Origin of the sequence: Flavobacterium sp. 103 (genome assembly GCF_003096795.1) — a bacterium.
Taxonomy (GTDB): Bacteria; Bacteroidota; Bacteroidia; order Flavobacteriales; family Flavobacteriaceae; genus Flavobacterium.
Map to the genome: position 1 here is coordinate 2479876 of NZ_QENX01000001.1, position 115343 is coordinate 2595218.

The following is a 115343-nucleotide window of genomic DNA, read 5'->3' on the forward strand; positions in this document are numbered from 1 at the left end:
TTCAAACAAAATTTTCCGCCACTCTTTTACAGCAGATTATTTTTTATATGATATAGCTGCGAAAACCCTAACAAAACTTTTTGATTTCCAGGTTCAAGAACCAACTTTTTCTCCAGATGGAACTAAGATAGCTTATGCTAAAGAAAACAATTTATATGTTTATGACGTAGCTTCAAAAAAATCAACTGCAGTTACTACTGATGGAAAGAAGAATGCTATAATTAATGGAATTACGGATTGGGTTTATGAAGAAGAATTCGCTTTTGTACGTGCTTTCGATTGGAGTGCAGACAGCAAAAAACTAGCTTATATCCGTTTTGATGAAAGTGCTGTGCCAGAATTTTCAATGTCGATTTTCCAAAAAAGTTTATATCCAACAGTTGAGACTTTTAAATATCCTAAAGCAGGAGAGAAAAATTCGTTAGTTTCATTGCATTTATATAATGTAGATTCTAAAGCTGTAATAAATGTGGATTTGGGAAAATATAATGATTTTTATATCCCTAGAATAGAATGGACAAATGATGCTAATGTTTTATCTGCAAAAGTGGTAAATCGTCATCAGGATAATCTAGATCTATTATTCGTTGATGGAACTACTGGAGCTGCTAAAGTTGTTTTTAATGAAACAGAAAAAGGGTACATCGATTTTATTGATACGGATAATTTAACTTTTCTGAAAGACAATAGCTTTATTTGGACAAGTGAAAAAGACGGTTTCAACCACATTTATCTTTACGATAAAACTGGAAAACTAAAAAATCAAGTTACTAAAGGGAACTGGGAAGTTACTTCATACTACGGTTTCGACGAAAAAACAAAAACTATTTTCTATCAATCTACAGAAAATGGTTCTATCAACAGAGATGTTTATCGCATAGGATTAGATGGAAAAAACAAAGTTCGTTTGTCTAAAAACACTGGAACAAATGCAGCGACTTTTAGTCCTAATTTCCAATTCTTCATTAATACTTTCTCAAGCGCTTCTCAAGCTACAACTTATACTCTAAACGAGTCAAAAACAGGGAAAGAAATTCAGGTTATCGAAAACAATCAGGCTCTTACAGCAAAATTAGGAGGTTATAATTTGCCGTCTAAAGAGTTTTTTGTTTTAAAAACAGCAAAAGGGAATGAATTAAATGCTTGGATTATCAAACCGAAAGATTTTGATGCTTCTAGAAAATATCCAGTTTTTATGTATCAATATTCAGGACCAGGATCTCAACAAGTGAATAACGATTGGAATAGTGCCGATGATTACTGGTTTATGTCGCTTACACAACAAGGGTATATTGTAGCTTGTGTTGACGGAAGAGGAACTGGTTTTAAAGGAGCCGATTTCAAGAAAGTGACACAGAAACAATTAGGAAAATATGAAGTTGAAGATCAAATCGATGCTGCAAAAGTAATAGGTTCTTATCCATATGTAGATGCTTCAAGAATTGGTATTTTTGGCTGGTCTTATGGAGGGTTTATGTCGTCTAACTGTATTTTTCAAGGAGCTGATGTCTTCAAAATGGCAATTGCTGTAGCTCCAGTAACCAACTGGCGTTTTTATGATAGTATTTACACAGAAAGATACATGCAAACTCCACAAGAAAATGCAAGCGGATATGATACTAATTCGCCAATTAATCATGTAGAGAAATTAAAGGGAAAATTCCTTTTGATTCATGGTTCTGGAGATGATAACGTGCATGTGCAAAATTCTATGCAAATGATGGAAGCTTTAATTCAAGCCAATAAACAATTCGATTCTCAAATATATCCGGATAAAAATCACGGAATATATGGAGGAAAAACTAGAATTCAGTTGTATACCAAAATGACTAATTTTATCAAAGAAAATTTATAAACCAAATCACAATACAAATACCAAAAACAAAAATGACAGAAACTCAATCGAAAACAGCACATCCAAAAGGACTTTGGGTATTATTTGGAACCGAAATGTGGGAACGGTTCAATTTTTATGGAATGCGAACTCTGTTGGTTCTTTTTCTTGTAAATTCCTTAATGATGAAAGAAGAAGATGCTTCTTTAATTTATGGAGGTTTTCTGGGACTTTGTTATTTGACTCCGATGCTTGGAGGTTTTATTTCAGATCGTTTTTTTGGAAATAGAAATTGTATTATGCTAGGTGGGTTGATGATGGCAATTGGGCAATTATTATTATTTACTAGTGCTAGTGTTTTTGGTGAAAATCTAGGTTTGGCGACTACTATAATGTACTCTGGATTAGGAGTAATTATTTTTGGTAACGGATTTTTCAAACCAAATATTTCCAGTATGGTGGGAAGTTTGTATCCAAAACAAGAAAAAAGCAAATTAGATACTGCATTTACCATTTTCTATATGGGAATCAATTTAGGGGCTTTCTTGGGTCAATTTATTTGTCCATTGATTGGAGATGTTAAAAGCTTAGGTGGAGTTCGCGATATTCACGCTTTTAAATGGGGATTCCTTGCTGCTGCAATTGCGATGCTTCTTGGAACTTTGGTGTTTTATTTCTTGAAAAATAAATATGTGGTTACTCCAGAAGGGAAACCATTAGGAGGATTGCCTTCTAAAAATGAATCTTCAGATTATGAAGTTGGTGAGGCTCAAAGTGCTGTTTTTAGTTCAAAAGCCTTAATAGTATCAGTAATTGCTTTCGTAGGATTATTCTTATTATTTCATTTTTCGGTAGATGGTACAAACGTTGTAAAAACGATTATTTATCCAATCATTTATGCAAGTGGTATTACATTGGCAGGTTTGATTTTATCAGACAGTTCATTGACTAAAATAGAAAGAGATCGAATTATTGTAATTTATATTATTTCTTTCTTTATTATATTCTTTTGGGCAGCTTTTGAACAAGCAGGATCATCTTTAACTTTTATTGCGGATAACCAAACTGACAGAAACTTTTTCGGTTGGCCAATGCCTGCTTCTATGGTTCAAATTTTCAACGGATTATTTGTTGTTGCTTTAGCTGTCCCTTTCAGTATGTTGTGGGATAAATTAAGAGCAAATGACAAAGAACCTATTTCTCCAGTAAAATTGGCTTTAGGATTGTTGTTAATTACGGTAAGTTTTTTCATGATTGCCACTCAGGTAAAAGATCTTGGTACTTCAGGTTTGTTAGCAATTAAATGGTTAATTCTATTGTATTTATTGAATACTTGCGCTGAGTTATGTTTGTCTCCGATAGGTTTATCATTAGTTGGTAAATTATCTCCAAAACGCTTCTCTTCTTTACTGTATGGAGTGTTTTTCTTGTCGAATGCTTCAGGTTATGCATTAGCGGGAACTTTGGGTTCTATATTGCCGGCAACAGGAGATAAATTCAATAAAGCAAAAGAACTTGGAATTGATTTGCAGGCTGTTTTAGATAAAAAAGTAACGCCTACAGCAGAGCAATTGCAATTATTGGACAAAAATCAAATTATGGATCATAACCCAATTTTTGCCGGTTTTGAAATTCATAACTTATTTGAATTCTTTATGGTATTTGTTGCGCTAACGGGTATCGCAGCACTTATTTTATTTGCACTAACTCCATTTTTGAAAAAAATGATGCACGGTGTACGATAATTCAATAAAATAAAAATAAACTAAAAACATCATCTTTTTGATTCAATCAAAGAGGTGGTGTTTTTTTATTTAAACTCTTTTTAATATAATTTTATAATGGAACAAAATTTAAGTTTAGAACAAATACAAAATTTCAAAGGGAAGTACCCTAAGCAGCTGTGGTATTTGTTTTTTAGTGAGATGTGGGAGCGTTTTTGTTTCTATGGAATGCGTGGAATGTTGGTTGTATTTATGGTTGGTCAGTTAGGGATGAACGATAGGGTTGCCAATTTGCAATACGGTGCTACACAAGCTTGGGTGTATGCATTTACATTTATTGGAGGTTTGTTTGCCGACAAGATTCTAGGTCTTAGGAAATCTTTATTTTGGGGTGGAATATTAATGATCATTGGGAGTGTCATTCTTTCGATTGATCCGAAAAACTTCTTTTTTATTGGAATTGGATTTACCATTGTTGGAACTGGATTCTTCAAACCCAATATTTCATCAATGGTTGGACAACTATACCAAGATGGTGATCCGAGAAGAGATGCCGGTTTTTCATTCTTTTATATGGGTGTAAATCTTGGGGCATTAATTGGAGGATATATTTGTATAGCTGTTGCCGAGGGTTCTATGTGGCAATCACTCGTTCCCGAATATTTACGCTGGAATGTAGGTTTTGGATTTGCTGCAATTGTTATGATTATAAGTCTTTTGACATTTACGCAAACTCAAAAAAAATTAGGAACTATTGGGATTTCACCTTTATTGGAAATTGAAAGTTCCAAAAGGAAAAGAATGGAAACACTGACTTATATTGGTTCATTATTGATTATTCCAGTAATTATTATTATGGTGGCCAATACTGTTTACACGGACTATTTCATGATGTTCATCGGGCCAGCTTCTATTTTGTATTTGCTTTACGAAATGAAAAACTTTTCGGCTACAGAAAATAAAAAATTATTTGCCGCATTGATTTTCATCATATTCTCCATTTTCTTTTGGGCATTTTTTGAGCAAAGTGGAGGTTCTTTAAGTCTTTTTGCAGTGAATAATTTAAATAACACTATTCTTGGGGTTAAATTAAGTCCAAATGGAGTGAACAATTCTGCTAATTCATTTTTCGTTATCGGGTTTGCTGCCTTAGTGGGATTGGTTTGGTTGTGGATGGCCAAAAGAAAAATAGAGCCAAATACTGTTATTAAATTCGGTTTGGCATTTTTATTTTTGGCAGCAGGTTTCTGGATTTTTTATTATACTAAATTCTTCGCAGGAGCTGATGGTAGAACATCCTTAGGATTGTTTACTTTTGGATGGTTCATTATTACATTTGGGGAACTTTGTTTGTCTCCAATTGGTATGTCTGCCATGACCAAACTATCACCTCTAAAAACGCAGGCGGTAATCATGGGAATGTGGTTTTTGGCTAGTGCTTATGGTCAGTATTTTGCTGGATTATTAGGAGCTAATATTGCAGAAGCTTCTGAGCATGCAACCAATCTTGAAAAGTTAAATGTCTATGCCAATGGATATAAACAATTAGGTATTTATGCTTTGATTGCAGGGGTAGTTTTAATCCTTATTTCTCCATTGGTGAAAAAATTAATGCAAGAAGTAAAGTAGCGGACAAATTTTGGTATTATTTTTGTTTAAATTTGTAAATAAGAAATTAGAGGGTAAACAAAAAAATAAATAGAGCAAATGAAAAAAGTATTTTTGATAACATTGTTTTTAATCGGAGCTGTTGCGACTCAGGCTCAAGAGTTAAAATGGTACACAGATGTTAAAGAGGCTATAACAGTTTCAAATAAAGAGAAGAAACCGTTAATGTTATTTTTTACGGGGAGTGATTGGTGTGGATGGTGTATCCGTTTGCAAAATGAAGTGCTCAAAACACCTGAATTTGGTAAATGGGCCAATGAAAGTGTTGTTTTGGTGGAATTGGATTATCCTAGAAGAACACCGCAATCTGATGAGATTAAAAAACAAAATAACGAATTGCAACAAGCATTTGGAATACAAGGATATCCAACCGTTTACTTTGCTAAGGCAACCGTGAGTAAAGAAGGGAAAGTAAATTTTGAAGGTTTGGGCAATACTGGTTATGTAGCTGGAGGTCCAACTGCATGGTTAGCAGTTGCAGATCCTTTTGTGAAAAATGCCGCTATGGGTCCTGCACCAAAATCTAAATCAAAATCTAAAAAAGTATAAAAAATACAATTAATTAATTTTATAAAATCCCTTTTCGCTCGTTGCGTGAAAAGGGATTTTTTGTTGGAAACAAGTTGCTTTCCATCTTTTTTGAAACGATTTGTAATTGGATGCATCGGCAACAACCATTTTGGGTTTGGTAGTTTGCAATAGCCTGTCAAGATTAATTTTTGGCGATTGTGTGATTATTAAAATGTCTGGTTGTATCATCTTCGGGTACACTTTTGAACTATCGATCAACAGTATTTTGTTTCCTTTAAAATATATCAGATTCTTCAGTTTATGTTTTTCTTTTAATTCGCTAAAGTTGGCCGTGAGATAGGAAGCGAGTACTTTATTGGTTTCGGAATTTTTTAAAAAGCTGTTATTAGCATATAGCTTTGCGTTAGCTCCATTTCTTTCTATGATCTGCGTGTTTTTTGAAGTATTCAACACAACAAACTCGGATTGATTCTGAACTTCCCATTTTGTTGCAATAGCAGATAATTGAAAGGTTACCAAGGCTATTAATGCCCAAACTAAGTTTTTAAAGCGTTTTTGCTGGAAAGCAATAATTGTCGTGATAATAACCAAATAACTACTTATTAGGAGTGCTGTGTTTAAAGGAATGTCTTTGATAATGAATTGTTCCAATGAGGCAATGTAGCCAATTATTTTGTCCAAATAATAAATACTTATTTCCAGAATTTTTGCCGGATAAAAAGGAACCCAGCTGAAAGAAGCAAAAACCATTACCAGACAGCCAACTCCCATAATAATACTCAGGAACGGAATCACAATGATATTTGTGACAAAGAACAATCCTGGAAACTGATGAAAGTAATAAATACTGAGAGGCAAAGTGCCAATCTGCGCCGCAAATGAAACGGTCAAGATGTCCCAAAAGTAGTTAAGGATTTTGTTTTTTGGTTGCCAAAGTTTTGCCATCAAAGGCTGCAGCCAAACGATAAAAAACAGGGCAACATAACTCAACTGAAAACCGACATCGAATAAGAATGAAGGCTGAAACAGCAAGATAAGTAAAATCGAAACAAGAAGTGTGTGATAAATATTGACGCTTCTTCTCAAATATTGCCCGATCGCAACAAAAGAAAACATCGTTACCGAGCGTACCACCGAAGGGGCTAATCCTGCCAAAATCCCAAAAAGGAACAAGGCAGCGAGTGTAAGTAACAACTTGATGAAAGCACCTTTTTTTGTATTAGGAAAAGGTTTTAGCAGAAAAGTGACGAACAGTAATATAAATCCAATATGCAATCCCGAAACCGATAAGATATGTATAGCTCCTGCATATTGATAGTCCTGAATAATTTCGGAATCAATGTCTTGCTGTTGACCCATTATTAGTGCTACGGCAACGTTTAATTCTTTATTGTGGAATTTGCTTTTCTCTAAATTTTGGATAATCCGGGTTCTTAGTCGTGCGGCGTAATACCAAATGTCTTTTGTTATTTCGGCATTGAGCTGTATTTTATTTGGCTCCGAGTAGAGTTGGGCATAGATTTGTTTGTTTTCGAGGTATTTCTGGTAATCAAATTGATTGGGATTCTTCTGGCTCCTATTTTTATATAAAAGTGCATTGATTTTTAATTGATTTCCGATGTCAAAAGAATGTTTTGTGCTGTCTTTGCTAATGTTGAGTAGAATTCGGCCAGAGGATTTTTCTTTATCAATTGAATTTACCAAGGCAATATAGCGATCGTTGAAAACGGTACTTTTTAATTTTTCCCTTAATGTAAGGATGTAAGTGTGGTTTTTGTCAAAGATGTTCTTGTAGTGAGTGTAGTTGTTTCGTTGGTTGGAATCGGTGTGGACTGTTTGTGTGGTGACACCGATGGAAAAGACTAGGAGGTACGTTGTGATTCCAAAAGGCAATTGAGATTTTGCATTTGTTTTACTTGAATAATACGTTCCGATAAAAATAATGGCGTTTATAGTCAGAAAAGCAAATACAATTGGAAGGATTGGCTTTAGGGAATAGGCGAGCAGTATGCCTGCAATAAAGGCTATCGTGATTCTGGCTACTGGGAATTGCATTACTTTCATAATGCCAAAATACAAATATTTTGTAAGAAATAAGTACTTTTGTAAAGAATCTCCTTATGATTGTCCGCTTGTCTTGGGTGAAGGATAGAAGCAAGCTACCGAAGTAGCGCATATAGCCTGGCAGCATAAACGGAAAGGAGCCAAATCACCACAAGATGATTTGGCTCCTTTTCTTTATGGTGGCACCTCCAAAATATTTTAAAATTATTTTATGGAGTCAACAATTAAATGTGCCGTTTTTTTGCTGGCGCCTATTCCTCCTAGTTTTTCTTCGAGTAAATCGTAGTTTGCGAGCAGTGTTTTACGATAATTGGGTTCGAGAATTTTGGTTAATTCTTCTCGGATGCGTTTGGTGGAGCAATCGTCCTGAATTAATTCGGTTACAACTTCCCTGTCCATAATTAGGTTGACAAGCGAAATGTATTTTAGGGTGATGATGCGTTTGGCGATTTGATAGGAGGCCCAACTGCCTTTGTAGCAAACGACTTCTGGAACTTTGAAAAGAGCGGTTTCGAGCGTGGCCGTTCCGGATGTTACCAGTGCCGCGGTGGCGTTTCGCAATAAAGCATAGGTTTTGTTCGAGACGAATTTTATGTTTTCGCCGGAAATGAATTGCTGGTAAAATGATAATTCCTGGCTTGGCGCTCCCGCAATTACAAATTGATAATCGGGGAAATCCTTGACAACACTTAGCATCACCGATAACATTTTACTGATTTCCTGTTTCCGGCTACCGGGTAAAATGGCGATAATTGGTTTTTCGGACAATTGATTTTCTGCCTTGAAAGTATTAGCGTCAATACCTGATTGATTGTGGATGGCATCAATCAATGGATGCCCAACAAATTCAACAGAGAATTTATGTTTGACTTCGTAAAAGTCTTTTTCGAATGGCAAAATTACGTACATTTTGTCAATATCGTGTTTGATAGCCGTGATTCGGTTTTCTTTCCAAGCCCAAATTTGTGGGGAAATGTAATAATGGTTTTTATATCCGACTTGTTTCGCCCATTTGGCAATTCGCATGTTGAAACCGGGATAATCGATGTAAATAATCACGTCCGGTTTGAATTGCGTAATGTCGTTTTTGCAAATAGTGATGTTATTCAAAATGGTTTTCAAGTTGAACGCCACTTCGATAAACCCCATGAATGCCAATTCGCGATAGTGTTTTACCAAAGTTCCGCCTACGTTTTGCATCAAATCGCCACCCCAAAAACGGATGTCGGCATTTGGGTCTTCTTCATAAAGTGCTTTCATTAAATTGGAACCATGTAAGTCTCCAGAAGCTTCTCCTGCAATAATATAGTATTTCATTTTTGTGTTTTTTTGGATGAACAAAGATAATATTTTAGATACTAAGATTCTGAGATACTAAGTCGCTGAGATAAAACGGAGATTTTAAAAAAAAAACGTAGAATCTTAGCGACTTAGTGACTCAACAGCTCTAAAGAAATAAAGTAACAATAGTGAGCATGATAACTGCCAAAACGACACCTCTTGCCATAATTTCTTTATTCATTTTTAGTAAAATTCCGAAGGCGATTAAATCCATTATAGAGCCTAGGGTAACAATTTTCCCAAGATGTCCTTCGTTTTTCATGGATTGGATTCCGGCCATAAAATCCGAGTGAACAACAAGTGTAATGTACAAAAACATTCCCAAGAGGGAAGCTAAAATTCCTATTATGAATCCGATGAGTAAGTCTGTTTTATTCATTCCAATCTCTTTTGGTTAAGTTTTGTATTGCGTGATGTGCGGTCAGGTCAAATTGTACAGGGACTATCGAAATAAATCCATTTTGCAATGCCCACTCATCTGTGTCTTCGCCTTTGTCCTGATTAACAAATTCTCCTGTAAGCCAGTAGTAATCTTTGCCTTGAGGGGTTTGTCGTTTGTCAAATTTTTCCGTCCAAAGGGCATTAGCTTGACGGCAAATTTTAATTCCTTTGATTTCTTTTTTCTTTAATTTGGGAAAATTTACATTCAAAATAACGCCTTCCGGAAGTTTGTTCTTTAAAACTTCGAGTGTGATTGTTTTGATAAACGATTTGATTTGTTCAAAATCGGCATTCCAATCATAATCCAATAAAGAAAAACCAATTGCTTGAATACCTTCGATTCCAGCTTCTACGGCGGCACTCATTGTTCCGGAATAGATGACATTTATGGATGAGTTGGAACCATGATTAATACCCGATACACAAAGGTCCGGTTTGCGTTTTAAAATTTCGTGAACGGCTATTTTAACACAATCTACAGGAGTTCCGGAACAGCTGTATTCTATGATCGCATCTGTGTCTTTTGAAATTTTATTGAGATATAAAGTGTCGTTTATGGTGATGGCATGCCCCATGGCGCTTTGGGGTTTATCTGGAGCGACGATAACGACATCTCCTATTGTTGCCATTACTTCGATCAAAGCTCTTATGCCCGGAGCAGAAACACCATCGTCATTTGTAATTAGTATTAAAGGCCTTTCATTTTTCATTTAATTGCTGTTAAAAAGATATAATTTTTCATAAATTTTGACTTCGAAAACAAATGTACTAACACAAAATCTTATATTGCGAACAAATAAAATATATTTTTTGGGTTTAATTTTTGAAACTTAAAAAATCAATTTTATACCTTTAACAAAAAATTATGTAGGTATCTAGGGGGCTGGCATAGTTTTTAATGTAACTTAGATAAAAAAATTGATGAATTCTATTATTAGCTTTATGAAAAGAAATTATAAAATACTCATAGCTGTGGTATGCCTTTCGGCTACCTTATTCGCCTTTAATATTAATTCAAAAAAATCAGTAGATCCAGAGAGAGATAAATTGCTTTTGGAGTTATTGACATTTGTAATTGAAAAAGGACATTATAATCCTGCTGTAATAGATGATAATTTTTCAAAAGGGGTTTACAAAGATTATATAGCTGCATTAGATCCGTCTAAACGTTTCTTTCTGCAATCGGATATTAATGAATTTTCCAAATTCGAATTGGAATTGGATGATCAGTTGATTAATAAAGATTTGACTTTTTTTAATCTTACATACGATCGTTTAATGCTTCGTATGGAAGAAAGTAAAAAAGTATTTAAAGACATTTTAGGGAAACCGTTTGACTATAGCGTTGATGAGGATTTTAATGTAGATTACGATAAAGCTCCTTATTCTAAAAACAGTACAGAATTGAAAGAGAAATGGAGAAAACAAATTAAATTATCGACTCTTTCGTCTTTTACAGACAAGAAAAAAATGGAAGAGGATAAGAAATTGAAAGATCCTAATTACGTAATGAAAACAGATGCGGCTCTTGATATTGAAACTAGAGAAAGCTCTTTGAATTCATTAAATGAATCCTTTGGATTTATGAATGATTTAAAAAGAGATGATTGGTTTACATTGTACATCAATTCTATCATGTCCCGTTTTGACCCACATACCACTTATTTTGCTCCTGAAGAAAAAGAAAGATTTGATGTGAGTATGAGCGGTAAGCTTGAAGGTATTGGTGCCAGATTGCAAAAGAAAAATGATTATACTGAAATTTCAGAATTAATTTCAGGTGGACCGGCTTGGAGAGGAAAGCAATTGGAAGCAGGAGATTTAGTGATGAAAGTGGCTCAAGGCAATGGTGTTCCTGTTGATGTTGTAGGAATGCGTTTGGATGATGTAGTTAAAAAAATCAAGGGCCCAAAAGGTTCTGAAGTTCGTCTTACCGTGAAAAAAGTAGATGGAACTATTCAAGTGATTTCAATTATAAGAGATATTGTTGAGATAGAAGAAACCTATGCCAAGTCGAGTGTGGTTGATAAAAACGGTTTGAAATATGGGGTTATATATTTGCCTAAATTTTATATCGACTTTGAAAATAAAGACGGAAGAGATGCCGGTAAGGATATTGCACTAGAAGTGGATCGTTTGAAAAAAGCAGGAGTAAAGGGTATTGTTCTTGATGTACGTGATGATGGTGGTGGATCTTTATCAACTGTTGTAGATATCGCAGGTTTGTTTATTGAGCAAGGACCTATCGTTCAAATAAAATCGGCGGGTAAGAAAAAAGAAATCTTGTACGATACCGACAAAAAAATTGAATGGGATGGACCATTGGTAATTATGGTGAATGAATTTTCGGCATCGGCATCAGAGATTTTGGCAGCTGCTATCCAAGATTATAAAAGAGGAATTATCATAGGTAGTAAACAAACTTACGGTAAAGGAACTGTTCAAAATGTAATTGACTTGAACCAATTTGTTCGTAATAGTTCTGCTGGTGATTTAGGCGCATTGAAAACAACCACTCAGAAATTTTACAGAATTAATGGTGGTTCAACCCAATTAGAAGGAGTAAGCAGTGACGTGGTTATGCCGGATCGTTATGCTTATTTAAAAATGGGAGAGCGTGATGAAGAAAATGCAATGCCATGGGATAAAATTGATCCAGCTCCTTATACTGTTTGGACTAACACTTCAAAATTTGATCAAGCTATAATCAACAGTAAAAAAAGGATTGAAAGTAATGTTCAATTTAAATTAATCGAAGAAAATGCTAAATGGATTGATAGCAGAAGCGCTGAAAACAATTATAGCTTGAATATAGATAAATTTAAAATTGCTCAGAATCAAATTGAAGAAACAGCTAAAAAGTTTAAGCCAATTGTTGATTATAAAAATAATTTAAAGTTCACTTCATTACCTTACGAATTAGAAGGGATCACCAAAGATCCTGTTTTGAAAGAAAAAAGAGAAAGATGGCATGAAAGCTTGTCAAAAGATATTTATGTTGAAGAAGCTTTAAATGTTTTGGATGATTTACAACCAAAAGCAATTGTAAAAACCAGTATTCCGGGAGATAAAAAAGGGAAGCTGGTTAAATCATAAATTTTAAATAGATTCATAGTAATAAAAAACGCTTCAATTTTTGAAGCGTTTTTTTTATAGATAAAAATAGTAAATGTTAAATAATAGAATAAACTGCTTTTCAGACCATTGATTTGTTTAAGTTAAAAAAACTAATTTATATCTTTAACAAAATATTATTTGGCAGTCAATATATTTGGCATAGTTTTTAATGTACTTTAGAAAATATTTTAGCGTCATGCAAAGAGCAAGACCAAAAGAATGGTCGCAAATGCAAGCGTATATAAGTGAATTTATCCCGTCCCGAGTACTATTGGGAAATCAAAAATAACATGTTACATATGAAAAGAAATTATATAAAACTCATAGCTGTAGTATGCCTTTCGGCTACCTTATTTGCCTTTACAATTAATTCAAAAAAATCGGTTGATCCAGATAAAGACAAGTTGTTATTGGAGTTATTGATGTTTGTAATAAAGAAGGGGCATTATAGTCCTCTAACAATTGATGATAATTTTTCAAAAGGAGTTTACAAAGAGTATATAGAAGCTTTGGATCCTTCCAAACGTTTTTTCCTGCAGTCTGATATAAATGAGTTTTCCAAATACGAATTGGAGTTGGATGATCAGTTAACGACTAAAGATTTGACTTTCTTTAATCTTACTTACGATCGTTTGATGCTTCGTGTGGAAGAGGGGAATAAAATGTTTAAAGACGTTTTAAAGAGTCCTTTTGATTATAAAATTGAAGAGGAATTTAATGTAGATTATGATAAAGTTCCGTATGCCAAAAATAACACTGAGTTAAAAGAAAAATGGAGGAAACAAATAAAGTTATCTACGCTTTCTTCTTTAACTGAAAAGCAGAAATTAGAAGAAGGAAAAAAAATCAAAGATCCTGCTTATGTTGTAAAATCAGAAGCTGTGTTGGAAAAAGAAACAAGAGAAAGCTCAATGAAGTCATTGAATGAGTCTTTTGGGGCTATGAGTGAATTAAAAAGAGAAGATTGGTTTACATTGTATATCAATTCTATTATGGCTCAATTTGACCCGCATACTTCTTATTTTGCTCCAGATGAAAAAGAAAAATTTGATGTAAGCATAAGTGGTAAATTTGAAGGTATTGGCGCTCAGCTACAAAAGAAAAACGATTACATTGAAATCTTAGAACTTATTTCAGGAGGTCCAGCATGGAGAGGAAAACAATTGGAAAAAGGAGATTTAATTATTAAAGTAGCTCAATCTAATGGAACTGCTGTAGATATAGTAGGAATGCGTTTGGCGGATGTTATAAAAAAAATAAAAGGGCCAAAAGGTTCTGAAGTTCGTCTTACCGTAAAAAAAGCAGATGGTTCTTTGCAAATTATTCCAATCATCAGGGATATTGTTGAGATTGAAGAAACGTATGTTAAATCAAGTATTGTTGAAAAAAATGGTTTGAAATATGGGGTTATTTATTTGCCTAAATTTTATATTGATTTTGAGAACAAAGACGGAAAAGGACGAGATGCGGCTAACGATATGGCTAAAGAAGTAGATCGTTTGAAAGAAGCCGGCGTAAAAGGTATTGTTCTTGATGTACGTGATGATGGAGGTGGCTCTTTGGAGGCAGTTGTAAATATCGCTGGTTTGTTTATAGAAGAAGGGCCTATTGTTCAGGTTAAGTCGGCTGTAAAAAAAGAAATTCTGTATGATACCGATAAAAAAATAGCTTGGGATGGTCCATTGGTAATTATGGTAAATGAATTTTCAGCATCTGCTTCGGAGATATTGGCAGCAGCTATGCAGGATTATAAAAGAGGAATTATAATTGGAAGCAAACAAACTTATGGTAAAGGAACGGTTCAAAGGGTAATTGACTTGAATCAATATATCAAGAATAGTGCTTATGGAGATTTCGGAGCCTTAAAAACAACTATTCAAAAATTTTACAGAATTAATGGTGGTTCAACCCAATTAGAAGGAGTAAGCAGTGATGTGGTTATGCCGGATCGTTATGCTTATTTAAAAATGGGTGAACGTGACGAAGTGCACGCATTGGCATGGGATAAAATTGATTCGGCTACTTATACGGTTTGGAATAATACTTCAAAATTTGATCAAGCAATTATTAACAGTAAAAAGAGAATTGAAAACAATGTTCAATTTAAATTGATTGAAGAAAATGCTAAATGGATTGATAGTAGAAGTGCTGAAAACAATTATAGCTTAAACATAGATAAATTTAAATCGGAACAGAATCAAATTGAAGAAGCCTCCAAAAAGTTTAAGCCAATTGTTGATTATAAAAATAATTTGAAGTTCACTTCATTGCCTTATGAATTAGAAGGAACAGGCAAAGATCCTGTTCTGAAAGAAAAAAGAGAAAGGTGGCATGAAAGTTTGTCGAAAGACATTTATGTTGAAGAAGCTTTAAATGTTTTGGATGATTTACAACCAAAATCAATAGTAAAAACTAACATTCCTATTGATAAAAAAGGAAAGCTAGTTAAAAGATAAAAGGCAAATTTGAAGATAAAAAGCAGAGTATCTAGGTTGTGATATTCTGCTTTTTTAATTTATTGGATATCTGATTGAAATTTTTTGCTGTCATTTATTCAAAAAGGAATACTTGGTTTTTTGGAGAAAAGCACTGCATGAAGGAATAAAACCTATATGTTTGCGTTTGTTAAATGTAGATTTAATTTTTGAAAAATCATTGTTGAAATACTATTGCTAAGACTAAATTTTATCTATTTTTACAACCTCAAATATACCAAAACTAAAATCTCAATACTATAATGCACATAGCTATAGCAGGAAACATAGGATCTGGAAAAACAACATTAACCCGTTTGTTAGCCAAACATTTTAAATGGGAACCTCATTTTGAAGAAGTAGTTGACAATCCTTATCTCGATGATTTTTACCATCAAATGGAACGTTGGTCGTTTAATCTGCAAATTTATTTCTTGAATAGCCGTTTTCGTCAAGTAATGCAAATCCGTGAAAGTGGGAAAAAAATAATTCAGGATAGAACTATTTATGAAGATGCCCATATTTTTGCTCCCAATCTTTATGCTATGGGATTGATGACACATCGTGATTTTGAAAACTATTCTTCTCTTTTTGAATTGATGGAATCTCTTGTCAAAGCACCGGATTTGCTAATCTATTTAAGAAGCTCTATTCCAAATTTAGTGGGGCAAATTCATAAGCGTGGCCGCGAATACGAAAACACTATTTCGATTGACTATTTAAGCCGTCTTAACGAGCGATATGAAGCTTGGGTTCATACTTACAACAAAGGGAAAATCATGATTATTGATGTTGATAATATTAATTTTGTTGATAATCCGGAAGATTTAGGAAATATCATCAATCGAATTGATGCCGAATTAAATGGTTTGTTTTAAAAAAAACTTTTTGACTTATTAAGATAAAAAAAATGCCTCGAAACTTCGAGGCATTTTTTGTTTAATATATTCGGATGCTCTTATTTCACAGCATCAATATGAGCTTGAACTTCAGCATCTGTTCCTTCAAATTTCTGAACAACTTCAGTACCATTTACCGTTGTGGTAACAGTAGCACTTACTTTTCCGTTAAGATTTGTTTTTTCAATTCTAATTTCATTCTTCATTGACATTGGCTTTTTAGCGCAACAAGCTTTTCCTTTAGGTGCAACAAATTTCCCGTTTTTATCATAATGAGACAAACACATTTCTTTTTGCTCAGGAGTACATTTTAGACTGTCGCACATTTTTGCACATTCTTCTTTGGTCATTTTTGCACATTTAGACATGTCGCATTTTCCCATCATCATTGAACTTTCTTTCATGACGCATTTTTTCATCATGATTTCTTTCTTTTCACAACAAGCTCCTTTTGCATCAATAGTACTGCTTCCGCTTCCTAAAATTGGAGCCATTACCAATCCAATCAAGCACGTTAATTTGATCAAGATGTTCATTGATGGTCCAGAAGTATCTTTGAATGGATCTCCAACAGTATCTCCGGTAACAGCTGCTTTGTGAGCATCAGATCCTTTGTAAGTCATTTCACCATTAATCATAACGCCAGCTTCAAATGATTTTTTGGCATTGTCCCAAGCACCTCCGGCATTGTTCTGGAAAACTGCCCAAAGTACTCCAGAAACAGTAACTCCAGCCATATAACCGCCTAACATTTCGGCAATTAATTGATTGTTATCTCCGTACACTAACTTTCCTAAAAGTACAATTGCAATTGGGAAACCAATCGTTAAAATACCCGGCAACATCATTTCGCGTAAAGCTGCTTTAGTCGAAATGTCAACACATTTGGCATATTCCGGTTTTCCGGTTCCTTCCATAATTCCTGGAATTTCTTTGAACTGACGACGTACTTCGTACACCATGTCCATCGCTGCTTTTCCAACTGAATTCATCGCCAAAGCTGAGAAAACTACAGGTATCATTCCTCCAACAAAAAGCATCGCTAAAACAGGCGCTTTGAAAATATTAATTCCGTCAATTCCAGTAAAAGTTACATAGGCTGCAAATAAAGCCAAAGAAGTCAAAGCTGCTGAAGCAATGGCAAAACCTTTACCTGTTGCTGCTGTTGTATTTCCAACTGAATCCAAAATATCAGTTCTGGTACGAACTTCTTTTGGTAATTCGCTCATTTCGGCAATTCCACCAGCATTGTCAGATATAGGCCCAAAAGCATCAATTGCCAATTGCATTGCTGTAGTTGCCATCATTGCTGAAGCTGCTAATGCAACGCCATAAAATCCTGCTAAAGCATAAGAAGACCAAATCGCTGCCGCGAACAATAATACAGTTGGGAAAGTAGAAATCATCCCTGTTGCCAATCCAGCAATTACATTTGTTCCAGCACCCGTACTTGATTTTTGAACAATAGCCATAACTGGTTTTGTTCCTAAACCTGTATAATATTCAGTTACAGATGAAATAGCTCCACCCACAATAAGTCCAATAAGCGTAGCATAAAAAACACGCATCGATGAAATATCCATTGACCCTTCACCAAAGAAAGTCATACTCATAGTTTCAGGTAGCATATATTGTACTAAAAAATAACAAGCAATAGCTGTTAAAACAATAGAAACCCAGTTTCCAATGTTTAATGCTTTTTGAACTTGTGCTTCTTTGGCATTCTCATCTGTAATTTTAACTAGCATCGTTCCAATAATTGAGAACAAAATTCCAAAACCGGCAATTGCCATTGGTAATAAAATAGGACCAATTCCGCCAAAAGCATCCTGAATATTTCCGCCCATATCTTTGATAACATAATTACCCAAAACCATAGCCGCTAAAACAGTTGCTACATACGATCCAAATAAATCGGCACCCATTCCGGCAACGTCACCAACATTATCTCCTACGTTATCTGCAATTGTAGCAGGATTACGAGGGTCATCTTCAGGAATCCCTGCTTCAACTTTACCTACTAAATCGGCACCTACATCGGCCGCTTTGGTGTAAATTCCTCCACCCACACGAGCAAATAAAGCGATAGATTCAGCTCCAAGAGAGAACCCAGCCAATGTTTCTAAAACAACTGTCATATCTTCTGTTGAAGTCCATTGTCCTTTCATGAAGATTTGGAAGAAAACAATAAAAAAACCGGTCAATCCTAAAACAGCTAAACCGGCTACGCCTAATCCCATTACAGTTCCACCGCCAAAAGAAACTTTCAAAGCTTGTGGTAAGCTCGTACGAGCGGCTTGAGTAGTTCTTACATTGGTTTTTGTTGCGATCTTCATTCCCATATTCCCTGCCAATGCTGAGAAAAATGCTCCGAACACAAATGCAACGACTATTAATATATTTGTTTTAACTCCAGGAATAAAAGTGATTCCTGCCAATACAATACTTGCGATTAATACAAAGACAGCCAATAATCGGTATTCTGCCTTTAAGAAAGCCAAAGCGCCTTCATATATGTGATCTGATATCTCTTTCATTTTACCATCTCCAGAATCCTGCTTTAACACCCACGATCTTTTGATAGCCATAAAAATAAGTCCTATTATTGCCATAAAAATTGGCACATAAATCATAATTGAATTCATAAAATATTCTTTTTGGTTTGTTAGTATAAAATTTTAATCGATAGCAATTTAAACAAAAAAAGCAACACTCATTGAAGAGTATTGCTTTTTTTATAAAATTTGGAGGCTAAAATTATTTAATACTAAATAATCCAGCTGGTTTATTTTCTATTTGATCGAAACGTTCTGTACATTCTTTAATAATGGCATACGCCTCATTTACATCACCCCAACCTTCAACATCTACTTGCTTGTTTTCAAGGTCTTTGTAAACTTGGAAGAAATGCTCGATTTCTTTCAATAAGTGTGGATTGATATCAGAAAGGTTTTCTAATGAATTCCAGATTGGATCTGAAACCGGTACACAGATTACTTTTTCGTCTGGTCCTTTATCATCTGCCATGTGGAATACTCCAATAGGTTTTACTTCCATTACACAACCAGGGAAAGTAGGTTCGTTTACCAATACCAAAACGTCTAATGGGTCACCATCCAAAGCTAAAGTTTCAGGAATGAAACCATAATCAGCTGGGTACATCATAGAAGAGAATAACATTCTATCAAAACGCATTCTTTTTATGGCAAAATCGTACTCGTATTTATTTCTACTTCCTCTTGGTATTTCAATTAATACATCAAAAGTTTTTAATTTGTCTGCAGTCATTATTCTTTTATCTTTTCTTAATTTATTAACGACTGCAAAAGTAAGCAAACAATAGTTTTTTACAATAAAAAAAAGCAATATATAACTATAACGTTTTCGTTAAAATATGCTTTTAATAAACAATTGTTCGTTTGCGCTTTTTGAGATAATAATGCCAAAGCAAAAATGTGGCATAGGAGCGGTATGGACTCCATTGTTCTGTGTGAATTTCCATTTCTTGTTTGTCATGAATGTCGAGTAATTCTTTGATTGTATTCACGACTGCAATATCGCCTAATGGAATCAAATCGGGTTCTTGAAGACAAAACATCAGGTAAATATCGATGGTCCAATTTCCGATTCCTTTTAATTTGATTAATTCTTCCCGAACTTGTTGTGCTGTTTTTGTAGCTAAACTGTCAATGTCAAGTTCTTTATTTAGAACTGCTTGAGCTAATATTTTTATATAATTGGTTTTTTGGCGACTAACTCCCAAAGCTCTAAACTGTTCATCTGGCAGAACGGACATCGTTTCGGGATCACAGGTTGTGTGTGTCTTGATTTTAATAAATGTGGCTTTCGCCGAATCTATGGAGACTTGTTGTTCTAGAATTAATAATACCAAAGTCTCAAATCCTTGAGGTCTCTTTGGGATTGTAGGTAACCCGTAAGTATCTATAATGTGTTTGAATATGGAATCTTTTTGAAAAAGATGGTCGATTGCTTGTTGCATGATTGGATTTTTTAGCCCAGATAGAAATGAAAAGCCTTATGAAAAAAACTGCTAATTTTTGTGAAAGTAAAAAAGCGACCAATCCCGATAGCTATCGGGACTCTTTTTACTTTTTTACAAAAATAGCAGTTTTTGATTAAGCTTGTAATGGATTGCTTCGCCAGTTCGGCTTTCAGCCTCGTGTGCTGGATTAAGCTTCTAGAAATAGAATCCAAACGAGCCTTTTACGGCAAATTTATTCGCATTTGGTGTGTCAAGATAATTACCTCTCCAAGAAAAATCCAATCGGAACACCTTAAAGATATTCCCAATTCCCACGTTGTATTCCCAATATGGGTTCTCGGGGGCCGTATAGACAACTCCCGAAGCATTTATAGCTCTATTAGCATCCGAAACGGTTCCGTAAGCGGCTTTTACACCTACAAATTCTCTCCAATTTAGTTTTCGCATAAAAGGTACTCTGGCAAATAACCGTCCGTTGAAATCGTGATTCCATTGAAATGTAGCATACTTATCAGTGATAAATTCGTAATAATTAAGATTACTGAAGGTATTCTCAATAGTAAAAAAGGTCTGGTTTCCTGGTACAATACTCAATAAGCCCAGAGGAACTGTGCCGAAAGTTTTTCCAAGTTCCAATATCAGATTGGTACGACCAAGCGGACCAATAATGATAGGCTGTTTGTAATATATTTCGATTTTTTTATAATTAAAATCGCTATTGATAATTCCTTTGTATCCCTGACTGTAATTGACAAATAAAGTGGTGTACGGACTGCTGGCTATGCTTCTTTCGACTCCATAGGCAATAGTTCTTCGGTTGGGAGTATATTCTGCCTGAATGTTGAACTCCGATTGTGTGGTGGTGCTTTTTACAACTCCAGCAGGATTTGCTGCCGAAGGCAAAGTTGTATAATAATCTAGGCTAAAAACAGGCGAAGCCGATTCCAGCGTTTTGTATGTTAGTCCCGTTTGAAAGGTCAAGTTTTTTATAGGTTCCATTGCAATGTAGACATTGGTCAATCCTATATTGGTTAATTTACCGTTGGATCCCGTTGTGAAAAAGGCGGAAGAACCAAAATTTCTGGCCAATATATCATTGGTTGTGGTCAGGCTGGCTCCCAACTGTTCGATATCACGCCTGTTTCCTCCGGAAATAATAATTCGGTTTTTCTTTTCAATCATCCATTTTCCAGCAAAACCATACTTGAATTTTTGATCTTGAAAGCCATAGGCAGTAAATCCTTGTACGCGCCATGTGTCATTCGGGCCAAAATAGGTTCGCCCTCCCAATTGGACTCTGAAACCCTCGACCTCATTGTATCCAAAGGAGGAGAAAATCGGGCCAAAATCAAATCCATCATAATTGATATAGCCACTGGCGAGTATTGTTACCAAGTCAGTAAGTCTCTTAAACGCGGGGACCGTGTTCAAGGTGTCGAGCATTTTATAAACGCCTTCTTCGTCTTTGGTTAATTTTTCAAAACGATTTTGTTCCCAATATTCGTCACTTTTTTTGTAAACTTCATTGTCGATAAAATTCACTTCTTCCTTGTAGAATTTAGCGGGTTTTTCGATGTTGAATTTGTGATTTTGATAATAGGTCGTTCTCTTTCCGTAGACTCCTTTTGATTTTTCTTTTTTGTTAGCGGCAAAATCTGACATCAGGTAGTCTTTGGTCAACAAAAAAATGGAATCGTTCAAGACATCAAATTCTTGTTCGACATAAATATCCTTTACCCAGTTGATGTTGGCACTTTTGGTAACGGCCATGTTGATTTTTTTGATCGCAAATGTGGTATCATTCACCCAAAAATCGCCTTTGAAAGTCAGTTCGTTTTTTCGTCTTGGGTAAAAAACAATATTGTAGCACCATTTTTTATCAATATAGGCGCTGTCTCTCAATACATAATTATAAACATCGATCCCTGTTGTTGAAAGAGGACTGGTAAAAGATTTGTCAAATAAGGCAATATAATTATTGTAGATATTATAATCCGAATACAAATCTTTTATGAAAGATAAAATTTGCTGATTTCCTTCAAAACCCGAAGTTTTATTGGCTTTGGTAATCTCTTTTACTTTGGGAATTTTATTGTCGCCATATACATCTATCAAGGCTTCATTAACAAAAATAGGCAAATAGGTTTTTCCCGTTACTTTTGAAGTATCCACATGGTCGAAAATGAATTCCATGCCTTTGAAAATCTTTTGTTTTCTATAGGCACTATCAATAGAATTAATGTCAAATTCTACTTTTTCATACTTCTCCATTTGGTATTGGTCAAATTGATAAAGACCATTTTTGCGCTTTTTTGCCCAAATTTTTCTCAGAATATCAAGTGCCGGATTGTTCTTTTTGGAAGTTTTACCCGTATAGACAACCACTTCTTTCAAGCTTTCCTGTTCGCTTAATTCAATTGTGAAATTATAATTGACAGATTTGGTAAGGGTGATTTCTTTTTCAGAAAAACCAACTGAGCTTATTACTAACGTAGTATAGGTATTTGGGGACTCCATATAAAAACGTCCATCTTCGTTGGTGACAGTTCCAGTACTGGAGTTTTTAAAGACTACATTGGCAAATGGAACAGGCTGTTTGGATTTGTCAACAACAATACCACTCACTTTTGTTTGAGCAAAAATTTGGCTTGCAGCTGCAAATAAAAACAAGACAATAACCGTTAGGATTTTCTTCATGATATATAAAAAAAAGCTTCATCAAATTGGAGACTTGATGAAGCTTTTTAAATAGTTATATGCAATTAATTATTTGTATAATACTTTCTTAACCGCTTTCACAACATCTGCAGAATTTGGCAACCATTCTTTCAATAGTACTGGAGAATATGGGGCTGGAGTATCAGCAGTTGTGATACGTTGTATTGGCGCATCAAGGAAATCAAAAGCTTGTTCTTGAACCAAGAAAGCAATCTCGGAAGATACACTTGCAAAAGGCCAAGCCTCCTCAAGAATTACCAAACGGTTTGTTTTTTTAACCGAAGTCAAAATCGCATCTTTATCCATTGGACGAACAGTTCTCAAGTCAATTATTTCACATGAAATACCTTCTTTTGCCAATTCATCAGCAGCGATATAAGCTTCTTTGATAATTTTTCCGAAAGAAACAATCGTTACATCCGTTCCTTCACGTTTGATATCGGCAACTCCAATTGGAATAGTGTACTCACCATCTGGAACTTCGCCTTTATCACCATACATTTGTTCTGATTCCATGAAAATAACTGGGTCATTATCACGAATAGCCGATTTCAATAAACCTTTGGCATCATAAACATTGGATGGAACCACAACTTTCAGCCCTGGAGTATTGGCAAACCAGTTCTCGATTGCTTGTGAGTGTGTTGCTCCCAATTGTCCTGCCGAAGCTGTAGGTCCACGAAAAACGATAGGCACATTAAACTGCCCACCAGTCATCTGACGCATTTTGGCAGCATTATTTATAATTTGATCAATTCCAACCAAACAAAAGTTGAAAGTCATATACTCAACGATCGGGCGACATCCATTCATTGCAGATCCAACTGCAATTCCAGTAAAACCAAGCTCGGCGATTGGCGTGTCAATTACTCTTTTTTCACCAAATTCGGCAAGCATTCCTTTAGATGCTTTGTAGGCACCATTATACTCTGCTACCTCTTCACCCATTAAGTATATGGACTCATCGCGACGCATTTCTTCGCTCATTGCTTCACAAATGGCCTCTCTAAATTGTATCGTTCTCATATTTTATTGTCTGTGTGTAATTTTTAGAAATGCAAAAATAATTATTTTAAATTACTTAAAAGCATAAATCACTTTAAAATAACAAGGTTTTATACTATTGTATTTTTTAGGAGCTATTTCCAGCTATTCGCTATATCTTCTTGTTGTCCCGTTAGAAAAAAACGAGACCACAAGAAGGATGCCGCTGCTATCTGGGCTAGGGAATTGCTGCTAAATTGAAATTTGTGGTATCAAAATTTCATTTGGATGAATGCCAGATCTTAATAAGTTGCTTAAATCACAAAATTAGCTCGGTTATTTATAATAATTCTGATTAAAACATTAATTACTCTAATGTGATTTGCGAAATCGTAATAGTTGTAAAAAATATTATGCATGCATAGTATATTATTCGATTTATTATTTTAAATTTGTCAAAGAAAAAAAAGAATTTAATATATATTATTATGAAAATATTAGTTTGCATCAGCCACGTTCCTGATACTACTTCAAAAATCAATTTCACTAACGGAGACGCTGAGTTTGATACCAATGGGGTTCAATATGTAATTAATCCAAATGACGAATTTGGTCTAACCCGTGCTATTTGGTTCCAAGAACAACAAGGCGCTACAGTTACCGTAGTGAATGTTGGAGGACCAGATACAGAACCAACTTTGAGAAAAGCATTGGCTATAGGTGCCAATGAAGCCATTCGTGTCAATGCAAATCCTACAGATGGTTTTTTTGTAGCTAAACAATTGGCCGAAGTAATTAAAAACGGAGGTTATGATGTTGTGATTGCAGGTAAAGAATCATTAGACTATAATGGCGGAATGGTTCCTGGAATGATTGCTGGAATTTTAGGATATAACTTCTTAAACTCTTGTACAGGTATCACAGTTGATGGGACCAGCGTAACTGCCGTTCGTGAAATAGATGGTGGAAAAGAAACTGTAAGCTCTTCATTGCCTATTGTTTTAGGTGCACAAAAAGGAATTGTAGAGGAGAAAGATTTGCGTATTCCAAACATGAGAGGAATTATGACTGCCAGAACAAAAGTATTAACAATCCTTGAGCCAGTTGATGCTGCTGTAAATACTAAAGCGGTGAAATTTGAAAAACCAGCTCCAAAATCGGCGGTGAAATTAATTTCAGCTGATAATTTGGATGAATTAATTAATTTATTGCACAACGAAGCGAAAGTAATCTAGAAATCAGTTTTTAGTCGCAGTTTTCAGTTGCAAAACTTTAAACCTTAAACTTTAAACTTTTAAACAAAAAAAATATGTCAATATTAATATATGCAGAATCTGCAGAAGGAAAATTTAAAAAAGTAGCATTAGAATTAGCTTCTTATGCCAAAAAAGTAGCCGAATCATTAGGAACAACAGTTACGGCAGTTACTGTAAATGCAGGAGACGTTTCTGAGTTGTCAAAATACGGCGTTGACAAAGTTTTAAAAGTGAATAATGATAAATTAGCTGGTTTTACTGCCAAAGCGTATGCTGATGTTATCAAGCAAGCTGCTCAGAAAGAGGCTGCTAAAGTGGTTTTATTGTCTTCTACAACAGATAGTATTTACCTATCTTCATTAGTAGCTGTAGCATTAGAGGCTGGTTTTGCTTCAAATGTGGTAGGTTTGCCGGTAAGTACTTCTCCTTTTCAAGTAAAAAGAACCGCTTTTTCAAACAAAGCTTTTAATATTACCGAAATCAATACCGACGTAAAAGTTTTGGCACTTGCCAAAAATTCTTATGGTATTTTTGAAAGCGCTTCATCATTAACAGAAGAGGATTTTAATCCAACCATCGGAGATGCTGATTTTGGAGTAAAAGTAGTTTCTGTTGAAAAAGTTTCAGGAAAAGTTTCTATCGCCGATGCTGATATCGTTGTTTCTGCAGGACGTGGTCTTAAAGGGCCTGAGAACTGGGGAATGATTGAAGAATTAGCTTCTGTTCTTGGAGCTGCAACTGCTTGTTCAAAACCAGTGTCCGATTTAGGATGGAGACCTCACGGTGAACACGTTGGTCAAACCGGAAAGCCAGTTGCTACCAATTTATATATTGCCATTGGAATCTCTGGAGCTATTCAACATATCGCGGGTATCAACTCTTCTAAAGTAAAAGTGGTTATCAACAGTGATCCGGAAGCTCCTTTCTTTAAAGTTGCCGATTATGGAATTGTAGGAGATGCATTCGAAATTGTGCCACAATTAATCACCAAATTAAAAGCTTTTAAAGAACAACATTCGTAAAATTTAATTTCTTACATAAATAAGCTACCTAAAAATAAGATAATCGTATCTTTGCTTTAGGCAGCTTTTTTGTTCCATATATTTTGATTAAAATTGCACATTATTTAAAACAAGAAAAAAGACATAATTAATTAAAGTACTTAGTGCTTTTCCATTATACCAACATGAGCTTAGTTAAATTATCTATTAAAGGGATTTCATACAGTCAAACTCAAAATGGCGCTTACGCGTTAATCTTAAATGAGGTTGATGGGGAAAGAAAATTGCCTATCGTTATTGGCGCGTTCGAGGCTCAGTCTATCGCAATTGCTTTGGAGAAAGAAATTAAGCCGCCCCGTCCTTTGACACATGATTTGTTTAAAAATTTTGCAGAGCGATTTGATATTGTGGTAAAACAAGTGATTATTCACAAATTGGTAGATGGTGTTTTTTATTCCAGCATTATTTGCGAAAGAGATAAAATAGAAGAAATAATTGATGCCAGAACTTCGGATGCCATTGCTTTAGCCATTCGATTCAATGCTCCTATTTTTACCTATAAAAACATTTTGGATAAAGCGGGAATTTTCTTGAAGGCGAACCCTCTTGAAACGGATACACCTAATGAAATGGACGATATTCTTTCTAATCCTGAAACTTTTGGAAGCACCGAAAGCAATGAATCGGGCAGTACTTATTCTAATCATACTTTGCAGGAATTAAATGAATTGCTGGAACAAGCGGTGGAGCATGAAGATTATGAAAAAGCGGCTAAAATCCGTGATGAAATTTCCAAAAGAGAATCATAATGTTTAACCGTAGATTTGTTAAATCGGTTAGTAGAATAAGCAAATCCACGATTAACCAAATAAACAAAAAATGAAGCAATACTTAGACTTGGTACAACATATTATGCATAATGGTTGTCAAAAAGGAGATCGCACCGGAACTGGTACAAAAAGCGTATTTGGTTATCAAATGCGGTTTGATTTGAGTGAAGGGTTTCCAATGGTAACTACAAAAAAATTACACCTAAAATCAATTATATATGAATTGCTTTGGTTTCTTAAAGGAGATACCAATGTCAAATATCTTCAAGAAAACGGAGTCAAAATATGGGATGCCTGGGCAGATAGTAACGGTGATTTGGGCCCTGTTTATGGTCACCAATGGCGTAATTGGAACAGTGAGGAAATTGATCAAATTAGCCAACTTATAGTTGAATTAAAAACAAACCCAAACAGCCGAAGAATGTTGATTTCGGCCTGGAATCCGTCGGTTTTGCCGGATACAACAAAGTCATTTGAGGAAAATGTTGCCAATAATAAAGCCGCATTGCCTCCTTGTCATGCTTTTTTTCAGTTTTATGTAGCTTCTCCAGATGAATCCAAAGGAGAGACTAAAGGAAAACTTTCCTGTCAATTGTATCAACGAAGTGCTGATGTCTTTTTGGGAGTTCCTTTTAATATAGCTTCTTATGCATTGTTAACGATGATGATCGCACAAGTTTGTGACCTTGAAGTAGGTGAATTTATACACACATTTGGCGATGCACATATATACAATAACCATTTTGAGCAACTCGAGTTACAACTTACTCGTGAACCAAAACCATTGCCGAAAATGATTTTAAATCCGAATATAAAAAACATTTTCGATTTTGATTTTGAGGATTTTACACTAGAAGGATATGAGCCACATGCTCTAATCAAGGGAAGTGTTGCTGTATAAAATAAAAAATCCGCTTTAAGCGGATTTTTTATTTAGTGTTATACAACCAATACACTGTTTTCGGCTCCCGCGAAATCATTCCACTTGAATGAATCGGCTTCCGGCTCATTTACATAAGCACCGTCAATTACATATTTGAACTCGTATGCTGAATCTTTATTTAAGTCAAAAGATCCTTTAAAAGTTCCATTTTTTAATTTACTTAAGGCTCCTTCTTCTAATTTCCAATCATTGAAATCACCAATTACAGATACTTGATTAGCTTCTTTTGCTTCTACGGAAAACGTGACCTTACAAACGGGCTTAGTTTTTATAAATTGTTTTTTTATAGACATAACTATTTCATTTTTAAAGTTATAACAAAGTAAATGAAATATTTTTAAGTTTGCACAAACCGCCTCATTTTTAGCATAATAGCAAAAAAACATTCTCTTTTTTACTTTTAAAAAGAAATTAAATCGTTTAAATTTTAATTTAAAAAAAGAAAACGTTTTCTCTTTAAATATTCAATAATCATAACGAAGACTTTTAAAAATAAATTTTATCTTTATGAGCAAAATTTTAAGCCATGGAAAAAGAATTACACGAACAATATGAGTATGCCAGAAACCGAATAAAGCAAAAGAAAAGATTATACTATCATTTCGTTTTCTTGACATTGTCCAGTATTTTTTTGATTGCGGCAATTTATTTTTTTGATACAGGATTTAATATACATTGGTGTATTTGGGGGATTACCTTATGGTTGTTCTTTTTTATTTTGCATTTCATTAAAGTTTTTATAACAGATCGTTTTATGAATAAAAATTGGGAGAGAGATCAGATTGATCGATTAGTAGCTTTACAGCAAAAAAAAATAGAGCAATTGAAATTTAAAATTGAAGAAACTAATTCTAAATAAAACCATTAGCTATGATTATTATGATTGCTGCCGTGGCAGAAAATAATGCCCTCGGAAAAAATAATGAGCTAGTCTGGCATTTACCCAATGATTTTAAAAGATTCAAATCCTTAACTACAGGGCATCATATAATAATGGGAAGAAAAACTTTTGAAAGTTTTCCAAAGCCACTTCCTAATAGAACTCATGTTGTTATAACGAGAAATAAAAATTATAACCCGGAAGGCTGTATTGTAGTGGATAGTATCGAAAAAGCAATTTCAATTTGTCCGGAAAATGAAACTTCGTTTATAATTGGAGGCGGGGAGATTTATAATTTGGGACTTCCATTTGCAGATCAACTTGAAATTACAAGAGTACATCATAGCTTTGATGCGGATGCTTTTTTTCCCGAAATCAATTCCGATGATTGGAAAGAAATTCAAACAGAATTTAATCCCATAGACGAGAAACACCAATTTGCTTATACCTACCAAACATTGGTTAAAGTATAAATGTATGTTGTTTTGTTCTTTGGTAATATTTAAATAAAACTCAAAAAAAAAGCATCCTAAATATTAGGATGCTTTTTTTAATGATTAGCGGGATGACTCATTCTTGTACTAAGATTTGATAACATAATATACAAATCACAAATATCAATATTATCCCCGAAATGAAGACAATATAATTTGATAATCTTTGAGAGTACAACTCAAAAAAGCCTTTAGTACCAAATACCACAAAGGTACTAAAGGCAAAGAAAATTAAAATTTCCAAAAACAAATTTAATCCTAAGAACGTATTTTGCGCTTTTAAAATAATACTGCCATTACTGACGGTACCTTCAAAAAATAATACAAGAACAAATGAGATAAATAGCGCAAGAAGCATCCATTTGATTTGGGTCATTAATTCCCGTCTAACCATTTAAAAAAAATATTTAAATTTTAAAGTACAAACATCAGTAATAAAAACAGTTTCCACAATACCCACTTTTGGTGATATTTCAATTATTTTTCATTTTTATATATTTTTGTTTTAGATACGATATTTAATACAAAAAAGAGGTGTCAAATAAAATTTTAACCAAAACCAAAAACACATTTATAGTTAATGCAGTTTGTTTATATTTGTACAAACTAAAAAAATGCCAAAAGAAATCACACCTTATAAAGACTCTTCACTTAGTAAAAAAGAACAAGTTGCCAAAATGTTTGATACTATTTCAGGTAACTATGACAACCTTAATCGAGTTATATCGTTTGGTATCGATGTTAAATGGAGAAAAAAAGTATTGAAATTGGTTGCTGAGACCAATCCAGAAAATGTTTTAGATATTGCAACAGGAACTGGTGATCTTGCTATTTTGATGGCGCAAACCAAAGCTAAAAAAATTGTAGGACTTGATATTTCGGCTGGAATGCTTGAAATAGGGCAGAGTAAAATTGAGGAAAGAAAACTGTCCCAAACAATTGAAATGGTATTGGGAGATTCCGAAAACATGCCTTTTGAAGATCATTTTTTTGATGCTATAACTGTAGCATTCGGGGTTCGAAATTTTGAACACCTTGAAAAAGGGTTAGCTGAAATTCTGAGAGTACTAAAACCAGGCGGGATTTTTGTTATTTTGGAAACTTCCGTGCCTGACAAAACACCATACAAACAAGGATATAGTTTTTATACCAAAAATATTTTACCGTTGATTGGAAAGCTGTTTTCAAAGGATGATGTTGCCTATGGTTATTTATCCGAATCGGCTGCTTCTTTTCCTTATGGGGAAGCATTAAACAATATTTTAAGAAAAACTGGGTTTATAAATGTGAACGCAATGCCACAAACCTTTGGAGTTGCAACCATTTACTCAGCTTCTAAAAAATAATACTGAAAACATTCGGCACAAATATGAAAAAAATAATTATACTAATTCTATTGACCATAACCATAAAAGGAAGTGCACAGAATTCGAAAAGTATTTTCAGTAAGGATCCTATTATAAATTTAGAAAATTGGCAAAAGAAAAAAATCTATTTCGGTTTTTTTTTAGGATTTAACACTTATGATTTTAAAATAGATTATAAAAAAATGGAAACTGATCCAAGATATTCGTCAGATATCCAGACTGATAATACGGTAGGATTCAACGTTGGATTAGTGACCAATTTAAGATTGATGGAATATTTGGATTTGCGTTTCGAGCCAGGACTTTATTATTCCAATAGAACATTACATTATCCTCCAACTGTTGGTTTTGACAGTCCAAATGATGCAATTAGAGATATAAACAGCACTTATATCAATTTTCCTTTATTGTTAAAATTCTCTTCTCTTCGAACTGGAAATGTTCGCCCCTATTTATTGGGTGGAGTGTCAGCAAATTTAAATTTGTCCAGTAATGCAAAATCTTTGGACGACAATCAAGAAGAACGATTTAGGGTGAAAAGCTGGACTACCAATTATGAGTTGGGTTTTGGGATTGATATTTTTTCAGAATACTTTATATTCTCTCCATCGATTCGAGGCCAATTCGGTATTTCTGACGAATTAATACGTGACAAGGACCCGAACAGTCCTTGGACAAGTAATATTGAGTCTATGAAATCCCGAGGCTTTTTGATTAATTTCACCTTTCATTAGAAATAAGCTATTTTTTAATTTTGCCTTCTGAATTCACTTAGGATAATGGCGGTAGCAGTAGCCACATTCAAACTTTCGGTGATTTGAAGATCTCCAAAACGTGGAATAGTAAGTCTTTTGGTAATCAATTTTTCTATGTTTTCAGAAATTCCGTTGGCTTCATTTCCCATAACAATAATGCCTTCTTGAGGTAAAGTTGTTTTGTAAATGTTTTCACTGTCCATAAAGGTTCCAAAAACAGGTAATTTAGTTTTTGTTATAAAGGTATCTAGGTCAACATAATTGACATTTACTCTAGCAATCGAACCCATTGTGGCTTGAACGACTTTCGGATTGTAAATATCAACCGTTTCTCTTGAGCATACCAGTTGCTGGATTCCAAACCAATCGCACAGTCTGAGAATAGTCCCCAAATTACCGGGATCACGAATAGAGTCAAGTGCAACAACAAGTCCAGACTCGATTATTTTTTTTTCTAAAGGAATTTTGAATACTGCTAAACAGGTATTCGGTGTGGACAAAGCACTAATTTTATTTAATTCATTTTCTGAAATAATACTCCTTTTGAGAGAGGCGACATCCTTAAAATCTTCATTGGTTGTATAAAGATGTTCTAATTCAAAATTTGATTTTACTAATTCTTGAATTACTTTTACACCCTCGGCAAAAAACAATTGATTTGCAAAACGATGTTTTTTTTGTTGCAAACTGGATATAAGCTTTATTTGGTTTTTACTAAGCATAAAAAAATGTACTTTTGAATTAAATATTCTATAATACGAGTCCCCTCATGAATAAATTTTTTTCTTCCTCTAAAACAAAAAAGCGGTTTGCTGGGTATCTTGGGCAATCCATATTTTTTGAGAAGAAAAAGAGTCTTGCAAAAATATCACTATTTATCCTAATTAGTGTTCTTTTCTATGCTTGTAATTCGGAAAAGCGGGTTCCTGCCAGAAAACAGCTCCTTGTCAAAAATGAAATCTTTGAAAATGGCAAATTGCTCAAGAATCAAACCATATATGATCAGTTGTACCAGCAACCAAACAGTAAAGTGCCTTTAATAGGCTATCGATTTTTATTGAATTTGTATAATTTGGCCAATCCAAATCCTGATTCTACATTCAATTTAAAATATTTAAACAATAAAAAGAAATACGATAGGGAAGTCAAATGGCTTTCGGCAAAACAAATTGAAGGACTTCGTAAATCTTTTTGGTATCTGGGGTTTCATAATTTTTTAAAAGAAACGGGGGAAGCTCCTGTAATTTTGGATACCTTAAAAGCTAAAAAATCACTAGTAAGACTTAAAAGTTATTATTTTAACAATGGTTACTTTGATGTCGATGCAACCTATAAGCGAGATTCTTTAGCTCCTAAAAACGCAAAATTAAAATACTATCTGACAACTGGAAATCCTTATTTTATTGATTCCTTAAGGACGGCGATTGAAACACCTGTTTTAGACTCTATTTATAAAACTTCAAAATCGCTTATCGTTCCTGGTAAACAATATAAAACCGAAGATTTTGAAGGTGAAAAAAATCGAATAACCACTCTTTTTAGAAACCATGGAGCTTATCGTTTTCAGGCTAATTATGTCACTTTTGATATTGATACCATAAATAAAAAAGACAAGGCTAATGTAACCTTGAATGTTGGAGATTATTCTTATCAGGAAAATGATTCTACCAAGACAGAGCCATTTAAATTATATAAAATCAGCGAGATTAAAATTTACACCGATTATAAGCCGGAAAGACATGATTTAGCAATTAAAGATAGTGTGACGTATAACAACATGAATTTGTATGGATATGAAAAAATCAAATACCGCCCGCATGCTATAACAGACGCCGTTTTCCTAACTAAGGGAAGTTTCTTTAATGACAACAAAACCGTTTTGACTACTCGGTATTTGAATAATTTAAAGATATTTAATTATCCCACCATACAATATCAGGTTGACCCGAAAGACACATTAGGTGAGTCCTTGGTTGCCAAGATTTATTTAACTCCCCGCAAAAAATACAGTTTTGGCTATACTTTGGATGTTACACATTCGAATATAGAAGATTTTGGGATTACGGGTAGTATTACGGAAACAATCCGAAATGTTTTTAATGGTGCTGAGACTTTAGAGCTTTCGGCCAGAGGAAATATAGGTGCTTCAAATGATATTGCTGATTCAAATGATAGTTTTTTTAATGTATCAGAATATGGTTTAGATGCCAAGCTGAACTTCCCACGAATTCTATTTCCCGTTAAAACGGAAAAAATAATTCCAAAAAGCATGATACCGTCCACGGTGTTTAGTCTAGGTCTTTCTAAGCAAACCAATATTGGATTGGATAAAGAGAATTTTACCGGGTCGCTTTCTTATAACTGGACACCTAAAAAGAACACTACTACGAGATTTGACATATTAAATTTTCAGTATGTGCGCAATCTGAATCCTGAAAATTATTTTCATGTCTATAATAGCTCTTATGATGCTTTGAATAATATTGGGAAAACATATAATACCAATACAAGTTATGTTGATGGAGACAATAATTTGATTATTGAAAGCGGAACCTCTGGTTTTACAAAAGATGTTTTAGCACTGCAGACAGTTTTGAGACCAGATAATCAAGAATACCAAGATGTAAGTAACATTGAGCAGCAAAGAATAAGACTTACCGATAATGACTTTATTTTGGCAACCAATTTTAATTTCACGAAAACAAGTAAGAAAGATTTACAAGACAATACCTTTTATACTTTTAGAACCAAAATAGAATCTGCGGGAACATTACTGTCTTTAATTTCAAACGTAAGCAACATTCCTAAAAACGAAAATGGGAACTATGAAATTTTCAATTTAGAATATTCGGAATATATAAAAACGGAATTTGATTTTATTAAACATTGGAATGTAAATAAGGCAAATGTATTTGCGATGAGAGCTTTTTTTGGTATTGCAATTCCTTATGGAAATTCTAATTCAATTCCTTTTTCGAAGAGTTATTATGCAGGAGGGGCTAATGATAATAGAGCATGGCAGCCTTATAATTTGGGGCCAGGGAGCAGTTCTTTTTCTAATGACTTTAATGAAGCCAATATGAAAATTGCAATTAGTGGTGAATACCGATTTCTAATTGCCGGAAAATGGAATGGAGCTCTTTTTGCTGACGCAGGAAACATTTGGAATGTTTTGGATGTAGTGAACTATGAGCCTGCAAAATTTAATTCGATAGAAGATTTAAAAGAAATGGCTTTGGGTACTGGATTTGGGATACGATATGATTTAGGCTTTTTTGCGGTTAGAGTAGATATGGGATTCAAAACATACAATCCTGCCTTAGAAATGGGCGATAGATGGTTCACTCAATATAATTTTGCAAATTCAGTATTTAATTTTGGTATCAATTACCCTTTCTAAGTGCTAATTAATTCTTATTTTTGCAAACTATAATCTAAAAACTAAAAAAAAACAATTAAAAGAAAAATTACAATGGCACACAATATCAAACCCGGAGTAGCTACAGGCGATCAAGTACAAGAAATTTTCAATTATGCAAAAGAAAAAGGTTTTGCACTTCCAGCTGTAAATGTTATTGGATCGGACACAATTAATGGAGTATTAGAAACAGCTGCAAAACTAAACGCGCCGGTTATTATCCAATTTTCAAATGGTGGAGCACAATTTAATGCAGGAAAAGGACTTTCAAATGCTGGAGAAAAAGCCGCTATCGCTGGTGGTATTGCTGGAGCAAAACACATTCACACATTAGCTGAGGCATACGGAGCTACTGTTATTTTGCATACTGACCACTGTGCTAAAAAATTATTGCCTTGGATTGACGGGTTGTTGGACGCTTCAGAAGAGCACTTTGCTGCAACTGGAAAACCATTATTCTCTTCTCACATGATCGATTTATCTGAAGAGCCAATCGAAGAAAACATCGAAATCTGTAAAGGTTATTTAGAAAGAATGAGCAAAATGGGGATGACCCTAGAAATCGAACTTGGAATCACTGGTGGTGAAGAGGACGGTGTGGACAACTCTGATGTAGATAGCTCAAAATTATACACTCAACCTTCTGAAGTATCTTATGCTTACGAAGAATTATCAAAAGTGAGTCCAAGATTTACAATCGCTGCTTCTTTTGGAAACGTACACGGTGTTTACAAGCCAGGTAACGTAAAATTGACTCCAAAAATCTTAAAAAATTCTCAAGATTACGTTCAGGAAAAATTCAAAACTGGACCAAATCCTGTTGATTTTGTTTTCCACGGTGGATCTGGTTCTACATTGGAAGAAATCAGAGAAGGAATTAGCTACGGTGTTGTAAAAATGAATATTGATACTGATTTACAATTTGCATTTACTGAAGGAATCCGTGATTTTATGGTTAACAATATTGAATACCTTAAAACTCAAATTGGAAATCCAACTGGTGCTGATGCTCCAAACAAAAAATACTACGACCCAAGAAAATGGTTGCGTGAAGGTGAACTAACTTTTATTGCAAGACTTGAGCAAGCATTTGCTGACTTAAACAATGTGAATACACTATAATTTTACATTTCAGATTTTAGACTTCAATGAGAAATCTAAAATCTGAAATTTTGATCTAAAATAAAAAAAGATGGCTTGGTTTAAAAGAAAAGAAAAAGGAATCACTACGGCTACCGAAGACAAAATGGACATTCCAAAAGGACTTTGGTACAAATCACCTACAGGGAAAATTATCGATGCTGAAGAATTAGCGCGTAATCTATTTGTAAGTCCCGAAGATGGTTTCCATGTTAGAATTGGGAGTGAAGCCTATTTTGATATTTTATTTGACAATAATGAGTTTGTTGAATTAGATAAAAATATGACTTCTAAAGATCCATTGCATTTTGTTGATACCAAAAAATATGCAGATCGATTGAAAGAGGTGATGGAAAAAACACAACTTAAAGATGCGGTGCGCACTGGAGTTGGAAAATCCAAAGGAAGAGAATTAGTAATATGCTGTATGGATTTTGCCTTTATTGGTGGATCTATGGGAGCAGTTGTTGGAGAAAAAATTGCAAGAGGAATTGATCATGCTATCAAAAACAGATTGCCTTTTGTAATGATATCCAAATCAGGAGGTGCCAGAATGATGGAAGCTGCTTATTCTTTAATGCAATTGGCAAAAACATCTGTAAAATTGGCGCAACTAGCCGAAGCTAAATTACCTTATATCTCACTTTGTACTGATCCAACTACTGGAGGAACAACTGCTTCTTATGCAATGTTGGGAGATATCAATATTTCTGAGCCAGGTGCCTTAATTGGTTTTGCTGGTCCACGTGTGGTGAGAGATACGACAGGTAAGGATTTGCCTGAAGGATTTCAAACTGCCGAGTTTCTTCTCGAACATGGTTTCTTGGATTTTATTACGCCTAGAAAAGAATTGAAAGATAAGATCAACTTATATATCGATTTGATTCAAAACAATGATATTAGATAAATGAAAATCCCGAGCAATCGGGATTTTTTATTTTATAACTACTTTTTTGGTCTTCCTTTTTTGAGCTCTTTTTCGGCTATTTTAAATACCAGTTTTTCTCTCCATTTGGCATAACGGCTTTTGAAGGTTACTTTTATAGCACTGTCTACAGCGCCATGCATGAATAAACTCCAAACACTGGCTATTTTACGTGTAATAGATCGATCCCATGCACGAAGCGTCAGGGAGAAAGAGCCGTCAATATACCGCATCCAGTGCCACATTCCGGTTGGCATAAACAAGGTGTCTCCGTGTTCCAGAAAAACTTCATAACCTTCAACTCCTTTTAGTGCGGGAAATTTTTCGAAATCTGGATTGGTAACATCATAATCTTCTAAAGCATAGGTCGTATTGGGAATGCAGTAGAGCCTTTTTTTCCATTTGTAGTCAAATAATATAATGTGTTTTCTTCCTCCAAAATGAGTGTGGAAAAGATGTGGTAAGTCGATGTCATAATGTAAAAAGGTGATAGCCCGGGAACCTCCAAAAAACATGGCTGGCATGCTTTCTATAAATCCGCCCATCAATTCTTTGGGAACTTTTACATCATTAAGTAAGTCGGGTCTGTGTTTGAAAAGATTAAAGAAAAAAATACGCAAGTCTGTTGGTTCTTTTTTTATTAAATCCAAATATTCGCCAAATTTCATACTGGCAATAGAAGCATTGATAACTTTGGTAGGATCAGCTTTGGAATTATCTACTAGTTTTACTTCAATATCTCCCGCGATTTCCTTGAAATAATCGGTAGACCATTTTTCTCTTGCAGGCCAATCCTTAGTTAGCCCTTTTATGATTAATGGCTTTCTTTTATCTAAATAATTTTTTTTAAAATCTTCTCTAGAAATAGATTCAACAGTATCAACAGATTTTAGGATAAAACTCATTTATTTATTTTTTTAATTTAAATAGGTCTGCCTACCAAAAATACCTAATTATTTCATGTATTCAAAATTTACAATTAAATAACAAAAACGTAATATGTTACATTCCAGTTCGAATGGCTTCCACAGGATCTAGTTTAGATGCGCTAATAGCTGGAAGGATTCCTGAAATAAGTCCTATAACAGCAGCTAGGCCTGTTCCTAAAAGAATGTTTCCAAGTCCCAAAACAAATTCAAAGTCTAACACCTTTGTCAAAATCATAGCAATTATCCAAACCATAAATAAACCAATAATTCCTCCCAATACAGAAAGTATTATGGCTTCGAATAAAAATTGAAACAATATAAAACGATTTTTGGCTCCCAATGATTTTTGAATCCCAATGAGGTTGGTGCGTTCTTTTACGGAAACAAACATAATGTTCGCAATTCCGAAACCACCCACCAGTAATGAAAAGCCACTGATAATCCAGCCAACCACGTTCATCTGACTAATAATGTTATCGATAAGTTCTAGAAATCCACCAAAAACATTAATGAAGAAATTATCAATTTCCCCGGCTTTCAATCCTCTAAAATTTCTTAATTTTTGTGTTATCTCACTTTTATATTCTTCCATATCTACCCCTTTTTCGGGTTTGAATATAATTACATTCGTTAAATTTGGATTATTATCGCCATACAGCCTGCGCACAAAATTAACGGGAATAAAAGCTGCGCCGTCATTGCTGTCGCCAATCGAAGAGCCTTCCTTCTTTAAAACACCTATAACGGTAAATCGTTGGCCATACAATCTTACATTTTTACCTAGGGGTTCTGAGTCATCAAAAAGTGATTTAGCAATATCGTTACCAATTACAATAACAGGAGTTCCTGAGTTCGCTTCGGATTCATTATAAAATCTTCCCTTTTCAAATTCCAATCCCTGGATGTCTATAAACTCATAAGAAACAGGAACAATATTTACATCACTCACTGTTTTGGATTCGTATTTTATCGATTCCCTTTTGGTGAATATTTGATATCCTAATTGGTCTGTATGGGTCATTGCGTTTTTTAGGTAGACATATTCAGTGTATTTTACATTGGGGAATTGCTCTCTTTTCCACTGTGGGATATCCGACGGGCCGAAGGAAAATTTCAATAAATAAATAGTATTTTTATCCAGACTGCTTAACTCTTTTGAAATTTTTCTGTCCAAAGAATCTACTGCCGCAAGTACAGCTATTATAGAGAATATACCAATAGTAACCCCCAATAAAGAAAGTAATGTTCTTAATTTATTACTGCGTAAAGCATTCATGGCAAAACCAAAACTCTCTTTTAATAATCGTAGGTAAACTAGCATGTTTTTTGAATTTGTATTAGTGTAAAATTCTATCTTTTTATTTCTTCCGAAAAGTATTTAAAATTTGGTTGTCAGGAACCGCTTTTTTTATTTTAATTAAGAAGAAATTTCATCGCAGCGGTTTCAAAAACCAAAAAAAAATACATTTAACAATAGGTATGTTATTTTAAGACATTGTTACATATTTTTTATTGAATTATATTATCAAAAAAAACTATTTTTGCACTTTATAATCATAACTACTCAATGAACACAACAAAAACAATCCAATCAGCATTAATTTCGGTCTTTTCAAAAGAAGGTCTTGAGCCAATTGTGAGAAAATTGCATGAGCAAAATGTAATTTTTTATTCTACAGGAGGAACCGAGGAATTCATTAAAAATTTAGGAATCCCTGTTATCCCTGTTGAAGATGTTACTTCTTATCCTTCAATTTTAGGAGGAAGAGTTAAAACATTGCATCCAAAGGTTTTTGGGGGAATCTTAAACCGTCAAGATAATGAAAGCGATGTACAGCAAATGCAGGAATACAACATTCCGCAAATTGATTTGGTAATTGTTGATTTATATCCTTTTGAAAAAACAGTTGCTTCAGGAGCTAGTGAGTCAGCTATTATTGAAAAAATAGATATTGGTGGTATTTCATTGATTCGTGCTGCCGCAAAAAACTTTAAAGATACCGTAATCGTTCCTTCAATGGATCAATATAGTCTGTTTTTGGACATGATTACCTCTCAAAATGGAGCAACAACATTGGCAGACAGAAAATTATTGGCGACCAAAGCTTTTCATGTTTCTTCGCATTATGACGGTGCTATCTTTAATTATTTCAATACTGACGAAACAATCTATAAAGCAAGTATAGAAAATGGACAAGTATTGAGATATGGAGAAAACCCACATCAAAAAGGATTTTTCTTTGGAGATTTCGACGCAATGTTCACCAAAGTTCATGGTAAAGAATTATCATATAACAATTTGTTGGATGTTGATGCTGCAGTAAACTTAATTCATGAGTTTAAAACTGACGGACCGACATTTGCAATTTTAAAACATAACAATGCTTGTGGATTAGCTACAAGAGATACTATTTCTGAAGCTTACAATGTGGCGTTGGCTTGTGATCCTACTTCTGCTTTTGGAGGTGTGTTGATTGCTAATACGACAATTGATGTGGCTACTGCCAATGAAATAAATAAATTATTCTGTGAAGTTGTAATCGCGCCATCTTATGATGCAGAAGCAATTGCTATTTTACAAGAAAAGAAAAATAGAATTATTTTAATTCAAAATGATGTTGAATTGCCTCAAAAACAGGTGAGAACATGTTTGAATGGATTATTGATTCAAGAAAGAAACAACATCACTGATACTAAAGCAGACTTAAAAACCGTTACAACAACAGCACCTACAGAGCAAGAAATTGAAGATTTGATTTTCGCTTCTAAAGTGTGTAAGAATACTAAATCAAATACGATTGTCTTCGCTAAAAACGGTACTTTAATCTCTTCGGGAACAGGACAAACATCAAGAGTAGATGCATTATTGCAAGCTATTGAAAAAGCAAAAGTTTTTGGATTTAGTTTGGAAGGTGCTTCTATGGCAAGTGATGCTTTTTTCCCATTCCCAGATTGCGTTGAGATAGCAAAGAAAGCTGGAATAACAGCGGTGATTCAACCAGGAGGATCGATAAAAGACGAATTGAGCATTAATTATTGCAATGAAAATAATCTTGCGATGGTATTTACAGGAACACGTCATTTTAAACATTAATTTGTTTAACTTTGTGCGTAATTTATTTATAACTTTTTAACCCCTAAAAGGCATATGGGATTTTTTGATTTCATGACCGAGGATATTGCGATAGACCTTGGTACAGCAAACACTTTAATCATTCACAATGACAAAGTCGTAATTGACAGTCCGTCTATTGTTGCGCGTGATAGAATATCAGGCAAAATTATTGCAGTTGGTAAGGAAGCCAATATGATGCAAGGTAAGACGCATGAAAACATTAAAACAATCAGGCCTTTAAAAGATGGTGTAATTGCAGATTTTGATGCTTCTGAAAAAATGATCAGTATGTTTATCAAAAGCATACCGGCATTGAAAAAAAGAATGTTTACACCTGCCCTAAGAATGGTGGTTTGTATTCCTTCTGGTATTACCGAAGTGGAGATGAGAGCGGTAAAAGAATCTTGTGAGAGAGTAAACGGAAAAGAAGTATACTTAATACATGAGCCTATGGCTGCCGCAATTGGTATCGGAATCGATATTATGCAACCAAAAGGGAATATGATTGTTGATATAGGTGGTGGAACAACTGAAATTGCTGTAATTGCATTAGGCGGAATTGTATGTGATAAATCGGTAAAAATTGCCGGTGATGTTTTTACAAATGACATTGTTTATTACATGCGTACACAACACAACCTTTTTGTTGGAGAAAGTACCGCTGAAAAAATAAAAATTCAAATTGGTGCAGCCATTGAAGACTTAGAAACTCCTCCAGAAGATATGTCTGTTCAAGGAAGAGATTTATTAACCGGAAAACCAAAACAGGTTGAGGTTTCTTATAGAGAAATTGCAAAAGCATTGGATAAATCAATTCAACGAATTGAAGATGCGGTAATGGAAACATTATCACAAACTCCTCCGGAATTAGCTGCCGATATTTATAATACAGGTATTTATCTTGCAGGTGGTGGATCTATGTTGAGAGGACTTGATAAAAGAATCTCCCAAAAAACAGATTTACCGGTTTATATTGCCGAAGATCCATTGAGAGCGGTAGTAAGAGGAACTGGAATGGCTCTTAAGAATATTACGAAGTTTAAAAACATTTTGATTAAGTAATAACCTTTTTACTGAAGTTACTTTATATCTAACATTCAATATACCGTTAAGAAATGCAGCAAATATTTTCATTTATTATAAAAAACAGTAATAGAATACTGTTTTTGCTGCTTTTGGGTATTGCGTTATCCCTTACCATACAATCTCATTCTTTTCATAGAAGTAAAGTCATCAGTTCCGCTAATTTTCTGAGTGGTGGTGTTTATGAGAGAATAAATTCTGTGGAAGAATACCTTCACTTAAAAGAACAAAATGATGAACTTGCGCGCGAAAATGCCAACTTGAAAAGTTTGTTGTTTAAAACTCAAGATTCCGCCAAGATTCCTAATTTAGACAGCCTGAAAGGTGTTCTGCCAAAAGACATTATTGTATCCAAAGTGATTCATAATTCATATAATGTGTACGAGAATTTTTTAACTTTGAATTCAGGTTCAAAATTGGGCGTTAAGCCTGATATGGGAGTTATTAATAGCTTGGGAATTGTTGGTATCATCGATAATGTATCTGCAAATTATTCTACTGTAATTAGTATATTGAATACTAAATCTCAGATTAATGCCAAAATCAAGAATTCAGATCATTTTGGGACTTTGAATTGGGATGGGAAAAATGCAGGTTTTGTACAATTGATTGACGTACCAAGATTAGCTAGTATTCGAAAAGGGGACACAATCGTTACTGGTGGACAATCGGTTATATTCCCAGAAAACATTGGAATTGGTACAATAGATAAAATATTTATCCCTGGTGACAAAACTCATTATTACACTATCAGAGTAAAACTATTTAATGATATGACTAATCTAGGTCATGTTTATATCATAAAATCTGAAAACAGCGAAGAAATTAAAAATTTAGAAAACCAAAGAAAAAAAGATGAATAGCACGTTGTTAGTGAATATTTTTCGTTTTGTGCTCTTATTAGCTTTACAAATTCTAGTTTTTAATAATATGAATTTCGGAGGTTATGTAAGTGCATTTCCCTATATCCTTTTCATCATTCTTTACCCTGTAAACGGAAACAAAGCCAATCTGCTTATCGCTAGTTTTTTTCTGGGTTTAATTATGGATTTATTCTCTAATTCGGGAGGAGTTCATGCTACAGCATGTGTCCTTTTAGCTTATTTAAGACCTTACTTTTTTAAATTTTCATTTGGATTGAGTTATGAATATCAAACTATAAAACTAAATGATGTTTTGACTCCAGAGCGATTTACGTTTATTTTATTGTCAGTTATGACACATCATATCGCCTTATTCTTATTAGAATCTTTTCAAATTACTTTCATCTTAGATGTTCTACTTAGAACTTTTCTAAGCACACTGTTTACTATTCTAACCTGTATTATTCTTATTTACCTAATAAAGCCAAATAAAAGATGAGAAAAGTCTTGTTGCCAGCTTTAATTATTATTGGTGCATCTTTGTTACTCATACGTGTTTTTTACTTGCAAATTATAGACGATTCTTTTAAGCTAAAATCAGAAAATAATGCAATTAAAATCAAATATGATTATCCAGAGAGAGGTTATATTTATGATAGAAATGGAGTGTTATTAGTTGCCAATCAGCCATCGTATGATATAATGGTAATTCCTAGAGAGCTTAATAATACAGACACTCTTGAGTTTTGTAAATTATTGAATATTACGAAAGAAGATTTCATAAAAAGGATTGAAAAAGCAAAAGTCTACAGTCCAAGATTACCTTCGGTATTTTTGGCCCAATTGAACAAAAATGAGTTTGCCGCTTTTCAGGAAAAAATCAGAAAGTTCGAAGGGTTCTATTTCCAAAAACGTGCCTTGCGTGATTACGAAGTTGATTTTGGGGCCAATATTTTTGGATTTATAACACAGGTCAATGATAAACTAATTGAAAAAAACCATTATTATAAAAGCGGAGATTTAATTGGTAAACAAGGAGTTGAAGAAAGTTATGAAAAAATCCTTCGCGGTGTCAAAGGGGTTAAATATTTTCAAAAAGATAAATTCAATCGAGAAATAGGTTCTTATAAAGAAGGTAAATTTGACACTATTGCTGTTCAAGGGGAAGATATAAATCTAACTATTGATGCAGAAATCCAAAAGTACGGTGAACAATTAATGATCAATAAACGAGGAGGAATAGTAGCAATTGAACCCAAAACTGGAGAGATTTTAGCACTTGTAACGGCTCCTTCCTATGATCCTGGAATTTTGGTGGGAAGACAACGCTCGAAAAATTACACAAAATTATACCATGATTCTATAGCAAAACCGCTTTATGACAGAGGATTATTGGCCGAATACCCACCAGGTTCTCCTTTTAAAATTATGACAGGTCTAGTTGGACTGCAAGAAGGAGTAATAGATGAGCAAACTACTTTTGTCTGTAATCATGGTTTTTATTATGCTCCAGGCCGATTTCAAGGATGTCACTGTGGTATTTTTGGACCTAGAAGTCTCAATGTAGGTATTTACAAGTCTTGTAATGCTTATTTTTCGAATGTGTATTTGAGAACTATTGGAAAATATAAGGCCCCTTATGCTGTGGATGTATGGAGCAATCACGTTAAGAGTTTTGGATTAGGTCAATTTATGGGTTACGATTTGCCAACTGGTAGAAAAGGAAAGATTCCGACTTCCAAAACCTATGAAAAAATGTATCCTGGTTGGGGCTATAGTGGAAAAACAATTATATCCAATGCCATTGGTCAAGGAGAAGTATTAATGACTCCTATACAATTGGCCAATATGATGTCTGCTGTTGCTAATGAAGGGTACTATTACACTCCTCATATTATTAAGAAAATAAAAGGAGAGAAAATCGATACTAAATTTACGACAAAGCATGTTACAACTATTGACAAAAAATATTTTCCTCCTATGATTCAAGGTTTATTTGATGTTTATAACCATGGGACCGCCTATGCCTTAAGAGTTGAAGGAATCGACATTTGTGGAAAAACAGGAACAGCCGAAAATTTTGCCAAAATTGATGGAGTAAGAACCAAAATGCAAGATCACTCAATTTTTGTTGCTTTTGCTCCAAAAGATAACCCGAAAATTGCCATCGCTGTTTTGGTAGAAAACGGAGGTTTTGGTGCTACTATTGCTGGACCAATTGCCAGTTTAATGATAGAAAAATACCTTAGAAAAAAAATCACAAGAACCGATTTAGAAACTCGAGTTTTGAATATCAGTTTACAAGGGCGTTACGCCAAACTTGGAGGTCTTTCAGAAGAAGTGAAAAAACAATTGCGTATTCAAGATTCTATTACAAACAGTAAAATAAAAGCAGCTCAAAAATTAGATTCTTTAAAAACCAAAAAACAATAATTCATATCAAATGAAAAATCAAAGTTTATCAAGCAATATTGATTGGATATGTATCATTATCTACATTTTACTTGTGTTTTTGGGGTGGTTAAATATATATTCTTCTTCATTGTCTTCAACTGAGGGGACTTATGAGAAGCAAGCTATATTTATTGCTTTATCTGTTCCTTTGATTTTTATTTTATTATATATTGATGGTAAATTTTATGAAAAATATGCCAGCATCATATTTGTGATTTCCTTACTATCCTTGTTAGGTTTGTTTGCTTTTGGTAAAACAATTGCAGGTCAACGCTGTTGGTATGGATTCGGAAGTTTTACTTTGCAGCCTTCTGAGTTTGCAAAGGCAGCTACATCTTTGGCATTGGCTAAGTATCTAAGTGATACACAAATAAACTTGAAAGATGTTAATAGACAAATACAGGCATTGGCAATTGTATTTTTGCCGGTTATGCTCATCTTGCCACAGCCCGATCCAGGAAGCGCCTTAATATATAGTATTTTTATTATTGTTTTGTTTAGAGAAGGATTGCCGTCTTGGTATGTATGGACAGGTTTTATAACTATATTGCTTTTTATGTTAACTCTGGTTTTAGAGCCTCAGTATGTTATTTTGATGGCTTTATTGGTTATTGTTCTTATACATTACAAATCGAGAATTGGAGACCGAAACGTTGTGTTGAGTAGTATGATTTTTGTAGCCATATCTGGTTTTGTATTATCTGTAAACTATGTTTTTACGAACGTTTTCAAACAACACCACCGTGATCGTTTTAATATATTGTTAGGAAAAGAGGTAGATATGAAAGGTATTGGATATAATACCAATCAATCTGAGATCGCTGTTGGTTCTGGTGGCTGGTTTGGGAAAGGATTTCTTGAAGGCACTCAAACCAAAGGAGGTTTTGTACCTGAACAACATACCGATTATATTTTTACTACAGTTGGTGAAGAATGGGGATTTGTTGGATCCTTAGTAGTGATAGGTCTTTTCGCTGGTTTATTTCTTAGAATAATCTATCTTGCCGAAAGACAGAAGACCAAATTCAGTAGAGTATATGGTTATTGTGTTGCGGGAATATTATTTACACACTTTTTTGTAAATATTGCTATGGTTGTAGGAGTCTTTCCAACCATAGGAGTGCCATTGCCTTTCTTTTCTTATGGAGGATCAGGTTTGTGGGGATTCACCATTTTACTGTTCATTTTTATTAAAATGGATGCCAATAAAGTAAATGAGTGGTAAATAGGTTTAATTAAAACTCTAATTTTTTTCTTCAAATTTTTACTTGTTTGGCTTCTCATTTCTAAATTTTATCTTTCTAAAAGTGAAAATTTAGTCATTAAAGGAGGTAGATACTTTCTTAATTTGTGTTTTTTTTGAACCAAAATCTTATTTTTTTACCTTTCTGAGTATTTGCATTTTAAACCTTCAGCGAAAAACAGTGTCTAATATCTTTTATCTGGATATAATCGCTATCTATCTTTAGTTTTTACCCATTTGTATATTCAATTTTTGAAGCAGAGATGTTAAGAGTATCTTTGAAAGTAGTTTCTATATGGAAACGGTTGGTATAGTTGTTTTTCAATAGTCAGTATCTAGAAAATACTAACTTGAAGAATAGTATTTTAAAAGGGTAAACTTAAAATTGTATAGTTCTTATGCTTTTCATAATTTAATTAATAAATAGCAACATATGAAAAAATTAGTTCTCACTTTCGCTTTGGTAATAACAACAATCCAAATGCATGCCCAAGAATTTCAAGGGATGGCAGTTTATGAATCTAAAACCAGTACTTCGGATTTTAAAAACCGAATGCAAGGAAATAGAGACATCACTCCAGAAATGCAAAAGAATATGGAAGAGCGAATGAAAAAAATGTTTGAAAAGACATTTATACTCAATTTCGATAAATCTGCATCAATTTACAAAGAAGAGGAAAAACTGGATGCTCCTGGACAAGAAGGTGGTGGAATGCGTATGATGAGTTCCATGATGGGCGGTGGAGGAACTTTTTATAAAAATGTAAAAAGTAAAACCTATACAGTTGATAAAGAATTTATGGGAAAAGAGTTTTTGATTAAAGATTCGCTTCCTGATTTAAAATGGAAAATGGAGTCTGAAACGAGAGTTATTGGAGGATACAATTGTTTTAAAGCAACTGCCGTTCGGCCAGTCAGCAAAACCGATTTTAGAAACTTTAGACCTAAAAATCAGGATAAACCAGAAACAGTAAAAACAGAAGATAAAGACAAAAAAACTTCTTTTATGTCTGAAATAGAAATGCCTAAAGAGGTTACAGTTACTGCTTGGTACACTCCTGAAATTCCTGTTAACCAAGGGCCTGAAAATTATTGGGGTTTGCCTGGATTGATTTTGGAAGTCAACGATGGAAAAACTACCATTCTATGTTCTAAAGTGGTGATGAATGTTAAGGATAAAGCTCAAATCAAAGAAGCTACAAATGGAAAAGTGGTTTCTCAGAAAGAGTACGATGATATTGTAGTTAAAAAAATGGAAGAAATGAGGGAAATGAGAGAGAAAAACAGAGGGAACGGTGGCGGAATGCCAATGAGAATTGGAGGATAATTGCATCAAAAAACTAATTTTAGAGAGAATTCTAAATGAAAAAACTACCGTACCTCATTTTATTGCTTCTTACGACTGTTTCTTTTTCCCAAAATATTCGATTTGACGGAATAGTTCTTGACAGTAATAAAACTCCTCTTGAAATGGCCAATGTTATGGCTGTGAATAGTGATACCAAAGCAATGGATTCCTATGCCATTACCAATGACAAAGGAAAGTTTATTTTGAACCTGAAAACCAATACCAAGTATTCCATAAAGATCAGTTACCTTGGAATGAAGAATAAGGAAATGGCAATGACTACTTCCAATGAAAATATGACACAAAGCATTGTGATGGATTCTGGTGGGATTGAACTTGACGGAGTTGAAATTGTTCGAGAAATGCCGGTTTCTATCAAAGGAGATACAATTGTCTATAATGCCGATTCTTTTAAATCGGGAACAGAGAGAAAACTTGAAGATGTTTTGAAAAAGTTACCAGGAGTAGAAGTAAATGCAGATGGCGAAATCGAGGTTGAAGGAAAAAAAGTAACCAAATTAATGGTGGAAGGTAAAGATTTCTTTGACGGTGATACCAAATTAGGCGTTAAAAATATTCCAGCAGATGCCATTGATAAGGTTCAGGTGCTTCGAAATTTCAATGAAAATTCTATTCTTAAAGGAGTTGAAAACAATCAAGACAATGTCGCTATGAATATCAAACTAAAATCAGGAAAAAAGAATTTCTGGTTTGGAGATATGACTGCAGGTATAGGAGTTGCGCAAACAGATAGCCGTTATGTGATTAACCCAAAAGTGTTTTATTACAGTCCAAAATACAGCATTAACCTAATTTCTAATTTTAATAATATTGGCGAATTGCCATTGACAATTCAAGATTATATTAAGATGACCGGTGGATTTCGAGGTATGATGGCCAAAGGAGGTTCCAGTTTTAATATTTCTTCGAATGATTTAGGAATTTCACTTTTAAGGAACAACCGAGCCAAAGAAATTGAAACTCAATTTGGAGCGGCAAACTTCTCCTATAATGTAAACAAAGCTTGGAGTTTAAGTGGTTTTGGCATTATATCTTCGTCAATTACCGATTTGGAAACGCTATCGCAGACTAATGTTTTAGAGCCCAATTCTTCCGAGATTCAATCAACCGAGAATAAAAAAGAATTGGCAAATCAAAAAAGCAATTTGGGAATGTTCAAGCTGAGTTCCAGTTACAAGCCATCAACAGACTTTCAGTTTGATTATGATGTTTTGACAAAATTGTCCAAACAAGATGAGGAATCTCCTTTGGTGAGGGAATCTATTGTCAATAATGTTTCGACTACTGAAATTATTAATACGTCAAAGAAGCAATCGCCAATTTCAGTAAATCAAAATCTAAGTTTGTTTTACACACTAAATGAGAAAAATATTTTTGCTGTCGAAATGCAGCATTTGTATCAGGAGGAAGATCCTTTTTATAATGCAAACTTAAAATCCCAACCCTTTAATTTAGCGGGATATATTCCAGGGCAGAACAGAAATGATATTACTCAAAATCGTTTCGTGACGACCAGTAAGCTTGATGCAAAAGTGGATTATTTTTATATGCTTACGCTAAAAAGCAATATCAATATCACATTGGGAAATACGTATTCGTATCAAAATTTTGATTCCAGTATTTATCAAATTTTAGATAATCAAGAGGTTAATTACTTAGACAATCCTGTCAATGTAAATGATGTCAATTACAATTTTGATGATGCCTTTTTGGGACTCCATTATAAGATTTTAACCGGAAAGTTTACGTTCACGCCTGGTGTGAGCATACATAGTTACAATATGACTAACAAACAATTAGGAACTGATTTTACCCAAAATTTCTCTAGATTTTTGCCTGATTTTTTGGCAATTTATCAAATTAAGAAATCAGAAACATTGACCTATAATTACTCTTACACCAATAGCTTTACGGATATTAACCAATTGGCTGAAGGTTTTGTGTTAACCAATTATAATAGCCTAAGAAAAGGAAGCAGAGCACTTGAAAATGCAACAGCCATACAGCATTCGTTGCGTTATTTTAAATACAATATGTTTAATATGGAAAACATAACTGCATTTTTAACGTATTCCAAGCAAATTGATGCAGTAAAAACCAAAGCTTTCTATGATGGTGTAAACCAATCTTCAATGCCATATAATTCGGATTTTGCAGATGAAACAATATCCGGAAGCGGATCTTACGGACGTTCTTTTCTTAAAAATTATAAAGCATCTTTGGCAGCTAATATAAATTGGTCTCTTTTTAATAATATACAAAACAATGTATTGTCTTCCAAAGAGAGTTTTACCCAAAGTTATACAATAAAAGGAGCTACCAATTATAAAGATCTTCCAAACTTGGAAATTGGTTACAATGCTGTAATTAATAACTACGACAGCACTGTTTTTTACACGGATAAACCATTTGCAAAATTAGATTATTACTTCTTGGATTGCTTTTCACTTGTGACAGAGTATGAGTTTTATCACTATTACAATAATGAAAAGACGGTTGACAATAAGTATGATTTTTTGAGTGCCAGTTTGATTTATCAAAAGAAGGGCAGTAAGTTGGAGTATAAAATTAGCGGTACGAATATCTTGAATACAAAATCCATAAATGAGGATAGTTTCTCTCAATTTTCCACGAGGGCCTCACAATATACTGTACAGCCAAGATATGTTATTTTTTCTATGAAGTATAATATCTAAGAATAGAAGCATTGTCGCTTTTTTGTTTAATGTTTACGTTGGTAGTTAATTGTTTTTCATAAATCAAAAAAGCCTTCTATTCTGTGCAAAAAAAAACCATTCGATATCGAATGGTTTTTTTGTATAATGAATTTAGATTTTTTACAATCCAAAAGCAGCTTTTACTTGATCAACAAAATCTAATTTTTCCCAAGTAAATAAGTCAACAGTTACTGTTTTAGTTAATCCACCTGGAGCAGAGAAAGTTTTTGTAACGGTTTCTGGAGTACGTCCCATATGACCGTAAGCCGCAGTCTCGCTATAGATTGGATTTCTTAATTTCAAACGTTGTTCGATGAAGTAAGGACGCATATCAAAAATAGCTTCTACTTTTTTAGCAATTTCACCATTAGTCAAATTCACTTTTGATGTTCCGTAAGTATCAATAAAAATACCCATTGGTTTTGCTACTCCAATTGCATACGAAACTTGTACCAAAATCTCATCAGCAACACCAGCTGCAACAAGGTTTTTTGCAATATGACGTGTAGCATAAGCAGCACTTCTGTCTACTTTACTTGGGTCTTTTCCGGAGAAAGCACCACCACCGTGAGCTCCTTTTCCACCGTAAGTATCTACAATGATTTTTCTTCCTGTCAATCCAGTATCTCCGTGTGGTCCTCCAATTACGAATTTCCCAGTAGGGTTAATATGGTATTGAATTTTATCATTGAATAAATGAGCATGAGCAGGATTTTTTGCAATGATTCTTGGAATCAATATTTCGATGATGTCTTTTTTGATTTTAGCAAGCATAGCCTCCTCTTCATCAAAATCATCATGTTGTGTAGAAATTACGATAGCATCAATACGTGTTGGCTTGTTGTCATCGCTGTATTCTAAAGTAACTTGAGATTTTGCATCAGGACGTAAATAAGTGATTTCGTTATTTTCACGTCTCAAAATTGCTAATTCCTGCAATAATTTATGAGATAAATCAAGTGCCAATGGCATATAATTTTCAGTTTCATTCGTTGCATAACCAAACATCATTCCTTGGTCTCCAGCTCCTTGCTCTTCTTTACTAGCTCTGTCAACACCTTGATTAATGTCTGCAGATTGTTCGTGAATTGCCGAAAGAATACCACAAGAATTGGCTTCAAACATATATTCGCTTTTTGTATAACCAATTTTACGAATCACTTCGCGAGCAATTTGTTGTACATCAAGATAGGTATTTGACTTTACTTCACCAGCCAAAATTACTTGACCAGTTGTAACCAACGTTTCACAAGCTACTTTTGAGTCAGCATCAAATGCCAAAAAGTTATCAATTAATGCATCTGAAATTTGATCTGCAACTTTGTCTGGGTGTCCCTCACTTACAGATTCTGACGTAAATAAATAAGCCATAATAATTATAAATTTTAAAATTAATCGAGGAAAAACAATTGCTAGAAAGGCTAAAGGAGAGTTTCTGCTTTAGCATTTTTTCTACTGAAAATTTTTCAGCATCCATAATGAATTCGTTTCATTATGAAGAGGTTGCAATCAGTTCAAATTTTTCCTCTCGTATTCGGGTGCAAATGTATGAAACCATTTTGAATTGCAAATTATTCTTTTGTTTTTTTTAATTAATTAAGAGGAATTTAACAAGTTCTACTAATTCTATAGAATTTATAAAAATAAATTGATTTTTGCTTGGTGGTTTAATAAATAGTTTGCACATTTGCTTCATCAAATAGGAATAAACTGAAACTAATGATACGAAATAGGTGTTGTATGATGATGAAAATTTTTATGGAACGTGTTATTGTAATTATTTAAAAATATATGAAAAGTCCTTTTTTAAGAAATAGGATTTTGGTTTTAAACAAATAAGTAAAGAGATGAGAACAATAGGGAATAAAATGATAATGTGTTGTATGATGTGTATGTGCATCCCAATTCGCTATTGCCAAAAGTGAAGGATTTAATCCTTGTTATAGTCAAACTATTAACCCTTTTGGTAAATCATCCAAAAGGGTTTTTTTATTTCCAGAATTTATTCAAAATGTAAAGCAAAATCATTAAAACCAATAATATAATATTTAAAAACTTAAAATCATGAGCACACAAAAATTTGCAACAAACGCATTACACGCAGGACACGATGTAACTAAAAATGGCGGAACCAGAGCTGTTCCAATTTATCAAACCACTTCGTATGTATTTAATAGTTCAGACCATGCAGCCAATTTATTTGGTCTTGCCGAGGCTGGTTATATTTACACCAGATTAAATAATCCAACCAATGATATTCTGGAACAACGATTGGCAACTCTTGAGGGAGGAATTGGAGCAGTAGTTACCGCTTCTGGAGCATCGGCAATTTCGACAGCATTATTAGTATTGCTAAAGGCTGGTGATCATATTGTGGCTTCGAACAGTTTATATGGAGGAACTTATAATTTGTTAAAAGTGACATTGCCTAGATTAGGCATCACAACCACATTTGTGGATCCAACAGATCCTGAAAATTTCACCAAAGCCGCCAAGGAAAATACCAGAGCCTTCTTTGTGGAAAGTTTAGGGAATCCAAAATTGGATGTGCTGAATTTAAAAGCGATTTCGGATGAAGCCAAAGCTTTCAAAGTTCCTTTTATAGTTGATAATACTGTCGCATCTCCTTATTTGTTGAATCCAATTGAGTATGGAGCGGATATCGTAATTCATTCTTTGACCAAATACATTTCCGGAAACGGAACTTCCTTAGGCGGAGTAATCATTGATGCAGGAAAATTTGATTGGAGCAACGGGAAATTCCCAGAATTCACTGAACCTTCTGTTGGTTATCACGGATTGATTTACCACGAAGCATTAGGAAATGCAGCTTTTATTGCAAAAGCACGTATTGAAGGATTGCGTGATTTTGGGGCAGCTTTGAGTCCGTTTAATGCTTTTCAAATCATACAGGGTTTAGAAACCTTAGAAATTCGCATCAGAAGACATAGTGAGAATGCTTTGGCATTAGCTCAATGGCTGGAACTTCAGGACGAAGTTGCCTGGGTGAACTATCCGGGATTGAAATCGAGTAAGTATTATGTTTTGGTGCAAAAATATTTGCCAAAAGGGCAAAGTGGTGTGGTGACTTTTGGACTAAAAGCAGGTTTTGAAGCCGCCAAAAAAGTAGCTGATAACACTAAACTGTTTTCTATATTGGCCAATATTGGTGATACCAAATCACTAATTATTCATCCTGCCAGTACAACACATCAGCAATTATCCGATGAGGAGCAAATTGCAACTGGAGTAACAAAAGACTTAATACGACTTTCTGTTGGATTGGAAGATATAGATGATTTAAAAGCAGATTTGAAAGCTGTTTTCGAAACCATCAAAACGCCTCAATTGGTATGAGAAAGTGTTAGTTTTTGTTAGGTAAAACTGTCTTAGTTATTGATTATAGTCTAAGGCAGTTTAAAAAAAAACAACTTAAAAAATATTCAAAATGGAAAATTTAGAAAAAATAGATCTCTTTAATTTTGATTTAGAAATAGGGAAACAGAAGTCTTACCTTCCTTTGTTTTATCAAGTTTTTGGACAACCATTAGGTAGCGCTCCTGTTGTAGTGGTGAATCATTCTTTAACTGGAAACTCTAATGTAACTGGAGAGAAAGGATGGTGGAGTGGAATTGTTGGGGAAAAAAGGGCAGTTGATACCGATTTCTTTACGGTTATCGCTTTTAATATTCCTGGAAATGGATTCGATGACAGCGTTGATAATTTGATTGATAATTATCGGGATTATAGTATTCGTGATATTGCCCGCATTTTTTGGGAAGGACTGTTTTTCTTAAAGATAAAAAATGTTTATGCCGTTATTGGTGGAAGTTTGGGAGGAGCAATAGCATGGGAAATGGCCGCGTTGCAACCTGATAGAATTGATAATCTGATTCCGATAGCAACTGATTGGAAAGCTACCGATTGGGTTATTGCCAATGTTTTGATTCAAGACCAAATTCTGAATCATTCGGATGATCCGATTGTGGATGCACGTTTGCATGCGACATTATTATATAGAACTCCGGAATATGTAAATCAAAGATTTAAGAGAAGTAAATTGGATGAATTGTCCGTTTTGCAGATAGAAAACTGGTTGCTGGACCATGGATTTAAATTAAAAAGCAGATACCGATTGGCTGCTTATAAGTTGATGAATCATTTGCTTAAAACAATTGATATTACTACAAACAGACCTGACTTTTTAACGGTCGCCAGTGCTATTGAGGCCAATATTCATTTAATTACTGTTGATACGGATTATCTATTTATCGCCGAGGAAACTCGCAAAACTTATAGAAAGTTGACCAATAAGAAACAGAATGTTTTTTATCACCAAATTCAATCAATTCACGGGCACGATGCCTATTTAATAGAGTTCAATCAATTATCTGATATTTTGAAACCTATTTTTAACTATCATAAAGAACAAACTTATGTCAGCGCTTAGAATAAATGTTATCCTTTTTGGAATTGGCAATGTTGGGAGCGCATTAATAAATCAAGTTCTTGAGAGTCAGCAATTCTTTCAGGAAAAAAGGAATATTGATTTGCGTTTCCCTATAATTACCAACTCAACTTTGGCTTTTTTTGAAAAAGAAGGAGTCAAAAATGTTTGGGAGGCTAATTTTGACCAATTGGCAATTCCTTTTACAGTATCCGACATTATTGAGTTTGCCAAAAATCAAGGACTTGAAAATATAATTGCAGTTGATGCAACTTCAAGTTCAGAGTTAGTGAAACAGTATATTCCTTTAATTCAAAATGGATTTAATATTGTTGCTGCCAATCCAAATGCGAATATATTACATATTGATTTTTATAAAGAAATACGAAGAAATCTAAAGAAGTACGACAAGACTTTTCTGTATGAGACTAATATTGAAGCAGGGATCCCAGTCTTGCAGATAATAAGTGATTTGTATTATTCGGGAGAAAGAATAACTAAAATCAGAGGTGTTTTTTCAGATTCATTAAGCTATATTTTGAATAGGTTTTCATCCGAGGATTTGCCTTTTTCAACTATACTAAAAGATGCTGAAAAAACGGGTCTGCTAAAAACAGATTTTAGAGATGAACTTTCGGGTATTGGGGTTGCCAAGAAGTTGCTTGTTTTAGCTAGAGAATTGGGAAAAAATGCAGAGTTCTTAGATATAAAAATCAATTCTCTTTTGTATAATGATTTAGATGGAGCACATCTCAAATCTAAATTTCATTACGATGCGGCTGTCCTTGATAAATATCTTGAAATAGCCAAAGTTACTTTGGTAAAAAATGAAGTGTTGCGATATATCGGTGAGATTTCTATTCCAGAAGATAAATTGGAAGTCAAATTAGTTTCTGAACCAATAAATTCTGCGATTGGTAAATTGAAAGGGTCGGAGACTGTTTTCGAAATCTACACTCAATCGCGCGGGAATGTCCCGTTAGTTGTACATGGGAATAATTCAGGAAAAAAGACGGAAATCATAGCCAGAGGAATTCTTACGGATATTCTAAAAGTGGCAGAAAAGATAAAAATAAAAGAAACAATTTGGCTTTAGAGCAAATAGAAAAACAAATGAAATTAAATTACATAGCTTTTGCAGTTCCATTTTTTGCATCATTCATGCTCTTGGAGTACTATATCAGTAAAAGAAAAAATAAAGAAGTTCATCATTTTAATGAAAGTGTTGCCAATATTAATGTTGGAATTGCTGAAAGAATCTCTGACCTTTTAACCACAGGGACTTTTTTCTTTATTTTTTCTTGGCTCCATACTAATTTTTCCATTTTCTCGATAGAATCATCGGCTACAACTTGGATTCTTTTGTTTTTGGCAACCGATTTGGTTTGGTATTGGTACCACAGATTAGGGCATACCGTCAATCTTTTTTGGGCAACACATATTGTGCATCACCAAAGTGATGATTTTAATTATACAGCAGCAGCTAGGATAACGGTTTTTCAGGCCGTTGCCAGAGGTTTGTTTTGGTGTGTTTTGCCAATTATTGGTTTCAAAGCAGAAATGATAACAGTATTGCTGCTTATTCACGGAACCTATCCTTTTTTTACGCATACTCAATTAGTGGGGAAATTGGGTTGGTTAGAATATATTATAGTTACGCCATCACATCATAGAGTTCATCATAGCAGCAATCCGGAATATTTGGATAAAAATTATGGAGATATGCTGATTATATGGGACAAAATTTTCGGAACCTATGTCGAAGAAACTAATGAGTCTCAATACGGTTTAACCAAGTCGTTGGGTAGTTACAGTTTTTTGTGGCAGCATTTTCATTATGTTTTGGAGTTAGGTGTTGCTTTTAGAATGGCAAAAACGTTCAAACAGAAACTGAAAGTAATTTTTGGGGGGCCAAATGACATTGATGGCAGGATACGATCACTTCTGGAAAGGAAGTTTTCTAAAAAAGCAATAGATATTCAGTATTCGAAGAAATTAATAAATGCAGTTATTGTAAAAACAATCATAACAATGTCGGTTTTGTTTTTTACCATTCTTTTTTCAAACTACTTAAGCATTTCTAGCGAATTTTTATTAACAGGATTTATTATTTTGAGTGTCATTGTCACGGGAGCGATGTTGGAACAAAAAAAATGGATTTTTCATTTGGAGTTTGTGAGAATAGGGATTGTTGGTTATTTGGCTTTTTCTGTTTTTCCAAATCCGCTGCTGCTTATTGCTATTGTGTTGATAGGGATAGTTGGAGTACTGTTTTACCAAACAATACATTCAAAATACCAAGAGTTGTTGTTTTCGGCATGATTTGGGTTTTCAAAAAAAAGCAAAATGAGAAATTTTTGTTAAAAAAATGTAGGAATATGTCAGATTATGCTTTTTCTTTTTGAATAATAACCTGATGTTTAGTATGTTGTGAATTTAATTATTTGTTTCTTAATTATTAAATTTAAGTTTCTCGTTTGGATTATTGGAAAAAAGTTTAGATATTTGTTGAACAGAAATAAAAAGAGGAAAAATGAAATTTAATTTATGCAATATGTCTAAAAAAGCCATTCAGGTGAAAACCTGCAAGGGGAGGTGTATATAGCTTTATTTTAAATTAAATAATATATAGCAAAAAACCTCTCAATAATTTGGGAGGTTTTTTTTTGTCATTTAAAGGTTAAAAAAACAATAAGATTAAGTAAAACAATAATTAAGCATGCCCCAACTCTACACGATTAATATTACCGTTTGCCAGGCAAAGAAAATTATGATGCGTAAGTACGCCATGGTGTGTGTTTGTATACGTTGATTCCAAAAGTATAAGTTTATTATATAACTTAAAAACCCTTTTGGATTTGTGTCTGAAAGGGTTTTTTGTTTTTCTGTCTTCAAAGGACAAGAAAATAGAGTTAAAAAAATAAATAAAAAGCTAAATAAGCTTTGTTTAAAATAACCATAAAAAGAAGAAATTATGAGTGCAACAAATTTTGCAGTAAAACATATGGCCGACGATATAAAGTTATTTTCTATTTCGGCCAATATTGAAAACACCAAATCCTTTATTATGCACCCGGCCAGTATACGATGTCAGCAGATGTCAGATGTAGAGCAGGTCGTCAAGGGAATAAAGAAAGATGTGATTCGACTCTCGAGAAGGATAGAAGATCGGAAGGATTTAAAAGGCTTTTGTTTATCAAGAGTTTTTATAGAATTACAAGCATAAAAAGCACAATTGTTTTTTTTAGGAAACGAAACTCATTGTGCTATAAATAAAACTAAAATATAAGCCATAAAAACAAACATTAATTACGAAAATAAAGTATCATGAAAACTATAACATATATCACAAGCAGAGTAGAGTTACTAAAAAAAGCAATTTTAAGAGCAATAAAAGTTGAACCGTTTAACCCGATGAAAGAGTTGGATCACACCAGGTTTCATGTGGATGAGAACTTCGATTTGAAAGCTAGAAAAGGCAAAAGTTCTTTATTGTTTCACATGTACTCTAAAGAAAACGAAACTCTTTTTATTTGAGACTTATATGATGAGTACCTCAAGAAATGTGTAGGTAAAAATTATTTGCCATGAAATGCACGGATAAAAACGCGAAATCCCTTTTTGAGTAGAAAAGGAATTCGTGAGAATTAGTGCATTTCATGGCAATTTTTAATTGATTGAGCAATCATAGTTTCAAAGATGAATTGAATAATAATTTGGTTGTTTCATAAAATTGTAGTTAATTTGCACCTTTAAGTTCAGAAACGTATTGAAATGTTATAAAGAAAGGCAGAGGGATTAGACCCGGTGAAGCCTTAGCAACCCTTCGATTTATCGAAGAAGGTGCTGCATTCTACCACGCCAAACGTGGAAAGATAACACTAAGAATTCAACTAGTTTTTCTAGCTTTCTTCATAATATTTCCAGGTACAAATCAAAAAATCAAAAAAGATTTGAAATTGGAAAATAAACCAACCACAATTACAATACAAAATTTCACTACCGAAAGTGGTGCTTTTTATGCTACGATCAATTTGAGTTATAATCTTTTTGGCCCGGCATTACATACAGCACCTATTGTTTTGGTCAATCACGCATTAACCGGTAATTCACAAGTGGTGGGCTTAAAGGGATGGTGGAATGTACTTATTGGTGAAAACAGAACAATAGACACGAATCAATACACCATATTGGCTTTTAATGTTCCGGGAAATGGTTTTGACGATACCATTATCGAAAATTATTTGGATTTTACAGCCAGAGATGTGGCCAGACTTTTTATAGAAGGTCTTAAAGCACTTCAAATTAATCAATTATTTGCTATTATCGGAGGCTCTGTAGGGGGTGGAATTGCTTGGGAAATTGCAGCATTGTCACCACAAATAACAAAACACTTAATTCCGATTGCAACCGACTGGAAATCTACCGATTGGTTGATTGCTAATTGTTTTTTGCAGGAGCAAATTTTAAATAATTCGGCGAAGCCAATTGAAGACGCTCGTATTCACGCAATGTTGTGCTATAGAACTCCAGAATCTTTTAAGGCAAAATTTGATCGCACTACCAATGAGGAATTGGCCATTTTTAATATCGAAAGTTGGTTAAATCATCATGGAAAGAAATTGCAAAAAAGATTTCAGATTTCGGCGTATAAGCTGATGAATCAATTGCTGAAAACAATAGATATTTCCAGAAACAGAGAATCTTTTCTTGCCGTTGCTTCTCAAATTGAGGCTGATATCCATATTATTGGAATCAATTCTGATTTGTTTTTTACGGTAAATGAAAATAAAGAAACATACGAGATATTAAAAAAACACAAAGAGAATGTTACGTTTCAAGAGATTGATTCCATTCACGGACACGATGCTTTTTTGATTGAATATAAACAATTAGACAATTTGCTTAAAGGAGTTTTTAAGCTAGAAAAAAATATATCAAAATGAAAATATTAAAATTTGGAGGAAAGTCTTTGTCAAACGGAGACGGGCTAAATAAGGTGGTGGCAATTATTGCAGACAAAGTGAATAATGGGGAGCAGATTGCAGTTGTGGTTTCGGCTCGTGGAAATGCCACGGACGAACTAGAAGAGATACTGGCTTTGGCCTCTATAAACGGGGATTATAAACCGCTTTTTGAAGATTTTAAAAACTATCAACAAGATGTTTACGACGATGTGGATTTGTCTGAAGAGTTCAATAAATTGGAAAAACTTTTTGAAGGAGTTAGCCTGATTGGGGATTATAGCATAAAAATTAAGGATGAAGTGCTTTCTAAAGGAGAGCTGATTTCAGCTAAATTGCTTACTGCTATTTTGGTTAAAAATGGAATAAAAGCAAATTTTTCGGATACGAGAGAATTGATAAAAACAGATTCGAATTACGGTGATGCGCAACCGGTTGAACAGCTTTCGAAGAAAAATGTGATAGCATATTTTAAGGAGCACAATGGAGAAACAGTGAATGTTGTGACGGGTTTTATTGGTTCCAATAGTAAAAATGAAGCAACTACTTTAGGCAGAAACGGTAGTAATTACACCGCTTCGTTGCTGGCAAATTATCTTGATGCGACGGAACTTCAAAATTATACTCACGTTGACGGAATTTATACAGCCAATCCTGATTTGGTTTTAGATGCCAAGAAAATTGATCATTTGACATTTAATGAGGCTAATGAGTTGGCCAATTTTGGAGCAACAATTTTACACGCGAAGACCATTATTCCTTTGTTGGAAAAAAATATTCCGCTTCGTATTTTGAACACTTTCAACCATGAAAATCAAGGAACTTTAATTACGTCCAATGTTGGTAAAGAAGGAATTAAAACGCTTTCGGTTCTGGAAAATGTGGCTTTGGTGAATCTAGAAGGAAGAGGATTGCTTGGAAAAACTGGTGTTGATGCACGTATTTTCAAAGTGATGGGAGATAATGAAATTAGCGTTAGTATCATTTCGCAAGGTTCATCCGAAAGAGGAATCGGGCTTGTGGTGGATGCTGATAAAGCGACTCGCGCGATGATTGAATTGGAAAAAGAATTTGAAAATGATTTTTATTCGAAAGACGTCAATAAAATTACGGTTACGGACAATGTTTCAGTGATTTCGATTATCGGGCAGGATTTGAGCACGTTTCATAAACCTTACACGGCTTTAATCAAAAATAAAATTGTTCCTATCCTTTTCAACAACACGGTTACGGGTAAAAACGTGAGTTTGGTGGTGAAAAAATCGGAGCTGAACAAAGCGTTGAATGTAATTCACGGAGAGATTTTTGGAGTTTCGAAGAAAATAAATATTGCCATTTTTGGTCACGGATTGGTTGGAGGAACGCTGATTAACCAAATTTTGGAATCTGAAGGTGCTATTGAAAAACGCAAAGGAATCAAACTGAATGTTTTTGCAATTGCCAATTCCAAAAGCGTGCTTTTAAATAAAGACGGCGTTTCCCCAAACTGGAGAAATGAAATCCAAACCAACGGAACTTCATACACAATTGATGATGTTATTGCTTATGCAAATGAGCATCACTTGGAGAATTTAATTGCGATTGACAATTCTGCAAGTACTTCTTTTGTTGAAAATTATATCAAATTGGCTGAGAATAGTTTCGATTTGATTTCGTCGAATAAAGTAGCAAATACATTGAGTTATTCGTTTTACAAAGAGTTGCGACAAGTATTGGAAGACAATCAAAAAACGTATCTTTATGAGACTAATGTTGGTGCTGGTTTACCATTGATTGACACTATAAAATTATTACACCTTTCGGGTGAAAATATTACCAAAATAAAAGGAGTTTTCTCAGGAACGTTAAGTTATTTATTCAATAATTTCTCTGCGAAAGACGCTCCGTTTAGTGAAATATTAAAAGAAGCAATCGATAACGGTTATACCGAACCAGACCCAAGAGAAGATCTTTGCGGAAATGACGTAGGCAGAAAATTATTGATTTTGGCGAGAGAATTGGATTTGCAAAATGAGTTTGAGGAGATTTCAATTCAGAACTTAATTCCAGAGCATTTGCGCGAAGGTGATGTTTCGGATTTCTTAAACAAATTATCAGAGTTTGATCCTATTTATGCTAAAATTAAAGCAGATCAAGAGCCAAATCACGTATTGCGTTACATTGGAGAATTATCAGGTGATTTGCAAAATGACAAAGGAAATCTGGAAGTGAAACTGGTTTCGGTACCAAAAGATACTGCTTTGGGTGGATTGAAAGGTTCGGATTCGTTCTTCGAAATTTACACAGAATCTTACGGAGACCGACCTATCGTTATTCAAGGAGCAGGAGCTGGATCGGCAGTAACGGCAAGAGGAGTTTTTGGAGATATTTTGAGATTGTCAGACAAGGGATAAAAAAAGTAATCAGTGATCAGGTTTTTAGTAATCAGTTTTAAAATTTGAATAGTTATGGTTGAAGTTTTTAGCGGGTCATATTTTGAGGCAATGAATGTTAGAAATTTATTGGAAGGAAACGAAATTTTCGTTTTTACTCAAAATGAATATATGTCAAATATTGAGCCTTGGGTTGTTGCTTCGGGAGGCTTAAATCCTGTAAAGCTCCAAGTTGATGAATTGGATTTAGATGCATCAAATATAATAGTTGAGGATTATTTAAATGGAAATAATAATTTAGAAATAGAAGGTAAATAAAAAAGCGTTGGATCTGCGTTTGAAAATCCGTGGCATCAGCGTTCAAAAAAAATACTAAGATGAAAATAACATTAGAAAGAAAAAACGACAACTTCCATTTTGAATTAAAAAATGAAAGAGGTCATATCGTAAATGTAGATAGTCGTCCGGAATTTGGCGGAAGTGATATGGGGCCTAGCCCAATGGAATTAGTATTAATGGGTGTTGCAGGTTGCAGCGGGATTGATATGATTTCGATTCTTAAGAAACAACGCCAGGAAATTACCTCTTTCAAAGCTGAGGTTGAGGGTGAACGTGTACAGGTAGATGAGGCAAAACCGTTCAAGGATATTTATGTGGTATTTTATCTAGAAGGGAAAATAATCGCAGAAAAAGCATCTAGAGCGGCACAACTTTCATTCGAAAAATATTGTTCAGTTTCCAAAACATTGGAACCAAACGTAACCATACATTATAAAGTGGTTTTGAACGGAAGCCCCCTAACCCCCGAAGGGGGAACGGAATAGATTGTCGAAAAATCTATTTTATAAAAAGGAAGATCTAAGGTTAAATAAATTATTAACAAATAAAGCGACCCCGTTGCAATTCCCCCTTCGGGGGTTAGGGGGATTATTATGAACGAACTAGAATTTGGTTTTGAAACCCAAGCCATACGTACCCAATTAGAAAGAACACAATTTCAAGAACATTCGGTTCCTTTATACTTAACGTCTAGTTTTGTATTTGAAGATGCCGAAGACATGCGTGCTTCTTTTGCAGAAGAGAAAGATCGCAATATTTACAGCCGTTACAGCAACCCCAATACCAACGAATTTATAGAGAAAATTTGTAAAATGGAAGGCGCTGAATCTGGTTTTGCTTTTGCCTCTGGAATGGCAGCCGTGTATTCAACTTTGGCGGCTTTGTTGAACTCAGGAGACCATATTGTTTCGGCAAGTAGTGTTTTTGGAGCGACACATTCGTTGTTTATCAATTATTTTCCAAAATGGGGAATTGAAACATCGTATTTTGATATCGATAAACCCGAAACCATCGAAAGTTTTATAAAGCCAAATACAAAGATTCTTTTTGCCGAATCGCCAACTAATCCAGCGGTAGATATTATTGATTTGGAATTGTTAGGAGCTATTGCCAAAAAGCATAATTTGATTTTGATAATTGACAACTGTTTTGCTACACCTTATTTACAGCAACCGATAAAATGGGGTGCACATTTGGTGGTGCATTCTGCAACAAAATTAATAGATGGTCAAGGTAGAGTTTTGGGTGGAATAACAGTTGGAGATGCTGAATTGATTCAGAAAATCTATTTGTTTTCTCGACTTACCGGTCCTTCCTTATCCCCATTTAATGCCTGGGTATTATCAAAAAGCTTAGAAACTTTGGCGATTCGTTTAGATAGACATTGTGAAAATGCTTTGAAAGTGGCAGAGTTTTTGGAAAGTCATCCTCAGGTTAATAAAGTGAAGTATCCTTTCTTAAAGTCACATCCGCAATATGAAATCGCCAAAAAACAAATGAAATTAGGAGGTAACATAGTTGCTTTCGAAATCAAAGGCGGACTCGAAGCAGGAAGAGCATTTTTGGACAAAATAAGATTGTGTTCGTTATCGCCAAATTTAGGAGATACGAGAACAATCGTTACACATCCTGCCTCTACAACTCACAGTAAATTGACTGTTGAAGAACGTTTGGCAGTGAGTATTACCGATGGTTTGGTTCGTGTTTCTGTTGGATTAGAAACTGTAGAAGATGTAATCGCCGATTTGGAGCAGGCGCTTTCTTAAAGATTTATAATTATCGCAAAAACCCACGGTTCAAACTGTGGGTTTTGTGTTTCTAGTGGAGATGTTATTATAGAACAGTTAATCTGGAGCAGAAAGATTTGGTGTTTTTAGTTGGCATTGTCCCGCTATCCGTTTCAATCTTATGTGCCGAACCCCGGCACATAAGGATTTCCACTTTTATCGGGGCTAAAAGGAGAGATTTTGTTTTTTTTGCAATTATCCAAAAAGGAAAAACAACAGAATTCAAATTCAGATTGTAATATAGATTAGTTTTGATTTGTTAAAATTGTAAATTTGGTTAAATCAATATCTGTTTTTATGGAAAAAAATATAAAAATAACACTGCTTTTTATTGTCGCTATTATAACATCAAGTTGTGAAAAGAAAGCAACTGAAATGGATTTTGAGAAAAGTGTGATGACCGAAATTTTTCCAAGTTTAGTCGATTCGATTTGTGTTGATAGTAGAAAAGAAATACCGCCTCCTAAATTTGGAGAAAATGTTTATGATCAATCTGGTCATTTTGTTAGAGAAGATTCTACCAAAGCGACAAAAGAACAAATTATCAAATATAGAGAATGGCAAAAAGAAAATGAGAAAGTTGCGAAAGATACTTCGAGTGTTATTATTGCTTTTGACCCTTTTTTAAAAAAGAATAAAACAGAACAAATTAGGATTTTAAAAAGTTATTATCCAAATGTTGAGTTTTCTCAAGAACAAGAAGAAGTAGATGAATACAGGTTTGACTTTGAGAAGATTAAGTTGAATAATAAGTTTAAGCTAAAGAATATTTCAGAATTTCCAAAAGTTGGCGATAAACGAATGCTTTTATTTGAAATAAAATATCCTTTTGTTTTTTCTGGAAATTTATTTTTTTCTAGAATTCAATTTGATAAACAAAAAAAAGTTGGGGTATTAGAGGGCGGTTTTGATTTTTGTGGGAGATGTGGAAGTTTTTATATTTTTTATATTAAAAAAGTAAGCAACAGATGGGTAATTGATAAAATGATACTAACATCTGTCTCGTAAACAATATAAAAACGCTTCGATTTTTGTTTAAAAAACTGATTTATAATCTTTAGAACCTTTATGAAACCAAAACTTATTATTTTATCGGATTTGTGGGGAAAAGAAAAATCAGATTGGGTTTCAGCCTATGTTGAATTATTGAAGAATAAATTCGAAATTCAATATTACGATTGTTGCGAATTGGGAGAAATTGATAAAACAAATTATTCCGAAGAAAGTCTCCACCGTCAGTTTATTAATGGAGGAATTGAAAAAGGGGTGGAGAATCTTTTGAAAACAGAAAAGAATCAAGTTGATATTCTTGCCTTTAGTATTGGCGGAACAATTGCTTGGAAAGCAACTTTGAAAGGATTGAATGTTAGAAGTTTGTTTGCCGTTTCATCAACGAGATTGCGATATGAGAATGAAATTCTCAATGGAGTAATAAAGCTCTATTATGGCGAAAATGACATCAATAAGCCAAAGCATAATTGGTTAGAAAAACATTCAATAGATTTTGAGATCATAAAAAATAAGGAACACGATTTTTATACTGAAATAGATTGCACAACTTTAATTTGCAATGAAATTTTAAAAAAGATTCATACAATTTGCTGATAAAAGGATAAAGTTTGTAGTTTCGTAAACATATTTTATAGACGACTTGTTTCGATTTCAAAAAATCATAGATCAGCAATCGTTAATCATAAATCATAAATCACAATGCTTTCAAAGAAAACTAAATACGGAATAAAGGCACTTACTTTTTTGGCTCGCCAAAAAGATAATACACCTGTTCAAATTGCTGAAATTGCTAAAAATGAACATATTTCGATTAAATTTTTGGAAAGTATTTTGTTATTACTCAGAAACTCTGGTTTTCTGGGGGCCAAAAAAGGAAAAGGCGGTGGTTACTACTTGATAAAAGACCCAAAAGATATCAGTATGGCCAAAGTATATCGCATTCTTGAAGGGCCAATTGCTCTGCTTCCGTGCGCAAGTCACAATTTTTATGAAAAATGTGATGATTGTGATGACGAAACTACTTGTGCCGCACGCCGCTTAATGACTCAGGTTAGGGATAATACCCTTAAAATCCTTGAAAGTAACTCTCTGGCGGATATTGCATTTTAAACTATTAAAATTTATTTAAAAAAAATTTTGAATTTAAAAAAAAGTGTTACTTTTGCAAAGTAATCTACTAAGCCGATAGGGTAATAGATTTAAAATTAAAAGCAAAAGAAAATGAGCGCAGCAGTAGCAAATACTTTATTAGAAAAAACAGCAGGTTTTTCCATTGAGGAAACATTGGCTTTTTTGGCTAATGAGTACAAAGGAAAAGTGATTTTTTCAACTTCTTTTGGGCAAGAAGATCAGGTTATAACTGCATTGATTGCTAAGAATGAGTTACCAATTAATATATTCACACTTGACACCGGAAGATTGTTTCAAGAAACATATGATGTTTTTCATAGAACAATAAAAAAATACAAAGTAGCTATTCAAACTTATTTTCCAGAGGCCAGCGATGTAGAAAATTTGTTGAATAAAAAAGGTCCGAACAGCTTCTATGAATCGGTTGAGAACAGAAAAGAATGTTGTTTTATTCGAAAAGTAGCGCCTTTGACCAAAGCCTTGAAAGGAAATGAAATTTGGATTACAGGTTTGCGTGCCGAGCAATCAGAAAACAGAAATGATTTGGCTGCCTTTGAATACGACGCCCATTTTAATATCATAAAATTCAATCCATTATTGAAATGGAGTTTAGAAGATGTTCAAAAATACATTGATGAGAATAATGTGCCACAAAATGCCTTACACAAAAAAGGATTTGTAAGCATCGGTTGTGCGCCTTGTACAAGAGCGATTGCCGAAGGAGAAGATATCAGAGCAGGAAGATGGTCGTGGGAGTCCAGTCATAAAGAATGTGGTTTACACCAGAAATGAGGTTAGAGGTCAGAAGTTAGAAAATAGAATAGAGAGAATAAAAAAACAATAATAGTTGAGAGATTTTAGTCGAGGTCACAAGAACAACCTTAAACTTTAAACTTTAAACTTTTAAACTAAAAATATGAGTTCAGTATTAAAAACAAATGCTTTAGAAAGCGAAGCAATTTACATATTCAGAGAAGTAATTTCTCAATTTGACAAACCCGTTTTGCTTTTCTCTGGCGGTAAAGATTCAATTACATTAGTGCGTTTGGCGCAAAAAGCATTTTTTCCGGCAAAAATTCCTTTTCCATTATTACACGTGGATACAGGACACAATTTCCCTGAAACAATTGAATTTAGAGACAAATTGGTAGCTGAATTAGGATTGGAATTAATCGTTCGTAACGTGCAAGATGCCATTGATGAAGGTAAAGTGGTTGAAGAGTCTGGGAAATATTCTAGTAGAAACAGTTTGCAAACGACCACATTATTGGATGCTATCGAAGAATTCAAATTTGATGCTTGTATTGGTGGAGCACGTCGTGACGAAGAAAAAGCAAGAGCCAAAGAACGTATTTTCTCTGTTCGTGATGATTTCGGTCAATGGGATGAAAAAAATCAACGTCCTGAATTGTTTGACCTTTTGAACGGAAAAATTGAAAACGGTCAAAACGTACGTGTTTTCCCAATTTCAAACTGGACTGAATTGGATGTTTGGAGTTATATCGAACAAGAGCAAATCGAAATTCCATCGATTTACTTTTCACATAAACGTAAAGTTTTTTTGAGAGACGGTTTAATTTGGTCACACTCTCCTTTTGTGTACCAAGAAGAAGACGAACAAATCGAAGAACGAATTGTTCGCTTCAGAACCGTTGGTGATATGAGTTGTACTGCCGCTGTTGAATCATATGCAGCAACCATTCAGGAAGTAGTTGGAGAGATTCGTACTTCGACTATTTCTGAAAGAGGAGCCAGAATCGATGACAAACGTTCTGAAGCTGCAATGGAAAAAAGAAAACAACAAGGATACTTTTAGGCCCCCTTGCCCCCTGAAGGGGGAATTAAGAATCAAACAAATAAATAAAAATAGTTTATTGATAAAGTTATAAAACTTTAAACTTTAAACTTGAAACCAAATATTGAAATGGAAGTTTTAAAAATAGCAACAGCAGGAAGCGTAGATGACGGAAAAAGTACTTTAATCGGAAGATTGTTGTACGATACAAAATCATTGACTACAGATAAGATTGAAGCAATAGAAAAAAGCAGTAAACAAAAAGGATACGATTATCTGGATTTTTCTTTGGCTACTGATGGTTTGGTTGCAGAGAGAGAACAAGGGATTACAATTGACGTAGCACATATTTATTTTTCTACAGCGAAAAAAAGTTACATCATTGCCGATACTCCGGGTCACGTAGAATATACTCGTAATATGGTTACTGGAGCTTCGACTTCACAAGTGTCTATTATTTTGATCGATGCCCGTAAAGGTGTGATTGAGCAAACGTACCGTCACTTTTTTATCAATAATTTATTGAGAGTAAAAGATGTGATTGTTGCAGTAAACAAAATGGATTTGGTTGATTATTCGGAAGAAGTATACAACAAAATCAAAGCCGATTTTCAAGCATTAAATGCAAAAAGCGCGTACAAAGAACAAAACGTAAGTTACATTCCGTTGAGCGCTTTAACAGGAGATAATGTGGTAGAAACATTAGGAAAAATGCCTTGGTATACAGGACAAACTATCCTGCAGCATTTAGAAGCTTTAGAGCCAAAAGATGTTTACGATAATGGGCAAGCGCGTTTCCCTGTTCAAACAGTAATTCGCCCAAAAACAGAAGAATATCACGATTTTAGAGGATATGCTGGGAAATTGTACGGGAACAATATTAAAGTTGGAGATGCGGTAACGGTGCTTCCTTCTTTGACAGAATCTACGGTTACTAATATTCACTTTTTTGATCAACAATTTGATGAAGCTAGCGTTGGTTCGTCTATAACAATCGAATTAGAAAATGATATCAATGTAACGAGAGGTGATATGATCGTAAAATCAAATGAACTTCCTAAAATTGAAAAAGACATTACGACAACTGTTTGTTGGATGGACAGCAAAAAATTAGTGGCAGGCGCAAAATATTTTGTACAACACAATACGAATAGAGTTTTGGCCAAAATTGATAGCGTGAAAAATGTAATCGCAACCGATTATTCAGGAGTAACGCCAGCGACTCAATTAGCAATAAACGAAATAGGAGAAGTAACCATTAAATTAAGTAAAGCTATCTATTTTGATGCTTACACAGAAAATAAATCTAATGGAGCCTTCATTTTGATAGATGCCGCAACCAACACAACAGCAGGAGTTGGATTTATTAAATAGTTGATAGTTGATGGTTTTTAGTTGATAGTTATGCTGCCAACAACCAACCATAAACAACCAACCACAAACTATAAACTAAAAAGTTATGCAAAGTTTTAGAACCGAAATAGAAGACCCGATTGTCCAAAAAGAGATTATCGATTTAGAGAAGAAAATTCATTTATTCCGTGGTGGACAAATTGATGATGAGCGTTTTCGTAGTCTTCGTTTGGCGCGTGGTATTTACGGTCAACGTCAAGAAGGCGTACAAATGATTCGTATTAAATTGCCTTACGGAAAAGTGTCTAGCGAACAATTGAGAAGAATCACCGATGTGTCTGAAAAATATTCAACCGGTCGTTTGCACATCACAACGCGTCAAGATATTCAAATTCACTATGTAAGTTTGGACAGAACGCCAGAACTTTGGGCAGACTTAGCCAAAGATGATATTACTTTGAGAGAAGCTTGTGGAAACACGGTAAGAAACATTACGGCTAGTGAAACTGCAGGAATTGATGTGGATGAACCATTCGATGTATCGCCTTATGCACACGCTTTGTTTCAATATCTATTGCGTAACCCAATTTGTCAAGAAATGGGGCGTAAGTTCAAAATATCATTCTCATCTTCTGATAAAGATACCGCTTTGAGCTATTTGCACGATTTAGGATTCATTCCCAAAATTGTAAATGGTGAAAAAGGTTTCAAAATAATGTTAGGTGGAGGTTTAGGTTCACAACCAAGCCACGCTGAATTGCTTTCAGAATTTGTCCCGGTTAACCAAATTATCCCAACTGCCGAAGGGGTAATTAGGGTTTTTGACCGTCACGGAGAAAGAGCAAAACGTTTGAAAGCGCGTTTGAAATTCTTAATCAAAGATTTGGGACGAGATGAATTTATGCGTTTGGTTGACGAAGAGAAAAAAGCTTTGGCTTTCCATACGTACGAAATAGACACTACTGATTTTGAAGGAGCAATTACGGAACCTTTATTGGAAGTACCTTCAGTAACAATTGATGATGTTGAAGCTTATGAAGCTTGGAAAAAATCGAACGTGATTGCACAAAAACAAGCTGGTTATGTTGCTATTGGAATTAAAGTTCTTTTGGGAGATTTTTATATAGATAAAGCAAGATTATTGGCTGACTTGGTTAAAAATTATGGTGCCAATGAATTGCGTTTTTCATTAAGACAAAACATTCTTATCCGTAATATCAAAGAAGAAAATTTACCTTTTTTCTATCAGGAATTAGCCAAATTGGATTTTGTTACTTTAGGATATAATACCGTTGCTGATATCACGGCTTGTCCTGGAACTGATACTTGTAATTTAGGAATTGCGAGCAGTACTGGTATTGCCGAAGAATTGGAAAGAGTTATAGCAACAGAATATCCGCAATTTAATAGCAATGTTGATATTTCAATAAAAATTAGCGGGTGTATGAATGCTTGTGGACAGCACAATATGTCCGAAATAGGTTTTCAAGGAATGTCCATTAATGCTGGAAAACTGGTAGCTCCAGCACTTCAGGTATTGTTAGGAGGAAAGAATATAGGAAATGGAGTAGGACGTTTTTCAGATAAAGTAATCAAAATACCTAGTAGAAGAGGACCAGATGCTTTGCGATTAATCTTAAATGATTTTGAAGCCAATGGAAACGGACAACCATTTGTAGATTATTACGATGCCAAAGGTGAGAAATATTTCTATGAGTTCTTGAAACCATTGGCAGATGTAACCAATTTAACCGAAGCTGATTTTGTGGATTGGGGTAATGCCGATAACTACGTAAAAGCAGTTGGAGTTGGAGAATGTGCTGGTGTTGTAATTGATTTAGTGGCTACATTATTGTTTGAAGCCAAAGATAAATTAACGTTTGCTCAAGAAGCTTTTGATGATAAAAAATGGTCAGATGCAATTTATTTGGCTTACGCTGGATTTGTAAATGGAGCCAAAGCATTATTATTGGCCGAAAACGAAAAAACAAACCACCACGCTGGAATTATTGATTTGTTTGATACTGTTTTCATCGAAAGCAAAAAAATAGAATTGGGTTCAGATTTCAAAGATTTGGTATATCAAATCAGAGCCAACGAGCCATCAGAAGCGTTTGCACAAAAATATATACAAGATGCTATAGCTTTCTTCGGAAAAATAGAAGCATACAGAACAAAAGATTTAGCTAATGCATAAAACGATACAACCCAAAGTAACTTTAGTAGGCGCAGGACCTGGCGACCCAGACTTGCTTACGCTTAAAGGTGTAAAAGCACTTGCTGAAGCGAATGTGGTTTTGTATGATGCCTTGGCCAATGAGGAAATAATGAAGTATGCTCCTCAAAATTCCATAAAAATATTTGTGGGGAAAAGAATCGGGTGTCACGAATATTCGCAAGATCAAATCAACCAATTGATTGTCGATAATGCGCTTACCTACGGTCACGTGGTTCGGTTAAAAGGAGGAGATCCATTTATTTTCGGAAGAGGAAGTGAAGAAATAGATTACGCAGAAAGTTTTGGAATCCCTACATTTGTAGTACCCGGAATTTCATCAGCGATTGCAGTTCCCGCTTATCAGGGAATTTCATTGACCAAAAGAGGAACTTCCGAAAGTTTTTGGGTAATCACAGGAACCACTTCCAACAGAAATTTGTCTAGTGATATCGCTCTTGCAGCAAAATCATCAGCGACTGTTGTGATTTTGATGGGAATGAGTAAACTATCACAAATTGTTACTTTATTCCAAAAAGAATCCAAAGGAGAAACTCCCGTTGCGATTATTCAAAACGGAACAACACCAAATGAGAAAATAGGTGTGGGAACAATTGATACGATTCAAGAAGTGGCTGTCGAAAATAAATTGAGTTCACCGGCAATTATCGTAATTGGGGAAGTAGTCAAAGAAAGTAATCAACTGAAAGGGTTTTACGAAGAATTTGTAGCCGCCGAAATAAAGTTATAATGGAAAGAAACGAATTATATCCTATTTTTTTAAAACTACACAACATTAATGTGCTTATTGTTGGTGGTGGAAATGTAGGTTTGGAAAAGTTGTCGTTTATGTTGAAATCCAGCCCCAATGCCAATGTTGAGGTTGTGGCGACAAAGTTTCTGCCCGAATTGGAAGCATTAGTCGAAAAGCATCCTTCGATAAAATTGACACAAGCGAAGTTCAAGAAAAAAATGCTCAAGAAACGCAATATGGTCATTGCCTGTACTGATGACTTGAAAGTAAACAAACGAGTATATGATTTGTCCCGAAAAAGATATCTCATTTGCAATATTGCTGATACGCCCGATTTATGTGATTATTATTTGGGCGGAATCGTGACCAAAGGAAACGTAAAAATAGCCATTTCGACCAACGGAAAATCGCCAACGACAGCCAAAAGATTACGCGAGTTTTTTGAAGAAGTAATTCCGGAAGACATCAATAAAATGGTTCAAAACCTGAATGAATATCGAAAGACTTTGAAAGGGAATTTCGAAGAAAAAGTTCAAAAGATGAACGAAATTACAGAAGGACTGAAAAAATAATGAATATAGAAATAACGGATAAAATTCTCTGATAATTATCATTTTCAGAAATTGAAAGCATTCGTTTATTTGCGCACAAAATAAAAAATAATATAAAGAGTTAAATTTAAATATAATGGTTAAAACAGACATACTTATAATAGGAGCCGGGCCAACAGGTCTATTCGCCGTTTTCGAAGCAGGATTATTAAAATTAAAATGTCATATTCTGGATGCCTTGCCACAACCGGGAGGACAATTATCAGAGTTGTATCCAAAGAAACCTATCTATGATATTCCAGGATTTCCGGAAGTATTGGCAGGTGATTTGGTGGATAATTTAATGGAACAAATCAAGCAGTTCGAACCTGGATTTACTCTTGGTGAGCGTGCAGAAACTATCGATAAGCAAGAAGATGGCAGTTTTATTGTCACTTCAAATAAAGGAAAAAAATTCCACGCGTCTGTTGTAGCTATTGCTGGAGGATTGGGAAGTTTCGAACCAAGAAAGCCACTTATCGAAGATATCGAATTTTACGAAGATAAAGGAGTGAAATACTTTATCAAAAATCCAGAAAAATTCAGAGACAAAAGAGTTGTGATTTCTGGAGGAGGAGATTCCGCTTTAGACTGGAGTATTTTCTTGGCAAACGTTGCTTCAGAGGTTACTTTAATTCACCGTAGAAACGAATTCCGTGGAGCTCTTGATTCTGTAGAAAAAGTGCAGGAATTGAAAAACTCAGGAAAAATCAAAATGATCACTCCAGGAGAAGTTATCGGTTTGAACGGAGCTGAGCATTTAGAATCTGTTGATGTAGATATTGATGGTGCACACCAAAACATCCCAACCGATTTCTTCATTCCACTTTTTGGATTGACGCCAAAATTAGGCCCTATTGCACACTGGGGATTAGAAATTGAAAAAAATGCGATCAAAGTAAACAATGCTTTGGATTACCAAACAAATATTCCTGGAATTTTTGCCATTGGTGACGTAAACACGTATCCTGGAAAATTGAAATTGATTCTTTGCGGATTTCATGAAGCCACATTAATGTGTCAGGCGGCTTACCAAATCATCAATCCGGGTAAAAAATATGTGATGAAATATACCACCGTTTCCGGAGTTGACGGATTCGACGGTACTCGTAAAGAAGCTCCAAAAGCGGTAGTGAAAGCTATTGTTTAATCTTTAGAGACTAAGCTTCTAAGATGCTGAGAATCTAAGATTTTGAAATACTAAAGCTCAAATTTGTAATATAGTTTGAGCTTTTTTATTTATATCTTTGTGTGATATTAAAATTAATTCATCATGAATTTAGCAACAAGAAAATATAATTTTATTCAAGAACTATCCAATGTAGACGAAAGTCTTTTGGAAAAACTCGAACTATTGGTAAAGGCAAGCAAAAAGGATTGGTACAGTGAATTATCAGCTCAGGAAAAAGAAGAAATTGAAATTGGAATTTCCCAAGCTGACAACAATGACTTAGTAAGCCATTCTACCGTTATGGATAAATTCAAGAAATGGCATTAGGGATTAAATGGACGCCTCAGGCAGAAAAAGGTTTAGACAGCGTACTTTTTTATTTGGAGAAATTTTGGTCCATAAAAGAAATTTTGCAATTAGAAGAAAATATAAAACAAGTTACAAGTTTAGTAATTCTCTACCCTGAATTATTCCCAAAATCAGGAACAAACCAATATTTGTACAAAGCAATTATAGATAAAAATAATTATCTGGTTTACAGAATAAACACTAAGATGAGACGAATTGAAATCGTTAATTTAAGAGGTACTAAGCAAAAAATAAAGCACTAAACTGTTTTTTTAAGATTCTGAGTTACTAAGAAGCTGAGAAGCTAAGATTTTCAAAAAAAGCTCAAACTTGCAATATAGTTTTGAGTTTTTTTTATAATGATTATGAATGAAAATTTTGACTTAGAGGCTTAGTAGCTCAGAACCTTAGAATCTAAAAAAAAAACTTGCAATTGTTAGCGCTATGTCGTTTCTTTGCACTGTTCCTATTTTTATTGAAAGTTATCACGAAAGGCGGAGGGAAAAGACCCGATGAAACCTTAGCAACCCTTTACTTTTTTAAAGAAGGTGCTACATTCTACCACGCACAGCGCGGATAGATAACACAAGAATACATCTCCGTATTCCTCAAACCTTTTCCTGACAACATTTCGATATTTTTTTTAGAGCGAATGATTGGTGCATTTTTTGCAGTCATCGTTCCCGCCGTACACTATATCTTTTATGCTGAACCCCAGCATAAAAGGATGTCGTTTCCATCGGGGCTAAAGAGCCAGAATTAGGAATTTTTGGAAAAATAGTAATTAAAAAGCTTTGCGCCCTAGCGTTTTTGCGAGAAATAAAAAATATGTCAACAATTCAAGAAGAAATAAAAAAGAGAATACTCGTGCTCGACGGAGCTATGGGTACAATGCTGCAACGTTATAATTTCTCTGAAGAAGATTTTCGTGGCGAACGATTCAAAGATTTTCCACATCCGCTAAAAGGGAACAATGATTTATTGTCCCTAACGCAACCTCAAGCTATCAAAGCGGTTCACGCAGCCTATTTTGAAGCAGGAGCCGATATTGTGGAAACCAATACTTTCTCTGGAACTACGATTGGTATGGCGGATTATTACCTTGAAGAATATGTTTATGAATTGAACTACGAATCGGCAAAAATTGCCCGTGAAGTAGCTGATGAATTCACTGCGAAAAATCCAAACCAGCCTCGTTTTGTTGCCGGTTCAATTGGCCCGACAAACCGTACGGCAAGTATGTCGCCAGATGTAAACGATCCAGGATACAGAGCAGTAACTTTTGATGATTTGCGCATTGCTTACAAACAACAAGTCGAAGCCTTAATGGACGGCGGTTGTGATTTACTTTTGGTGGAAACTATTTTTGATACGCTAAATGCCAAAGCGGCACTTTTTGCAATCGAACAAGTAAAAGAAGAACGCGATCTTGATATTCCAATAATGGTTTCAGGAACAATAACGGATGCTTCGGGAAGAACGCTTTCAGGGCAAACAGTAGAAGCCTTTTTGGTTTCGGTATCGCATATTCCATTGTTGAGCGTAGGATTCAATTGTGCCCTTGGTGCCGATTTATTGAAACCGTATTTGCAGACCTTGTCCCATAACACTTCTTTCAACGTGTCGGCGCATCCAAATGCAGGATTGCCAAATGCTTTTGGGGAATACGATGAAACACCAGAGGAAATGCAAGCACAAATTAAAAGCTATTTAGACGATAATTTAATAAACATCATAGGTGGTTGTTGCGGAACGACCCCAAACCATATCAAGTTGATTGCCGATATTGCCAAGGATTATAAGCCTAGAGTTTCGACTGCGGTGATGTAGATTATGTATATTATCGCATCCAATTTAACAATGGAAATAATTTACTGAGAATTTAAAAGAATATGGCTAAACCAAAACAGATATATAGAAAGAATTTGCTTTTGCTATTAGTTTGCTTTTTATTTTGTTCGTGTGATATTTTTTATTTTGCCCAAATTGTAAACAAATCTGGCAAAGATATAAAAGTTGAAATTTGGTATGATAAAGAAGCACTGGACAATTTGCCAGGAAAAAAACCGGTTATACCATATTTTGACGAAGCAACATTAGTAAGTTTTGATACTCTTAATAGGATTGGGAAATTTAAAATATTACCAAATGATTCATTGGAAATTGATAGTCAACGTGGAAATAGACCACGTTTTCAGTTTATTAAGAAAATAGAGGTCTTTGGTATTGATACAATTAAATTAAAAGATATTGACCAAATGAAAGCCTTGTTTAAAGAAGGTAAGGGGCGATTTTTTTCATTTGATGTAAAATAGAACATCTTCATAGCTAGTGAAGAAAATAAAAAGTTCCGAAAGCGTGGATTTACAATCCGTGCCCGCAAAGAGAATCAAATAAAAGGCTTTGAATGAAAAACAAAATTTATTGAATTACGCAATGCCCGCGTGAGGGATAGAAGTGGAGCTCTTTTTTCTTGATTTTTCATCAAGAAAAAAAGCGGGAACGAATAGCCCGACCCTTGTGGTCACGCCCAAATAAAGTTGAAATTAAAATAAAATATAGCTACAGTTTTTTGGACCGTAGACAGAATAATAAAAACTTAGAATCTAAGCCACTTAGAAACTTAGTAACTCAAAATAAAAACCCGATAGCGCGGATTTGCAATCCGTGCCCGCAAAGAGAATAAAATGAAAGGTTTTCGATAAAAACAAAATCTGGAGGAATTGGCTTTGAATAGAAAATAGAAACAATGATTAAACAAATTTATTAAGATTGTAGCTTTGATTGAAATTGAATAACACAACTTCGTGGAGAGAATAGCACATACTCATAAGCGAGATTAGGGACAAAAGAAAAATATGACTGAATATCCAATCTTTGTATTTACGGCTTTACTGATTTTAGTTTACGGACTTTTTTCAAAAGCCCTTGAAAAATCTGTTATCACAGCACCAATGGTTTTTGTAGTGATTGGTATTATAGCTTCTAATTTTCAAATAGATGAATTGAGGCAAGGTATTGATGCGCCATTGGTAAAAATACTTGCTGAACTTACACTGGTGTTAGTGCTTTTTAATGATGCATCCACTATTAATTTAATGGAATTAAGAAAGCATCGAAAATTGCCTGTTCGGTTATTGCTAATAGGTTTGCCATTGACTATGGTATTGGGAATATTAATAGGTATCCCACTTTTTCCGGGTGTTAATATCTGGGTAATTGCGCTTATGGCTTTTATTTTGTCGCCTACTGATGCTGCTTTGGGACAGGCAGTGGTTACAAGTAAACTGGTGCCCGAAAAAATTCGCCAAACCATAAACGTTGAAAGTGGTTTAAACGATGGGATTGCATTTCCTCCAATATTAATTTGTCTTGCTGTTTTATCTCATGCAGATGCGGGAAACTCTGGTACATCTTATTGGTTGCTTTTTACACTCCGGCAATTTGTTTTTGGCCCATTGATTGGTGGATTGATTGGTTGGGCAGGAGGATATTTAGTTGACAAGGCTTCAAGCAAAGGCTGGATGAATTCCACTTTTCAAAGTTTATCATCAATAGCCATTGCATTATTAGCATTTTCATTAGCCGAAACAGTTGAGGGTAATGGCTTCATCGCTGCATTTTTTGCAGGCATGTTACTCGGAACTCATAACCTCAAAGTACGCGAACGATTACATGAATTTGGTGAAGCAGAAAGTCAGGCACTCGTACTTTTTATTTTTCTCTTATTTGGTATGATGCTCGTTCCGTTTTGTTATCCTTATTGGGATATAAACGCTTGGGTTTATGCCTTATTAAGTCTTACAATTATCAGAATGTTGCCCGTTGCAATTTGCCTTATTGGTACAAAATTACCTAGTGTTACTATTGGATTTATTGGTTGGTTTGGACCACGCGGCATTGCATCAGTTTTGTATTTATTACTCGTAATAATTGAATTAGGAATACCGGGATATGAACGCATAATTTCAGTTATTGTTCTTACAGTTTTGCTAAGTATTTTTTTGCATGGATTTACTGCGGTACCTTTTTCAAAAATGCTTGGCAAGTATTTTCAGTAAGATAAAATATCATTAAGTTCAAACGTAGAGAATAGTAATTTTGTAAATTTTAAAAATAGATGGCGATACAAATACTTTTTAGTTTGGGAATTATTGTTGCAACCATTTTTATTCATGGATTGGGAACCGCATGGTGGCTGAATTATTTGTTTCGCAACCGCGATTTAAAAAGTCAGGTTTTCGGATTTTATAAGATTTTGAAAACACTTTCTACTATGGCCGTTTTTTTAATGGTATTACACTTTATTGAAATTGCTCTTTGGGCTGGCGTTTATATGATGATACCTGCATTGGATAAAATCAGTCATTGGGAAGAATCGATTTATTTTTCAATGATTACTTACACCACGTTAGGTTATGGCGATATCACGCTCCCTCCTATCTGGCGCATCATGAGTGGATTTGAAGCCATGAATGGGATTTTGTTATTTGGTTGGTCAACCACAATGTTCTTTGCAGTAGTACAGAAAATTATAGCAATTAAAAATAATAAGAATTAATTGTAAAAAAACAGTTATGAGCGTGGGACGGGGAAATTTATTTAAGTTTATTAATAGTTTAGAATAGAATATAAAAATATAGACGCAAAGAAAGACTTTAAATTATAAACACGAATTCAGGAATTTTAAAAATATAGATTATAATTCGTGAATTCGTGGCAAGATAAAATAAAAAAATGGGACACAATAAAAATAGAAGAAACCTTGTATTATCGGGATTAGAGCCTTTGATCATTACGCCGGACAGCGTATTTGTGAATGTTGGGGAGCGAACCAATGTAACAGGTTCGAGAAAGTTCCTTCGATTAATCAAGGAGGAAAAATATGAGGAAGCACTCGATATTGCGAGACAGCAGGTAGAAGGTGGGGCGCAGATCATCGATATCAATATGGATGAGGGAATGCTTGATGGCGTTTATGCGATGACCAAATTCCTGAATTTGATTGCTGCCGAGCCGGATATTTCTCGTGTGCCAATTATGATTGACAGTTCGAAATGGGAAATCATTGAGGCTGGTTTGAAAGTCGTGCAGGGAAAATGTGTGGTAAACTCGATTTCGCTGAAAGAAGGAGAGGAAGCTTTTATCCATCACGCCAAATTGATCAAACGTTATGGAGCTGCCGTGATTGTAATGGCTTTTGATGAGGTAGGACAAGCCGATAATTACGATCGTAGAGTTGAAATTTGCCAACGGTCGTATGATATTTTGGTAAACAAAGTAGATTTTCCTCCACAGGATATCATCTTCGATTTGAATATATTCCCCGTAGCGACAGGTATGGAGGAACACCGCTTGAATGCTTTGGATTTCTTTAGGGGAACCAAATGGGTTCGAGAAAATCTACCGCACGCACACATTAGTGGTGGAGTGAGTAACGTTTCGTTTTCGTTTAGAGGAAATGATACCGTGAGAGAGGCGATGCACTCGGTTTTCTTGTATCACGCCATTAAAAACGGAATGACAATGGGAATTGTAAATCCGGAAATGTTGTCGATATATGACGAGATTCCAAAAGATTTATTGGAACACGTTGAGGATGTAATTCTCGACAGACGCGACGATGCCACTGAACGTTTATTGGATTTTGCAGAAAATGTAAAAGGCGATGTAAAGAGCAACGAGAAAGCGGTTCAAGAATGGCGTTCGGGAACGGTTCAGGAAAGAATCACGCATTCCTTGGTAAAAGGGGTGGATGAATTTATAGAAATTGATGTTGAGGAAGCTCGCTTAGCCGCCACAAAACCTATCGAAGTTATCGAAATCAATTTGATGACGGGAATGAATGTTGTTGGAGATTTGTTTGGTTCTGGTAAAATGTTTTTGCCACAGGTGGTAAAATCGGCGCGTGTGATGAAAAAAGCCGTGGCGTATTTATTGCCGTTTATCGAAGCTGCTAAACAGGTAGGTGATAAATCGGGGAATGGAAAGATTTTGATGGCAACCGTAAAAGGAGACGTACACGATATTGGTAAAAATATTGTTTCGGTGGTATTGGCTTGTAATAATTATGAGATCGTGGATTTAGGTGTTATGGTGCCTCCCGAAAAAATTATTGCAGCGGCTATTGAACATGAAGTAGATATTATTGGATTAAGCGGATTGATCACGCCGTCTTTGGACGAAATGGTGTATCTCGCTAAGGAATTGGATAAAAGAGGGATGAAAATTCCGGTAATGATTGGTGGCGCAACTACTTCACGCGCACATACGGCCGTGAAAATTGCACCTCAATACAGAGAAACCGTGATTCACGTAAACGATGCGTCAAGAGCGGTTACCGTAGCAGGAAATTTATTAGATCACAACCGAAAAATTTATGCAAGCGATATCCGAGCGGAATACGATGCGTTTAGAGAAACATTCTTGAATCGTTCAAGAGACAAGAATTTCCTAACGATTGAGCAAGCTCGTAAAAATAAATTACAATTGGATTGGAGACATTTTGAACCTGTAAAACCAAAAGTTATTGGGGAACAAACTATCGAAGTGGACTTGGATGTGTTGGTTCCTTACATTGACTGGACTCCGTTTTTTAGGACTTGGGAATTGTTTGGAAAATATCCAGCGATTTTGACCGATGAGGTTGTTGGAGAACAAGCGACTTCTGTTTTTGCGGATGCACAAGCGATGCTGGAAGTGATTTTGAAAGAGAAAAAATTACAGGCGAAAGGAATCTACGGAATCTTCCCTGCAAATCAAATCAATGATGACGATATCGAGTTGACGGATGAAAACGGAAAACCATTACAAACATTCTTGACTTTGCGTCAGCAGTCACAAAAAACAAAAGGAGCACCAAACATCGCATTAGCCGATTTTATTGCTCCAAAAGAGAGCGGAAAAGTAGATTATATGGGAGCATTTTGTGTAACCACCGGTTTTGGTGTAGACGAATGGGCGGCTGAATTCGAAAAGGATTTGGACGATTACAATTCGATTATGGTTAAAGCTTTGGCTGACCGTTTTGCAGAAGCATTCGCTGAATATTTACACGAAAAAGTTCGTAAAGAAATCTGGGGTTATGCAGCCGATGAGGTTTTGAGCAAAGAAGCACTTATTGAGGAAGATTATAAAGGAATTCGTCCGGCACCGGGTTATCCTGCTTGTCCAGACCACTTGGAAAAACCAACGATTTGGAAATTGCTGAATGTAGAGGCAGCAATTGGAGTGACCCTGACCGAAAGTATGGCGATGTGGCCGGCTTCTTCGGTTTCGGGATATTATTTTGGAAATCCAGAAAGCAAGTACTTTGGTCTAGGAAAAATAAAAGAAGACCAAGTGATTGATTACGCCAAAAGAAGAAGTGTTTCAACCGATGTCGCCATGAAATGGCTGAATCCAAATATAGCAGATTAACCCCCTAATCCCCTGAAGGGGGAATAACAAGGCAGAATAAAGTAACACAAACCTGATGACCCCTTTCAGGAATTCCCCCTTCAGGGGGTTAGGGGGAGGATTATGAAAGTAACAGAACATATAGAAAAAGCCAAAGGAGAAACGTTATTCTCTTTCGAAATTATTCCGCCACAGAAAGGCAAAAGCATTCAGGAGTTATACGATAATATCGATCCGTTGATGGAGTTCAAACCGCCATTTATAGATGTAACGACTTCTCGTGAGGAGTATATTTACATTGATAAAGGCAACGGATTATTGGATAAAAAATTAACCAGAATGCGTCCGGGAACGTTAGGGATTTGTGCTTCGATAAAACACAAATACAATGTGGATACCGTACCGCATTTGCTTTGCGGAGGTTTTACCAAAGAAGAAACAGAGTATATGTTGGTTGATTGTCATTATCTTGGAATCAATAATGTGATGGCACTTCGCGGTGATGCGATGAAGGACGAACAGTCTTTTGTGCCAAAAGCGGGTGGAAATAATTTTGCGGTAGATTTGGTTTCACAAATCAATCAATTGAATTGCGGAAAGTATTTACACGATGTTATGGACGCAGATAACAAAGCTGATTTTTGTATTGGAGTAGCCGGTTATCCGGAGAAGCATTTGGAATCTCCTTCTTTGCTGTCGGACTTGAAAAGACTGAAAGAGAAAGTAGATGCAGGTGCCGATTATGTGGTAACTCAAATGTTTTTTGAGAATGCCAAATATTTTGAGTTTGTTGCCAAAGCTAGAGAAATGGGAATTACGGTTCCAATTATTCCGGGAATTAAACCGATAGCGGTTCAAAAACATTTGCAAATTTTGCCTCAAATTTTCCGTATTGATTTACCGGAAGATTTAATAAGTGCAGTTGATAAATGCAAGAACAACGCAGAAATACGCCAAGTGGGTATCGAGTGGGCTATCCAACAATCGATAGAATTGAAAGCCGCGGGAGTTCCTGTGTTGCATTATTATTCTATGGGAAAATCAGAGAATATCAGACAAATTGCGAGTCAAGTTTTTTAAATAAAAAGTTATTATTAATTTCAATTTGAAATACTCGATCGGTTTTTAAAACTAATCGGGTATTTTTTTTAATCTTTAAATAAAAGAATATGAATCCAACCCTCCAACAAGATTTAAAAGACATTGAAAACATTCTCGAAAAAGTAAAACAACAAGGAATTGATTTTCTCAATGTTATTGATAGTACTCCCACTTCAACCCAAAATACAATTACGACCAATATGAATCTAAACGATTCTGGTTTGGGAGCATTGTCTGCTTTGGAAGAATTCAATGAACGTTTAGCCCCTTTGATGGTTTCACAGGCGGGACCTAGATATTGGGGTTTTGTTACGGGAGGTGCAACACCTGCTTCTATAGTTGGCGATTGGTTAACTACGATTTATGATCCAAATGCACAGGCTACAAAAGCACAAGGAGGCGTTTCTGCTTTGATAGAAATAGAAACCATTAATTTATTGTTGCAATTATTGGACTTGCCAAAATCGTTTTTGGGCGGATTTGTAACAGGTGCTACAATGTCAAATTTTACAAGTTTGGCGGTGGCTCGACAATGGTTCGGAAAACAATTGGGTCTAGATTTTGCAAAAAACGGAATTAGCGCTCCTCTAAATATTCTTACGGCTACACCACATTCCTCTTCGGTAAAATGCTTGGCGATGTTAGGGGTTGGAAGCCAAAATTTTACCAAAATAAAAACAGTTGAAGGAAATCGTGAAGCCATTGATATAGACGATTTGGAACAAAATATTAAAGGTCTAAATGGTCAGCCTTTTATTTTAATATCGAGTGCGGGAACTGTCAACTCGGCCGATTTTGATGATTTTAATGCAATTACGAAACTCAAAGAAAAATACAATTTTTGGTGGCATATTGATGCTGCTTTCGGAGGTTTTGCAGTTTGTTCTCCAAAATACAAACATTTGGTAAACGGTTGGCAAAATGCTGATAGTATCACCATAGATTGCCATAAATGGCTGAATGTTCCTTACGAAAGTGCTTTTTATTTGATAAAAGAACAACATAAAAATCTACAAGTGGAAACGTTCCAAAATTCGAATGCTCCATATTTGGGAGATCCATTGGAGAATTTCAGTTACCTGAATTTCTTGCCTGAAAATTCGAGAAGATTAAAAGCTTTGCCTGTTTGGTTTTCGTTATTGGCATATGGAAAGCAGGGATTTCAAGACATTGTAGGAAATAGTGTTGAGATGGCGTTGCTATTTGATGCTTTTATAACTAATGATGAAAGCTTCGAATTACTGGCACCAACTCGCCTCAACAACGTTTGTTTCACTTTGGCAGGAGAACACAATCAGGAAAAAGTAAATTTATTTTTGACGCATCTCAACGATAACGGCAAAGTGTTTATGACGCCAACAGTGTATCAAAACCGAAAAGGAATTCGGGCTTCCTTTGTCAATTGGAGAACAAATGAAAATGATATTCAAATAGTGATAGAAGAAATGAAAGAAAGTATTTTGGAGTTGGGAATCAAATAGTTATTTTCTGAATCAATGCATAAATTGCCTTATATTTGAGATTGTTTCTGGAATACTATAAATTGATTTTTTGATATGATGAATTTTCCAATCATAATGGGTATTACCTCAGGAGCAGCCTTTTTATTAGGTTTTCTGCTTATTATGCATCCGCAAAAAATTAATCGTATAGCAAATCGCTGGTTGGGATTATTTGTCATTACTCTTGGATTAGCGATGTTGGAAATATTTTTAGTCTCGGAAAATTTTCAGTCAATTCACCCAGTTTTATTTGATTTAATTGGTTTGATGAGATTCTTAACCGCTCCAGCTCTTTATATCAGTATTTTATATTTTACTTCATTGCTTAAAAAATTTGATAAGAAAATTTTATGGCATTTTTTGCCCTTTTTAATCTTTTTAATTTTCAGATTTCCGTTTTTTATCACTGGGAAAAACATTGAATTCAGTTATTCTGTAGGCAGAATAGTTTTTTTTGCGCTACAAATTGCATTGCCTCTTCAAACAATAATTTACTGGTATTTGTCTTTTAGTAAATTGCAAAAACACATAAAAGATATACGTCAATTTTCATCATCAACGGAGCAAATTGATCTTTCCTGGCTAAAATATTTTTTATTGATTTTGGTAATAATTATAACTGCTTGGTTCAATCTTGTCTTTTTCGACTTGAAAAATATAATCCGGTTTACTCCTTTATTGTATCTTTTGTCTGTGTTTTTTCTAGCTTATTTTTCTTTACAGCAAAAAGAAATTTTTGATTTTAATAAAAAAGATTTAGATGAGTTGTCAACTATTAAAGAGTATAAAAAAGAGAATCCCAAAAGAGTTTCGGAAAAGCGATTGAATGAGTTAGACGAAAAATTACGGGTACTCATGAATTCTGGAAAAGTATATTTGGAAAATGATTTAAGTTTGCCAAAATTAGCCAAAAACATGAAGGCAAGTTGTAATGAAACTTCGTTTGTGATTAACGAATTGTATGGGGATAATTTCTATAATTTTATAAACAAATTCAGAATCGAAGAGGCGAAAATGTTATTGTTGTCTGAGAAATACAGTCAATTAAATATTCTGGGAATTGCTTATGAATCTGGATTTAATTCTAAAACTACTTTTAATACAACTTTCAAAAAGTATACAGGAGTGTCTCCAACAGATTTTGTAAAATCAAATAGGATTTTAGAAAAAAAGGAAGTTTAAATACGTTCGAACGGGTACATCGGAACACTTGATATTTGATTAATAGCCAATTTTGGGGTGTATTAATTCAAATAAAAAAGTTATGTTAGAACAATCAAATCATGAGGTTTCAACTTCAATAGCCAAAAAAATCAGTACAACTTTAATACTGGGACTTGTGTTTTCCGCTTTGCTATTAATGCTTGGTAACGGCGGTAATATTTCTTGGTTTCCGCCAATAGTAGTTTTTTCTTTAGTTGGGATTGCTTTATTAAGTGCTCTTCTATTTCCTTTTATATGGCATTATTTAGAACACGAGCAGAAAATGAATTCTGCAAAAATATATGGTTTTTTATATAGCGGAATTCGATATGCTATAGCTTTTAATATTGCCAGTTTTGGTTGGAAAAAGTTTTATGGACTTCAATTTATCGTGCCAACAGAAATTGCGAGTTTGCCTATGAATCAGCAATCGGGTGAATGATTGACTTGGTTTTATTTTGGACACTCACAGGTTTTTGGAATTATAATAGCGCTTATCCAAATTGGTGGCGGTTATTTATTATTGTTTCGAAGAACATTGTTAATAGGAGCCATAATTTTGTTTGCGCTACTAGTCAATTTGACTTTAATCAATGTTTTTTATCAAATGAATACGGGCGCATTATTGCAATCTGTTGTATTAACGATTGGTGTTTTGTTCTTGATTTTATTAGAATATAAAAAGCTTATTGTCTTTTTTCTAAAAACAAAATCCAATTTACCTTCGTTAAGTTTTAATAGTGCACTTGTGAAAAATATGGTTCGCCTTTCGGCAATTGTATTATCATTACTATTTACAATCTATTTAAAGTCATTGGTGAAATAAAAAAAGAGAGCTCGTTTAAAATGACTTTAAGCGAGCTCTTTTTTTATCTGTAATCTGTAAACTAAAATCTGCAATCTTTCAACTTACTTCGTGATTTCCCTAAACACTGCCTCCAAATTCTTGTTCTTTTGATTCAGCTGTAAAGTTTTCAATCCATTATCGTAAGCAAAATCAAAAACCGTTGGGCGCATATCTTTATCCGAAACAAAAGTCAGTTCCCAAGAACAGCCATTAATGTTTTTATAAGATTTTAAATGTGGAATTTGAGCAACAAGGTCTTCTTCTACTTTCAAATCAAATTCGACTTCGATTACTTGTTCTTTATTGGCGGAAATTAAATTGTCCAATTTTTTATCGGCAACTATTTGTCCTTTGTCAATAATAATCACTCGGTCGCAAATCGCTTCGACTTCCTGCATAATGTGTGTAGAAAGAAAAACCGTTTTGTCTTTTCCTACGTTTCTAATCACATTTCTGATTTCGACTAATTGATTTGGATCCAATCCGGTAGTAGGTTCATCCAGAATCAAAACATCGGGATTGTGCAATAATGCATTTGCAAGACCTACTCTTTGGCGATAGCCTTTGGACAACTGTCCTATTTTTTTATGGCTTTCAGTTTGTAAACCTGTAAGTTGAATTACTTCTTCGATTCTTGATTTATCTACTTTATAAACGTCGGCATTAAAAGCCAGATATTCTCTCACATACAAGTCCAAATACAATGGGTTGTGTTCCGGTAAATATCCAATAGAAAGCTGCACCGATTTTTCCTGAGTGTTTACATCAAAGTCATTGACTAGCGCAACACCAGAGTCGGCGTGAATATAAGTTGTCAAAATTTTCATCAAGGTTGATTTTCCGGCGCCATTAGGTCCTAAAAAACCAACGATCTCACCTTTTCTAACAGAAAATGAAATGTTGTCCAATGCTTTTTGGGCACCATAACTTTTCGAAATGTTTTTTACTTCTATTGACATAAAACTTTATTTGTTGCAAAAGTAAACAGAAAAAACTTTTGTTTATTGTTTTTGTCCAACAATGAGCCTTACACCTTTGTCAAATTTTGGAACTTTGACAAAGCTTGGATAGAAATGATGGCTTTATCATTAAGATTTATATATTTACAATTAAACTAAATCAATATGGGAAATAATCAATCAGGCAGTTTCTTGAAAAATTACAGCAGTATTCTATTACTCCTTGGCGGAATAATCGTTGGTAGTATTTTAGGTCTAGTTTTTGGAAATGGAGTAGAAGTCATAAAGCCATTAGGAGATATATTTCTGAATTTACTTTTTACGGCAATCATACCGTTGGTGTTTTTTACCATTGCATCCTCAATCGCCAATTTACAAAAAAGCGAAAAATTAGGTAAACTCTTCGGGATAGTTTTAGGAGTGTTTCTAACAACCGTGATTATTTCGGCCATTATAATGATTATCGGTGTTTTGATTTTTCCAATTCATCAAGGGATAGTAATCTCAAAAGTTGCATTAGAAACTATTCGGGAAAGCAGCACTGGTTCTCAAATCACACAATTGGTAACAGTCAATGATTTCTATGAAATACTGTCCCGAAAAAATATGTTGGCGCTCATATTATTTTCTTTTCTAATCGGTTTTTCAACTTTGCGTGCAGGGGAAAAAGGAAAAGACTTCGCGCGGTTTCTTAATTCTGGAAACGAAGTGATGAAACAATTACTGCATCTTATTATGAAAACGGCACCAATAGGTCTTGGTGCTTATTTTGCATATCAAGTTGGTATCTTCGGACCACAATTATTTGGTGCATATGCCAAACCACTAGCTTTATATTATGCTGTTTGTACTTTTTACTTTATTGTATTTTTTAGCTTGTATGCTTTTTTCGCTGGAGGAAAACTAGGGCTCAAAATATTTTGGAAAAACAACATCACTCCTGCATTGACGGCAGTGGGAACGTGCAGTAGTATTGCAACTATCCCTGCCAATCTGGAAGCGGCTGAGCAAATGAATATTCCGAGTCACATTCGGAATCTCGTAATCCCGCTTGGAGCGCCCCTGCACAAAGACGGTTCGAGTATGTCTTCGATTGTCAAAATCGCTGTGATTTTTGCCTTATTCGGCAAGGATTTTACGGATCCTTATACTTTATTAACGGCAATCGGTATCACCATAATAGTGTCTGTAGTCGAAGGCGGTATTCCAAACGGAGGATATATAGGAGAAATTCTCGCCATAACCGTTTATGGTTTTCCGATGGAGCAAGCCTTGCCGGCTGCAATGATTATAGGGACTTTGGTCGACCCAATTGCAACTTTATTGAATGCCAACGGTGATTTGGTCTGTTCAATGGTAGTCACCAGAATCTCCGAAGGCAAGAAATGGATTAGCCAAAGTATTGCTTAAATAATATGAACAATTATTTTGGAGTGCCCCCGTTGAGTAAAGGAGCCAACTTTTAAGACCGCTTATTCGGCTCCTTTACTCAACGGGGTCGGGCTATTCATGCTACTTCGGTAGCTTATTTCTATCTCTCACTCGGCTCACAAGATATTTAGTTTAAACCAAAAACTAGTCTTTTTTATCAACTTTCAAAAGCAAGGGATTAAAAAAAAAACCGTTTTTTATCAGAAAATAAATTTACTGTTTAATTTTTCGTTTTGAATTCAATAATTTTAACGTCTCAAAAAGCTTCTTTTTTATGGAATAATGAATTAAAATCCCTTTTAACAAACGAATCTTTTTTTGTTACATAAAAGATTATTTTTATTTTGGCTGACTCGAAATATGTCATACATTTGCAATAAATAATTGAAACCCACAATAAAAAAAATTTCTATCAAATGAAAAGTGGGTTCTCTGACAACCAAAATTTAAATACTTCTTCGGAAGAAAAACAAAGCACATCATGTCAAATAACCGTTTTTATTTTAGCAACTCTTTTTATTTCTTCTTTAGGAAGTAAGGGATTGTGCTATGGTTATTTGAAGAACAAAAAACAAATAAAACTAATATACAATCCTGATGAAAATCAGGATTTTTTTTTGACCCAATGAGAACGAAAATTGCAATACAAGGAATTAAAGGATCTTTCCACCATCAAGTGGCTCAAGACTATTTTTATCAAAATATAGAAGTGGACGAATGTCTGTCTTTTGAGGAATTGGTAGCTAGTTTGTTGTCGGGAAAATCAGATCAGGCAGTAATGGCTATAGAAAATTCTATTGCAGGACCTATTATTCCAAATTACGCACTGATTGACAAAAACAATCTGCACATTATAGGAGAACATTATTTGGATATTCACCAAAATTTAATGGCACTGAAAGGTCAAAAGATTGAAGATATTCAAGAAGTGCATTCACACCCGATGGCTTTATTGCAATGTATGGAGTTCTTAAAAAAATATCCAAACATAAAATTAGTTGAAGACAAGGATACTGCCGAAACCGCCAGAAGAATACACGAAAAACAGCTAAAAGGAATTGCAGCTATAGCTAGTAAAACAGCTTCAGAAATGTATGATTTGGAAATTCTGGCTCCAGAAATCCAAACGATAAACAATAATATGACTCGTTTTGTCATTATTAAAAAGGAAAATACTTTTGCTGAAGAAAACGAAATCAACAGAGCTTCCCTTAAATTCGAATTGGATCACAAACGAGGAAGTTTGGCTGCAGTGCTGAATGTAATGAGCGATTGTAAATTGAATTTAACCAAAATACAATCATTACCAAAAATAGAAACACCTTGGAAATATTCTTTTTTTGTGGATGTGACTTTCGATAAATACGAAGATTACGCCAAGTCAAAAGCATTGTTAACGATAATGGCCGAATATTTTAAAGTATTGGGAGAATATAAAAATACCAAACCTTGATAAGTTCAAAGGCACAAGTTTTTAAAGAAAAATAAAATCTGAAAAGAGAAATATAAAATAGCATGATTACAACAGCAAAACGTCTCGATATAATTGAAGAATACTACTTCTCATCTAAATTGAGAGAAGTGAGACAATTAGCCTCAGAGGGAAAACCAATTATCAATATGGGAATTGGAAGCCCAGATTTGAAGCCATCAAAAGCAGTTATGGATGCCGTAATTTTGGCAATGCAAGATGAGAATGCACACCAATATCAAAGTTATCAAGGATTGCCTGAACTTAGAAAAGGGATGGCAGATTTTTATAAAAATAATTATGGTGTAACCTTAGATTCTAATGTGGAAATTTTGCCTTTGATGGGATCTAAAGAAGGAATTATGCATATTTCCTTAGCTTTTTTGAATGAAGGAGACCATGTTTTGATTCCGAATCCAGGATATCCTACATACAGTTCAGTGACGAATCTAGTTGGTGCTGTACCTGTTTATTACGATTTGAAAGAAGTGAATAATTGGGAACCTGATTTTGAAGCTTTAGAAAAACTGGATTTATCAAAAGTGAAAATTATGTGGATTGGTTATCCACATATGCCTACAGGAGCGAGAGGAAGTCTGGAATTGTTTGAAAAATTAGTGGCTTTCGCCAAAAAGCATCATATATTATTGGTCAATGACAATCCGTATAGTTTTGTTTTGAATGATAAACCAATGAGTTTGTTGCAGGTAGAAGGAGCCAAAGATATTGCGCTGGAACTGAATTCTTTGAGCAAAACGTTCAATATGGCTGGATGGAGAGTAGGAATGGTTTTGGGAAGTGCAACGCTGATTGATTCGGTACTTAAAGTAAAAAGCAATATGGATAGCGGGATGTTCTACGGAATCCAAAAAGGGGCAGTGGAAGCATTAAAAAGTGATCAATCCTGGTTTGACTCGATGAATGCCGTTTATAAAAAACGTCGTGTACTTACTGAACAATTGGCCGAAAAACTGGGTTGTGAAGTGTACAAAGAAGGCGTTGGACTATTTGTTTGGGCAAAATTACCTGCAGGAATAACATCGGCGGAGGATTTTATCGATAAAATATTATACGAGAAATCTATTTTTATAACACCTGGAACCATTTTTGGAAGTAATGGAGAAGGTTACATTCGATTTGCGCTTTGTGTAAAAGAGGAGAAAGTACAAGAAGCGATAAGTAGATTTTAGATTACAGTTTGTCATTCCGACGGAGGAGGAATATCCGCGAAGTGAGTAACCAACGAAGATTCCTCCTCCGTCGGAATGACAATAAAAGTGATAAGACAAAATTTTCTGAAAAAACGAGATGCCCTAGCCCTGATAGTAGTGGAAATCCTCCCGATTTTTTTCGGGAGATTGAAACGGATAGCAGGATTAGCTACAAAAAAAAGAGAAGATGAATATATACGTAATAGGTGTTGGATTAATAGGAGGGTCAATAGCATTGGACGCAAAAGGTTTGAATCCTGATGCCAAAATTTTTGGGATTGACAGTAATGAAAAGCATTTGCAGGAAGCTATAGCGCTTGGAGTTATTGATGAAGCTGCAACGTTTGATGATTTGTCCAAGGCAGATTTTGTGATTGTTTCGGTTCCAGTGGATACGGCAATTGTGGTTTTGCCAACAGTGTTGGATTTAATTTCAGATTCGGCTATTGTTTTTGATGTGGGTTCGACCAAAACACCAATATGCGAAGCGGTTTCGGGTCATCCAAGAAGAAGAAATTTTATTGCTACGCATCCTATTGCAGGAACAGAGTTTTCGGGACCATCAGCGGCAATTAGAGGGTTGTTTCAAGGGAAAACAAACATCATTTGTGAAGTTGAAAAAACGACTTTCAAATTACAGGAAAAAGCATTGTGGCTTTTTGCGGCAATCGGAATGAGAATTCGTTATATGGATCCAAAATCGCATGATAAACATATTGCTTATGTGTCGCATTTATCACATATCAGTTCGTTTATGCTTGGAAAAACGGTAATCAATAAAGAAAAGGACGAACAAGATATTTTTGATATGGCAGGTTCCGGTTTTGAAAGTACCGTTCGTTTGGCCAAGAGTTCGCCAGCGATGTGGACACCGATTTTTAAACAAAACAAAAAGCAGGTGGTCAGAACATTGGAAGAATATATTTCAAATTTATCCAAGTTTAAGGAGCTTTTGGTAAATGATGATTACGAAGCGATTTATCATGAAATGGAAAGCGTCAACCGAATTAAGGAAATATTGAACGGAATGAATGCCAAAAAGTAGCAGTAATTCGTTTAGAGAAAAATAAAATAGAACAACAAAATAAAGTAGTAGTAAGCAATTAATAATAAAGATCTCTCTTAATCCCTCCAGTTGTTTGGGGAGTTCCGATAGCTATCGGGAGGAGAGAGAAAAAAGTAAATAATTTTAGAAAAGATGGAAAACAAGAAAGAAATGAGAGATTGGTTGAACGAGTTCAAATTGTCTCATCCATTTGTAATAGCAGGACCTTGTAGTGCTGAAACAGAAGAGCAAGTGTTGAAAATCGCGCATGAATTGAAAGATTCTGACGTAAGCGTTTTTAGAGCTGGTATTTGGAAACCAAGAACACGTCCAGGAGGATTTGAAGGTGTTGGAGAGATTGGATTGAAATGGTTAAAGAAAGCTAAAGCAGAAACAGGTTTGCTTATGGGTACAGAGGTTGCAACTGCAGCTCACTGTAAATTAGCTTTAGAAAATGACATTGATGTTTTATGGGTTGGTGCTCGTACAACGGCAAATCCTTTTGCTGTTCAAGAAATCGCCGATACCTTGAAAGGAACTGATAAAATTGTATTGATTAAAAATCCTGTAAATCCTGATATGGCTTTATGGTTGGGTGGTGTAGAGCGTTTGTATGCTGCTGGAATCAAGAAATTGGGTGTAATTCACAGAGGTTTTTCTACTTACGAAAAAACTAAATACAGAAATATTCCAGAATGGCAAATTGCTATTGAATTGCAAAATAAATTTCCTGATTTACCTTTGATTATTGATCCTTCACATATTACAGGAAACCGTGATATGATTCTTGAAGTAACTCAAGAAGCATTGGATTTAAATTATGACGGTATGATTATCGAAACTCATAATGATCCAGATAATGCATGGAGTGATGCTGCTCAACAAGTAACTCCTGCTGCTTTGAAACAAATCTTCAAAGATTTGAAAGTAAGAAAAGTGAGTGGAGACACTGATGAGTTTACAAGTAAAATGACCAAATTAAGAGCTAATATCGATGTGCTTGATGCTAATTTATTAGACTTATTAGGAAAAAGAATGAAAGTGGCTGACGAAATTGGACAAGTGAAAAAAGAAAATAACGTTGCAATTCTTCAAAACAACCGTTGGAATGAAATCCAGGAAAAAATGATTGCTGAAGGTGCCAAAAAAGGATTGACAGAAGAATTTATAGTTAAATTGTTCAAAAATATCCACCAAGAAAGTATTGGTCATCAAGAAAAAATCTTGAATTCGTAAAAAGATTTTAGATTTTAGAATGAGGATTAACGATTTTAGATTTCGTGAGTCGTAAATTTAGATTTCAATAAATCCCAAGGCTTAGGTTTTGGGATTTTTTTTGTTTGTTTAGGAAGTCTTGTAAATCATAAATCTAAAATCGCTAATCTTCAATCATAAATCCTTTATCTTTGCAAAAACTTAGATTTAAATCATAAATCTAAAATCGTTAATCTTCAATCAAAAATCCTCTATGACAGGACTCGTTTACAAATCTACAGGAAGTTGGTACACCGTAAAATCAGAACAAGGTGATTTTATAGAATGCCGTATGAAAGGGAAATTCCGAATCAAAGGAATTAAAAGTACCAATCCAATTGCTGTGGGTGATATTGTCGACTATGAACTCGAAGAAACATCAGATACTATTACTGGAACTATTTATAATATTCACGAAAGAAAGAATTATATCGTTCGTAAGGCGGTTAATTTATCGCATCAAATGCATATTATTGCGTCCAATATTGATCGTGTATTTTTGTTAATAACAGTAAACAATCCGCCTACCACATTCAACTTTATAGACCGTTTTTTGGTAACCGCCGAAGCTTATGGAATTGAAGCTATTTTGGTTTTTAATAAAATAGATACCTTGGATGAGGTTACGCTTGATGAGCAGTTGTATATGCAACATGTGTATCAGGAAATAGGATATAAATGTTTGCGAGTTTCCTCGACAGAGAATAAGGGGGTCGAAGCTTTGCAAGATATGATGGTTGGTAAAGTAAGTATGTTTTCTGGACATTCGGGTGTTGGGAAATCGACTCTGGTGAATGCCATGGAACCTTCTTTGCATTTAAAAACTAAAACTATATCTGTAGCCAGCAAGCAGGGACAACATACAACCACTTTTGCAGAGATGTATGATTTGTCTTTTGGGGCAAAAATTATAGATACTCCAGGAATCAAAGGTTTTGGAATGGTCGATATGGATCCGTCAGAGATTAGCGGATATTTTCCCGAATTTTTCAAATTGAAAGACCAGTGTAAGTTCAACAATTGTTTGCATAAAGAAGAACCACATTGCGCCATAAAAGCCGCATTAGAAAGAGATGAAATTGCTTGGTCCCGATATAATAGTTATCTCAAAATTCTGGAAGGAGATGATGAGCATTATCGTACCGATGATTACAACGAGGATCGAATCATTAGTGATAAATCTAGGGAATAACAATTGCAAAATTCAATTTCAATATCAATGTCAAAAAACACTGTTTTTTAAATCTGCAATTTGTAATCAATGAAAGTTGTTCTCCAAAGAGTTTCTCAAGCCTCCGTAACCATTGACAATAAAATAGTAGCCGATATTCAAAAAGGCTTACTAGTTTTAGTTGGTATTGAAGATGCCGATACACAAGAGGACATCAATTGGCTTTGCCAAAAAATTGTAAATCTTCGCATTTTTGGAGATGAAAATGAGGTAATGAATCTTTCCGTAAAAGATATTGATGGAGAAATAATTGTTGTTTCTCAATTTACACTTCATGCCTTAACCAAAAAAGGAAATCGTCCCTCTTATATAAAAGCCTCAAAACCCGAAATTGCAATTCCTTTATATGAAAGTTTTGTAAAACAAATGGAAAAGGAATTGGGTAAAAAAGTACAAACGGGAATTTTTGGAGCAGATATGAAAGTGTTATTGCTGAATGATGGTCCTGTTACTATTCAAATCGATAGTAAAAATAAAGAATAATTTTAGCTTTTATTTAAACGAAATTTTCTTATATTTCGATGCTAAAATTTTATTATGACCCCCAAGTCCCATTCTATTATTTACGTTGCTTTCTTATTTGCAACAACGTTTCTTTTTGCTCAAAAGAGCGATTATAGTACACTTACTCTTTCCGATAGTCTCAAAGAAAATGCGAATGCAGTGGTTCGTTTGAATCAAATTGATATTGTAATTGCTTCTCAACGCAGCATGAATATCAAAAACAAACGTGTGGTAACTGTCTTGAATGAGAATGGCTTAGGCGCTATTGAAGCCTATGAAAATTACGACAAATCGAGTCCTGTCAAAAGTATATTGGCAACGGTTTATGATGTTTCAGGAAAGGAAATAAAAAAAATAAAAAAAGGAGATTTCAGGGATGTAAGTGCAGTAAGCGGAAGTACTCTTTTTTCGGAGAGCCGTTATATTTACTTAGATTATACACCAATACAATATCCGTTTACAGTTGTTTTTGAAAGCGAAACAGAAACATCCAATACTGCTTTCATTCCGCAATGGATGCCTTTGAATGATTATGCTGTAAGTATAGAAAAAAGCATTCTGAACATAAGTTATCCTTCAAACCTCAGTTTTAAATATAAAGAATTCAATTTCTCGAATTTTAATGTAAAAAAAACGATAGAAACTTCGACACAACTTTCTTATACAGCATCAAAAATGTTGGCCCAAAAAGAAGAAACAGCAAGTCCTTCTATTAGTTATCTTTTTCCAAGAGTAATGATGGGATTAGAATTGTTTCATCTTGAAGGGGTGGATGGAACTGCCAAAACATGGGCAGAATTCGGAAAATGGTACAGTGAAAAAATTCTACAGGGAACCACAGATCTTCCAGAAGAAACTAAAGTAAAAATGAAAGCTCTAGTAGGTAATGAAACTGATCCCATTAAGAAAGCACAAATCATTTATAAATATGTTCAGGAAAAATCAAGATATGTGAATATAAGTATTGGTATTGGAGGATGGAAACCAATGTTGGCTGGTGATGTTGATCGTTTGGGGTATGGAGACTGTAAGGCTTTGAGTAATTATACCAAAGCACTCCTTGCTGCGGTGGATGTACCATCTTATAATGTGATTTTATATGGTAATCCAAGAAAGCGTGATATTGAAACTGATTTTGTTTCAATGCAAGGGAATCATATGATTTTGGCTATACCCAATAAAGATAAATATGTTTTTTTAGAATGTACAAGTCAGATAGATCCTTTTGGTTATCAAGGAACGTTTACAGATGACAGAAATGTTTTGGTGGTAAAACCCGAAGGAGGAGAGATTGTAAGAACAAAAGTTTACGAAGATATGGGTAATACCCAAATCAGTAAAGGAACTTATTCTATTGCAGAGAATGGTGATTTTTATGGAAAAATAGGAATCGTTTCTGAGGGTTCTCAATACAATCAAAAATTTAATAATGATAAGCTTTCTCCAACGGAAATGGAAGTTTTTTATAAAGATTATTGGAGTACCATTAATAATTTAAAAATCAAAAAAGTCACTTTTAAAAATGATACTGAAAAAGTGAGTTTTACTGAAAATGCCGAAATAAGTGCAGTGAATTACGGTAATGTATCAACAAATAAAATGATGTTTGCTATAAATGCTTTTAATCCATTAACTCAAAGTGTCAAACGAATTCGAAACCGAAAAAATCCTTTAGAAATTCAAAGAGGCTCAGTAGATATCGATGAAATAGAAATCGCTCTTCCAGTTAATTTCTCGATTGAATTTCTTCCGGGAAATGTTGAAATTTCCGGGAAATTCGGTGAATATAAAACAGAGATTATCAAAAAAGACAATGCTAATATCGTTTATAAGCGAAAGTTCTTTTTGAAAAAAGGTTTATATACTAATAAGGAATACGATGAATTTCGTCTTTTTATGGAACAAATTTCCAGAAACGACAACGCAAAAATAATTTTAACCAAATCTTAATTACAAAATGAAAACCAAACACTTAACCCTTCTATTGTTATTAGCCCTATCTTATTTCAATGCAAACGCTCAAGAATTTAAATTAGGAAAAGTCTCTATAGCAGAATTGGAGCAAAAAGCACACCCGAAAGATACGGCCGCTGTTGCTGCAATATTATTTAAAACAGGTTCAACTAGATTTGAATATTTGCAAAATGAAGGTTTCAGAGTAATTACGGAAATAGCTATGCGTATTAAAATTTATAAAAAGGATGGCTATGAATGGGCAAATAAAGCAGTAGGGTTTTATTCGGGAGGTAGTTCGATAAAAGAAAATGTCTTGTTTACGGATGCTGTAACTTATAATTTAGTGGCGGGGAAAATTGAAAAAACAAAGATAAAAAGTGAAGGGGAATTTGAGGAGAAGGTTAATAGATATTGGAGTAAAAAGAAAATAACTTTGCCTAATGTTAAAGAAGGCTCGGTCATTGAATTTAAATATACGATACGAACAAATAATATTGGGATGCTACGAGAATTTGATTTCCAGACTGATATTCCTGTTGATTATACAGAGTATAAAACCTATGTGCCGGAATATTTTATATACAATACTAAAATGAAAGGATTTGTTACGCCACAAATCAATGTTGAAAAATCTCCAAAATCATTTGTGATTACCAGCAAAGAGAGAACAGAGTCTGGTCATGTTTCTCAGACCAATTTTTCAACGGATAAAATTGAGTACATGGAAACCAAAACTATTTATATTGCGAAAAACATGCCTGCCATGAAGGAGGAAGCATTTGTAAATAATATTGATAATTATACAACAAGTTTAGCACAAGAATTATCGATGACGCATTATCCAAATGAACCACTTAAGCCTTATTCTACAGATTGGAATGCAGTAGTAAAAACTATTTATGATAATGAAGATTTTGGGCCCGAACTTAATAAAACGGGTTATTTTGAAGATGATTTAAAAGCGGTTATTGCTGGATTAACAGCTCAGGATGAAATTATTTTAGCTATTCTGAATTATGTGAAATCAACCGTAAAATGGAATGAATATAATGGTTATTCTTGCGATGATGGTGTTAAAAAGGCATATAAAGACAAGACTGGTAATGTAGCAGAAATTAATTTAATGCTTACTGCCATGTTGCGTACAGCTGGATTAAAAGCAAATCCTGTTTTGGTTAGCACCAGAGCAAATGGGATTTCAATTTTTCCAAATAGGACGGCTTTTAACTATGTTATTGCTGCTGTAGAAACTCCAGAAGGGTTGATATTGTTGGATGCTACAAGTAAATTTTCAACTCCAAATGTATTGCCATTTAGGGATTTAAATTGGATGGGGAGGTTAATTAGAAAAGATGGAACATCAGAAGAAGTCGATTTGATGCCTACAAAAGTTTCAGATGATAATGTAACAATGATGTATTCAATTGATGCCACCGGTAAAATTACGGGTAAATTAAGACGTCAACGAACCAACCATAATGCTATGAGTTTTAGATCGGAGATAGAAAACATAAAAGAGGAGGAATATTTGGAAAAATTGGAAAATGAAAACGAGAAAATTGAAATTTCTGATTACTCTAGAGCAAATGAGAAAGATGTTAAAAAGCCAATTGTAGAAACCTGCTCTTTTACAGGGACAAATTTGTGTGAGATCATTGGTGAAAAAATGTATATCAATCCATTGTTGTTTTTTACCAAAGAACATAATCCATTTAAACAAGAGGTTAGAGAATATCCTATTGATTATGGGTTCCCATTTATAGACAAATATGCAATAAATATTGATATTCCAGATGGATATGTGATAGAAACACTTCCAAAATCATCTGTGTTTAATATGGAGGATAATATTGGTAGCTTTAGATTTATATCGAATGCTTCAGGAAATAAAATACAGTTATCAATTAGCCATCAAATTAATACACCAATTGTTTCGCCAGAATATTATACTACACTAAAAGAATATTATCAAGGAATGATTGCTAAGCAAACTGAAAAAATCGTTTTAAAGAAAGCATAAATAATGAGAAACTTTAAAGCCCTTTTGGGGTTATTGATTTTGTTTTCTTGTATAAAGATAAATGCTCAAAATTTTGAATTAGGGAAAGTGTCTATTTCGGAATTAAATGAAAAACAGCATCCCAAAGATACTAGCGCTGTGGCAGCGATATTGTTTAAAAACGGTAAAACTAGTTTTGATTATTCTTTGAAGAATGGATTTGTAGCAATCACAGAAGTGACTATGCGTATTAAAATCTATAAAAAGGAAGGGTCTGATTGGGCTAATTTCACCTTGCCTTATTATGTGGGGTATGAACATTACAATGATGATGTTGTTAAGTTTTCGAATGCAGCAACTTATAATCTTGAGAATGGTTCAATTGTCAAAACAAAACTTAATAGTGAAGGAAGTTTTAAAAAAAATGTAAATGAATATTGGAATGAAGCATCCATAACGTTGCCTAATGTGAAAGTGGGATCGGTCATTGAATTTAAATACGTTTTTAAAACTGAAAATATTGTTAAGTTTCCAGTTTTCAATTTTCAGGATAAAATTCCAGTAAATTACGCTGAATATACTACCAACATCCCTTATTTTTTTACTTATAAACCGATTCAAGTTGGTTTTATTGATATTAAAATGGATTCAAAGGTGGTGGGCGGAAGTTTTTCTTTTGATGACAAAAATTCACAAACCGTTAATTTGAGTTTCAGGCAATTAAAGACAAAATATACTGCAGAAAATATTCCAGCTTTAAAAGAGGAAAATTTTGTGGATAATATTCAAAATTATCAATCTTCTCTCCATCACGAACTTGAAAAGACAAATTTTCCGGATGAAAAAGAAAAGAATTATTCCAAAGATTGGGATGGTGTAACTAAAACTATTTATGCGGATAAAGAATTTGGAATTGAATTAAAAGAAAGTTTATATCTTCTAAATGATGTAAAAACGATTTTAAAAGACATTGATTCTAAGGAAGAAAGACTTGCGATAGTTTTTAAATTTGTTCAAAACAGAATGAATTGGAATGATGATAATGGGTATTATACGGATAAAGGTGTTAAGCAGGCCTATATTGACAAAACAGGAAATGTAGCCGAAATAAATTTCATTCTCATCTCAATGTTGAAATTGGCAGGATTGGATGCGAGTCCAGTTTTGGTTAGTACAAAAGAACATGGGATACCTGTTTTTCCTAATAGAACTGTTTTTAATTATGTTATTGCAGCTGTTGTTATAGACGGCAAGCAAATTTTATTGGATGCAACACATAAATACACCACACAAAACATCTTGCCTTTGAATGTTTTAAATTGGAAAGGACGACTCATTAAGCAAGAAGGAATTTCTCAAGAAATTGATTTGGTTCCCACAAAACCATCTGGTAAATATTATACTTTGATGGTAAAAATGGACAAGGAAGCTAAAATGGAAGGGAAGTATAGACTTCAAATGACGGATTATGACGCCTACAGTTTTAGAGAGAAATATGGAGAAATGAATACGGATACTTATCTGGAAAAGATAGAAAATGACTTTGGAGGTATTAAAATTCAAGATTATTCTATTGATAATAAAAAGACCGATTTAGCAAATCCTATTCTGGAAAATTTTACTTTTACGGCTAGCAATCATTGCGATATTATTGGAGACAAAATATACATCAATCCGATGTTGTTTTTTACACAATCACATAATCCTTTTGTTCAGGAAAAAAGACAAATGCCCATCTATTTTGGTTATCCAAAACTGGAAAGATATAATGTCAGTTTTGAAATACCGGACAATTATACTGTAGAGTCAATTCCTCAGCCGATGAGAATATCGACAGACGGTAAAGAGTTGTCTTTTTCAATTAACACGGTTTTTCAGGGTAATAGAATACAGCTTTTAATTACTAAGGAGAATAATATGTCTATAGTTTCTGCTGGGTTTTATGAACCAATTAAAGAGTTTTATCAAAAAATGATTGACAAGCAAAACGAAAAAATAGTTCTCAAAAAAATTCAACCATGAACCTAAAAAATGCCCAACTAGACGTAGACACTTGGATCAAAGAACACGGAGTTCGCTACTTCAATGAATTGACCAATATGGCACAACTTACCGAAGAAGTAGGTGAGGTAGCCCGAATCATAGCCCGTCGTTACGGAGAGCAATCCGAAAAAGAAAGCGATAAAAACAAAGATCTTGGTGAAGAATTGGCCGATGTTGTTTTTGTGGTATTGTGTTTGGCTAATCAAACCGGAATCGATTTGCAAGCCGCTTTTGACAAGAAAATGGATCTAAAATCCGTTCGTGATAAAGACCGACACAAAAACAACGATAAACTAAAATAATGTTATAAGTCAGGATAAAGTTTTGGTACATCCTTTTTTTAAAATAAATTTGTCAAACACACCTATCAACTCATCCAAAATGAATTTACTGTTACAAACTTCACAACACGATTTACAAGAACAAATTGCAATTACAGGTTCCAAAAGCGAAACCAATCGACTATTGTTGCTTCAGGCATTGTATCCAAATATTACTTTGGCGAATACTTCAAATTCTGATGATAGTGAAGTAATGCAAAAAGCTTTGGTGGGGAACGATGAAATAGTGGATATTCATCACGCAGGGACTGCAATGCGTTTCCTAACGGCATATTTTGCGGTAAATGAAGGACGTGAAGTTGTATTGACTGGATCGCAAAGAATGACAGAACGCCCGATAAAAGTTTTGGTTGAGGCCTTGCAGCAATTAGGAGCGCAGATCACTTATGAAAAAGAAGAAGGTTATCCGCCTATTCGAATCAAAGGACAAAAAATTACGGCTTCAAAAGTAAGCATTCCAGCCAATGTGAGCAGTCAATATATATCGGCATTGCTTTTGGTGGCGCCAAAATTAGAGAACGGAATTGAACTGACTTTGGTTGGTGAGATAACTTCGATTCCGTATATCAAAATGACTTTGGCATTATTGAATGATTTAAACATTCAAACTAGTTTTGTTGGAAACGTAATCACAGTACATCCAAAAAAGGAAGTAGAAACCAAAGTTATGACGGTCGAATCCGATTGGAGCTCGGCATCTTACTTTTTTAGTTTAGTTGCCTTGGCAAAAACAGCCACTATTTCTTTGACCAGTTATAAAGAAACTAGCTTGCAGGGGGATTCAGCTTTGGTTGAGATATACAAGGAAATGGGAGTGACGTCACATTTTGAAGGAAACAAACTTACTTTGACAAAGCAAAGTGATTTCGAATACAAAGATTTGAATTTTGAGTTAAATAATACTCCAGACATTGCACAAACTATTGTAGTTACTTGCTTAGGTTTAGGAATTGGTTGTCATCTTACCGGTTTGCACACTTTAAAAATTAAAGAAACCGATAGACTGGAAGCACTTCGTATTGAATTGACAAAATTGGGAGCTAATATTACAGTGACCAATGATAGCTTGACACTTGTTGCGACAAAAAGTATTAATGAAGAGATAAGAATCGATACTTATAACGACCACAGAATGGCGATGGCTTTTGCACCATTAGGATTAAAAGTGCCAATTGTTATCAATAATGCAGATGTAGTATCAAAATCATATCCTGATTTTTGGGATGATTTAAAGAAAATAGGGTTTTTTATGATGCAAAGATGGTCGTTTACATAAACTTTTATTGAGTTTTTTGCAATCACATTGCGGGATAGGGTCAGGTAAGGAAAAATAAACACCTAAACACTTGACAACGCCTATCTCACAATCGTATATTTGCATCCGAAAGATTTTTAAGTTCAGTTTAAATAACTTGAGACTTGAAATTTTAAACTTTTAAACAAACAGCAAATGAAATTATCTCACTTTCAATTCAATTTACCAAAAGAACTTCTTGCAGAATATCCAGCCGAAAATAGAGATGAGTCTCGATTGATGGTTATTGACCGTAAGAAACAAACGATAGAACATAAAATGTTTAAAGACGTTATCGATTATTTTGATGATGGTGATGTTTTAATATTGAATAATACCAAAGTTTTTCCAGCCCGTTTATACGGAAATAAAGAAAAAACTGGAGCAAGAATTGAAGTGTTTTTGCTTAGAGAACTAAATGCAGAACAAAGACTTTGGGACGTTTTAGTAGACCCAGCCCGTAAAATCAGAATCGGAAATAAATTATACTTCGGAGATGACGATTCATTAGTGGCCGAGGTTATTGATAACACTACTTCTCGTGGAAGAACATTGCGTTTTCTTTATGACGGATCTTATGAAGAATTTAGAAATAAATTAACAGAACTAGGAGAAACTCCTATTCCTAAATATATCAGTCGTGATGTAACTCCAGAAGATGCAGAGCGTTACCAAACAATTTATGCTAAAGAAGAAGGAGCTGTTGCAGCACCAACTGCTGGTTTGCACTTTTCTAAACATTTATTGAAAAGATTGGAAATCAAAGGAGTTAAATTTGCCGAAGTAACTCTTCACGTTGGTTTAGGAACTTTCAATCCAGTTGAGGTTGAGGATTTGTCGAAACACAAAATGGATTCTGAGGAATTAAAAATTACTCAAGAAGCTTGTGATATCGTAAACGCTGCCAAAGCTGCCAAAAAGAGAATATGTACCGTAGGAACAACTTCTATGCGTGCCGTAGAAAGTTCAGTTTCTTCACAAAACACACTGAATCCTTACGATGGTTGGACAAATAAATTTGTTTTCCCTCCTCACGATTTCAGTATACCAACTTGTATGATTACCAATTTTCATACGCCAAAATCAACTTTGTTAATGATGGTTTCTGCATTTTGCGGACACGATTTAATGAAAAGAGCGTACGAAGAAGCAATCAAAGAAGAATACAAATTCTATTCTTACGGAGATGCAATGTTGATTATCTAATCACATTCAAAACTAAATACAAAGTCTCGTCAGCAATGGCGAGATTTTTTTTTGCCCAAAATTGAGCAAAGCGAACATATAATTTTCGCAATAGGAAAAATTTCACGAAGATGCTCAAAGGACTCGCAAAGATTCGTAAAGGAAAAAAGAATTTTCTAAATGGAGTTTAAAAAGCTTTGCGGAACTTTGCGAATTCTTCGTGTGTCTCTGCGTAATAAAGTATAATGCTGAATCTGGGTTAAAATGGGGTAGTCCACAAAGAGTATCAAGTGTTTTTTTTTACTACAGATTAAAGAGATTTCAGTACAATCATAAAAGAAATCTGTGTAAATCTTTTTAATCTGTGGCTACTATTATTAGTTTGGTTGTAGTAACGATAGTCATGATCTATAAACTTGAACCCCCTAACGCAATTCCTTTTCATAAGAATCTTATTGCTGTAAATGTAAAATATAGGTTTAAAATAATTCAATTTTTGTTGAATTGTAATTTTAATAACCACAATTGTCTATTTTCTCTATTCTATTTTCTTATCTCAATTTTCTTTTTTCTATTTTTACGGCACAAAATAGTCAAAAATGGATTTCAAAAATACATTAGAATTTGCTCAGCAACTCGATTCACAAGATCATCTACATAAATACCAAGACGAATTTATCTTTCCAAAAGTCAATGACAAAAAAGTAATTTATTTTACGGGTAACTCTTTGGGATTACAGCCAAAAAGAACCAAAAAATATATTGATGAAGTGATGGACGATTGGGCAAATCTTGCTGTCGAAGGTCATTTTTATGCCGAAAAACCTTGGTGGGATTATCAAGAACGTTTTGCCAATCCATTAAGTAAATTGGTAGGTGCTTTGCCATCTGAAGTCACTGTAATGAACACGCTAACAGTGAATCTTCATTTATTGATGGTTTCATTTTATAGACCAACTGCAAATCGTTACAAAATCATTTGCGAAGAAAAAGCCTTTCCTTCCGATCAATATATGTTTCAAAGCCAAGTAAATTTTCACGGATATAAGCCAGAAGATGTCATTGTGGAAATCAAACGTCGTGAAGGAGAACATAACATCCGATTGGAAGATGTTTTGGCAAAAATTAAAGAAGTAGGTGAGGAGTTGGCTTTGGTTTTAATAGGTGGTGTGAATTATTACACAGGCCAGGTTTTCGATATGAAAACCATCACCGAAGCAGGACACAAACAAGGTGCTTACGTAGGCTGGGATTTAGCCCACGCTGCCGGAAATATTAAATTGGAACTGCACGATTGGAATGTCGATTTTGCTGCTTGGTGCAGTTATAAATATATGAACTCAGGACCAGGAAATGCTTCTGGTTGTTTTGTTCATGAAAAACACCATAACAATAAAGAATTGCCTCGATTTGCGGGCTGGTGGGGACATAACAAAGAACGTCGTTTCAAGATGGAACCCATTTTTGATCCAGTTCACGGAGCTGGAGGTTGGCAGATAAGCAATTTGCCAATATTATCTTTAGCGCCTTATTTGGCTTCTGTTGAAATGTTTGATGAAATTGGAATGGATCAATTAATCTTAAAAAGAGACAAAATCACTTCTTATTTAGAATTTATTCTGAACGAAATAAGTAAAGAAGTGCAAGGGTCTTTTGAAATTATCACTCCAACAGAACCTTCTGAAAGAGCTTGTCAATTGTCTGTTTTCCTTCATGGCGAAGGGCGTAGCTTATTTGATTACCTAATGAAAAACGGTGTAATTACAGATTGGCGTGAACCCAATGTAATTCGTCTTGCACCGGTTCCTTTATATACGTCTTATGAAGATATGTATCACTTCGGACAGATTTTGAAAAAAGGAATTCTAGGGTAATTTATTGTTTCATAAAGCTTTTAAAGTTATAAACTATTGCAATAATTATGTAAGTCCAGTTGGAGTTTCAGGTTGTTACTTTGTAATTGAACTTTAAAATTTATAATTATGAAAGCTTTATATATAGTTTTTACAGCAATGATACTTTTCTCTTGTCAAAATCAACAAAAAGTAGATTTAAATAAAGCGAAACAAGTTTCGATTGACTCTATGAAAACAGTAATCGAAAAACAAAGAATTATAGATTCTATGCAAACCGAATTTGCAAACGCTGAAAAAGAAAAAATTGAATATCAAAAAGAAGTTGTTGTTGTTGTAAACAAACAGAGTACTGCTCAAGCACCAACTGCTAAAAAGAAAGGCTGGAGCGGAGCAGCAAAAGGAGCTGTTATTGGCGCAGGAGTCGGTGCCGCAACAGGAGCGATAATTAGCAAGAAAAAAGGGCAAGGTGCTATTATAGGTGGACTTGCTGGTGCTGGTGTAGGTGCTGGAACAGGGGCAATTATTGACAGCAGTAAAAAATAAATAAATTTCATTACCAAAAAGCAAAAAGAGTGTTTAATTCATCAAGAATTTAAACACTCTTTTTTATTTGAATTTTTAAATCAAAATTTCTTTTAAAAATTCGGCTATATTTCGCCATAGAAAATTGTAAAATGACTTTTCTGGAATGCGCTCAAGTTCTATTTCAGCCTTTTTAGTTTTGCCATTTAGTATATATTTTAAATTTAAACATTTCTCATGATAAAGAACCTAAAACAAAAATACCATTAAATAGAATGTGGGGACGGGTGAATGATTTTAAATAGGTTATTAATCACTCATGTTGATTTTTTATTCCTTATCTTTTTTAAATGATTTTGTAGGAACATTTTGTTGTGCATATTGAAATCGATCAATTAATTTGGGTAAAAAGTAACCGTCTACACCATTCAAGGCAACTATATTTCCTTTGTCTAATTGTAGCCAACCATCTTTATGTTCTAAAGTTTCATCGAAAAAAATATGCTCGATGGATGCGATAATATGGATCGTGTCATTTTCCTTGATGATGTATTCATTTACATATTTGCAGTAAAGTTGTACCGGACTTCCTTTTACAAAAGGAATGTTAAAACCTTCTTTGTATTCTTCTTCTAGATTGGTTTTGTCAAATTCTGAAATTCCAGAATCATAATTGGCAGAGGTGTGATGGGCATCAGCAATCATGTCAACTGTAATGTGGTTTACGGTGAAATAACCAGTTTCCATAATATTTTTATAAGTATCTCTTGGAACGGTCGTTGGACGAACTATGAAACCTATTAATGATGGGCTGCTTCCCAGATGGGTGACACTACTAAAAATAGCAACATTTGTATTGCCTTCAATAGATTTCGTAGCTATCAAATTGGCAGACTTAAAACCGGTACATGAATTAATTAAATTTAATTTTTCAATCTTATCCATTTGTGAAATGGTTTCTTTTGAAATATTTTTCATGATTTTTTATGTTTTAACAAATATAAGAAACTGACACTTAATCACGTGGAGTTTGTTGTAAAAATCTCAATTTAAATAGTGAATTTTAACTTTTAAGGAGTTTATTCTTTGTTTTATAATAAAAAATTAACAATAATGCTAAAATTCATTATTATTGTGTTTTATTTACATTTGATAAAAATATACCCTTTTTTAAATGTCTCTTTTAAAAACAGTACATAAAATGTGTAGATTTTTACATAAGTTTGATAAAGTGTATTTAAATGACGTCCAATGAGAAACCTAAAAAGAGCCTTACTTGTTTTTATTTTTTTGATAATTGTCTTAATTGGCGCATTTTTAATTTATAGGTCATATCAAAAACCTAAATATGAAGGTGATGTTTATTTAAAAAATATTAAAAAGGAGACTACGGTTTATTTTGATGAATTTGGAGTGCCGCATATTTATGCTAAAAATTCAAATGATGCAATGGTTGCTTTGGGGTATGTGCATGCTCAAGATAGATTATGGCAAATGGAATTACTTAGACGTATCGCGCCAGGTCGCTTGTCCGAGGTATTTGGATCGGTTGCATTGAAGAACGATAAGTTCTTTGTGGGTTTAGGAATCGAAGAAGCTTCAGAAAAAGCAATTTCGAACTTAGATAAAAATAGTGCAGCCTATCAATTGATGATGGCCTATTTGGATGGGATTAATCAATATCTTGAGGAAGGTGTAACTCCAGTGGAATTTCAATTATTAGGGGTTAAAAAGCAAAAATTTACCATCAAGGATGTATATAATATTTTTGGATATATGTCTTTTAGCTTTGCAATGGCTCAAAAAACAGATCCATTACTTACCGATATTAGGAATAAATATGGAATGGATTATCTCAAAGATTTTGGAATAGAGGGAGATTTTAATACTACTAAAATTAAAATTTCAAAACAAAAATCTCAAGAATATATAGCTATTTCAAAATCGATCGCGTCACTTTTGGATCAATCACCAGTAGCGCCATTTGTTGGAAGCAATAGTTGGGTTGTTGCTCCTCCAAAAACAAAGAATAAAAAAGTGATTTTTGCAAATGATCCACATATTGGATTCTCTCAACCTGGAACTTGGTATGAAGCACATATTGACACTCCCGATTTCGAATTGTATGGCTGTTACCTAGCGGGAGCACCTTTCCCTTTATTGGGTCACAATCGTGAATATGCATATGGTTTGACAATGTTTGAAAATGATGATGTCGATTTCTATCAAGAAGAAAATAATCCCAAAAATAGTAACCAATATCAAACCAAAAAAGGATTTCAGGATTATGAGATCAGAAAGAAAGTAATAAAGGTAAAAGATTCATCAGATGTGATTTTGAATTTAAAAGTAAGTCAGCATGGTCCCATTATGAATGATTTGTTGACTGGTTTAAAAAGCAATAAACCAGTTGCGATGTCTTGGATTTATACACAACAACCTATTCATAGTATTGAGGCGATTTATGCAATATCACATTCCAGATCAATAGCCGATTTCCAAAATGGAGTTGCGCTTATTGCCGCACCTGGACTGAATGTAATGTATGGCGATGCCAAAGGAAATGTTGGTTGGTGGGCAACCGGAAAATTGTACAAACACAATAATGGCGTGAATACAAATTTTATACTTGATGGTGCAAATGGGAAAGATGATAGTTTAGAATATTTAGATTTTTCAAAAAACCCATCAGCAGTCAATCCAGATTGGAATTATGTTTATTCTGCAAACAATCAGCCTGAAGCGATTGATGGTTTTGCTTATCCAGGCTATTATCTTCCTGAAGACAGGGCGAAAAGAATTACACAATTATTGGATTCAAAATCCGATTGGGATGAAAGTTCAGTGGGTGAAATGATTAGTGACAATACATCAGCCGTAGGTCCAGGAGTTGTAAAAAAGTTAATCTCTAATTTAAATCCAAAATCACTTTCCAAAACGGAAAATGAAGCTATACATATTTTGAAATCATGGAATGGTTCAAATGATTTGAATGATGTTGCACCAACAATCTATAATAAATGGATTTTTTTATATCTAAAAAACACTTTTCAGGACGAATTGGGTGATGAAGGATTCAAACAATTTTTAGGAACCCATATTATGAAGCAAATTGTCGCCAGACAAATTTCAAACGAAAATTCGCCATGGTGGGATGATGTTAGAACAAAAAACATAAAAGAAACCAGAAATAAAATTTCAGCAAAATCATTCGAAGAAGCAATAGCGGCTTTGGAAAACCAATTGGGTAATTCACCTTCGGAATGGAAGTGGGAAAAAGTACATTCAGTAGAATACCAACACCCAATTGGAAAATTAGCGCTATTTAGACCTTTTTTTAATGTTGGTCCTTTTGAAGTTTCGGGTTCTAACGAAGTAATAAATAATCAGTTTTTTGATTTTGTCGATGATGGATTTTATAAAGTAAAAGGAGGGCCTTCAAGCCGGAGAGTTATTGACTTCTCTGATATTGAAAATAGTTGGGGAATTCTGCCGACGGGGCAATCCGGAAATCCATTTAGTGAGCATTATGCAGATCAAGCCGAATTGTATAATGCGGGAAAATTTAGAAAAATGAAATTGAATAAAAAGGAAATTATACAATCTTCAACAAAACTTATTTTTTATCCTCAGAAAAATTAGTACTAATCCCAGATGTATTTCCAAGAGCCGTCTTTTTGTTTTTTCCAGACCGTATGAAAGACTCCTTTTGAAACTTGTTCCTTCCCGGAAGCATCTTTAAAAGTCCAAACATATTTGCCGTAACTTGAAGCCATATCTCCGGCATCGGAAACGGTTATGGCATCGGGAGACCAAGTTACACTTGCGTTTTGGTACTTTGAGTTTAAATAATAATTTTTAATATTGATCTTGCCGATGATTAAAGTGTCGTGCTCTCTTTTGATAACAGCATTAGAATCGGCAAATTTATAAAATCCTTCGGCTATCCCTTTTTTGGCAACTAATTTTTCAAAGTCTTTTTCTGTTTTAACAATCTCTAATTTGACATACGTTAAATTTTTAGTTTCCGATTTTGGCGAACAGCCACTCAGAACCAATAGAAAAATAATGAGTTTGAAGGTGTTTTTCATAGAGAATTATTTTTTGAATATAAAATAAACGGCCAAAACCAAGCATAAAAAACCAACGAAATGATTCCATCTTAAGGTTTCGTTTTTGAAGAAAAGTAATGAGAACAACACGAAAATGACTAATGTAATTACTTCTTGGATTACTTTGAGTTGCATAAGTGAAAAAGGACCGCCATTGCCTTCATAACCTATTCTGTTCGCTGGGACTTGGAAGCAATACTCAAATAAAGCCAGTCCCCAACTAATCAATACAATGCTTATCAATCCCGCATTTTCAAACCATTTTAATTCTTTGAATTTAAGATGTCCATACCAAGCCAATGTCATAAAAATATTTGATAATATTAATAAACCTATAGTAGCGTATGCTTTCATGTTTTGTTTTTGGGCCAAAAATAGTGATTTTTACTATTCGGACCGGTTGCTGTCTTTGATTTTGGAAACAGAGATGTGTTTATTTTTTAAACATTTTAGACAGTATTCCAAATGCTCCTCTAATAAAAGTGGCACTGGTAACGACTTTTAAAACCGATTTTGTAACGACACTTGCTGTACTTGGTTCGTTGCTTTCTTGCTTTTTTTCTTCAGGAACAGCAGCTTGCTCCTGAGCTGATTCTATTTTTTTATTCAGCATCTCATAGGCACTTTCGCGATCTAGGACTTCACTGTATTTTTTGACTAATTTGGATTTGGTATTAATTTCTTCAATTTCGGTATCGGTTAAAATATCCATTCGACTCATGGGAGCGCGCATCATTGTGGCTACAAGTGGAGTTGGAATTCCTTTTTCGCTTAAAGCGGTAACAAAAGCTTCTCCAATTCCTAAACTGGTTAATACTTCGTCTGTTTTGTAAAATTCGGATGTAGGATAGTTGTCTGCCGATTGTTTGATTGCTTGCCTGTCATTGGCTGTGAATGCTCTTAAAGCGTGTTGTATCTTTAATCCGAGTTGTGCCAAAACACCACTAGGAATATCCATAGGATTTTGGGTGATAAAGTAAACACCAATTCCTTTGGAACGAATTAATTTCACGATGGTTTCTATCTGCTCCAATAATGCTTTGCTAGCTTCATTAAAAATTAAATGTGCTTCATCAATGAAAATGACTAATTCGGGTTGATCAGCATCACCTTTTTCAGGCATTTGTTGGTATATTTCTGCAAGCAAACTCAGCATAAAAGTGGAGAATAATTTAGGCTTGTCTTGAATATCCGTTAGTCGTATAATATTAATGTAACCTTTTCCATTTTCGTCAAGACGAAATAAGTCGTCAATTTCGAAGGATAGTTCTCCAAAAAACAAATCGGCACCTTGTTGTTCCAGCTCGATTATTTTTCTTAAAATAGTTCCTGTAGTCGAAGTCGATATTTTACCATAACTTTCTTCAATTTCGTCTTTTCCTTCATCGGTAATATAATTAATGACCTTTTTAATGTCTTTTAAATCTAATAATGGCATTTTGTTGTCATCACAATATTTGAATATAACCGAAACAACTCCAGCCTGTGTATCATTCAAATCTAAAATTCTAGAAAAAAGAACGGGTCCGAATTCAGAAACTGTAGATCGAAGTCGAACGCCATCTTGTTTAGAAAGAGAAAGTAATTCTACAGGAAAACTAGATACAGAATAAGGGATGTTCAGTTTACTATGGCGTTCTTTTATGAAGTCTTTTTCTTCGCCTTCTTTTGCAACTCCGCTAAAATCACCTTTTATGTCCATCATCAATACGGGAATGCCGAGTGAGGATAGTTGTTCTGAAAGAACTTGAATGGTTTTTGTTTTTCCTGTTCCTGTAGCGCCGGCAATTAGCCCGTGTCTATTTAATGTTTTTAGCGGAATTTTGACAAATGTATTAGGTAATGCTTTGCCGTCAAGAATGGCTCCGCCTAGCGTTATACTCTCTCCTTGTGATAGATAGCCTTCGTTTATTTGCTGAATAAAATTTTCTTCTTTGCTCATTGCTTACGGGGGTGTTAAAATCTACTGCAAGATATTAATTTTTTTTCAAATGAATAATTAAGTGTTTTCTGTAATAAAATATCACAAAATACTATTGATTCGATAGATTTATTTGTTTTTTTGATTTAGGCCTTTTTTTGAATAAAAATATTCAGAATGCTTAAAAACGTTTTTTTTTAGAATTTTTTAGAATAAATTGTTATATAAAATCTTCAATTATTCTTAAAAAACGTTATAGTTCTGTTTTGAGAATAAAATAAATTGTAAGATTACTTAAAAAAAAGTTTTTTTATTTCAACTAAAAAATTAAATTTGCTCCTATACAAGTTTATTAAAACTAAAATAAATATTTAAAATTTAAAAAAATGGCAAACGTTAAAGTTAAAAAAGAAAGCACTTCAAACGGAGGAGGAATGGTTTCAGGGATTATTATTGCATTATGTGTATTTGTAGGTTGGTTAGTTTGGTCTCAAGTGATGGGAGATCCTTCGAATTTTGAAGGGGGAGATATTGAAAAAGGACATCCATTAAATACATTAGGTCAAGTTTATAAAGGAGGATTTATAGTACCGGTATTATTAGGTATGTTATTAATGGTTATTGTGTTTTCTCTTGAAAGATTTTTTGTTATCGCAAAAGCTGCTGGTAAAGGGAATTTAGATAAATTTATGCAAACAGTTCAAGTAAGTATCAAATCTGGAGATATTGATGGAGCTATTGCTACATGTGATAAACAACAAGGTTCTGTTGCAAATGCAATTAAATCTGCGTTAGTTAAATACCAAGATGTTAAAAAAGAAGGATTCAATAGTGAAGAAGCTTCTGAAGTAATTCACAAAGAAATTGAAGAGGTTACTTCTCTTGAAATGCCAATGTTAGAAAAAAACATGACTATTATTTCTTCTTTGGTTTCTTTAGGTACACTTGGAGGATTATTAGGAACAGTATCTGGTATGATTAAAGCGTTTGGAGCTTTGGCAACTGCTGGAACTCCTGATCAAGCTGCACTTGCGGTTGGTATTTCTGAGGCTTTGATTAACACAGCTACAGGGATCTCTACTTCAATCACGGCGATTGTTGCTTACAACTTCTTTACTTCAAAAATTGATGATTTGACTTATTCTATTGATGAGGCTGGAACTACAATTGTAAATACTTACAGACATTTCAGAGGTAGTTTAAAACAATAATTAATTTTTGATAATTTTTTATCAAAATAATAGACATAAATAATGGCTAAAATAAAAATGAAAAAAAAGTCCACATCTACCGATATGACGGCGATGTGTGATGTTGCGTTTCTTTTGCTTACGTTCTTTATTTTGACTGCCACTGCTAAAACACCTGAAGTATTACCAGTTGATACTCCACAGTCTACTGTGCAAACAAAATTGCCTGCTGATAATTTGTCTACTTTGACAATTGGTAAGGCTAATGGGAAAACTGCTGTATTTTTTGACCTAAAAGGAAAAGATGTTCGTAAAAAAGCACTTGAATTTATGGCTGATAAATATAATGTTTCTTTTACTGAAAAAGAGTCAGAGGAGTTTGGATTAATGGAAAGTTTTGGTGTGCCAATTCAAAATTTAAAAACAATTTTGAATATGAAAGCAGCTGATAGAAGTAAAGCGGGGCAGCCTGGAATACCTAAAGATTCTTTGGATAATCAATTGAAAGACTGGGTATTGTATTCGCGAAAAGCAAATATTGAGGTTAATGACAAGGAATTGAATTTTGCAATAAAAGGTGATGCTAAGGAGCAATATCCTGCAATCAAACAAGTAATGGATATTTTGCAAGATCAAAAGGTCAATAGCTTTAATTTGGTTACAGGTTTAAGAGGAAAGAATTTTTAATTAAAAAAGACACACTAAAATGGCTGAATTAAATACCGGCGACGGTGGAGGCGGAAAAGGTGGCAAAGTAAGAAGTAAAAAACAAAACTCAAAGGTAGATTTAACTGCCATGGTGGATTTGGCTTTCTTATTAATCACGTTCTTTATGCTTACCACTACGTTGTCTAAACCTCAATCAATGGATTTGACGTTACCAGATAAAGAAAAAGATGATACTCCTCAA

General features: G+C 34.3%; 98 protein-coding genes and 2 riboswitches (2 of these 100 only partly in view). Of the genes, 79 read left to right on the forward strand and 19 right to left on the reverse strand.

Features of this window, described 5'->3' with window-relative positions; translation table 11 throughout:
- From C8C85_RS10110 to C8C85_RS10125, 4 genes are all read left to right on the forward strand, one after another.
- A protein-coding gene (locus C8C85_RS10110; RefSeq protein ID WP_116796967.1) for a S9 family peptidase crosses the window boundary here: on the forward strand, positions 1-1855 show its 3' portion. The gene continues 323 nt to the left of window position 1, outside the view; the window shows 1855 of its 2178 coding nt (coding positions 324-2178); the start codon falls outside the window, past its left edge; its stop codon occupies positions 1853-1855.
- A 32-nt stretch (positions 1856-1887) separates the two neighbouring features.
- Entirely contained in the window at positions 1888-3579 is a 1692-nt protein-coding gene (locus tag C8C85_RS10115) for a peptide MFS transporter (RefSeq protein ID WP_116796968.1), read from the forward strand.
- Positions 3580-3675: 96 nt separating this feature from the next.
- Positions 3676-5187: a peptide MFS transporter gene (locus C8C85_RS10120; RefSeq protein ID WP_116796969.1), complete on the forward strand. Its 1512-nt coding sequence runs from the start codon at positions 3676-3678 to the stop codon at positions 5185-5187.
- A gap of 78 nt (positions 5188-5265) precedes the next feature.
- Positions 5266-5775, forward strand: a complete 510-nt coding sequence (locus C8C85_RS10125) for a thioredoxin family protein (RefSeq protein ID WP_116796970.1) — start codon at positions 5266-5268, stop codon at positions 5773-5775.
- Between the two features lie 9 nt (positions 5776-5784).
- On the opposite strand, the gene C8C85_RS10130 is transcribed toward C8C85_RS10125, so the two are convergent.
- The 4 genes from C8C85_RS10130 to surE all read right to left on the reverse strand — a co-directional run bounded on the left by C8C85_RS10130 (position 5785) and on the right by surE (position 10313).
- A complete protein-coding gene (locus C8C85_RS10130) occupies positions 5785-7821 on the reverse strand; it encodes a ComEC/Rec2 family competence protein (RefSeq protein ID WP_116796971.1) in 2037 nt (678 codons plus the stop codon).
- Positions 7822-8025: 204 nt separating this feature from the next.
- Positions 8026-9138: a lipid-A-disaccharide synthase gene (lpxB, locus tag C8C85_RS10135; protein ID WP_116796972.1), complete on the reverse strand. Its 1113-nt coding sequence runs from the start codon at positions 9136-9138 to the stop codon at positions 8026-8028.
- A 130-nt stretch (positions 9139-9268) separates the two neighbouring features.
- On the reverse strand, positions 9269-9541 hold the full coding sequence (locus C8C85_RS10140; protein WP_116796973.1) for a hypothetical protein: 273 nt from the start codon (positions 9539-9541) through the stop codon (positions 9269-9271).
- A complete protein-coding gene (gene surE / locus C8C85_RS10145) occupies positions 9534-10313 on the reverse strand; it encodes a 5'/3'-nucleotidase SurE (RefSeq protein ID WP_116796974.1) in 780 nt (259 codons plus the stop codon). The genes C8C85_RS10140 and surE overlap by 8 nt, the downstream gene beginning before the upstream one ends.
- 211 nt (positions 10314-10524) lie before the next feature.
- Between surE and C8C85_RS10150 the strand changes: the two genes are divergently transcribed.
- The 3 genes from C8C85_RS10150 (at position 10525) to C8C85_RS10160 (ending at position 16072) form a co-directional block, all read left to right on the forward strand.
- Entirely contained in the window at positions 10525-12699 is a 2175-nt protein-coding gene (locus C8C85_RS10150; RefSeq protein ID WP_116796975.1) for a carboxy terminal-processing peptidase, read from the forward strand.
- Between the two features lie 320 nt (positions 12700-13019).
- Positions 13020-15176, forward strand: coding sequence for a carboxy terminal-processing peptidase (locus C8C85_RS10155; protein ID WP_116798451.1), 2157 nt, complete (start codon positions 13020-13022; stop codon positions 15174-15176).
- A gap of 281 nt (positions 15177-15457) precedes the next feature.
- The gene (locus C8C85_RS10160) at positions 15458-16072 is read left to right on the forward strand and encodes a deoxynucleoside kinase (protein WP_111411158.1); all 615 of its coding nucleotides are present in this window, start codon (positions 15458-15460) and stop codon (positions 16070-16072) included.
- A gap of 80 nt (positions 16073-16152) precedes the next feature.
- Here C8C85_RS10160 and C8C85_RS10165 read toward each other — a convergent pair whose 3' ends face one another.
- The 5 genes from C8C85_RS10165 to C8C85_RS10185 all read right to left on the reverse strand — a co-directional run bounded on the left by C8C85_RS10165 (position 16153) and on the right by C8C85_RS10185 (position 23840).
- Positions 16153-18738: a sodium-translocating pyrophosphatase gene (locus tag C8C85_RS10165; protein WP_116796976.1), complete on the reverse strand. Its 2586-nt coding sequence runs from the start codon at positions 18736-18738 to the stop codon at positions 16153-16155.
- 112 nt (positions 18739-18850) lie between these two features.
- Complete coding sequence (locus C8C85_RS10170) at positions 18851-19381, reverse strand: inorganic diphosphatase (protein ID WP_116796977.1); 531 nt, start codon at positions 19379-19381, stop codon at positions 18851-18853.
- A gap of 112 nt (positions 19382-19493) precedes the next feature.
- Complete coding sequence (locus tag C8C85_RS10175; protein ID WP_116796978.1) at positions 19494-20093, reverse strand: DNA-3-methyladenine glycosylase family protein; 600 nt, start codon at positions 20091-20093, stop codon at positions 19494-19496.
- 198 nt (positions 20094-20291) lie between these two features.
- Positions 20292-22793: a DUF5686 and carboxypeptidase-like regulatory domain-containing protein gene (locus tag C8C85_RS10180; RefSeq protein ID WP_116796979.1), complete on the reverse strand. Its 2502-nt coding sequence runs from the start codon at positions 22791-22793 to the stop codon at positions 20292-20294.
- A gap of 69 nt (positions 22794-22862) precedes the next feature.
- Complete coding sequence (locus C8C85_RS10185; protein ID WP_111411153.1) at positions 22863-23840, reverse strand: pyruvate dehydrogenase complex E1 component subunit beta; 978 nt, start codon at positions 23838-23840, stop codon at positions 22863-22865.
- Positions 23841-24286: 446 nt separating this feature from the next.
- On the opposite strand from C8C85_RS10185, the gene C8C85_RS10190 reads away from it, so the two are divergent.
- The 4 genes from C8C85_RS10190 (at position 24287) to C8C85_RS10205 (ending at position 27786) form a co-directional block, all read left to right on the forward strand.
- The gene (locus C8C85_RS10190; RefSeq protein WP_116796980.1) at positions 24287-25033 is read left to right on the forward strand and encodes an electron transfer flavoprotein subunit beta/FixA family protein; all 747 of its coding nucleotides are present in this window, start codon (positions 24287-24289) and stop codon (positions 25031-25033) included.
- 74 nt (positions 25034-25107) lie between these two features.
- A complete protein-coding gene (locus C8C85_RS10195) occupies positions 25108-26076 on the forward strand; it encodes an electron transfer flavoprotein subunit alpha/FixB family protein (RefSeq protein ID WP_116796981.1) in 969 nt (322 codons plus the stop codon).
- 164 nt (positions 26077-26240) lie between these two features.
- Complete coding sequence (locus C8C85_RS10200) at positions 26241-26864, forward strand: bifunctional nuclease family protein (protein WP_111411150.1); 624 nt, start codon at positions 26241-26243, stop codon at positions 26862-26864.
- 70 nt (positions 26865-26934) lie between these two features.
- On the forward strand, positions 26935-27786 hold the full coding sequence (locus C8C85_RS10205) for a thymidylate synthase (protein ID WP_116796982.1): 852 nt from the start codon (positions 26935-26937) through the stop codon (positions 27784-27786).
- Between the two features lie 38 nt (positions 27787-27824).
- On the opposite strand, the gene C8C85_RS10210 is transcribed toward C8C85_RS10205, so the two are convergent.
- Positions 27825-28121, reverse strand: a complete 297-nt coding sequence (locus C8C85_RS10210) for an isoamylase early set domain-containing protein (protein ID WP_116798452.1) — start codon at positions 28119-28121, stop codon at positions 27825-27827.
- Between the two features lie 233 nt (positions 28122-28354).
- Between C8C85_RS10210 and C8C85_RS10215 the strand changes: the two genes are divergently transcribed.
- The 4 genes from C8C85_RS10215 (at position 28355) to C8C85_RS10235 (ending at position 31303) form a co-directional block, all read left to right on the forward strand.
- Complete coding sequence (locus C8C85_RS10215) at positions 28355-28687, forward strand: 2TM domain-containing protein (RefSeq protein ID WP_116796983.1); 333 nt, start codon at positions 28355-28357, stop codon at positions 28685-28687.
- Between the two features lie 11 nt (positions 28688-28698).
- Positions 28699-29181 (forward strand): dihydrofolate reductase, encoded by a 483-nt coding sequence (locus C8C85_RS10220; protein WP_116796984.1) that lies wholly within the window; start codon positions 28699-28701, stop codon positions 29179-29181.
- 635 nt (positions 29182-29816) lie between these two features.
- Positions 29817-30548 carry a bifunctional demethylmenaquinone methyltransferase/2-methoxy-6-polyprenyl-1,4-benzoquinol methylase UbiE gene (gene ubiE / locus C8C85_RS10230; RefSeq protein WP_116796985.1) on the forward strand — a complete coding sequence of 244 codons (732 nt, stop codon included), beginning with the start codon at positions 29817-29819 and terminating at the stop codon, positions 30546-30548.
- A gap of 23 nt (positions 30549-30571) precedes the next feature.
- Entirely contained in the window at positions 30572-31303 is a 732-nt protein-coding gene (locus tag C8C85_RS10235) for a porin family protein (RefSeq protein WP_116796986.1), read from the forward strand.
- A gap of 14 nt (positions 31304-31317) precedes the next feature.
- On the opposite strand, the gene C8C85_RS10240 is transcribed toward C8C85_RS10235, so the two are convergent.
- Positions 31318-32046 carry a TrmH family RNA methyltransferase gene (locus tag C8C85_RS10240; RefSeq protein ID WP_116796987.1) on the reverse strand — a complete coding sequence of 243 codons (729 nt, stop codon included), beginning with the start codon at positions 32044-32046 and terminating at the stop codon, positions 31318-31320.
- Positions 32047-32093: 47 nt separating this feature from the next.
- On the opposite strand from C8C85_RS10240, the gene C8C85_RS10245 reads away from it, so the two are divergent.
- The 3 genes from C8C85_RS10245 (at position 32094) to accD (ending at position 36789) form a co-directional block, all read left to right on the forward strand.
- On the forward strand, positions 32094-34724 hold the full coding sequence (locus C8C85_RS10245) for a BamA/TamA family outer membrane protein (protein WP_116796988.1): 2631 nt from the start codon (positions 32094-32096) through the stop codon (positions 34722-34724).
- 72 nt (positions 34725-34796) lie between these two features.
- The gene (fbaA, locus tag C8C85_RS10250) at positions 34797-35864 is read left to right on the forward strand and encodes a class II fructose-bisphosphate aldolase (protein WP_116796989.1); all 1068 of its coding nucleotides are present in this window, start codon (positions 34797-34799) and stop codon (positions 35862-35864) included.
- Positions 35865-35934: 70 nt separating this feature from the next.
- The gene (gene accD / locus C8C85_RS10255; RefSeq protein ID WP_111411141.1) at positions 35935-36789 is read left to right on the forward strand and encodes an acetyl-CoA carboxylase, carboxyltransferase subunit beta; all 855 of its coding nucleotides are present in this window, start codon (positions 35935-35937) and stop codon (positions 36787-36789) included.
- Positions 36790-36827: 38 nt separating this feature from the next.
- Here accD and C8C85_RS10260 read toward each other — a convergent pair whose 3' ends face one another.
- Positions 36828-37712 (reverse strand): cupin-like domain-containing protein, encoded by an 885-nt coding sequence (locus C8C85_RS10260; protein WP_116796990.1) that lies wholly within the window; start codon positions 37710-37712, stop codon positions 36828-36830.
- A gap of 97 nt (positions 37713-37809) precedes the next feature.
- Positions 37810-39057 (reverse strand): ABC transporter permease, encoded by a 1248-nt coding sequence (locus C8C85_RS10265; RefSeq protein WP_116796991.1) that lies wholly within the window; start codon positions 39055-39057, stop codon positions 37810-37812.
- 246 nt (positions 39058-39303) lie between these two features.
- Between C8C85_RS10265 and purH the strand changes: the two genes are divergently transcribed.
- The 8 genes from purH to C8C85_RS10305 all read left to right on the forward strand — a co-directional run bounded on the left by purH (position 39304) and on the right by C8C85_RS10305 (position 50559).
- Entirely contained in the window at positions 39304-40830 is a 1527-nt protein-coding gene (gene purH / locus C8C85_RS10270; RefSeq protein WP_116796992.1) for a bifunctional phosphoribosylaminoimidazolecarboxamide formyltransferase/IMP cyclohydrolase, read from the forward strand.
- A gap of 54 nt (positions 40831-40884) precedes the next feature.
- The gene (locus C8C85_RS10275; RefSeq protein WP_100433056.1) at positions 40885-41913 is read left to right on the forward strand and encodes a rod shape-determining protein; all 1029 of its coding nucleotides are present in this window, start codon (positions 40885-40887) and stop codon (positions 41911-41913) included.
- A gap of 53 nt (positions 41914-41966) precedes the next feature.
- Entirely contained in the window at positions 41967-42797 is an 831-nt protein-coding gene (gene mreC / locus C8C85_RS10280; RefSeq protein ID WP_116796993.1) for a rod shape-determining protein MreC, read from the forward strand.
- Positions 42790-43296 carry a rod shape-determining protein MreD gene (gene mreD / locus C8C85_RS10285; RefSeq protein ID WP_116796994.1) on the forward strand — a complete coding sequence of 169 codons (507 nt, stop codon included), beginning with the start codon at positions 42790-42792 and terminating at the stop codon, positions 43294-43296. The genes mreC and mreD overlap by 8 nt, the downstream gene beginning before the upstream one ends.
- Entirely contained in the window at positions 43293-45230 is a 1938-nt protein-coding gene (gene mrdA / locus C8C85_RS10290; protein ID WP_116796995.1) for a penicillin-binding protein 2, read from the forward strand. Before mreD ends, mrdA begins: the two co-directional genes overlap by 4 nt.
- A 10-nt stretch (positions 45231-45240) precedes the next feature.
- Entirely contained in the window at positions 45241-46476 is a 1236-nt protein-coding gene (gene rodA, locus C8C85_RS10295; RefSeq protein ID WP_116796996.1) for a rod shape-determining protein RodA, read from the forward strand.
- A gap of 451 nt (positions 46477-46927) precedes the next feature.
- Positions 46928-47821: a GLPGLI family protein gene (locus C8C85_RS10300; protein ID WP_116796997.1), complete on the forward strand. Its 894-nt coding sequence runs from the start codon at positions 46928-46930 to the stop codon at positions 47819-47821.
- A 35-nt stretch (positions 47822-47856) separates the two neighbouring features.
- Entirely contained in the window at positions 47857-50559 is a 2703-nt protein-coding gene (locus tag C8C85_RS10305; RefSeq protein WP_116796998.1) for a carboxypeptidase-like regulatory domain-containing protein, read from the forward strand.
- A gap of 141 nt (positions 50560-50700) precedes the next feature.
- Here the strand turns inward: C8C85_RS10305 and metK are convergent, their stop codons facing one another.
- The gene (metK, locus tag C8C85_RS10310; protein ID WP_116796999.1) at positions 50701-51951 is read right to left on the reverse strand and encodes a methionine adenosyltransferase; all 1251 of its coding nucleotides are present in this window, start codon (positions 51949-51951) and stop codon (positions 50701-50703) included.
- Positions 51952-52644: 693 nt separating this feature from the next.
- On the opposite strand from metK, the gene C8C85_RS10315 reads away from it, so the two are divergent.
- The 33 genes from C8C85_RS10315 (at position 52645) to C8C85_RS10475 (ending at position 86887) form a co-directional block, all read left to right on the forward strand.
- Complete coding sequence (locus tag C8C85_RS10315; RefSeq protein ID WP_116797000.1) at positions 52645-53937, forward strand: O-acetylhomoserine aminocarboxypropyltransferase/cysteine synthase family protein; 1293 nt, start codon at positions 52645-52647, stop codon at positions 53935-53937.
- Positions 53938-54028: 91 nt separating this feature from the next.
- Complete coding sequence (locus C8C85_RS10320) at positions 54029-55030, forward strand: alpha/beta fold hydrolase (protein ID WP_116797001.1); 1002 nt, start codon at positions 54029-54031, stop codon at positions 55028-55030.
- Positions 55017-56123, forward strand: a complete 1107-nt coding sequence (locus C8C85_RS10325; RefSeq protein ID WP_116797002.1) for an aspartate kinase — start codon at positions 55017-55019, stop codon at positions 56121-56123. Before C8C85_RS10320 ends, C8C85_RS10325 begins: the two co-directional genes overlap by 14 nt.
- Positions 56124-56140: 17 nt before the next feature.
- Entirely contained in the window at positions 56141-57349 is a 1209-nt protein-coding gene (locus tag C8C85_RS10330) for a sterol desaturase family protein (RefSeq protein WP_116798453.1), read from the forward strand.
- A gap of 652 nt (positions 57350-58001) precedes the next feature.
- Positions 58002-58253 (forward strand): PLP-dependent transferase, encoded by a 252-nt coding sequence (locus C8C85_RS10335; RefSeq protein WP_116797003.1) that lies wholly within the window; start codon positions 58002-58004, stop codon positions 58251-58253.
- A gap of 101 nt (positions 58254-58354) precedes the next feature.
- The gene (locus C8C85_RS10340; protein WP_116797004.1) at positions 58355-58564 is read left to right on the forward strand and encodes a hypothetical protein; all 210 of its coding nucleotides are present in this window, start codon (positions 58355-58357) and stop codon (positions 58562-58564) included.
- A 237-nt stretch (positions 58565-58801) separates the two neighbouring features.
- Positions 58802-58909, forward strand: a riboswitch (SAM riboswitch).
- A gap of 77 nt (positions 58910-58986) precedes the next feature.
- A complete protein-coding gene (locus C8C85_RS10345; protein ID WP_243412097.1) occupies positions 58987-59973 on the forward strand; it encodes an alpha/beta fold hydrolase in 987 nt (328 codons plus the stop codon).
- On the forward strand, positions 59970-62384 hold the full coding sequence (gene thrA / locus C8C85_RS10350) for a bifunctional aspartate kinase/homoserine dehydrogenase I (protein ID WP_116797005.1): 2415 nt from the start codon (positions 59970-59972) through the stop codon (positions 62382-62384). Before C8C85_RS10345 ends, thrA begins: the two co-directional genes overlap by 4 nt.
- A gap of 54 nt (positions 62385-62438) precedes the next feature.
- Entirely contained in the window at positions 62439-62681 is a 243-nt protein-coding gene (locus C8C85_RS10355) for a putative signal transducing protein (protein WP_116797006.1), read from the forward strand.
- 59 nt (positions 62682-62740) lie between these two features.
- A complete protein-coding gene (locus tag C8C85_RS10360) occupies positions 62741-63187 on the forward strand; it encodes an OsmC family protein (protein WP_116798455.1) in 447 nt (148 codons plus the stop codon).
- A gap of 108 nt (positions 63188-63295) precedes the next feature.
- Positions 63296-64468 carry a trans-sulfuration enzyme family protein gene (locus tag C8C85_RS10365; RefSeq protein WP_116797007.1) on the forward strand — a complete coding sequence of 391 codons (1173 nt, stop codon included), beginning with the start codon at positions 63296-63298 and terminating at the stop codon, positions 64466-64468.
- A gap of 318 nt (positions 64469-64786) precedes the next feature.
- A complete protein-coding gene (locus C8C85_RS10370) occupies positions 64787-65497 on the forward strand; it encodes a hypothetical protein (protein WP_116797008.1) in 711 nt (236 codons plus the stop codon).
- A gap of 60 nt (positions 65498-65557) precedes the next feature.
- Complete coding sequence (locus tag C8C85_RS10375) at positions 65558-66094, forward strand: alpha/beta hydrolase (protein WP_116797009.1); 537 nt, start codon at positions 65558-65560, stop codon at positions 66092-66094.
- Positions 66095-66199: 105 nt separating this feature from the next.
- Positions 66200-66610 carry an RrF2 family transcriptional regulator gene (locus C8C85_RS10380; RefSeq protein WP_077373556.1) on the forward strand — a complete coding sequence of 137 codons (411 nt, stop codon included), beginning with the start codon at positions 66200-66202 and terminating at the stop codon, positions 66608-66610.
- 111 nt (positions 66611-66721) lie between these two features.
- On the forward strand, positions 66722-67423 hold the full coding sequence (locus C8C85_RS10385; protein WP_116797010.1) for a phosphoadenylyl-sulfate reductase: 702 nt from the start codon (positions 66722-66724) through the stop codon (positions 67421-67423).
- Between the two features lie 124 nt (positions 67424-67547).
- On the forward strand, positions 67548-68447 hold the full coding sequence (gene cysD / locus C8C85_RS10390; protein ID WP_111411121.1) for a sulfate adenylyltransferase subunit CysD: 900 nt from the start codon (positions 67548-67550) through the stop codon (positions 68445-68447).
- Positions 68448-68555: 108 nt separating this feature from the next.
- The gene (locus tag C8C85_RS10395) at positions 68556-69800 is read left to right on the forward strand and encodes a sulfate adenylyltransferase subunit 1 (protein ID WP_116797011.1); all 1245 of its coding nucleotides are present in this window, start codon (positions 68556-68558) and stop codon (positions 69798-69800) included.
- An 85-nt stretch (positions 69801-69885) separates the two neighbouring features.
- Positions 69886-71976, forward strand: a complete 2091-nt coding sequence (locus C8C85_RS10400) for a HEPN domain-containing protein (RefSeq protein ID WP_116797012.1) — start codon at positions 69886-69888, stop codon at positions 71974-71976.
- Positions 71969-72745, forward strand: a complete 777-nt coding sequence (cobA, locus tag C8C85_RS10405) for a uroporphyrinogen-III C-methyltransferase (protein WP_116797013.1) — start codon at positions 71969-71971, stop codon at positions 72743-72745. Before C8C85_RS10400 ends, cobA begins: the two co-directional genes overlap by 8 nt.
- On the forward strand, positions 72745-73320 hold the full coding sequence (locus tag C8C85_RS10410) for a bifunctional precorrin-2 dehydrogenase/sirohydrochlorin ferrochelatase (protein ID WP_116797014.1): 576 nt from the start codon (positions 72745-72747) through the stop codon (positions 73318-73320). The genes cobA and C8C85_RS10410 overlap by 1 nt, the downstream gene beginning before the upstream one ends.
- Before the next feature lie 115 nt (positions 73321-73435).
- Positions 73436-74488 carry an NAD(P)/FAD-dependent oxidoreductase gene (locus tag C8C85_RS10415; RefSeq protein ID WP_116797015.1) on the forward strand — a complete coding sequence of 351 codons (1053 nt, stop codon included), beginning with the start codon at positions 73436-73438 and terminating at the stop codon, positions 74486-74488.
- 123 nt (positions 74489-74611) lie between these two features.
- Complete coding sequence (locus C8C85_RS10420) at positions 74612-74836, forward strand: hypothetical protein (protein WP_116797016.1); 225 nt, start codon at positions 74612-74614, stop codon at positions 74834-74836.
- Entirely contained in the window at positions 74827-75120 is a 294-nt protein-coding gene (locus tag C8C85_RS10425; RefSeq protein WP_116797017.1) for a type II toxin-antitoxin system RelE/ParE family toxin, read from the forward strand. The genes C8C85_RS10420 and C8C85_RS10425 overlap by 10 nt, the downstream gene beginning before the upstream one ends.
- Positions 75121-75336: 216 nt before the next feature.
- Positions 75337-75444: riboswitch (SAM riboswitch) on the forward strand.
- Between the two features lie 241 nt (positions 75445-75685).
- Positions 75686-76687, forward strand: coding sequence for a homocysteine S-methyltransferase family protein (locus tag C8C85_RS10430; protein WP_116797018.1), 1002 nt, complete (start codon positions 75686-75688; stop codon positions 76685-76687).
- A 62-nt stretch (positions 76688-76749) separates the two neighbouring features.
- Positions 76750-77172 (forward strand): hypothetical protein, encoded by a 423-nt coding sequence (locus C8C85_RS10435; protein ID WP_116797019.1) that lies wholly within the window; start codon positions 76750-76752, stop codon positions 77170-77172.
- A gap of 543 nt (positions 77173-77715) precedes the next feature.
- The gene (locus C8C85_RS10440; protein ID WP_116797020.1) at positions 77716-78918 is read left to right on the forward strand and encodes a cation:proton antiporter; all 1203 of its coding nucleotides are present in this window, start codon (positions 77716-77718) and stop codon (positions 78916-78918) included.
- A 59-nt stretch (positions 78919-78977) separates the two neighbouring features.
- Positions 78978-79418 (forward strand): potassium channel family protein, encoded by a 441-nt coding sequence (locus C8C85_RS10445; protein WP_116797021.1) that lies wholly within the window; start codon positions 78978-78980, stop codon positions 79416-79418.
- A 176-nt stretch (positions 79419-79594) separates the two neighbouring features.
- Positions 79595-82276, forward strand: coding sequence for a methionine synthase (gene metH / locus C8C85_RS10450; RefSeq protein ID WP_116797022.1), 2682 nt, complete (start codon positions 79595-79597; stop codon positions 82274-82276).
- A 102-nt stretch (positions 82277-82378) separates the two neighbouring features.
- Positions 82379-83335, forward strand: a complete 957-nt coding sequence (gene metF, locus C8C85_RS10455; RefSeq protein ID WP_116797023.1) for a methylenetetrahydrofolate reductase [NAD(P)H] — start codon at positions 82379-82381, stop codon at positions 83333-83335.
- Positions 83336-83424: 89 nt separating this feature from the next.
- Positions 83425-84837 (forward strand): pyridoxal phosphate-dependent decarboxylase family protein, encoded by a 1413-nt coding sequence (locus tag C8C85_RS10460; RefSeq protein WP_116797024.1) that lies wholly within the window; start codon positions 83425-83427, stop codon positions 84835-84837.
- Between the two features lie 75 nt (positions 84838-84912).
- Positions 84913-86040: a helix-turn-helix domain-containing protein gene (locus C8C85_RS10465; RefSeq protein ID WP_116797025.1), complete on the forward strand. Its 1128-nt coding sequence runs from the start codon at positions 84913-84915 to the stop codon at positions 86038-86040.
- 82 nt (positions 86041-86122) lie between these two features.
- A complete protein-coding gene (locus tag C8C85_RS10470) occupies positions 86123-86503 on the forward strand; it encodes a hypothetical protein (RefSeq protein ID WP_116797026.1) in 381 nt (126 codons plus the stop codon).
- Positions 86504-86887: a hypothetical protein gene (locus tag C8C85_RS10475; protein ID WP_116797027.1), complete on the forward strand. Its 384-nt coding sequence runs from the start codon at positions 86504-86506 to the stop codon at positions 86885-86887.
- Between the two features lie 83 nt (positions 86888-86970).
- On the opposite strand, the gene gldA is transcribed toward C8C85_RS10475, so the two are convergent.
- Positions 86971-87867, reverse strand: a complete 897-nt coding sequence (gene gldA, locus C8C85_RS10480) for a gliding motility-associated ABC transporter ATP-binding subunit GldA (protein WP_116797028.1) — start codon at positions 87865-87867, stop codon at positions 86971-86973.
- 165 nt (positions 87868-88032) lie between these two features.
- On the opposite strand from gldA, the gene C8C85_RS10485 reads away from it, so the two are divergent.
- The 16 genes from C8C85_RS10485 (at position 88033) to C8C85_RS10560 (ending at position 107231) form a co-directional block, all read left to right on the forward strand.
- Entirely contained in the window at positions 88033-89277 is a 1245-nt protein-coding gene (locus C8C85_RS10485; RefSeq protein ID WP_116797029.1) for a dicarboxylate/amino acid:cation symporter, read from the forward strand.
- 437 nt (positions 89278-89714) lie between these two features.
- On the forward strand, positions 89715-89927 hold the full coding sequence (locus tag C8C85_RS10490) for a hypothetical protein (RefSeq protein ID WP_116797030.1): 213 nt from the start codon (positions 89715-89717) through the stop codon (positions 89925-89927).
- Positions 89924-90751 carry a prephenate dehydratase gene (locus C8C85_RS10495; RefSeq protein ID WP_116797031.1) on the forward strand — a complete coding sequence of 276 codons (828 nt, stop codon included), beginning with the start codon at positions 89924-89926 and terminating at the stop codon, positions 90749-90751. The genes C8C85_RS10490 and C8C85_RS10495 overlap by 4 nt, the downstream gene beginning before the upstream one ends.
- A gap of 62 nt (positions 90752-90813) precedes the next feature.
- On the forward strand, positions 90814-91959 hold the full coding sequence (locus C8C85_RS10500; RefSeq protein WP_116797032.1) for a pyridoxal phosphate-dependent aminotransferase: 1146 nt from the start codon (positions 90814-90816) through the stop codon (positions 91957-91959).
- Between the two features lie 208 nt (positions 91960-92167).
- A complete protein-coding gene (locus tag C8C85_RS10505; protein ID WP_116797033.1) occupies positions 92168-93025 on the forward strand; it encodes a prephenate dehydrogenase in 858 nt (285 codons plus the stop codon).
- A 153-nt stretch (positions 93026-93178) separates the two neighbouring features.
- A complete protein-coding gene (locus C8C85_RS10510; RefSeq protein ID WP_111411100.1) occupies positions 93179-94261 on the forward strand; it encodes a bifunctional 3-deoxy-7-phosphoheptulonate synthase/chorismate mutase type II in 1083 nt (360 codons plus the stop codon).
- A gap of 232 nt (positions 94262-94493) precedes the next feature.
- Positions 94494-95471 (forward strand): ribosome small subunit-dependent GTPase A, encoded by a 978-nt coding sequence (gene rsgA / locus C8C85_RS10515; protein ID WP_116797034.1) that lies wholly within the window; start codon positions 94494-94496, stop codon positions 95469-95471.
- A gap of 69 nt (positions 95472-95540) precedes the next feature.
- Positions 95541-95993, forward strand: coding sequence for a D-aminoacyl-tRNA deacylase (dtd, locus tag C8C85_RS10520; RefSeq protein ID WP_116797035.1), 453 nt, complete (start codon positions 95541-95543; stop codon positions 95991-95993).
- Between the two features lie 54 nt (positions 95994-96047).
- Entirely contained in the window at positions 96048-97964 is a 1917-nt protein-coding gene (locus C8C85_RS10525) for a DUF3857 domain-containing protein (protein ID WP_116797036.1), read from the forward strand.
- Positions 97965-97971: 7 nt separating this feature from the next.
- Entirely contained in the window at positions 97972-99990 is a 2019-nt protein-coding gene (locus C8C85_RS10530) for a transglutaminase domain-containing protein (protein ID WP_116797037.1), read from the forward strand.
- Positions 99991-99993: 3 nt separating this feature from the next.
- Entirely contained in the window at positions 99994-101991 is a 1998-nt protein-coding gene (locus C8C85_RS10535) for a DUF3857 domain-containing protein (RefSeq protein WP_116797038.1), read from the forward strand.
- A complete protein-coding gene (locus tag C8C85_RS10540) occupies positions 101988-102314 on the forward strand; it encodes a nucleotide pyrophosphohydrolase (protein ID WP_007811153.1) in 327 nt (108 codons plus the stop codon). Before C8C85_RS10535 ends, C8C85_RS10540 begins: the two co-directional genes overlap by 4 nt.
- Before the next feature lie 79 nt (positions 102315-102393).
- Positions 102394-103629, forward strand: coding sequence for a 3-phosphoshikimate 1-carboxyvinyltransferase (gene aroA / locus C8C85_RS10545; RefSeq protein WP_116797039.1), 1236 nt, complete (start codon positions 102394-102396; stop codon positions 103627-103629).
- Between the two features lie 174 nt (positions 103630-103803).
- Positions 103804-104853, forward strand: a complete 1050-nt coding sequence (gene queA / locus C8C85_RS10550) for a tRNA preQ1(34) S-adenosylmethionine ribosyltransferase-isomerase QueA (protein ID WP_111411093.1) — start codon at positions 103804-103806, stop codon at positions 104851-104853.
- Between the two features lie 578 nt (positions 104854-105431).
- Positions 105432-106706 (forward strand): kynureninase, encoded by a 1275-nt coding sequence (gene kynU / locus C8C85_RS10555; RefSeq protein ID WP_116797040.1) that lies wholly within the window; start codon positions 105432-105434, stop codon positions 106704-106706.
- Between the two features lie 108 nt (positions 106707-106814).
- The gene (locus C8C85_RS10560; protein ID WP_116797041.1) at positions 106815-107231 is read left to right on the forward strand and encodes a glycine zipper family protein; all 417 of its coding nucleotides are present in this window, start codon (positions 106815-106817) and stop codon (positions 107229-107231) included.
- Between the two features lie 309 nt (positions 107232-107540).
- Here the strand turns inward: C8C85_RS10560 and C8C85_RS10565 are convergent, their stop codons facing one another.
- A complete protein-coding gene (locus C8C85_RS10565) occupies positions 107541-108188 on the reverse strand; it encodes a flavin reductase family protein (protein ID WP_116797042.1) in 648 nt (215 codons plus the stop codon).
- Positions 108189-108461: 273 nt separating this feature from the next.
- On the opposite strand from C8C85_RS10565, the gene C8C85_RS10570 reads away from it, so the two are divergent.
- Positions 108462-110852 carry a penicillin acylase family protein gene (locus C8C85_RS10570; protein ID WP_116797043.1) on the forward strand — a complete coding sequence of 797 codons (2391 nt, stop codon included), beginning with the start codon at positions 108462-108464 and terminating at the stop codon, positions 110850-110852.
- A 2-nt stretch (positions 110853-110854) separates the two neighbouring features.
- On the opposite strand, the gene C8C85_RS10575 is transcribed toward C8C85_RS10570, so the two are convergent.
- From C8C85_RS10575 to C8C85_RS10585, 3 genes are all read right to left on the reverse strand, one after another.
- Positions 110855-111301 (reverse strand): YybH family protein, encoded by a 447-nt coding sequence (locus tag C8C85_RS10575; RefSeq protein WP_116797044.1) that lies wholly within the window; start codon positions 111299-111301, stop codon positions 110855-110857.
- Positions 111302-111307: 6 nt separating this feature from the next.
- Entirely contained in the window at positions 111308-111676 is a 369-nt protein-coding gene (locus tag C8C85_RS10580) for a DMT family protein (protein WP_116797045.1), read from the reverse strand.
- A 79-nt stretch (positions 111677-111755) separates the two neighbouring features.
- Entirely contained in the window at positions 111756-113264 is a 1509-nt protein-coding gene (locus C8C85_RS10585) for a helicase HerA-like domain-containing protein (RefSeq protein ID WP_116797046.1), read from the reverse strand.
- Between the two features lie 365 nt (positions 113265-113629).
- On the opposite strand from C8C85_RS10585, the gene C8C85_RS10590 reads away from it, so the two are divergent.
- The 3 genes in view from C8C85_RS10590 to C8C85_RS10600 are tightly spaced (at most 42 nt apart) and all read left to right on the forward strand, a layout consistent with a single transcriptional unit that may run on beyond the window.
- The gene (locus tag C8C85_RS10590) at positions 113630-114454 is read left to right on the forward strand and encodes a MotA/TolQ/ExbB proton channel family protein (protein ID WP_116797047.1); all 825 of its coding nucleotides are present in this window, start codon (positions 113630-113632) and stop codon (positions 114452-114454) included.
- A gap of 42 nt (positions 114455-114496) precedes the next feature.
- Positions 114497-115120: an ExbD/TolR family protein gene (locus C8C85_RS10595; RefSeq protein ID WP_116797048.1), complete on the forward strand. Its 624-nt coding sequence runs from the start codon at positions 114497-114499 to the stop codon at positions 115118-115120.
- A gap of 19 nt (positions 115121-115139) precedes the next feature.
- Positions 115140-115343, forward strand: partial view of an ExbD/TolR family protein gene (locus C8C85_RS10600; protein WP_116797049.1) — the 5' portion only. Its footprint extends 366 nt past the window's final position; 204 of the gene's 570 nt are visible here — the first part of the coding sequence; its start codon is at positions 115140-115142; the stop codon falls past the right edge of the window.

Excerpts from the sequence above, each read along its gene's own strand:
- C8C85_RS10370 (WP_116797008.1), top strand. The coding sequence starts at position 64,787 with ATGGAAAAAAATATAAAAATAACACTGCTTTTTATTGTCGCTATTATA.
- C8C85_RS10525 (WP_116797036.1), top strand. The coding sequence starts at position 96,048 with ATGACCCCCAAGTCCCATTCTATTATTTACGTTGCTTTCTTATTTGCA.
- C8C85_RS10420 (WP_116797016.1), top strand. The coding sequence starts at position 74,612 with ATGAATTTAGCAACAAGAAAATATAATTTTATTCAAGAACTATCCAAT.
- C8C85_RS10245 (WP_116796988.1), top strand. The coding sequence starts at position 32,094 with ATGAATAAATTTTTTTCTTCCTCTAAAACAAAAAAGCGGTTTGCTGGG.
- C8C85_RS10330 (WP_116798453.1), top strand. The coding sequence starts at position 56,141 with ATGAAATTAAATTACATAGCTTTTGCAGTTCCATTTTTTGCATCATTC.
- C8C85_RS10500 (WP_116797032.1), top strand. The coding sequence starts at position 90,814 with ATGATTACAACAGCAAAACGTCTCGATATAATTGAAGAATACTACTTC.
- C8C85_RS10440 (WP_116797020.1), top strand. The coding sequence starts at position 77,716 with ATGACTGAATATCCAATCTTTGTATTTACGGCTTTACTGATTTTAGTT.
- fbaA (WP_116796989.1), top strand. The coding sequence starts at position 34,797 with ATGGCACACAATATCAAACCCGGAGTAGCTACAGGCGATCAAGTACAA.
- C8C85_RS10595 (WP_116797048.1), top strand. The coding sequence starts at position 114,497 with ATGGCTAAAATAAAAATGAAAAAAAAGTCCACATCTACCGATATGACG.
- C8C85_RS10155 (WP_116798451.1), top strand. The coding sequence starts at position 13,020 with ATGAAAAGAAATTATATAAAACTCATAGCTGTAGTATGCCTTTCGGCT.
- rsgA (WP_116797034.1), top strand. The coding sequence starts at position 94,494 with ATGACAGGACTCGTTTACAAATCTACAGGAAGTTGGTACACCGTAAAA.
- C8C85_RS10200 (WP_111411150.1), top strand. The coding sequence starts at position 26,241 with ATGAGCTTAGTTAAATTATCTATTAAAGGGATTTCATACAGTCAAACT.
- C8C85_RS10400 (WP_116797012.1), top strand. The coding sequence starts at position 69,886 with ATGCAAAGTTTTAGAACCGAAATAGAAGACCCGATTGTCCAAAAAGAG.
- mrdA (WP_116796995.1), top strand. The coding sequence starts at position 43,293 with ATGAGAAAAGTCTTGTTGCCAGCTTTAATTATTATTGGTGCATCTTTG.
- queA (WP_111411093.1), top strand. The coding sequence starts at position 103,804 with ATGAAATTATCTCACTTTCAATTCAATTTACCAAAAGAACTTCTTGCA.
- C8C85_RS10130 (WP_116796971.1), bottom strand. The coding sequence starts at position 7,821 with ATGAAAGTAATGCAATTCCCAGTAGCCAGAATCACGATAGCCTTTATT.
- C8C85_RS10305 (WP_116796998.1), top strand. The coding sequence starts at position 47,857 with ATGAAAAAACTACCGTACCTCATTTTATTGCTTCTTACGACTGTTTCT.
- C8C85_RS10180 (WP_116796979.1), bottom strand. The coding sequence starts at position 22,793 with ATGAAGAAAATCCTAACGGTTATTGTCTTGTTTTTATTTGCAGCTGCA.
- surE (WP_116796974.1), bottom strand. The coding sequence starts at position 10,313 with ATGAAAAATGAAAGGCCTTTAATACTAATTACAAATGACGATGGTGTT.
- aroA (WP_116797039.1), top strand. The coding sequence starts at position 102,394 with ATGAATTTACTGTTACAAACTTCACAACACGATTTACAAGAACAAATT.
- rodA (WP_116796996.1), top strand. The coding sequence starts at position 45,241 with ATGAAAAATCAAAGTTTATCAAGCAATATTGATTGGATATGTATCATT.
- dtd (WP_116797035.1), top strand. The coding sequence starts at position 95,541 with ATGAAAGTTGTTCTCCAAAGAGTTTCTCAAGCCTCCGTAACCATTGAC.
- C8C85_RS10495 (WP_116797031.1), top strand. The coding sequence starts at position 89,924 with ATGAGAACGAAAATTGCAATACAAGGAATTAAAGGATCTTTCCACCAT.
- C8C85_RS10485 (WP_116797029.1), top strand. The coding sequence starts at position 88,033 with ATGGGAAATAATCAATCAGGCAGTTTCTTGAAAAATTACAGCAGTATT.
- C8C85_RS10170 (WP_116796977.1), bottom strand. The coding sequence starts at position 19,381 with ATGACTGCAGACAAATTAAAAACTTTTGATGTATTAATTGAAATACCA.
- purH (WP_116796992.1), top strand. The coding sequence starts at position 39,304 with ATGAACACAACAAAAACAATCCAATCAGCATTAATTTCGGTCTTTTCA.
- C8C85_RS10560 (WP_116797041.1), top strand. The coding sequence starts at position 106,815 with ATGAAAGCTTTATATATAGTTTTTACAGCAATGATACTTTTCTCTTGT.
- cobA (WP_116797013.1), top strand. The coding sequence starts at position 71,969 with ATGCATAAAACGATACAACCCAAAGTAACTTTAGTAGGCGCAGGACCT.
- C8C85_RS10185 (WP_111411153.1), bottom strand. The coding sequence starts at position 23,840 with ATGAGAACGATACAATTTAGAGAGGCCATTTGTGAAGCAATGAGCGAA.
- C8C85_RS10540 (WP_007811153.1), top strand. The coding sequence starts at position 101,988 with ATGAACCTAAAAAATGCCCAACTAGACGTAGACACTTGGATCAAAGAA.
- C8C85_RS10465 (WP_116797025.1), top strand. The coding sequence starts at position 84,913 with ATGATGAATTTTCCAATCATAATGGGTATTACCTCAGGAGCAGCCTTT.
- C8C85_RS10535 (WP_116797038.1), top strand. The coding sequence starts at position 99,994 with ATGAGAAACTTTAAAGCCCTTTTGGGGTTATTGATTTTGTTTTCTTGT.
- C8C85_RS10415 (WP_116797015.1), top strand. The coding sequence starts at position 73,436 with ATGGTTAAAACAGACATACTTATAATAGGAGCCGGGCCAACAGGTCTA.
- ubiE (WP_116796985.1), top strand. The coding sequence starts at position 29,817 with ATGCCAAAAGAAATCACACCTTATAAAGACTCTTCACTTAGTAAAAAA.
- C8C85_RS10120 (WP_116796969.1), top strand. The coding sequence starts at position 3,676 with ATGGAACAAAATTTAAGTTTAGAACAAATACAAAATTTCAAAGGGAAG.
- C8C85_RS10240 (WP_116796987.1), bottom strand. The coding sequence starts at position 32,046 with ATGCTTAGTAAAAACCAAATAAAGCTTATATCCAGTTTGCAACAAAAA.
- C8C85_RS10325 (WP_116797002.1), top strand. The coding sequence starts at position 55,017 with ATGTCAGCGCTTAGAATAAATGTTATCCTTTTTGGAATTGGCAATGTT.
- C8C85_RS10505 (WP_116797033.1), top strand. The coding sequence starts at position 92,168 with ATGAATATATACGTAATAGGTGTTGGATTAATAGGAGGGTCAATAGCA.
- metH (WP_116797022.1), top strand. The coding sequence starts at position 79,595 with ATGGGACACAATAAAAATAGAAGAAACCTTGTATTATCGGGATTAGAG.
- C8C85_RS10360 (WP_116798455.1), top strand. The coding sequence starts at position 62,741 with ATGAAAATAACATTAGAAAGAAAAAACGACAACTTCCATTTTGAATTA.
- C8C85_RS10445 (WP_116797021.1), top strand. The coding sequence starts at position 78,978 with ATGGCGATACAAATACTTTTTAGTTTGGGAATTATTGTTGCAACCATT.
- C8C85_RS10160 (WP_111411158.1), top strand. The coding sequence starts at position 15,458 with ATGCACATAGCTATAGCAGGAAACATAGGATCTGGAAAAACAACATTA.
- C8C85_RS10510 (WP_111411100.1), top strand. The coding sequence starts at position 93,179 with ATGGAAAACAAGAAAGAAATGAGAGATTGGTTGAACGAGTTCAAATTG.
- C8C85_RS10140 (WP_116796973.1), bottom strand. The coding sequence starts at position 9,541 with ATGAATAAAACAGACTTACTCATCGGATTCATAATAGGAATTTTAGCT.
- gldA (WP_116797028.1), bottom strand. The coding sequence starts at position 87,867 with ATGTCAATAGAAGTAAAAAACATTTCGAAAAGTTATGGTGCCCAAAAA.
- C8C85_RS10425 (WP_116797017.1), top strand. The coding sequence starts at position 74,827 with ATGGCATTAGGGATTAAATGGACGCCTCAGGCAGAAAAAGGTTTAGAC.
- accD (WP_111411141.1), top strand. The coding sequence starts at position 35,935 with ATGGCTTGGTTTAAAAGAAAAGAAAAAGGAATCACTACGGCTACCGAA.
- C8C85_RS10385 (WP_116797010.1), top strand. The coding sequence starts at position 66,722 with ATGAGCGCAGCAGTAGCAAATACTTTATTAGAAAAAACAGCAGGTTTT.
- thrA (WP_116797005.1), top strand. The coding sequence starts at position 59,970 with ATGAAAATATTAAAATTTGGAGGAAAGTCTTTGTCAAACGGAGACGGG.
- C8C85_RS10175 (WP_116796978.1), bottom strand. The coding sequence starts at position 20,093 with ATGCAACAAGCAATCGACCATCTTTTTCAAAAAGATTCCATATTCAAA.
- C8C85_RS10575 (WP_116797044.1), bottom strand. The coding sequence starts at position 111,301 with ATGAAAAACACCTTCAAACTCATTATTTTTCTATTGGTTCTGAGTGGC.
- C8C85_RS10470 (WP_116797026.1), top strand. The coding sequence starts at position 86,123 with ATGTTAGAACAATCAAATCATGAGGTTTCAACTTCAATAGCCAAAAAA.
- C8C85_RS10365 (WP_116797007.1), top strand. The coding sequence starts at position 63,296 with ATGAACGAACTAGAATTTGGTTTTGAAACCCAAGCCATACGTACCCAA.
- metK (WP_116796999.1), bottom strand. The coding sequence starts at position 51,951 with ATGGCTTATTTATTTACGTCAGAATCTGTAAGTGAGGGACACCCAGAC.
- C8C85_RS10300 (WP_116796997.1), top strand. The coding sequence starts at position 46,928 with ATGAAAAAATTAGTTCTCACTTTCGCTTTGGTAATAACAACAATCCAA.
- C8C85_RS10490 (WP_116797030.1), top strand. The coding sequence starts at position 89,715 with ATGAAAAGTGGGTTCTCTGACAACCAAAATTTAAATACTTCTTCGGAA.
- metF (WP_116797023.1), top strand. The coding sequence starts at position 82,379 with ATGAAAGTAACAGAACATATAGAAAAAGCCAAAGGAGAAACGTTATTC.
- C8C85_RS10210 (WP_116798452.1), bottom strand. The coding sequence starts at position 28,121 with ATGTCTATAAAAAAACAATTTATAAAAACTAAGCCCGTTTGTAAGGTC.
- C8C85_RS10435 (WP_116797019.1), top strand. The coding sequence starts at position 76,750 with ATGGCTAAACCAAAACAGATATATAGAAAGAATTTGCTTTTGCTATTA.
- C8C85_RS10410 (WP_116797014.1), top strand. The coding sequence starts at position 72,745 with ATGGAAAGAAACGAATTATATCCTATTTTTTTAAAACTACACAACATT.
- C8C85_RS10265 (WP_116796991.1), bottom strand. The coding sequence starts at position 39,057 with ATGCTAGTTTACCTACGATTATTAAAAGAGAGTTTTGGTTTTGCCATG.
- C8C85_RS10320 (WP_116797001.1), top strand. The coding sequence starts at position 54,029 with ATGGAAAATTTAGAAAAAATAGATCTCTTTAATTTTGATTTAGAAATA.
- C8C85_RS10460 (WP_116797024.1), top strand. The coding sequence starts at position 83,425 with ATGAATCCAACCCTCCAACAAGATTTAAAAGACATTGAAAACATTCTC.
- C8C85_RS10205 (WP_116796982.1), top strand. The coding sequence starts at position 26,935 with ATGAAGCAATACTTAGACTTGGTACAACATATTATGCATAATGGTTGT.
- C8C85_RS10275 (WP_100433056.1), top strand. The coding sequence starts at position 40,885 with ATGGGATTTTTTGATTTCATGACCGAGGATATTGCGATAGACCTTGGT.
- C8C85_RS10340 (WP_116797004.1), top strand. The coding sequence starts at position 58,355 with ATGAAAACTATAACATATATCACAAGCAGAGTAGAGTTACTAAAAAAA.
- cysD (WP_111411121.1), top strand. The coding sequence starts at position 67,548 with ATGAGTTCAGTATTAAAAACAAATGCTTTAGAAAGCGAAGCAATTTAC.
- C8C85_RS10195 (WP_116796981.1), top strand. The coding sequence starts at position 25,108 with ATGTCAATATTAATATATGCAGAATCTGCAGAAGGAAAATTTAAAAAA.
- C8C85_RS10235 (WP_116796986.1), top strand. The coding sequence starts at position 30,572 with ATGAAAAAAATAATTATACTAATTCTATTGACCATAACCATAAAAGGA.
- C8C85_RS10335 (WP_116797003.1), top strand. The coding sequence starts at position 58,002 with ATGAGTGCAACAAATTTTGCAGTAAAACATATGGCCGACGATATAAAG.
- C8C85_RS10590 (WP_116797047.1), top strand. The coding sequence starts at position 113,630 with ATGGCAAACGTTAAAGTTAAAAAAGAAAGCACTTCAAACGGAGGAGGA.
- C8C85_RS10115 (WP_116796968.1), top strand. The coding sequence starts at position 1,888 with ATGACAGAAACTCAATCGAAAACAGCACATCCAAAAGGACTTTGGGTA.
- C8C85_RS10355 (WP_116797006.1), top strand. The coding sequence starts at position 62,439 with ATGGTTGAAGTTTTTAGCGGGTCATATTTTGAGGCAATGAATGTTAGA.
- C8C85_RS10190 (WP_116796980.1), top strand. The coding sequence starts at position 24,287 with ATGAAAATATTAGTTTGCATCAGCCACGTTCCTGATACTACTTCAAAA.
- C8C85_RS10165 (WP_116796976.1), bottom strand. The coding sequence starts at position 18,738 with ATGAATTCAATTATGATTTATGTGCCAATTTTTATGGCAATAATAGGA.
- C8C85_RS10260 (WP_116796990.1), bottom strand. The coding sequence starts at position 37,712 with ATGAGTTTTATCCTAAAATCTGTTGATACTGTTGAATCTATTTCTAGA.
- C8C85_RS10565 (WP_116797042.1), bottom strand. The coding sequence starts at position 108,188 with ATGAAAAATATTTCAAAAGAAACCATTTCACAAATGGATAAGATTGAA.
- C8C85_RS10150 (WP_116796975.1), top strand. The coding sequence starts at position 10,525 with ATGAATTCTATTATTAGCTTTATGAAAAGAAATTATAAAATACTCATA.
- C8C85_RS10585 (WP_116797046.1), bottom strand. The coding sequence starts at position 113,264 with ATGAGCAAAGAAGAAAATTTTATTCAGCAAATAAACGAAGGCTATCTA.
- C8C85_RS10220 (WP_116796984.1), top strand. The coding sequence starts at position 28,699 with ATGATTATTATGATTGCTGCCGTGGCAGAAAATAATGCCCTCGGAAAA.
- C8C85_RS10580 (WP_116797045.1), bottom strand. The coding sequence starts at position 111,676 with ATGAAAGCATACGCTACTATAGGTTTATTAATATTATCAAATATTTTT.
- C8C85_RS10125 (WP_116796970.1), top strand. The coding sequence starts at position 5,266 with ATGAAAAAAGTATTTTTGATAACATTGTTTTTAATCGGAGCTGTTGCG.
- C8C85_RS10530 (WP_116797037.1), top strand. The coding sequence starts at position 97,972 with ATGAAAACCAAACACTTAACCCTTCTATTGTTATTAGCCCTATCTTAT.
- C8C85_RS10395 (WP_116797011.1), top strand. The coding sequence starts at position 68,556 with ATGGAAGTTTTAAAAATAGCAACAGCAGGAAGCGTAGATGACGGAAAA.
- kynU (WP_116797040.1), top strand. The coding sequence starts at position 105,432 with ATGGATTTCAAAAATACATTAGAATTTGCTCAGCAACTCGATTCACAA.
- C8C85_RS10375 (WP_116797009.1), top strand. The coding sequence starts at position 65,558 with ATGAAACCAAAACTTATTATTTTATCGGATTTGTGGGGAAAAGAAAAA.
- C8C85_RS10430 (WP_116797018.1), top strand. The coding sequence starts at position 75,686 with ATGTCAACAATTCAAGAAGAAATAAAAAAGAGAATACTCGTGCTCGAC.
- lpxB (WP_116796972.1), bottom strand. The coding sequence starts at position 9,138 with ATGAAATACTATATTATTGCAGGAGAAGCTTCTGGAGACTTACATGGT.
- mreD (WP_116796994.1), top strand. The coding sequence starts at position 42,790 with ATGAATAGCACGTTGTTAGTGAATATTTTTCGTTTTGTGCTCTTATTA.
- C8C85_RS10570 (WP_116797043.1), top strand. The coding sequence starts at position 108,462 with ATGAGAAACCTAAAAAGAGCCTTACTTGTTTTTATTTTTTTGATAATT.
- C8C85_RS10215 (WP_116796983.1), top strand. The coding sequence starts at position 28,355 with ATGGAAAAAGAATTACACGAACAATATGAGTATGCCAGAAACCGAATA.
- C8C85_RS10380 (WP_077373556.1), top strand. The coding sequence starts at position 66,200 with ATGCTTTCAAAGAAAACTAAATACGGAATAAAGGCACTTACTTTTTTG.
- C8C85_RS10315 (WP_116797000.1), top strand. The coding sequence starts at position 52,645 with ATGAGCACACAAAAATTTGCAACAAACGCATTACACGCAGGACACGAT.
- mreC (WP_116796993.1), top strand. The coding sequence starts at position 41,967 with ATGCAGCAAATATTTTCATTTATTATAAAAAACAGTAATAGAATACTG.